A 110791-nucleotide genomic window follows, 5' to 3' on the forward strand; every position below is an offset into this window, starting at 1 on the left:
GCCAGGTCAAGGAGATCGACTTCTCCGACTTCACCATCGCGCTGCCCGCGTTCCTGACGATCGTGGTCATGCCGTTCACCTACTCGATCGCCAACGGCATCGGCGCCGGCTTCGTCAGCTACGTCGTCATTCGCGCGGTCACCGGGAAGGCCAAGGGCGTGCACCCGCTGATGTGGGGCATCGCGGCGATGTTCGTGGCCTATTTCGCGGTCGGACCGATCCAGGCCGCGTTCAACTGACCAGCGGTTATGTCATCCGTGGGCGATCTCACGGGCCGATGATCCGATCGTGAGGTATGCTAACTATATGTCCGGAGACACGCACGAGCGCTCACTGGCGAGCCGCCTGCGTCTCGCGGTGGTGCGGCTCAATCGACGGCTACGGGCCCAGCGTGCCGGTGACGGCATCTCGCTGACCCAGGTGTCCGCGTTGTCGACGTTGCACAAATGCGGTGCGCTGACCCCTGGCCAGCTCGCCGCGAAGGAAGGCGTCCAGCCGCCTTCGATGACGAGGGTGATCGCCGCGCTCGAGGAGATGGGTTACGTCGAGCGCAGGCCGCATCCGACGGACGGCCGCCAGGCCATCGTCGAACTGTCCGATCGCGGCCGGGCCTACGTGATCGAGCAGATCACCGCGCGGGAGATCTGGCTGGACAAGCAATTGGCGGAGTTGAGCGCCGAAGAACGTGAAGTGCTCTCTCGCGCCTCCGAGATCATCGACAGGATGGCGGGGAACTAACAGCGGTGACGACCACGGGTAACGAAACACAGTGTCCTTCCAAGACCACCGTTACCCGGGAACCCGCACCACCGCCACCTCCCGCGCGCGAGAAACCGCGCGGGAGCATGTTCTCCTCGCTGAAGGTCCGCAACTACCGGCTCTTCTTCACCGGCCAGGTCATCTCGAACATCGGCACCTGGATGCAGCGCATCGCGCAGGACTGGCTGGTGTTCACCCTCAGCGGCAACGACCCGATCGCGCTCGGCATCGCGGTCGCGCTGCAGTTCGCGCCGACGCTGTTCCTCTCGCTGTGGGCCGGCGTGCTGGCCGACCGCGTCGACAAACGACGGCTGCTGATCGGTATCCAGATCGCCGTGCTGGCGCAGGCGGTGATCCTCGGTGCCCTCGACCTGAGCGGCATCGCGGCCCTCTGGCACGTGTACCTCCTCTGCTTCACCCTCGGCGTGACGGCGTCGCTGGAGGTGCCCGCGCGGCAGTCGTTCGTCGCCGAGATGGTCGGCAGGGACAAGGTCACCAACGCCGTCGCGCTCAACTCGTCGATCTTCAACATGGCCCGCATCGTCGGCCCGGCCATCGCGGGTTTCGCGATCACCTGGGTCGGCACCGGCTGGCTGTTCATGGCGAACGCGGTGAGCACGGGCGCCGTCATCGCCGCGCTGGTGCTGATGAATCCGGACAAGCTCTTCCGCGGCCCGGCCATCCCGCGCGAGAAGGGGCAACTCGTCGAGGGGCTGCGGTACGTCCGGCGGCGCAGTGACCTGATGACGGTGATGGTGCTGGTGTTCTTCGTGAGCACGTTCGGCATCACGTACTTCACGTCGCTGCCGATCGTCGCCGCGAACGTCTTCCACACCAACGCCGACGGCTACGGCCTGCTGTCGACGCTGGTCGCCGTCGGCACCTTCACCGGCGCGCTGATGTCGGCCCGCCGCAACACCCGCGGCGGTCCGCGTGTGCGGCTGCTGCTGGTCTCGGCGTTCCTGCTCGGCGCGTTCGAGGTGATCACCGCGTTCATGCCGACGTACCTGACCTTCGGCCTCGCGCTGATCCCGCTCGGCTTCGCCACGATCACCTTCCTGAACACGGCGAACGCGCTCGTGCAGACCGCGGTCAGCCCGGAGATGCGCGGCCGGGTGATGGGTCTGTACGTGCTGGTGCTGATCGGCGGCAACCCCATCGGCGGCCCGATGACCGGCTGGATGGCCGACGCTTTCGGCGGCCGCTCGCCGTTCTACATCGGCGGCGCGATCTCGGCGGTCGCCGCGGTGGTGTGCGCGGTCGTGCTGATCCGGCGTGGCGGGGTGAGCCTGCCGGTGCGGCGGTTCGGGAACGGCCTGCGCGTGCTGAAGCGGGACCGGGTGTGAACCGGCTCGGCGTCGAACCGTCGGGGACCGGGTTCCTCGACTGGACGATCGACGGCGTCGCGCTGCGCTCCCTGCTGCCCGCCGAGCAGCGGACGCCGCTGTTCCTGGACGACGAGCTGTGGCGGGAGGCGGCGGTCGGGACGCTTTGCCGTCTCCTCGGCGGCTTGCCGGGCGATTTCGACGACGGCCGGGTCGCGCTGCTGGTGTGTCCGCAGTGCGGCGATCTCGGCTGCGGTGCATACAGCGTCGAGGTCGTCTTCGGTGACGACGTGGTCGAGTGGCGTGCCTTCGGGTGGCAAACCGACTACGAGCCGTTCGAGGACCCGGAGGAGTACCGGTTCACCGGCGCCCGATTCGAGCGGAAGGCGTACGAGACCCTCCTCGGCGACCTCTTGTCGAACTACCGCGCCTAACGGCCGAGCAGCGGTGGCACCGCCTTTTCGGCGAGTGCCACGAGGTCGCCGGTGCCCTTGAACTTGAGCGTCTGCCCGGCCGGATCGTCGGTGAGCTGCACGACGACGCCCCGTCCGTCGACCTGGGCAGGAAGCCCGGCGACGGTCGTGGTCGGGGCGACTGCGGAGGACAGCTCGCTGTAGTCCGCGGTCACGCCGTTCAGCTCGCACGAGGCGAAGAAGTTCGGCTTCGCGTTGTCGATGGGCACGCCGAGCGCGCGGCCGAGTTCCCCGCACAGCAGCCACGAGATCACCGGAAGCGGCTTGTCCTTGACCGGGCCTGGCTCGGTCTTCTCCAGCGGGATCTGGCCGTCTTCGCCGGTTTTCGGCAACTTCGGCCCCGGCGGCATCGCACCCGCGATGAGCGCCTCGGCGAGTGCCCTCGCCGTCTTCTCGGTTTCCGGGCCCTTCACGATCCTGCTGCGCATCGAGACGTTCAGCACCGGCGAGGCGCCGATGTGCGGTGCGACCTCGACGAGCTCGACACCGAGGCTGGTGCCGTCCTTGTCCGTGGCGATGACCGCGAGCTTGCCCGCGACCGTGGTCTTCGTGGGCACGCCCCGGCTCGTGTCCTCGGGCAGCGCCGGGGCCATTTGCACGCTGATGTCGAGTTTCGTGGTGACCGCGTGGCAGGACTGGCCGGCCTCGCGAAGCGTGCGCTCGCCGAGGATCTCCTCCCAGCGCTGCTCCGGGATCGCCTGGCACAGCACCTGCGCGGCGGTTTCGTCCGTCAGCGCGGCCACCATCTCGCCCGTCGGCATCGCGACCGGACGCAACGCCAGTCCGGGCTTGGACGGCCAGGTCGCGGGGAGCTCGGCTTTCGGTTCGTCGTCCCGGTTCAGCACGGTGATCGCGACGACGATGCCGACGCCGAACAGCAGCAGCACACTGACCAGCGCGCAGCCCGCCCAGATCCACATCGGACGGTCGGTCTTGCGCGCGATGGCGCGGTAGTCGTTCGGGGTGGCCACGGGGGTGAAGCTAGTCCGTCGGGCGCCCGCTGTCCGGGGAAACGCCAACCCGATGGGCGGATCCGCGGAATGGGCGTTCGGGGAGGGTTGCGGTAGACTTCGACCAGCGCTGGTTAGTAAACCGGTGAAGTGGACCCGGCAGCCTTCCGGACGGTGGGTGGGCCGGGTTTCGCGTATCCGGACCTCATACGGTTCGGATCTCTTCCGCCATTTCCCTCACCCGGGTTTTCCAGTGGCCGCCCCGTTGCCAGCACCAGGCGAGGGCGTCCGGTACGGCCAGCAGTGGTTCTTCGAAGGCTCGTAGATGCCGGTATTCGAGGGTGTCGTGGCATCCGTGCCGTCGGACCGAGCGATAGAGCGTCTTCCTGTCCAGCTCCACTATCGACTCGTCGCTCTCCAGGACCAGCATCCGTGTCCCGGCGTCCATCGTTCTCGTGGGTGAAGTGCAGGCGCCGTTGCCCTGGAAGCACCAGACCCCGTATGGCGCGCCGGGCGGATGTGAGGTCGCCCGAAAGCAGCGCGGCGGCTGTCACCAGGTAGCCACGCTCTTTGCTTTCGTCGACGAACACGTGGCTGGTCATCCGCTCATTGTTCAGGTGAGGGCCGACAAGAAGATCATCGGCCGAGGGTGATGCCGTTGCTTGTCCGCAAGGAAGACGATCGGCTGCGAACGAGCTCCTAAGCCCGACACCTGGCACGCCGAGAAGTCACTCAGAAGGGTGAGATCGGCGTCTCTCGGCCGAACCCCTTGCCCGGGCAGATGAGGTTAGGCTAACCTCATACACGTCCGCTTCGTGGTGGGAGCGGCAGTCAGTTCGGGAACGGACGAAGCCCCGCAACCGGGTTACCCCCGGAGGCGGGGCTTCGTTCATTCCGGAGCGTTCATGGTCGATGACCGCGCCGATCAGGTCAAGGCCGTCCCGGCACCCGGTCGAGTTCGATCCCGAACTCCTTTCGATAGGCCTCCAGGATCTCCTGGTCGCCCGAAAGCCTGGTCTCGGTGCGGACGCCGTGCGTGGTGACGATCAGCTTGTCACCCGCCAGCGTGACCCGGCCGTGCCCGGTCGGCAGCGAGCAGGTCGGCCCCCGCGTGAAAGGCGAGTCCGGCGAGGTCGCCTGCCAGAACGCCGTCGGGACGAACTCGTCCAGCGCCCGCGGCCGCCGCTCGATCCGGTACTGGGGCCTGCCGTCCATGAGGACGTCGATGTCGCCGTGGGGCGCGTCGAGCATCAGGAACTCGCCGTCCGGGTCGGCCTGCGCCTCGGTGGCGGACAGCCGCAGCGGGAACCGGCTGAACCGGCCGAAGCCGACGTCGGCCAGCCACGGCTCATCCAGCTCGACGCGGACGACGGCGTGGTCGAACGGTGGCCCGAGGGTGCCGTCCGGCCGGAAGACCTTCGCCGCCTGCAGGGTGACGTCGAAGCCCAGCTGTTCCAGCAAGGCGGCGAAGAGCCCGTTCAGCTCGTAACAGAAGCCGCCACGGCGCCGCCGCACGATCTTGCCGGACAGCGCCCCGCTGTCCAGGACGATCGGTTCGCCGAGGTGGATGCTCAGGTTCTCGAACGGCACCATCGCGAGATGGCGCTCCTGCAGCGTCCGCAACGCGGCGACGTCCGCGGTGGCGGGGCGGTCGAGCCCGAGTCGGTCGAGGTATGCGGCGACGTCCATGCCTCCACCCTGACACCTCGACTTCGCTGGAGGTCAAGAAACGAAGAACGGGGCCCTCCTCCGAAGGAGAGCCCCGCTTCGTGGCGAGAAGTCAGCCGAGCAGCAGGCCGTTGCCACCGGCGACGGCGTTGTCGAACCGCTTGGAGATCTCGGCCCAGTTGAAGATGTTCCAGAGCGCCTTGACGTAGTCCGGCTTCACGTTCTTGTAGTCCAGGTAGAACGCGTGCTCCCAGACGTCGACCAGCAGGATCGGCGTGGTCGGGAGGACCAGGTTGTTGTGGTGGTCGCGCAGCTGCTGGGTGATCAGCGTCTTGCCGATCGGGTCCCAGGAGAGCGCGGCCCAGCCGTTGCCCTGGATCGTGGTGGCGACCGCGGTGAACTGCGCCTTGAACTTGTCGAAGGAGCCGAACGCCTCGTCGATCGCGGCGGCCAGCTCGCCGGTCGGCTTGTCGCCGCCTTCCGGGGAGAGGATCTTCCACCACACGACGTGGTTGGCGTGCCCGGCGAGGTGGAACGCCAGCGTGGTCTGCAGGCCGACGATGTCACCGAAGTTGCCGGCCTCGCGGGCCTCGGCGATCTTGTCGAGCGTGTCGTTCGCGCCCTTGACGTAGGTCGCGTGGTGCTTGCTGTGGTGCAGCTCGTTGATCTCGCCCGAGATGTGCGGCGCCAGAGCGCTGTAGTCATAGTCGAGATCGGGGAGCACGTAGCGGGCCATCGGCCCTCCTTCTGTCTTCGACACAAGTTTCCAAGGACGAACTTAGTCGTCTTCACCCGTTTGCGGCGACCGGGGGCGCCGCGTTTCTCCCCAGGTGGAACGACCCGTTCGTAGCGGCTGTACCCGGTGGGGCCACCGCCTGAAACCCACCCTGCTAGCTCCAGTTAGCTGGAGGTCAAGGCGATGTGACGGCGGTCATCAAGCCAGATAGGGCAGCCCCACCAGATGGTAGGAGGCGATCACCCCGAGGAAGGCGAGCAGCGCCACGGAAACCACCGTGTAGGTGATCCTGGCGGGGGTGCTCCACCAGCCCCGGACCCAGGCGAGCACCGCGCAGACGACGGCGGCACCGGTCAGGAGCAGGACCGCGTTCGGCAGGAGCAAGGTGACGCTCAGCAACGGGGAGTGCCCGGACGTCAGCGCCACGGCGGCGGCGCTCAGATCGCTCATGAGCACGGCGAAACCGGCCGCGAACAGCACGACGGCCAGTGCCGCGGACCAGGCGGCGACGGTCGCGAACCGGGCGCCCGACGGGTTCCGCTCCCGGCCGCGCCGGACGAGCGCGCGGATCGGCCACCACACCAGCGCGCCCAGCAGGAGCAGCAGCGCGATACCGAGGATCAGCAGGTGCGTGGCGGGTGAGCCGAGCCACGACACCCGTTCGTAGGCGGAGTTCGGGTCGTCACCCGCGAAGAGCAGCATCTGCGCGCCGGATTCGCGGAACGCGAGCCGCTCACCGGCCGCGTCGGTGAACAGTCCCGGTTCGGTCTGCGTCCAGCGCCGGGTCCCCTCGCCGAGGCCGGAAGTCGTCAGCACGCCGTCGCCGTCCGCGGTCACCGTGACGCCGCCCGCGAGCGCGCGGACCTTCGTGAAACTGTCGTAGTCCAGCCGTGTGTTGTTGTAGCTGCCTTCGAACCTCGAGACATCACCCGCGAGCTTCACGGGAGCGGGGGCGGGCGTGGCGGGTTGTAGCCGATCGATGAAGGCTTTCAGCACCTCGGCGGTCACCGCTGCGGCGTCGCCGGAGAACGCGCCGCCGTTGAACGCTAGGTACACACCGGTGTTCTTCTCCGGCACGAGCTCCAGCACGCTGAAGAAACCCGGCGAGTCACCGGTCTTCTCCACCAGGCGCAGGCCGTTCAGATACCGCTCGGAGAAGCCGAAACCCATCGCGGGCAGCCGCGGATCGTTGCGGAACCGCGCACCGTGCAGCTGGTCGAGCAGGGGACGGCTGAACGTGCCGGGGACGAGATTCGCGGACAGATAGCGGCCCATGTCGGCCGGAGTGGCGACGTTCCCATCGCCGGCGGGCGGTTCGGGGCCGAAGTTGGCAGGCGGGACGACCTGCGCGGAGCCGTCCCAGCGGTAGCCGGTCGCCAGCGGGACATCGGGCGTGGGCTGGGCGACGCTGCTGTCCTTCATCCCCAACGGTTCGAAGATGTGCTGCCGTACATAGTCCGAATAGGACTGTCCCGACGCGAGCTCCACGAGATGCCCGGCCAGCGCGTAGCCGTAGTTCGAGTAGAGGGCGGCCTCGCCGGGTGGGCGGACCCGGGTGGGCATCTCGGCCGCGAGGTGTTCCGCGAGTGACGGCAGCTTCTCGTCCCGTGGCGTGAACATCCGGTACACGCGGTCTTCGAAACCCGCGGTGTGGGTGAGCAGCGAGGACAGGGTGACCGGTCGGCCGGGGAAGGTTTCGGGGATCTTGAGCGCTTTCAGGTACGTGTTGACGTCGGCGTCCAGCGCGAGCTTGCCCCGCTCGACGAGCTGCATCGCGGCGGTCGCGGCGATCGACTTGCCGACGGAGTTGATCAGGAACCCGGTGCGCTCGGGGTCCACCTTGGCCTGGGTGTCCACTGAGGACACTCCGTACCCCTTCGAGAACACGGTCTTCCCGCCTTCGACTACCACCACGGCGGCACCGGGAATGTGGTGTTCGGCAAGGCTTCGCGGGAGGATTTCGTCGAAGACGCCGGCGGGGGTCGCCGCTCGGGCGGCGGGAGCGGTCAGGACCGTCGCGACGGTCAGCAGGGCGGCGGCGGCCGCGATTCGGAACATACCTGGAAAGTTAGGGATTTCCCCGGGGTGAGGGGATCCGGCGGACCGCCGATCGCGGGGTGGGGTCGGCCCTACCCCGCGACCGGCCCGCCATCAGGAGAAGGAGACCGGGATGAAGACGTCCGAGTTCCGGTCGTTCGCGGCGAAGTGATCGCGGCGCGAGACGATCGCGCAGGTCACCGAAGGGTTCGAGCAGTCGAGACCGGAGTTGACCTCGGCGATCCGGATCTGCGTGGTGAAGGTGCCGTTCGAGGCGATCGGCGAAGAGCCGCCGGGGAAGTTGGTGACCCAGGCGGACGGGCCGACACCCGTGCCGCCCTGGCCGTCGCCGCCCGCGCAGGGGCTCGGCTTGGTGCCGTAGCTGTAGTCCTCGGGAACGGCGCACAGTGCGACGTAGTAACCCTCGGTGGAACTGTAGCCGCTGCCCGTGATGGTGATGGTCTCGCCGACCGAAGCGAGGCCGGTGGCGTTGGAGGCGGAGAGGGTCTTGCCGTTGTTGGTCGCACTGCCCGGCGCGGCCGAGGCGGGGGCGGCGAGCGCGGTGACGGCCGCGGTCGCGGCGGTCGTGACGAGGGCGGCGCGGAGCAGGACCGATCTCTTCGACATGAAGGTTCCCTTCGATCACAAGGAAGTAACAGCGTTAGGTGAGGCTTACCTATCTATCGGTAAATATGGTTAGCCTTGCCTAATGTTGTCAAGGGGGTCGCTGCCCACGGTCGCTCTGCTCCTGGCCATCGTTGTCACCGCGTGTTCGAGCCCGCCGTTGGCGACGACGAAAGCCGTCGGCACCGGGGCTGACCTCCGCCCGCTTTCGCAGGTCAAACCCTTGGCGGAGCCGAAGAACCAGGCCGGCCCGAGTACCGCGCGGCTCGCTCAGGCCGACATCACCGGCGGGAAACCGGCGGTACTGCACCTCCCGGCGACCGTCACCGATCACCAGGGCACGCCGGTCACCGTCACCGACACCAGCCGGATCCTCGCCTTCGACATGTCCGGCACACTCGCCGCGACCGTGTTCGGCCTCGGGCTCGGCGGCAACGTCGTCGGCCGGGACGTCTCCACCGGTTTCCCGTCGGCCCGGAACCTGCCGCTGGTCACCGTGAACGGCCACCGGCTCAACGCCGAGGCGATCCTGGCGCTGCGGCCGACCGTGGTGATCACCGACACGACGCTCGGGCCATGGGACGTCGTGCTGCAGTTGCGAGCGTCCGGCGTTCCCGTGGTCGTCGTCGACTCGAAACGTTCGATGGAGAATGTCGGCGACATCGTCCGTCAGGTCGCCGCCGCGCTCGGCGTTCCGGAAGCGGGCGAAAGCCTCGCGACCCGGCTCGCGGCCGACGTCGACGCCAAGAAAGCGGAGATCGCGAAGCTCGCCCCCGCCGAGCCGGGACGGAAACTTCGCGTCGTTTTCCTGTATATGCGCGGACAGGCGGGCGTGTATCACCTGTTCGGCAAGGGATCCGGGGCCGATTCGCTGATCGGCGCGCTCGGTGCGATCGACGTCGCCACCGAAGCGGGCGTCGAGGGCATGCGCCCGGTCAACCCGGAGGCGCTGGCCAAGACCGAACCTGACGTGATCCTCATGATGACCAAGGGGCTCGAATCCGTCGGCGGGGTCGACGGCGCGCTCCAGGTTCCTGGCGTGGCGCAGACCCCCGCGGGGCGGCATCGCCGCATCGTCGACATGGCCGATTCGCAGATCCTAAGCTTCGGCCCGCTCACCGCCGGCGTGCTCGACGCGCTGGCGCGGGCCCTCTACGCCCCGGACGCCGGATGAACCGCGGGTTCAAGGTGACGGCGGTCTTCGCGGTGCTCATCGCCGGTGTCGTCACGATTTCCCTCGTCTCCGCGGGCAGCGGGCAATACGGCATCCCGCTCTCGCAGGTCTTCGATTCGGTGCTGCACCGGTTCGGGCTCTCGGAAACGCGGCTGGACCCGTTCGCCGAGGGCGCGTTGTGGCAGGTGCGGTTCCCGCGTGTGGTGATGACGGTGCTGGTCGGCGGGGTCCTCGGCGTCTGCGGCGCGTTGATGCAGGGCGTGTTCGGCAACCCGCTCGCCGAACCGGCCGTGGTCGGTGTCTCGTCCGGCGCTGCCGTCGGCGCGAGTCTGTCCATTGTGGCCGGTTGGACCTTCTTCGGTGCCTTCACCACGCCGGCACTGGGCTTCGCGGGCGGTCTGGTCACCACCCTGCTGGTCTACGTGCTTTCGCGGTCGCGCGGGCGCTCCGAGGTCGTCACGCTGATCCTGACCGGCGTCGCGGTCAACGCGGTCGCGATGGCGATCATCTCGTTCTTGATGTTCTCGGCCGATCAGGCCGCCCGAGAGCAGATCGTGTTCTGGCAGCTGGGTTCCTTGGCCGGTTCGCGCTGGCCGTACGTGGTGACCGTACTGCCGCTCGTCGCGGTCGGCGTCGCCGTTTCCCTCGTGCTGGCAAGGAAACTCGACCTTCTCGCGCTCGGGGAACGGCAGGCCCGGCATCTCGGCGTGGACGTCGAGAAGCTGCGGATCGGCGCGGTCGTGGTCGTCGCGCTGATGGCGGCCGCGGCCGTCTCGTACTCGGGGATCATCGGTTTCGTCGGCCTGATCGTGCCGCACGGGCTGCGGATGCTGCTCGGTCCCGGGCATCGCGTGCTGATCCCGGCGAGTCTTTTCGGCGGCGCGCTGCTGCTCGCCGCGGCGGATCTCGGCGCCAGAACCCTGTTCACCTACGCCGATCTCCCGATCGGCATGCTGACCGCGCTCGTCGGCGGGCCGTTCTTCTTCTGGCTGCTGTCGCGCACCAGGCGTCGTTCGGGAGGCTGGGCATGAACGGTGCCGAACTCGACCACGTTTCCTACACGGTCGAAGGAAAGACGCTGCTGCGCGAAGTGTCGCTGCAGGTGCGCTCCGGTGAAGTCCTCGTGGTCGTCGGGCCGAACGGCGCGGGCAAGTCGACCACGCTCGGGCTGCTCGCCGGAGACCTTCGCCCGGATTCGGGGCGGGTCCTCGTCGCTGGAGCCGAAGCCGGTACCTGGAGCGGCATCGAGCTCGCGCGACGGCGCGCGGTCCTGCTCCAGCAGAACACGGTGACCTTCCCGTTCACCGTGGCCGACGTCGTGCGGATGGGCCGGACCCCTTGGCGGGGAACGGAAGCCGAGGATTTCGACGACACCGAGGTCGCGGCCGCGCTGAAGGCGACCGGGATGACCGAGTTCGCCGAACGCCGGTTCACCACCTTGTCCGGTGGCGAACAGGCGCGGGCCGCGCTTTCCCGGGTGCTCGCCCAGCGAGCGGGCATCCTGTTGCTCGACGAACCCACCGCAGCGCTGGATCTGAGGCACAGCGAGGAAATCCTGACGCTCGTGACCGCGCGGGCCGCGGCGGGGGACGCGGTGCTCGTCGTGGTGCACGACCTCGGGCTCGCCGCCGCGTACGCGGACCGTATCGCGGTGCTCGCCGACGGGGAACTCGCCGCCGACGGCACACCCGCCGAGGTGCTGACGGAGTCGTTGTTGAGCGAGGTTTACCGGCATCCCGTGGAGGTCCTCACCCATCCCCGCACCGGGAAACCGATCGTCCTGCCCCACCGAGCGGCCGAGGAGCGCCGATGAAACAGCTGATGAGGGTGGCCGTCGCAGCCGGGCTGCTCGCGATCACCGCACCCGTGCCCGCCTCCGCGGCGGGTGCGGCCGTGACGTTCTCACCCGGCTCCGCGGATCCGGAGTACGCGACCTCCTTGCAGGTCAAGGGAACCGGCTTCCAGTCCGTGCCGAAGGGTTACGGCGGGATCTACCTGCTGTTCGGCTGGGTCGCCGACGGCGCGTGGCAGCCGAGCCAGGGCGGCGCGGCCGGTGCGACCTACCGGTATGTCAAAGACAAGGAAGCCAAGGACAACAACGGTTTCCAGCGGTTCCTCGCCTTCCCCGGCAGTGACACCGCGTCCGCGGCCAACGGGGAGATCGCCGCGGACGGGACGTGGTCGGCGAAACTGGTGATCCCCGGCGCACGGTTCAAGGCCGCCGACCGGACCGGGAAGATCGTCGACGTCGACTGCCTCAAGGTCCGATGTGGACTGATCACGGTCGGTGCGCACGGCGTCGTCAACGCGAACAACGAGACCTTCACGCCGGTGACCTTCGCGGTGCCGAAGGCGCCGACGACACAGGCCGTCGCGCCACCACCGCCCCCTTCGTCTTCGCCGGTGCCGTCGCCCGACTCCAGCGCGGCACCGGCGTCCTCTTCGGCGCCACTCGTGTCCACTGTGGAATCACCCGAAGCCGTGCCGGTCGCCGAACCCGCCGCACAGAGCGGGGAATCCGGTTCGTGGTGGTGGATCGCCGTCGTGGCGGGTGTGGCGCTGATCGCCGCGCTCGCCGTCCCCCTGATCCGGGCCCGCAAGCGGACCCGCAACGCGGAAGGTGAATGAAGTGTCGTTGCGAAGATGGGGCGCCGTGCTGGCGGGCGCCGCGCTGGTGGCGGGAGCCGCCGTCACCCCGGCGCTCGCCGCCGATCCGGTCGCGCCCAAGGTGACCGTGGCCCCGGCCGCCGGGCTCGACCCGGCGGGTACGAAGATCGTCGTCAAGGGCACCGGCTTCGATCCGGCGGCCAACGACGGCAAGGGCTTCGGCCTCCGCGTGGGCCCGGCGAAGGCCGACGTCCGCGACCGGGCCGGTAAGGACTTCCAGGTCAGCCGCCTGATCAAGAAGGGCGCGGTCGGCAGCCAGATCCCGCTGGACGACAACGGGAATTGGGAATATTCGGTCACCGTCAAGGCCGAGTACGTCGCGAGCGGGACGACCTACAGCGCGAAGAAGCAGCCGTTCAGTGTCTTCGTCTTCGGCTGGGACACCCCGGTGCTCACGTGGGACAGCACGACACCGCTGAAGTTCACCGAAGCCGGCGACGCCGCGACCGGTCTCGCCTGGGGGCTGCGGCATTCCTGGCGGAACTACATCACCAGGGGCGGCGGCACCGTGACGCCCTCGAACGGCGCGACGCTGGACACCGCGGCGCCGAACGTCGAGCCGTACCCGTACAAATGGAAGTACGAATCGTCCGGCGAGGGCACGGTCTCCTACACCGGTCAGGTCACGTATACCTTCGAAGCGCATACGATCTGGGACTTCACCATCGCCGATCCCAGGATCACCTTCGGCGGCGACGGCACCGGGACGCTCACCGCGAAGGTCGGCTATGCCTTCTACGGGACCAAAACCGCGCCGGAGAAGGTGCGGACGCCGTCCGACGTCGTGCTGGCGGACCTCAAACTGAAGGCTCCGGCGCAGGCGGGGGACAACGTCGCCGTCGACATCGAGTCCGCGAAACTGACCGCCGCGGGTGCCGCCGCGTTCGCCGACTTCTACAAGCCGGGCGAGGCGCTGGACACCGGACGGCTCGTCTTCCCCGGCAAGAGCGGACCGGCTCCGACGTCGAGCACGGTGCCCACGAGCTCGGCGCCGCCCACGACGACGACCTCCTCGTCGGCGCCGTGCGTGCTCACCCCGGATTCGGTGAAGCAGGGAAACCTGTTGTGGGGCTTCAAACAGAGCTTCCGCCGCTACGTCGGCATCGGTTCGGGCACGTCGATCATCGCTTCGGACGGTGTCGAGATCACCGACATCGACAAGATCGACGGGACGGGGCCGCCGAGCGGGGCGTACCGATGGGGCTTCGACAGCGCCCAGTACAAGTCGGCGACCGAGTTCACGACGCAGTTCCGGGGCAAGGTGACCTTCGCCTACCCGGCGCACTCGTTCGAGTTGTCGATCGGGCGGCCGAAGGTGGTCGTGGCGCAAGGGAAGGGCAAGCTCTTCGCCGATGTCGAGCTGAAGACGACCAGCGGGGCGCCGTCACCGCCGATCAGCCAACCGGGTGTCGAGCTCGCTTCGCTGGACCTCGCGGCGGCGAAGACGACCGAAGGGGCGGGGGCGCTGAGCGTCGCCGGGATCAAGGTCACCTTGGGCAACGCGGAGGCGTTCGCGAAGTTCTACAAGGTCGGCGAGGTGCTCGACGAGGCGACGGTGAGCCTGGGAGCCTCGTGCGCGCACCTGCCGGGGCCGGGTGCCTCCGGGCCTGGTGCCGGGCCTGGAGTCTCCGACGACCTGGTGCCGGACGTGAAGTACCGGCCGGATTCGGCGCTGGCGTCGACCGGTGCCGACAGCGGTATGTGGCTGCGGTGGGGCCTGGTGCTGGTGGGCGCTGGACTCGCTTTGGTGCTGGTGGTGCGGCGGCGGCCCGCGTAACCGTCGCCCGCGCGTGCCATGAAAGGTCCTTTCCTTGCAAAATTTGCAAGGAAAGGACCTTTCATGGCGTTCGGAAGCGGAGGTCAGGCGGCCCGGTACTCGTCCAGTTCACTCGCCAGCTCGTCGAACACCGCGATGTTGCACTCGAAGGCCACGATGGCCTCCTCGATCAGCCGCGCGCGTTCGTCCTCGGTCCACGGCGCCGCGTTCAGCTGCTCGCGGTAGTTGTCGCGGAACTTCGGGGCGCTGCCCAGCTGGTCGAAGTGGTAGAACAGCGAGCCCGCCTCGTTGAGCTCGTACTTGCGCTCCAGCAGCCGCCGGATGACCTGGCCGCCGGCGATGTCGCCGAGGTAGCGCGTGTAGTGGTGGGCGACGAACCCGCCGGACCAGTCCGACGCCTCGGCCACGCGCCGCGCGTAGCGCTCCGTCGAGGGCAGCGGCCGGATGGTCTCGCGCCAGTCCGGGCCGACGAGGTGTTCGAGGTCGCGTTCGAGGCTGGGCAGCCGCCGCAACTCCTCGAAGACGAACTTGCCGGCCACGGGATCCTTCGCCAGCTTGTCGGCGGCCTGCTCGATGGCCTGGTAGATGAAGTAGTACTGGATCGCCAGCCGCGTGTACCCGTCGCGCGTGAGCTCGCCGCCGAGCAGCGCGTTCATGTACTCGGAGTGGTTGGCCCGCTCGTGGGCGGGCAGGGTGGAGGCGCGCAGGGCCGCGGAGAACGGCCCGGATTCGACGTCGGTGGTCACCGGCATGGACAGAGCCTCCAAGCATCGATCTGACATGCTGTCAGAAAGAGCGTAAGGCACAACTGCGGGTTAGGCTACCCTAATTTCATCGGTTTTCCGTCATCCCGACCGCTCTGAGCACGAAGCGGACGGCTCCCTCGATCGCGTCGTCCAGCCGTTCTGGTGGTACGTCGACGACCTGGCGGCTGCCCAGCGCGGCGGTGATCATCGGGATCAGGAGGTCGGGATCCTCGTCCGGCACCCCCTCCGCGAGGATCTCGCGCAGCTGACCGGTGATCGGGTCGGCGTGCGCACTGATCCGCCGGTACGCGGCGGGCGCCAGCGCCGACGCGAGCGCCGTCCCCGGCGGAAGGTGGTACTCGGCCAGCACCCGCAGCTGGAGCCGGACGAACGTCGAAAGCTTCTCGACCGGGGTGTCCGCGGTCGCGACGGCCGCCGTCAGCCGTTCGACGTACCGCGTCGCCTCGTCCTCGACGAAGGCCACCAGCAGGCTTTCCTTGTCGGGGAAGTGGTTGTACATCGCCGTGCGGCCGAGGCCGGCTTCGGCGGCGACACCCGCGAGCGTGATCGCGTCGAACCCGCGCTCGTACAGCTGGCCGCGCAGGACTTCGAACACCCTGCTGCGGACCTCGCGCCGGTGTTCCTCCAGCGAGCGGCCGATGATCTTGGGCACGAGCCACCTCCCTGGGAGGAAACTCTAAGCCTCCAGCGACCAGGTGTGCACCGGCGTCTCGGTGGCGGACAGCTCCAGGTACCGGCCCAGCATCCGGTTCAGCGCGGTCTCCCGTTCGGCGCCGCGCTCCTCCGCGCGCAGGACGTACTCCCGCTGCCACGCCGCGCCGGTCCGCCTGGTGAGGCACCGCTGCTCGATGATGCCCAGATAGCGCTCTCTCGCCTCGTCCGAAACGTCCGACCGGCGCAATCCCTCGTGCGCCAGTGGCAGCAGGACCCGCAGCACCAGCTCGTCCGGCGGGATCCAGCCGATCCCCGGCCAGTACAACTGCGCGTCGAAACCCCGGCGCGCGCCCGCGTACATGTTCTCCTCGGCCGCCTGGAACGACATCTGAGTCCACACTGGACGGTCGGCCTCGGCGAGGGCCCGCTGCGCGCCGTAAAAGAAGGCGGCGTTCGCGACCATGTCGACGACGGTCGGGCCCGCGGGCAGCACGCGGTTCTCCACCCGGAGGTGCGGCAGGCCGTCGACGACGTCGTACACCGGCCGGTTCCAGCGCCAGACGGTGCCGTTGTGCATCCGCAGCTCGGTGAGTTTCGGGGCCTGCCCGGAGTCGAGCGCCTCGATCGGATCCTCTCGGTCGGTCTCGGGCAGCAGGCCGGGGAAATACCGGACGTTCTCCTCGAACAGGTCGAAGATCGACGTGATCCACCGCTCGCCGAACCACACCCTCGGCCGCACGCCCTGGTTCTTCAGTTCCTCGGGCCGGGTGTCCGTGGCCTGCAGGAACAGCGGGATCCGGGTCTCGTGCCACAGCGCCTTGCCGAGCAGGAACGGCGAATTCGCGCCCACGGCGACCTGGACGCCGGCCAGCGCTTGCGCCGCGTTCCAGTGCGCCGCGAACTCTTCCGGCGCGACCTGCAGGTGCAGCTGAACGGAGGTGCACGCGGCCTCGGGGAGGATCGATTCGGAGTAGCTGCGCAGCCGCTCCGGTTGCCTGCCCGGCAGCGGTGCGCCCTCCATCGAGAGCACGGTGCGCTCGCCACGAGCCGCGAAGATGCGGTCATTGAGCAACGAATAACGGGCGTTGTTGGTCAGCCACTTCTGGTCGAAGTGCTCGTGCCGCAGCGTCGGGAGGATGCCGATCATCGCCAGTGAAGCGCCGGACTCCTCCGCCGTGCGTGAAGCGGCGCCCAGGTACGCGTTGAGGTCGTCCTCCAGCTGCAGCGCGGACTCGCCGGCCAGCGGCCGCGGCGGCACGTTGAGCTCCAGGTTGTGCTGGCCGAGCTCGGTGGTGAACGACGGATCGTTCAGCGCCTCGAGCACCGCCGTGTTCGTCATCGACGGGCGCAGCTCCGCGTCGACGAGGTTCAGCTCGACCTCGAGCCCGATGTTCTTGCGCGGGAAGGAAAAACTTCCGTCGGTGAGCATACGGGCCAGGGTGTCGAGGCAGCGCTGTACCTTCCGGCGATAGCGGCCGCGGTCCTGCGGCTCGGAGGGGTCCGCCGAAAGATTCTTACCCATGTTCGTCGAGCTCCTCATTGGCCACGCTCCGCGGGATCCAGGCGGGACTGCCAGGCGGCCCAACGGTTTCACGCATCGCAGTCACCCGGCTAGCGGCCAAACTGGTGCTCTCTGTCACTAGGGGTTAACTGACAGCAAAATACCTCCATTCGTACCACCTACCCGTCGACGTTCGGACGCAAACACCGCGCAGGGAGCGGATGACACACTCTCCCGGTGGCCGAACTGATCACCATCGACGACGCGGGCGACCCGCGACTCGACGATTTCCGCGACTTGTCCACAGCCGATCGGCGTCCCGATAGGCCGGGTGGGCGTGGCTTCGTGATCGCGGAGGGCACCGTCGTGGTCGAGCGCCTGCTCAAGTCCCGCTATCCGGTCCGCTCCCTTCTCGGCGTCGAGCGGCGATTCCACGAATTGGGCGAAGACCTGGACGCGGTCGACGTCCCCGGTTACGTGACTTCGGCCGAGACGATGGCCGACGTGGTCGGATTCCATCTGAACCGCGGGATCCTTGCCGTCGCCGACCGGCCCGTTCCGCCGCCGTCGGTGGAAGACGTCATCGACGGCGCACGGGTGCTCGCGATCCTCGAAGGCGTCGGTGACCACGAGAACCTCGGTTCGCTGTTCCGCAACGCGGCCGCGCTCGGCGTCGACGGGATCCTGCTCGGCGCCGGATGTTCGGACCCGCTGTACCGGCGCAGTGTCCGCGTGTCGATGGGGCATGTCCTGCGCGTCCCGTTCGCCACCTTCGGGTCTTGGCCCGGCGACCTGGAATTGCTGCGAGACCGCGGTTTCCGCATCGCGGCCCTCACCCCTCGTGCGGATTCCGTTTCGCTGCGCCAGTTACGCGACCAGACACCGGAGAAGGTCGCGTTGATGCTGGGCGCGGAGGGCCCCGGCCTGACGACCGAGGCCGTGACCGCCGCCGACGTCGCGGTGCGGATCCCGATGCCGGAAGGCGTCGATTCGCTGAATGTCGCCACGGCGGGCGCGATCGCGTTCTACGAGACCCGTCCACCGCTATCGTGAGCACCCGAGCGATCACGAGGAGAACCCATGGAATTGCGGATCCGTGAGGGACGCGCGGTGCTGGCCGGGCCGGGCGGCGACAGCGCGCGCGAGGTCGACCCGCATTCACTCGCGATCGGTTCGGATCTCGCCCAGGCGCTGCACGAATGGGCCAGGGTCGCGTCCGCCGTCGGCACTTCCGGCACCGAAGCCGCTTCCGTGGTCTCGCAGCGAGGCCGCCAGCTCGCCCAGCGGGTCGCCGCCACGATGGGCACGTCGGTGCGGTTCGTCGACCCCGTCTCCGGCGACCGCGTCATCATCGACCCGCCCGCCCCCGCACCCCGCAGCGAACTCGCCCGGCGCCTCTTCGGCACCCCGGACCCGGCAGGGGAGCCGACACCGTGGCTGACCGGGCTGACGGTCTCGGCGTTCGTCGCGGCCGTGGTCGTCGTGGCGATGCTGGCGCTGGCGAACACCCTCGCGCGCGAGACCAACGGCTGGCTCGCGCTGCTCGCGTCCGCCGTCGTGACCGCCGGGATCACGCCGTCGCTGTGGCTCGCGCGGCGGGTGCCGATCGTGCGGTGGGCGTCCTTCGGCGCGGCCGCCGGGATCGTGATCGCGTGGATCGGCGTGCTGATCGTCGTCTTCTAGCGTTTGCGGAACTTGAGACCCGGCCCGTCCGCCTGTGTCGCCGACTGCCCGTAAAGCTCATAACCGTGATAGGCGGCGATCTGGACGACCAGGTCGGCGGGTATTCGATAGGACCGCATCGGGAATCCGACCTGGGGGCTGCCGTCGAATTCCCTGGCCAGCCAGCCGACCCGGGTGGTGCGCGGGAACAGGCTGGTGGTGAACGCGGCCGGGACCATGCCGACGAAGGCCGCCAAGAACAGGAGGTTGGTGACCGGCGCTTCGAAGCCCGACGGAATTCCGGAGATCACCGCCGCCGCGCCGAGGAGGACGAGGACGGTGACGGGGGCGATGTGGTTCAACCAGGCATAGCGGAACCTGAGTGCCGTGGGCGCGGGCAGGGGAAGCCTCGGCGGCGACGGATCCCGGCTGAGCAGGAGAACCCGGTCGGCGGGGTCGCCGAAATCCGCCGCGACACGCAGGCCTTCGGTCTCGGCGACCTCCGCGACACGCCGGGCGGAGAGGTTCGCGTGCTTGAGGCTGATCCAGACCTGGTCGGAGCCGGTGAGCTGGTTCAGCAGCCAGCGTTCCCGATCCTTGTCCGGCCGGTCCGGACCGTCGAAGACCGGAACCGGCGGGACGTACTGAGGCGCGTACTGGAAACTCAGACAGCCCTGGAACATCGGCGCGATCTCCAGGTAGCCGCGGCTCCGCGCGATGCCGCGGAGTGCCTCCGGGTCGATCCGCCATTCCATCGGCGACACATGTGCGTACGGCGTCCCCGTGAAGACCTGGAAACGCAATCGGACAGTGCGTACGTACCAATCCTGCATGAAACCCCCCGGCCCGAGGATACTGAGATCCATGGCCGGAGATCCGCTCGATTCACTCAGACGGCTCTGTCTCGCGCTGCCGGAAGCGTCCGAGCGGCTCAGTCACGGCGAGCCGACCTGGTTCGTGCGCGGCAAGAAGACGTTCGTCATGTACGCGGACCGGCATCACGACGACAAGGTCGCCTTCTGGTGCCCGGCGCCGCCCGGGGCGCAGGAGGAACTGGTGGGCGCCGAGCCGGAGCGGTTCTTCCGGCCGCCGTATGTCGGCCATCGGGGGTGGCTCGGGGTGCGGCTGGACACCGACGTCGACTGGGCCGAGATCGCACAGATCGTCACCGGCGCGTATTGCCTCGTGGCACCGAAATCCCTGGTCGCGCAGGTCCCCGGACGCACGTAATGGCCCCTCCACCGGAAGGGGCCACTACGTGCGGATTCAACCTCGTTGTGATCGGACGCCCAGGAGGACGTCTTCCCAGGATGGAACGATGGGGTGGTTCTTCTTCCCCTTCGCCCGTGGAGCGGGTTCGGCCACTTCGTCCGGCTCGTCAGCCGGAAGTGGTGGCTCGGCATCTTCTTCGGGCTCGGCTATCGGCGCGTCGATCACCTTCGCGACCGGCTCTTCCGGGACCGAATCGAGGGTCGGCTGGACGACCGCGTCCTTGCCGGGGTCCAGTGCCCGTACCGTGCGCGGGGCGCGGTAGGCGTTGGGGTTGAGCAGGACTTCGGCGTTCTCGTCGAGGGCCTGCACGGTGCCACCGTGCGCGCCGGGTGCGAACGCCCAGTGCGCGCGGTTGTCCGAACGGCCCGCCTTCCAGCTCAGCACGACGACCCACTTGCCGTCGTCGCCTCGCCAGGAGTCCCAGGTCGCCTGGCTGTAGTCGTGACCGCGCTGCCCGAAGGAGTGCGCGACGACCTCGCCGAGGGTCTGGACGTCGGGGCCGTCCTCGCGGACCGGGTGGGCCCGCTGGGCCAGCTCGGCGGTGCGGGATCGTTCGAGCAGGACGGGGTACGCGAACCGCTCGACGCGCTGCACGGTGACGCCGGCGCTGCTCGCGACCTGCTCCACGGACTCACCGGCCCGGATTCGTGCCTGGATCTCGCGTGGCCGCATTTGGCTCTCCAACTCGATTTCGATCTGGCCGAGGCGGGTGATGTCACCCCTCGCCGCCGCTCGCAGCCTCTCATCCGCGGGGAGCAGGAAGCGCGTGCGGCTCGCCGGGTCTTCGCACACGATGGACTTACCGTCCTCGTGCAGCCCGACCACCCGTAGCGCTCGCATTCTCGCCTCCCCGATTCTTCACCATTGTGGGTGTCCACGTTAAAACGGCGCGTCGCCTTGACGTGTGAGGCGCGCCGATGTCATGTGTCCTGCTCACTATTTTGTTCATGACGGCAAGTGCATTCTGTAGCAGCGACGCGCCGGCCGCCGCGTGACGCGCTGGACACGCACAGTCACGATCGGGGGAATCTACGGCAGCCGCACCCGGACGACCAGTCCGCCGCCTCGGCCGCCCGGTTCCGCCCCCGCGGTCCCGCCGTGCGCCTGCGCGATGGACCGGACGATCGACAGGCCGAGCCCGGCGTTGCGCGAGTCGCCGGTACGGTCGCCCGAAAGCCGGCGGAACGGCTCGAACAGGGCGGGGACGGCGTCCAGCGGCACCCGCGGGCCGGTGTTGCGCACCACCAGCGCCGGATCGCCGCCGAGGTCGACGTGGATCCAGCCGCCCTCGCGGTTGTAGGTGATGGCGTTGTGCACGAGGTTCGTGACCAGCCGTTCCAGCAGCACGGGATCGCCGGACACGGTCCGCGGCCGCAGCCGCGACTCCACCGTGACCCCCGCCTCCTCGGCCATGGCCGACGCGGACCGGATCACCGTCGCCGCGACCTCGTCCAGCCGCACTGGGGACCGGGTGGCCAGGCCCCGGTCGCTGCGGGCGAGCACGAGCAGGCCTTCGATCATCCGTTCGCTGCGTTCGTTGGTGTAGATCAGGTGCTCGCCGAGTTTCCGGACCTCGGGGCTCGCGTCGGGGTCGGCCATCGCGACCTCGACCAGTGTCCGCTGCACCGCGAGCGGGGTCCGCAGTTCGTGGGAAGCGTTGGCGACGAAGCGTTTCTGGCTGTCGAACGACACGGCGAGCCGGTCGAGCATGCCGTCGAAGGTGTCGGCGAGTTCCTTGAGTTCGTCGTCGGGGCCGTCGAGGTCGATGCGCCGGTCGAGGTTCTCGACCTCGAGTTTCCGTGCCGTGGAAGTGATCGCGTGCAACGGCCGCAGCACGCGGCTCGCCATCAGCCAGCCGAGCAATACCGCGAGCCCGCCCGCGATCGCCAGCGCCACCAGTGATTGCCACAGCAGGGTCGAAAGGACGTCCGAGCGGTACTCGGTGATCGAGGTCGCGACCAGCTGCGTGGCCTGGGCGCGCTCGACCGGGAGGATGCTCGTCGTGTCCAGCGGATACGCCCTGGCGACCTCGAATTGGGCCCCGGCGGTCGCTCCGTTCGCGAAGGTGGTCGTGTCCGGCAGGGTCGAGCTGACCAGCAGGTAGTTGACGATGAGCAACGCGAGCCCGACGAGCAGGAACGCGCCGCCGTAGAGCGCCGTCAGCTTGGTGCGGACGGAGAGCCGGAGCGGTTTCACGACCCGAACCGGTAACCCGCGCCGGGCACGGTCTCGATCAGCGGCGGTTCGCCGAGTTTGCGCCGCAACGTCATCATCGCCACGCGGACGGCGTTCGTGAACGGGTCGGCGTGTTCGTCCCACGCCTTCTCCAGCAGTTCCTCGGCGCTGACCACGGTCCCTTCGGCGCGCATGAGCACCTCCAAGACCGCGAACTCCTTGGGGGACAAGGGAAGGAACCGGCCGTCGCGGGACGCCTGGTGCCGGGGCAGGTCGAGGACGACGCCGCCGCGTTCCAGCACCGGCGGCAACGCCGGCCGCGCGCGCCGCGAGAGCGCCTGCACCCTGGCGACGAGTTCGGCGAACGCGAACGGTTTCGTCAGGTAGTCGTCGGCGCCCAGGCCGAGCCCGGCGACCCGGTCGTTGACGTCGGCCGCGGCCGTCAGCATGAGGACCCGCGCTTCGCCGCCGGTCCCGATCACGGCGGCACAGACTTCGTCGCCGTGCACGACGGGGAGGTCCCTGTCGAGCACGACGACGTCGTAGCCGTGCACCCCCACCCGGTCCAGGGCCTGCGCGCCGTCGTAGCAGACGTCGACGGCCATGGAGAACCGTCGCAGGCCCTCGGCGATCGTGTCCGCCAGGAGCCGCTCGTCTTCCACCACCAGCACTCTCACCTGGCCAGTCTGCCCCGGGAGGGGGTAAGCGGGGGATAAGCGCCGGGTCGCGTGGGTCGTGAGTGGCGTTTCGGGTTAGAACCCGAAACGCCACTCACGACCACCTGTACCGAACGCTCAGCCGGCCGGGTGCAACTGCCGCGCCGGGATCACCTGCTGGGGAGTGTTCGGGCTCGACCACAGCAGCTTCATCGACGCCTCCCCGCCGCGTTCGGTGTGTTCGAGCCGGATCGCGTACGACCGGCCGGCGACCAGGTCGAGAGTCGCTTTGTCGACACTCGGCCCGTGGGGTGTGGTGTTGTCGATCAGGAGCTTCCCGTCGACCCACAGCCGCATGGTGTCGTCCGAGACCGTGGTGAACGTGTACTTCCCGGTGTCGCGCGCGGTCACCTGCCCGGTCCAGCGCGACGAGAAGGTCTCCGCCGGGATCTTCGCGTCCGGTGAGCCGGTGAACTTCCAGTTGTGGTTCACGCCCGGCTCGACGCGGCGCACCGTCGGCGTCCCGGTGAAATCCGCGTTCGGCCAGTATTCGGCGGTCAGCCCGGTCCCGCGCCCGGCGGGCGCCTGCGGCAACGGGTCGACACTCAGCTCGATGACGGTCGCGATGTCGTTCGTCCGGCCGCCCGACGGCGTGAGCTTCAAGCTCCCGGGTGACTGCTCGACCCGCACGTGCTGGCGGCTGCCGAGCACTCGCGCGTCGCGGACCCGGAAAGGTGCCAACGCGTCGAGCGTCAGCGAACCGCCCGAAGCGGGCCAGTCGAACACCGACGCGTACAGCTTGTCGCCGCGACGGCTGACGACACCCCAGCCTGGTTCGGCGACCAGCCCAGGCGCACCCGCCCCGTAGACGGCGGCGGACTGGCCGTTCGTTCGCAGCCATTGGCCCATCTGCTTCAGCCTGTCGATGGATTCCCGCGGCACCCGGCCGTTGCGATCAGGGCCGACATTGAGCAGGAAGTTCCCGCTGCGCCCGGCGATCGAGAGCAGTTTCCTGGTCAGATCCGCCGAGGACTTCCAGTTGTGGTCCCAATCGGTGTAGCCCCAGCTGCCGTTGAGGGTCATGCACGATTCCCATAGTTGCCCGTCGATCGGCTTGTCCGGGATCTCCTGTTCGGGCGTTCCGGTGTCGCCGTCGACCACCCGCCGTTTGCCGACGCGGTTGTTGACCACAATGGACGGATCGAGGCTGCGGACGTAGGCCTCCAGTTCCTCGCCGTCCCTTTCCGTCCAAGGGTTGTTGGGCCGGTCGGTGCTCCATTCGCCGTCGAACCACAACACCGCCGGGTGGTAGTTGCCCACGAGTTCCTTGAGCTGGGCGTACATCCGCTCCTTGTACTTCGGGAACGTCGCGGGGTCCGGGAAGTCCGGGTCGTGCCAATCCCAGATCGAGTAGTAGAAGCCGAGTTTGACGTCGCGCGCGGCCGTCGCACGCTTCAGTTCGGCGAGGATGTCGCGCTTCTTGTCGAACGCCGAGTGGTCGCGGAGGTTGAATTTGTTGACCTTCGTCGGCCACATCGCGTAGCCCTCGTGGTGCTTCGACGTGATCACCACGTATTTCTGCCCGGCGTCCTTCGCCGACTGCGCGATGGCGTTCGCGTCGAAGCCGGCGGGGTTGAACTTCGCGGCGATCTGCTCGTATTCGGCGCGCGGGATCCGGCAGTTCCGCTGGATCCATTCGGCGTCCTGGCAAACGCTTCCATCGGGGCGGGTGTACTTCCCCTGGAGCTGCGAGTACGCGCCGAAGTGGATGAACTGGCCGAAGCGGTCGTCGCGCCACCAGTGCGTCCGGTCGGCGGTGAACGGGTCGTCGTAGGCGTGATCGGACGGGAGTGGCGCGGCTTCCGCGGCGGGCGCGACGCCCAGTGCGGTGGTCGCGATGACGAGGGCCGCCAGGGCCCGGAGTGGCTTGCGGCGATTCATGCACTCCTCCTCGCTGAGGTGTGGACGTCGGGGACTTTAAGAAGCCAGAGGTCGGATGTGAACCCCCAGAAGGTCCATGGAAGTGCTAGTTCACCCGGAAAGACGGCAGAAAGATCCGATCTCTGTCCCGCTAGCTGGGACGGGTAAGCGCGATATAAGCAACATCGCTTACCGCCCCGGAATCGCTCGCTCCGTAGAAATCGGGGCGCCAAGACGACCGAAGGAGCAGCGATGCGGAAACGACCCATGGCGGTGCTGATCGCCGGAGCGGTCTTCGCGCTCGTGGCCGGTTGCGGTGGTGGCGGGGACGGCGGCGACAAGGTCGCCTCGATCTCTTCCCCGCCCGCCGCCGGCACGGGCGACGGTAAGCAGGCGGACAACGTGTCCGACGAGGAGAAGTTCCGCGATTACCGGAAATGCATGCGTGAGCACGGGATCGAGATGCCGGAGCCCAAACCGGACGGCAGCGGGCAGGACGCGGTCACCTTCGACGCGCGTGACATGCCGGACGAGAAGAAGATGAACGCCGCGAGCGAGGCGTGCAACAAGCTGCTGCCGAACGGTGGCGAGATCAAGCCGCCTTCGCCGGAAGAGCTCGACAAGATGCGCAAGGAAGCCAAGTGCATGCGCGAGCACGGCATCGACTTCCCGGACCCCGATCCCAGCGGCAAGGGCTCCGCCATGACCCTGGACGCGGGTGGCGACCCCAAGAAGTTCGAAGAAGCGGCGAAGGCCTGCGGTCTCGGCATGACCATGAGGGCGGCTCCGGCGAAATGAGCGAACACGAAGGGCCCGGCGGCGCACGGCGGTCGCGCCGGGCACGCTGGTTCATCATCGCGGCGGTCCTCGTCGTCGTGGCCGGGACGATGTCCGTGGTCGTGCTGACCAGGGTGGCCTCCGAGGCCCAGCAGGTCGGGCAGGCGCCGCCGCCGGTCGAGACCGCGAAGGTCGAGAAGACCGACCTGCAGGAAGAAGAGGAGGCGAACGGGAAACTGGGCTACGGCGAGGAAAGCTCCCTCGCCGGCCGGAAACAGGGCACCATCACCTCCCTGCCGGACGCGGGCGCGGTGCTCACTCGCGGCAAGGCCGTGTACGGCGTCGACGCCAAACCCGTCCCGCTGTTCTACGGCACGCTGCCGTTCTTCCGCGACCTCGCCGACGGGGCCGCGGACGGCCCGGACGTCAAGCAGCTGGAAGAGAACCTGAAGGCGCTCGGTTTCGGCGGTTTCGGCACGCCCGACAAGAAGTTCACCTCCGCCACCGCGGCCGCGATCAAGAAATGGCAGAAGTCGCTGGGCCTGGAGCAGACCGGCGCGTTCGGGCAGGGCGACGTCGTCCTCGCGTCCGATGAGATCCGGGTTTCGCAGCTCGCCGCGCAACTCGGCGGCCCCGGCGGCGGCGAACTGCTGAAGTACACCGGCACCGAGCGCGTCGTCGAGGTCAAACTCGACGCCGGCAAACAGGCCATCGCGAAGGCGGGGGACAAGGTCGGGGTCGACATCACCGGCGGCAAGACCACGACCGGCGTGATCAGCGAGGTCGGCAAGGTCGCGGAGAACGGCAAGGACGGCGCCGGGCAGGACGACGGCAAGCCGAAGATCAAGGTGAAGATCAAGCTGGACGATCCGGCCTCGGCGGGATCGCTCGACTCGACGCCGGTTTCCGTGCGGTTCACCAAGGAAGTCCACAGTGGAGTGCTGGCGGTCCCGGTCGGCGCGGTGCTCGCGCTCGCCGAGGGCGGTTACGCCGTCGAGGTCGACGAAGGCGGCAAGCGGCGTCTCATCGCGGTGAAGACGGGCCTGTTCTCCAACGGACGCGTCGAAGTCACCGGCACCGGCCTCGCCGCCGGGATGCGGGTGGTGACGACGTCATGACCCCGGTGCTGGCCGTGCGCAACGCCTCGCGCACCTATCCCGGCGGCGTGCGCGCCCTGCACGAGGTGACACTGTCCATTGAGGACAGGGAGATGGTCGCCATCCTCGGCCCGTCCGGTTCCGGCAAGTCGACGCTGCTGCAGCTGATGGGCACGCTCGACCGGCCGACCAGCGGCGTCATCGAACTGCGCGGGCACGACGTGGCGAAACTGCCCGACCGCAAGCTTTCGGCGTTGCGGTCGCGGTGGATCGGGTTCGTGTTCCAGCAGTTCTTCCTCAGCGAGGGGGTGAGCGCGGTCGACAACGTCGCGACGGGCCTGCTGTACGCGGGGGTGCCGCGGCGGAAACGGCGCGAGCGGGCGCTGGCCGCGCTCGACCGCGTCGGGCTCGCGCACCGGGCGGGGCATTTCCCGAACGAGCTCTCCGGCGGGGAACGGCAGCGGGTGGCGATCGCGCGGGCGGTCGTCAACTCGCCGTCGATCCTGCTGGCCGACGAGCCGACCGGGAACCTCGACACGGGCAACGGCGCGGCGATCCTCAACCTGCTGGCCACGCTGAGCTCGCAGGGGACGACGGTCGTGATCATCACGCACGACCGGGAGATCGCGGCGGGTATCCCGCGGCGCATCGAGCTGCGGGACGGCCGGATCCGGCTCGACACCGGGACGGGGGTGCTGGTGTGAGCGCGCCCGTCCTCGAGAAGACGCCGGATCCGGCCCGGCTCGGCCCGCGTGACGTGCTGAACCTCGGCGCGCACGGGATGCGGACGCGGCCGATGCGGGCGGTGTTGTCCGCGCTCGGCATCGGGATCGGGATTGCGGCGATGGTGGCGGTGCTCGCGATCCCGGCTTCGGGTGCGAAGGCGTTGCAAGACCAGCTGGCCGCGCTGGGCACCAACCTGCTCACGGCGGGCCCGGGCAAGACGCTGTTCGGCGGCGACGCGACCCTGCCGGACAGCGCGGTGCCGATGGCGAAGCGGATCGCGCCGGTCACGGCGGCGTCCGCGACCGGGACCACCGGCGGCACCGTGCGGCGCACGGACAAGATCGACAAGGACGAGACGTCCGGCCTCGGCGTCTACGCGGCGACGCCGGATCTTCTCGACGTCATCGGCGGCGCCGTCCGCGACGGGCAGTTCCTCCGGGACGCGACCCGCGACTATCCGGTCGTCGTGCTCGGTTCGGTCGCGGCCGCGCGGCTCGGGATCGACCACATCGACCCGGCGAAACCGCCGCAGGTGTACATCGCCGGGAAGTGGTTCACCGTCGGCGGGATCCTCGGGCCGACGCCGCTGGCGCCCGAGATCGAGCGTTCGGTGCTGGTCGGCTGGGACGCGGCCAAGCGGCTCCTCGACTTCGAGGGTCACCCGACGACCGTGTACGTGCGGGCGAAGGATTCGCAGGTCGAGAACGTGCGGTCGGTGCTAGCGCAGACGATGAACCCGCAGGCGCCGAACGAGGTCGAGGTCCGTCGTCCGTCGGAGGCGCTGGAGGCGCAGAAGCTGACGGAGAACACCTACAGCGCGCTGTTCCTCGGGCTCGGCGGGGTGGCGCTGCTGGTCGGCGGCGTCGGGGTGGCCAACACGATGGTGATCTCGGTGCTGGAACGGCGCCGGGAGATCGGCCTCCGCCGGGCGCTCGGCGCGACGAAACGGCAGGTGAGAGGCCAATTCCTGGCCGAGTCGGTGCTGTTGTCCGGACTCGGCGGGATCGCCGGGGTCCTGGTCGGGGTATTGGTGACGTCGGGATACGCGCTGAGCCAGGGCTGGCCGGCGGTGCTGCCCGTCGGCGCGCTGCTCGGCGGGGTCGGGATCTCGGCACTGGTCGGTGCCGTCGCCGGTGCCTACCCGGCGATGCGCGCGGCGCGCCTGCCCCCGACCCAGGCCCTTGCCTAGCTCGTGTTTCGTCCTCTGGATGCGGTGGTCCACCGCATCCAGAGGACTGAACGCGGAGTGGCGGTGGGTAATCTCGCCGGGTGCTGGTGGGATTGTCGGGGCGGAAACTCGCGGGGGCGTTGCTCGCGCTCGAAGCCGTCGTGGTCGGCGTGCTGTTCACGCTCAAGGTGTTCGACGGCCAGGACCTCGAGGTCTACATCGGCGGCGCGCGGCTGCTCGTCGACTCCGGCGACCCGTACGGCGCGTGGGTGCAGACGCACGGCGGCTGGCTGCCCTTCACCTACACGCCGTTCGCGGCGGCGGTGTTCCTGCCCGGCACCCTGCTGTCGGCCGCGCTGGCCACGCGACTGGTCGGGCTCGCGTCGATCATCGCGGGCGGGATCGTCGTCTATCTCTTCGTCGCGACCCTCAACGGTTCGCTCACCGACCGTGCGAACGTCCGTGGCCGCGCCATCGCCGTCCTGGTGGCGATCGGGGCACAGGCCGTCGGCGGGATCATGGAGCCGGTCCGCTCGACGCTCGGCTTCGGCCAGGTGAACACGCTGCTGATGCTGCTGGTCGTCCTCGACGCCCTGCTGCCGGGCCGCGCCCGCACGAAGGGCCTGCTGATCGGGATAGCCGCGGCGATCAAGCTGACGCCGGCCTTCTTCATCCTGTTCTTCTTGTTCCGCAAGGACTTCCGCTCCGCCGCCCGGGTGGTGGCGGGTTTCCTCGGTGCGGGCCTGCTGATGTTCCTGGCCGCGCCCGGCGCGTCGGCGAGGTTCTGGACGGACATCCTGTTCGACACCAGCCGTATCGGCGATCGCGGTTACGTCGGAAACCAGTCGCTGCGCGGGATGCTCGCGCGGTTCGGATTCGGCTCGGCCGAAGACGTCGTCTGGGTGCTGGCGTCGATCGCCGTGGTCGCGCTGACCGCGTTCGTGATCGTGCGCCTCGCGGAGCCGGTGTTCGCGCTCACCGCGTGTGCCGTCGGCGGGCTGCTGGTGTCGCCGGTTTCGTGGACGCACCACTGGATCTGGTGCGTGCCGATCCTCGCGCTGCTGATCTGGTCGCGTTCGATCGTTTCGTACGCGCTCGCGGCCGTGACGGTGGCGCTGTTCGTGATCGCGCCGATGTGGCTCGCGCCGCGGCCCGCCGGGAGCTTCGGCTGGTGGCTGGCGACGGAGTCCTACGTGCTGTACGGCCTGGTCCTGCTGCTCTTCTTCGCCCTGGTAGCGCGTGAAGGCCCCCTTCCCTCGGCTCAGCCGAGGGAAGGGGGCCTTCACGCGCGAAAAGAGTCCTAGCCCAGGCGCTCGACGACGTACTCGATGCTCTGGGTCAGCTTCGTGATGTCGTCCGGGTCGATGGCCGGGAACAGGCCGACGCGCAGCTGGTTGCGGCCCAGCTTCCGGTACGGCTCGGTGTCGACGATCCCGTTGGCGCGCAGCACCTTCGCCACCGCGGCGGCGTCCACCTCGTCGGCGAAGTCGATGGTGCCGACGACCTGCGAGCGCAGCGACGGGTCGCTGACGAACGGCGTCGTGTAGCTGGTCTTCTCGGCCCATTCGTACAGCCGGGTCGACGAGTCGCGGGTCCGCGAGGTCGTCCACTCCAGACCACCGTTCGAGTTCATCCACTCGATCTGGTCGGCCAGCAGGAACAGCGTCGACACCGCCGGGGTGTTGTAGGTTTGGTCCTTGCGCGAGTTGTCGAGCGCCGTGGTCAGCGACAGGAACTCGGGGATCCAGCGGTCGCTCGCGCCGATCTCGCCGATGCGCTCGACGGCCGCGGGCGAGGCCAGTGCGATCCAGAGGCCACCGTCGGAGGCGAAGGACTTCTGGGGCGCGAAGTAGTAGACGTCGAAGTCCTCGGCCTTGACCGGCAGACCGCCCGCGCCGGAGGTGGCGTCGATGGCGACGAGGGCGCCTTCGCTGCCTTCGGGGCGACGGACCGGCACCGCGACACCGGTCGACGTCTCGTTGTGCGCCCAGCCGACCAGGTCGGCGCCGGCCTCGTAAGCGATCTCGGGCGCGCTGCCCGGGTCGGCCTTGACGACGATCGGGTCGGCGAGGAAGGGGGCGCCCTTGGTCACCGTGGCGAACTTCGAGGAGAACTCGCCGTAGGTGAAGTGCTGCGCACGTTCCCGCACGAGCCCGAACGCGGCGGCGTCCCAGAATGCGGTCGTCCCGCCGTTGCCGAGGACCACTTCGTAGCCTTCGGGCAGGGAGAACAATTCGGACAGACCCGCACGCACGCGGCCGACGAGGGACTTCACCGGCTTCTGACGGTGCGACGTGCCGAGGTAGGTGGCACCGGATTTCGCCAGGTTGGCGAGCTGCTCGTCACGGACCTTGGACGGTCCGCAGCCGAAGCGGCCATCGGCAGGCTTCAGGTCCGCGGGGAGGGTCAACTCAGGTGCGTCGGTCATGTGCCCAGTCTCTCAGGTCGGGATGACCCTGCTGATAGTCGGTGTCGCGTGTCCGATATGTGGGATCGAACAACTCGCTCCCGCCGGTGGCAGGCGCACGGGTAGCTTCTCGCCTCATGGCGACAGTGCACGAGCGATTCCCCCTGCCTCCCGAGACGTTGTGGCAGGCCCTCCCGAACGGGGTCACCGCGGTCAAGGGTCAGGTCCCCTACTACGACGCCGCGGCCGGGTACGTCACCTTCTCGACCAAGCTCGGCCTCTTCAGCTACGGGCAGACGGTCACCGTGAAGGTGGAGCGGACGACGGAGGGCTCCGGGCTGGCGATCCAGACGAGCCTGAAGTTCGGCTTCGTCGACTGGGGCGAGGGCAAGCGCATCGCCCGCAAGTTCATCGCGGCCGTCGGCGAGGCGGTCGGGCACACCCCGGCGGCCTGATGCCCGAACCGTGGAGACCCAGATGGGGTTTCCTGTTCCTGTACTTCCTCGTCTTCGTCGTCCACGCGGTCTTCGCCGAGTGGGACGAGACGGCGGCGATCGGCGCACCGCTCGGTTTCGTGGCGACGCTCGTGCTCGTCTTCGTTCCCGGCCTGCCGCGCTGGGTGCACGGAGACGGCCCGGACGAGATCTCCTCACCGAAGACCCGCCAGTGGTGGGCGGCGCTGCGGTTCACGAGCCGGCGCCGTAAAGGTGTCCTCGACGTCGTGTTCGGCCCCTGGACGCTGGCCACCGCCACGCTGGATCCGGACGCGGGCACCGCGCGCGGGTGGGCCGTCCTCGACGGCCGCCCGGCGAAGTTCGTCATCGAACGATGCCCCGGCGAACTCGCCGAATCATTGCGCGGCCCGCGCCGCATGTGGGTCGTCGGCGACCCCGGCTACAGCGACGTCCTGGTGTGCGCCGACGGCGGCCGTGAGTTCACGACCGCCGCCATGCGCTTCCGCTAGCGCCAGCCCTCGGGATCGACGCCGCCCGGGATGGGTGCGGCCGGGTCGAACGGGGTGCGCGAGAAGATGAACGTCGCGAGGTCGAGGTGGTTCGGCTTGCCCGCCGAATCCCGGCCGACCCGCAGCGTTTCGCCCGCGTAGTAGGCGTCGAGGCCGACCCAGGTGTCCTCGCCCACCGGCGCGAACCGCGACGCGCGGCCGGGGCCGTCGGTCGGCGCGAGGGAGAACAAGCCGCCCGGGAGCAGCCGCAGGTGGTACGGCGTCGGCCCCCAGTGCCACAACCCGGTCAGCTCCAGCAGCTTCGGGTCCACAGTGGACGGTTGCCATTCGGCGGGCATGGACGGCTCGTGCTGTTCGGTCAGGTTCATCAGGTCGAGGCAGAGCTGCGTGATGCCGACGCCCGCCGTCGAGTTCGTCAGCACCAGCGCGCCGATGCCCGCGTTCGCGTCGACCAGCGAGCAGGCGAGGAAGCCCGGCATCGATCCGGTGTGCCCGGCCAGCCGCCTGCCCTCCGTGCGGACCAGCATGACCCCGAGACCGAACCCGGTGGTCCAGGTGTCGCCGTCGTCCACGGTGACCATTTCGCGCATCTCCGCGACGGTCTGCTCGCTCAGCACGCCGCCGGTGTGCCCGCCGAGGAACGCCGTCCAGCGGGCGAGGTCGGTGGCCGTCGACCACAGCTGGCCGGCGGGGGCCATCGCGCCCGCGTCCGGCGACGGCTCCGGCATGAGGAGATCGGCGAAGGGATGCACGGCGAACCCGTCCGCGTGCGCGCCTTCCGGATGCGGCGAGGTCCGGGTCATGCCGAGCGGGCCGAGGATCTCGGCGCGGACGACGTCGAGCCACGACTGCCCCCGGTGCCGGGCGACCAGCTCGCCGAGCACGCCGTAGCCGACGTTGCTGTAGTGGAACCGGCTGCCCGGCCGCAGCCGCGTCGCGTCGTCCTTGAGGCTCTCGACGAGCGCGTCCCAGTCCGCGCCCACGGTGCGCTCCCACCAGGAACCGGGCGATTCCGCGGTCAGCCCCGAGGTATGCGACAACAGCTGCGCGATGGTGGCCGAGCCGAACGAGGTGCCGGGCAGGTGCTGCTCCAGCGGGTCGTTGAGGTCGAGCTTGCCTTCGTCGCGCAGCCGCATGACGGCCGTCGCGACGAGTGTCTTGGTGATCGACCCGAGCCGGTACTGCGTGTCGGCGCCCGGTGTCTCGCCGCCGACGCGTCCGCGCCCTCCGGACCAGGCGAGTTCCCCGTCGCGGACGACGGCGGCGACGATGGACGGGGTGCGGCACGAGGATTGCTCGTGCGCGAGGCGGCGAAGCAGCGCCATTTCGGTCGTGGCAAGCATGGGACGCATTCTGCCTACCCGAGCAGTCCCAGTCGCATAGCGGTGGTCACAGCGGCCGTGCGGTCCGAAACGTCCAGTTTCCCGAACACGCGCAGCAGATGGGTCTTGACCGTCGCCTCGCTGATGTGGAGTGTGCGGCCGATGTCGGCGTTCGTGCTTCCCCGCGCCACCAGCCGGAGCACCTCGATCTCGCGCGCCGACAAGGGCGACGCCGTCGGGTTGCGCACCCGGTTCACCAGCTTCCCGGCGACCGAAGGCGCCAAGACCGTCTCGCCGCGCGATGCGGCACGAATCGCACCGGCGAGCTCCGCGCGCGAAGCGTCCTTCAACAGGTAGCCGGAGGCTCCCGCTTCGACCGCGCGCAGGATGTCCGCGTCCGTCTCGTAGGTGGTGAGCACGACGACCCGCTGCTCCGGCCGGTCGGCGAGGATCTTCCGCGTCGCGCCGACGCCGTCGAGACCGGGCATCCGCAGGTCCATCAGGATCACGTCCGGCTGCTTGACCCGGCTCAGCGCGACGGCCTCGTCACCGGAACCCGCTTCCCCGACGACGCTCAGATCCGGCTCGGCCTCCAGCATGCCGCGCAGGCCTTCCCGCACCACGGGGTGATCGTCGACCAGCATGATCGTGATCACGCGGGCACCTCCAGTTCCAGTGTCGTCCCCGCCCCGGGTTCGCTCTTCAGCGTCACGATGCCACCGACCTGATCGGTGCGCGCGCGCATCCCCGCCAGACCGAAGCCACCTGTGGGCGCGGCGGGATCGAAGCCGATGCCGTCGTCCGTGACGCCGAGCCGGACCCGTCCGTCCACAACGGACAGACGAAACGAGACGCGGGTGGCGCGGGAATGCTTGCGGATGTTGCTCAGCGCCTCCTGCGCCGCTCGCAGAAGCACGACCTCCGTGGACATCGGGAGCGCGGGAAGCGGGCAGTCGGCCTCGATCGACGCCTCGATCCCGGTCTCCTCGGTCAGCCGTTCCACCTGACGGCGCAAGGCTTCCTCCAGTGAAGCGGCAGCGAGCGCCGACGGTCCCTGCGCCGCGACCATCGCCCGCGCCTCGGCCAGGTTCTCCCGCGCCGTTCGCGCCGCGAGCTCCAGGTGTCGGCGGGCCGCCTGCGGGTCGGTGTCCATTTCGGACTCTATGGCCTGGGTGAGCGTGACGATGCTGGTGAAACCCTGCGCGAGCGTGTCGTGGATCTCGCGGGCCATGCGTTCGCGTTCGGCGGCCGTCCCCGCCTCGCGCGAGAGGCGGGAAACCTCCGCCTGACTGGCCCGCAGCTGGTCGATCAGCGCGGCCCTGCTCTTGCTCTGCTCGATGATCTGGGTCGTGTAGCGGCCGGCGAGGATGCTGAAGACGATCAGGATCGCCGTCATCGGCAGGAGGACCGGCTGCTCGTCGAGCCCGCCCCGGACGAGCAGCGATGCCGGGCTCGACAGCACGGCCACCGTGGTGAGGATCGACGCGGTCTTCGTCGGCATCGTCATGTACAGCACGGGGCAGACCAGGAAGAGGACGAAGCTGGAATTGCCCGAGGCGAAGACCGCTCCCAGCGTGAAGAGCATCATCATCCCGGCGAACAGCCACGGTGTGTGCTCGTACTCGGGCCCTTTGATGAGCCGACGACCCTGGACCAGATAGGTGAGGCCGAGGCCGGCCAGGCACAGGAGCGCGACCGTCTTGTTCGTCGTCGTCCCGTCGTCGAGGAGTACCAGGGCCACCGTCGCGACGAAGGTGACCCCGAACAGGACCTCCCACAGCCAATAGAACCGCTCCCAGGCGTTCACTTGCCTTCGTTCGACCAGCGGAACGTCAGCTTCGCCAGCAGCAGCCCCGCGGCGCACCACGCCGTCAGCACCAGCGCCACCATCGGTAGTTCCCATGTCCCCGCCATTTCCTGACTCGCGGCCTCGGCCGGCAGGAACACCGAGCGGAAGCCCTGGCAGATCCACTTCACCGGGAAGAACGAAGCGATGTCGACCATAACCTTCGGCAGCTCGGTGATCGGCGTGACGAACACCCCGGAGATGAACTGCAGCGCGATGTAGATCAGATTGGCCACGGCGACCGCGCCGCTGACCGTCCTGGTGACCGAGCCGAGCGCGATCCCCAGCAGCGTGCAACTGGTGATGCCGAGCAGGAAGACCCAGGCGGCGGTCAGCAGTTTCACCGGATCGGTGGGCAGTTCCAGGTCGAACAGCAGGACACCGACGACCGACATCAGCACCACCTGGGCGACACTCGTCACGCCGACCAGGACGATCTTGCCGATGAAGTAGGCCGCCGCGGGCATCGGTGTGCCACGCAGCCGTTTCAGTGCGCCGAGCTCGCGGTCGGACGCGAGGTTGATCCCGATGCTGGTGAACGACGTCGAGACGATGCCGGAGCCGATCATGCCCGCGGCCAGCACCTGCCCGGTGGTGATCGCCATACCCGGCATCGAGGAGTTCAGCATCGAGCCGAGCAGGATCATCAGCAGGGACGGGAAGGCGAAGGTGAAGATCACCTGCTCGCGGATGCGGAAGAACTGTTTTATCTCCGCGGCGCCGCGGACGAGACCGAGCGAGAAGGTGCCCGGGAGGGCCGGCGCGCTCATCGGGCTTCTCCGATCAGGCCGAGGTAGGTGTCTTCGAGGGTGGGGCGGTGGACGGTCAGCTCGGCCGGCTCGCGGCCGTCGGCGGAGAGTTCGCGGATCAGCTTGGCCGGGAAGTGGGTGCGCTCCTGGTGGCCGCCGCGCTCGTCGGTCCAGCGGACGGTGGCCTCCGCGGTCGACCGGCCGCCGAGCGTCCGCGGCGTTCCTTCGGCGACGATCGCCCCGCGCGTGATGACCGCGACGCGATCGGCCAGCGCTTCGGCCTCGTCCAGGTAGTGGGTGGTGAGCAGGATCGTGGTGCCTTCGCGGGCGAGACTCCTGATCAGCTCCCAGAACTGGCGCCGGGCCGCCGGGTCGAATCCGGTCGTGGGCTCGTCGAGGAACACCAGCTCGGGCCGCCCGATGATCCCGAGCGCGACGTCAACGCGACGCCGTTGCCCGCCGGACAGGCTTTTGACGCGGGCGCCGGCCTTTTCGGTCAGGCCGACCTTCTCGATCACTTCCTCGGTGTCACGAGGGTTCGGGTAGTAGCGGGCGAAGTGCCGGACGGTCTCCGCGACGGTGAGCTCGGCGGCGTCGTTGGCCGTCTGCAACACGATCCCGAGTCTCGCCCGCCAGGCCCGGCCCGCCGTGCCGGGATCCTCGCCGAGCACGTCGACCTCGCCTTTTGTTCTTTTGCGATGGCCCTCCAGAATCTCGACCGTCGTCGTCTTGCCCGCGCCGTTGGGGCCGAGCAGCGCGAACACCTCGCCCTGTTCGATGTCGAGGTCGATCCCCCCGACGGCCGTGTGGCCTGGGTACTCCTTGCACAGGCCACGCACTTTCACCGCTGTGTTCATCCGTCGATCGTGCTTCAGTGGCCCGCTGTCCCGGGACGACCGCTGGACTGAACCCGACTGTCAACCGATCGATGGACACCGGTGTCACCCCCTCCTCCCGCATTTAGTCCTCTGGATGCGGTCCTTGCGCGTGCAACTACCGCATCCAGAGGACTAAATGCGGGCTTCCACAGGCTCGGGGAGTTGTGGATAACTCGCGTGAAGATGATCTTGAAACCGGTGATCGCCCGGGAGCGGATGTCATCGTTCGGTCGTGCCCAGTAATAGTTACGCGACGACCGAGTTCTTCGGTCCCTTCGTCGGCAGCCGTGCCGTCAGCGAAGGAGACTTGACCCGCGCCCAGCTCCGCTCGGGGCCCTACAACCGGCTCTTCCAGGATGTCTACGCCCCGATGGGCATCCCCCTGGATCACGAGCTGAGGTGCAAGGCCGCGATCCTCATCGCGCCTGATGGCGCGGTGCTGACCGGGTGCTCGGCCGCGACGGTCCGCGGATTCCCGTTCTCCCTCGAGAACGACCCGGTCGAGTTCGTGGTGCCTGAGGCGAGAGGCTTTCACAGCCTGCGGGGAACGTACCTCCGGCGTACCAGGCTGCTCGGGCACGACTTCGTGCCATGGCGGGACGGCCTCATCGCGACGCCTTTGCGCATCACCATGGACATCTTGACCGAGACTCGCCTTCGCCGCTCCTTTCCCCGTGTCGTCGGCTTGCTGGACACACTGCTTCGCGCCGGCTTCATCGACGGCGAAGCGCTCAAGGTGTACCTGGAGCACCGGCATGACAACGGGATCGTTCGAGCTCGTCAAGCCTTGGCCTTCGCGGACGAGCGCGCGGAGTCCATTCCGGAGTCGGAGGTCAGGGTGTGGTTGAGACTTCACGAAATCGACGCGGAGCCCCAGGTCGAGGTCTATCGCGGTACGCGGTTCCTCGGTCGGCTCGACCTCGCGATCCGTGAGGCCAAGGTCGCCGTCGAGTATGACGGAGCTTGGCACCTCGAAGGTGAGCAGCCGCGCTTGGACGCGCGTCGGCGAGCGATGATCGAGGCTGAGGGCTGGGAGTTCGTCGTCATCACCAAGGAAGAGCTCTACGCCGACCCGCGGGCGATGGTGCGCAGGGTCAAGGCCGCCATCACCTCCCGCATTTAGTCCTCTGGATGCGGTCCTTGCGCGTGCAACTACCGCATCCAGAGGACTAAATGCGGGGAGTCAGGAGGGTGCGCACGGAGGTTTCGAGGGACGGAAGGAGAGCGGCGGGGTCGGCGGCGGTGAGCATCCGGTTCGCGAAGCCGTCCGAGAGGGCGAGGACGGCATCGGCCAGGTCGCTCGCCGCGAGGTCGTCCCGGACGTGGCCCTCCGCCTGCGCTTTCGAGATGTACTGCGTCGTGATCTCCGCGAGCTCGTCGTAGCCGGTGCGGATGAATTCGGCCCAGGACGGCCGGACGGCGGCGCGGGCGGTGAAGGCGTTGATGACGATCACCTCCGCGCGGCGCTGCTCGTCGAGCGGCATCGCCTCGAAAAGCAGGCGGAGCAGCAGATCCAGCAGGTCGCCGGACTGATCGAGGGTTTCCCAGCGTTGTTCCAGGAACTCGCTCGTCATGTCGAGGGCGAAGCGGAACAGGTCTTCCTTGGTGGAGAAGTATTTCTGGACCGCGCCCGCGGACACCCCGGCTTCGACGGCGACGGAGCGCACGCTGACGGCCTCGACGCCTTCGCGCGCGACGATGCGCAGGAGGGCGCCGGCGATCTCCCGGCGGCGTTCGGCGCGGTCCACGATCTTCGGCACGGATGCATCCTCCTCTTGCGCCGCGACTGTGTGGGTTTTGGGACATCAGATGTCCCGAAATCCACACAGTCCCCGGGCGACAGCGGACCTCTCGCGAAGGGGGTGTGGAAATAGAGACGTTGAGTGTCCCTATTTCCACACAGGCCTCACTCTGCGTCACTTGCCCGCTCAACATCTTTAGAATACAGTCGTATCCGAACAAGGGGGACTGGGGTGGACGAGGTAGCACAGAAGAAACGCGCGGAAGAGAACCAGCTCGCCGCCGCGCTGACCAAAGGCCCGGCGGAGGTGCTCGATTTCCTCCTGCCGCTGTGGGTGGGGAGCCAGCTCGGCGCGTCGGCCGCCGAGGTCGGTGCGCTGACCGCGTTGGAGACGTTGGTGTCGTTTGTGGTCCGGCCGATCGCGGGCTCGCTCGCGGACCGGTTCGACCGGGGTCGGATCGCGGCCGTCGGCGCTGTCCTCTATGGACTGTCCTTTGTGGTCTACGCGGTGGCGCCGGGAATCGGCGTCGCCTATCTGGCCGCGGTTCTCGGCGGTGCGGGTGGTGCGTTGTTCTGGGTCGCGTTGCGGGCACGGGTCGGGGAGGGGCTCGCGACGGACGACGGCGCGTTCAGCAAGCTGTTCGCGGCCGAGGGCGGCGGCACGTGGATCGCCTTCGTGGTCGCGCTGACCGCGATCGCCTGGATCGACTACCGGGGCGTGTTCTGGCTCGGCGCGGCGGCCTGCGCGGTGGCCGCGGTGGTCCTGCTGGGCACGAAGTCCGCGCAGGTACGCGAGGAGGACGCGCCCCGGCTGCTGCAACTGGGCAAGAGGATGCGCCCGATGCTCGCGCTCGTCGCGTTGACCGCGATGGCCGAGGCCGGCGTCGCCCTGTTGCTCCTGATGCACCTGCAACGCGGGCATCAGCTCCAACTCGGCGAGATCGCGGCGGTCTTCATTCCCGGCTTCATTGTCTACAGCCTGCTGCCGGACTACCTGCACGGTTTCGTCCGCAAGGTCGGCCGGACGCGGATGCTCGCGCTGGCGATGGTGGCGAGCGCGATCTTCGCCGCCGGGCTGTCCTTCGCGCCGAGCCCGCCGGTGCTCGCGGTCATGTGGGTTCTGTCCGCGGCGGCGTTCGCGGCGGCCATCCCGGTCGAGCAGGCGGTGGTCGCCGAGGCGGCCGGGCTGAGCCTCGGCCGGGCGATGGGGATCTACGAGAGCGCGACGCTACTCGGAGCGACGGCGGGAACCTTTCTCGCGGGACAGCTCTACGGCTCGGACGCCGGATGGCGGGTCGCCTGCTTCGGCGCGGCGGGGCTCCTGCTCTTCGGATCTTTCGTGGTTCGTGGCGCCGTACGGCGTGTCGGAGTTGCGGAGTTTCCCGTGGAACCACGAAAAACGGTGTCACAAAAGGAAAAGCGGGCACCCCGCACGATCGAGGACGGTCCACAAGCGGCCGAATCGGTGACGGAGGAGGCGAACAAGCGCGCGAACCCGCTCCGGAACTGGGCGATCCACGCTGGGGTCTACATCGTCGCGCAGGTGGCGCTGGCTGTCGCCGGTTACAGCTGGCCCGTCGAAGCCTTGTTCGGCGGCCCCCGCCCGGTCGACTGGTACTGGAACTCCAGTGGTCACTGGCTGTTGAACCTCGGGCGTATCTGGACCTTCGTCCTCGTGATCGACACCGTGTGGACCTTCGGCCGTGCGCTCTTCAAAAAGCGGCCTTATTGACAAGTTGTCTAACATGACACTATGTCTCACAAGTGGGTGACGGCCAGCGACGGTGTCCGCCTTTCGGTCCGGGTGACCGGCATCGACGACGCGCCCACGGTGGTGCTCGTCCACGGCTATCCGGACAACGGCTCCATGTGGGACGGCGTCGCCGCCTTGCTGGAACGCCGCTACCGGGTGGTCGTCTACGACGTCCGCGGCGCGGGCCGCTCGGACAAGCCATTGGGACGAGCGTCCTACAAACTGGACCAGCTGTCCGAAGACCTCGCCGCGATCGTCGACGAGGTCCAGCCCGAGGGCAAGGTCCACCTGCTCGCGCACGACTGGGGCTCCATCCAGACCTGGCATTCGGTCACCGGTGACAGGCTCCGAGGACGGCTCGCGTCGTTCACGTCGATCTCCGGGCCGAGCCTCGACCAAGCGGGCGCGTGGTTCCGCGCGCAGGTGCGCCCGAGCCCGAAACGGCTGAAGAACGCGCTCGTCCAGTGGGCGCATTCGACCTACATCCTCGGCTTCCAGATCCCCCTGATCCCGCAGGTGCTCTGGCGCACCGGTGCGATGGGCGCGCTGATCGGCCGGATGGATCCGGCGGCCGCCGCGCCGTCCACTTCGGACGGCCTGTACGGCCTCAACCTGTACCGCGCCAACATGTTCACGCGCCTTTCCCGGCCGAGGCCGCGGCCCGCCGAGATCCCGGTGCAGGTGCTCGCGCCCACCGGGGACAAGTTCGTCACCACGCCGCTGCAGACCGAGATCGAACGCTGGGCGCCGGACCTCCGGATCCGCCGGATCGTCGGCACGCACTGGGTGGTCCGCGAGAAGCCGCAGGTGATCGCCGACGCCACCGCCGAGCTGATCGACCACGTCGAAGGCGGCGAGGAGAGCCGTGCGCTCAAACAGGCCAGGACGAAAGGCTTCGCGCACAAGCTCGTCGTGATCACCGGCGCCGGCAGCGGGATCGGCCGTGCGACGGCGCTCGCGTTCGCGGAGAGGGGCGCGGACGTCGTCATCACCGACATCAATGGTTCCGCCGCCGCCGACACCGCGAAACTGCTGCGGGACAAGGGTGTGACCGTCGGCGAATACACAGTGGACTCGTCCGACGCCGAAGCGGTCGAGAAGTTCGCTCAGCGGGTCAAGGAGGAGTTCGGCGTCCCGGACATCGTCGTCAACAACGCGGGGATCGGCCTTTCCGGCCCGTTCCTCGACACGACGGTCAAAGACTGGGAACGCCTCATCGACGTGAACCTGTGGGGCGTCATCCACGGCTGCCGCGTCTTCGCCGAGCAGATGCGGGAACGGGCGGAAGGCGGCCAGATCGTCAACGTCGCCTCGGCCGCCGCGTACCTGCCGTCGAAGATCCTTTCCGCCTACGCCACCACGAAATCCGCCGTGCTGACCTTGAGCATCTGCCTGCGGGCGGAACTCGCGGCCGAGAACATCGGCGTCACCGCGATCTGTCCCGGCATCGTGAACACGAACATCACCAGCACCACCCGTTTCGTCGGGGTCGACGACATCGAGCAGAAGCGGCGCCAGAAGTCGAGCAGCAAGCTGTACGCGAAGCGCGGCTTCGGCCCGGAGAAGGTCGCGCGCGACATCCTGCGCGCCGTCGAGAAGGACAAGGCGATCCAGCCGTCGACGCCGGAGGCCAAGGCCGCGCTCGTCCTCTCCCGGCTCACCCCCGGACTGCTGCGGGCCGCGGCGAAACTGGACGTCACCCCGTGACCGGACGTCCGCGCCGGATGTCGCCGGAAGCGCGCCGAGAGGACCTCATCCGCGCCGCGCTGGACCTGTTCGGTTCGCGCGCGCCCGAACTCGTCACGGTCGACGACATCATCGCGCGCGCCGAGGTCTCCCGGCCGCTGTTCTACCGGTACTTCTCGAGCCTGCGGGAACTGCAGGTCGAGGCGCTGAGAACGGTCACCGAAGGGCTCATCGACGGCCTCGCCGGGCTTGAGGAAGGCCCGCCCGAAACCCGGCTGCGGGCCGCCGTACGCGGGCTGATCGACGTCGCCGACCACTACCGGGCGGGGTATGTCGCGCTGTTGCGCAGCGGTTCGGTGATCGCGACTTCGGAGACGGACGCGGCGATCGACGAGGTCCGCAACCGCGCCGTCGAGCTCATCCTCGGCGCGCTGGGAGTGTCGGAGCCCTCGCCTATGCTCCTGCTGACCTTGCGGTGCTGGACCGCGGTGGTGGAGGGCGCCCTGCTGAGCTGGCTGCAGGAGCGTTCCGTGCCGCGCGAGGCGCTGGACGGGTGGCTGGTCGATCAGCTGACCGCCATGCTCTCGGCGACCGCGGCGCACGATTCTTCGGTCCCGCAGATGCTATGAACGGTCCGTTCCTTGCAAATTTTGCAAGGAACGGACCGTTCATAGCGCGCGTCAGGACTGCTTGACCACCAGGTCCCAGCCTTCGACGTCTTCCGGCTTCCGCGGCTCCGGCCCGACGTACTTGGCCGACGGGCGCACGAGGCGGCCGGTCTTCTTCTGCTCCAGGATGTGCGCGGCCCAGCCCGCGGTGCGTGCCGAGCTGAACATCGCGGGCATCATGTGCGGCGGCACCTGGGCGAAGTCCAGGATCACGGCCGCCCAGAACTCGACGTTGGTCTCGATCGGGTGGTCCGGGCGCCGCTCGCGCAGCTCCTTCAGCGCCACCTGCTCCAGCTCCGCGGCCGCCTCGTAGCGCGACGCGCCGAGCTCCTGGCAGGTCCGGCGCAGCACACGCGCCCGCGGGTCCTCCGCGCGGTACACGCGGTGCCCGAAGCCCATCATCCGTTCCTTGCGGTCCAGGATGCCCTTCACCAGGCCGACCGCGTCACCGGTCTTCTCGACCTCTTCGATCATCGGCAGCACCCGCGCCGGCGCGCCGCCGTGCAGCGGGCCGGACATCGCGCCGATCGCGCCGGACAGCGCCGCGGCGACGTCGGCGCCGGTCGAGGCGATCACCCGGGCGGTGAAGGTCGAGGCGTTGAGACCGTGTTCGGCGGCCGAGACCCAGTAGGCGTCGATGGCCTTGACGTGGGCCGGGTCGGGCTCGCCGCGCCAGCGGACCATGAAGCGCTCGGTGATCGACTTCGCCTCGTCGACCCGGGTCTGCGGGACGGCGGGCTGCCCGATGCCGCGAGCGGACTGGGCGACGTACGAAAGCGCCATCACCGAGGCGCGGGCCAGCTGGTCGCGTGCCTCGTCGTCGGTGATGTCCAGCAGTGGCCGGTAGCCCCAGATGGGGGCGAGCATGGCCAGCGCGGCCTGGACGTCGACCCGGACGTCGCCGGTGTGCACCGGCAGCGGGAACGGCTCGGCGGGCGGTAGCCCATGGCCGAAGCGGCTGTCGACGAGAAGACCCCAGACGTCACCGAAGGTCACCTTGCCGGCGAGATCCTCGATGTCGACACCGCGATAACGCAGCGCGCCGCCGTCACGGTCGGGCTCGGCGATTTCGGTCTTGAAGGCGACCACGCCTTCGAGACCCGGTCGGAAACCGTCGTCGACCTGCTCGGACGGCTGATTGGTGCTGATCGTGGAGGTACTCACTGTGGTGAAACCTTTCGATGCGCATTCCCCGGCTTTGTGTTCATGCGTGGACGGGATACACGCAGCGAAGGCGCGCCTCATCGCACGGATGGACAAACTTTGCTCCACGTCGCGGCCCGGGGCAATCGAAAGATGTGGTGCTTTCGGTCACGATTACGAGAACGATTCAGTGAAAAGTACGTTCGTACGCGAAGAGTTACGGCGACGTTCACTTTGCGTGTACCGGGCGCCGACGTAAATCCTGTGTTTCGAGAACCGGCGGCGGGCCGTTTCCGGTGATAGACCTTTCCCATGCACCTGAGCCCCCAGGAGCGGGACAAACTGCTCATCCACGTCGCGGCGGACGTAGCTCGCAAACGCCTGGAGCGCGGGGTCCTGCTGAACTACCCCGAGGCGGTCGCCCTGATCACCGACCACGTCCTCGAAGGCGCTCGCGACGGCCGGACGGTGAGCGAACTCGTCGCGAGCGGGCGGACGGTGCTCGGCCGGGCGCAGGTGCTGGACGGAGTGCCGGAGATGGTCGATTCCGTGCAGGTCGAAGCCACTTTCCCGGACGGCACGAAGCTCGTCACCGTGCACGACCCGATCGTCTAGAAAGGGCCGCGAGTGCGACCAGGAGAGATCATCACCGGCGACGCGCCGGTCGAGCTGAACCCGGGCAGGCCGCGCGTCCGGCTGCTGGTGCGGAACCTCGGCGACCGGCCCGTCCAGGTCGGTTCGCACTACCATTTCGCGGCGGTCAATCCAGGACTCGAATTCGACCGCGAAGCCGCCCGGGGACATCGGCTCGACGTGCCCGCGGGAACTTCCGTCCGTTTCGAACCGGGGGTCGAACGCGAAGTCGACCTCGTCCCGCTGGCCGGGAATCGCTCGGTGCCCGGACTGCGGAAGGAGTCCTGATGCCGTCGATCGATCGCGAGCGGTACGCCGAACTGTTCGGCCCGACCACCGGCGACCGGATCCGCCTCGCCGACACCGATCTGCTCATCGAGGTCACCGAAGACCGCAGCATGGGGCCGGTGGGCAGCGGCGACGAGGTGCTGTTCGGCGGCGGCAAGGTGATCCGCGAATCCATGGGCCAGGGGATGGCGACCCGGGCCGAAGGCGCGCCCGACCTGATCATCACCGGCGCGGTGATCCTCGACCACTGGGGGATCGTCAAGGCCGACGTCGGTGTCCGCGACGGCCGGATCGTCGGCATCGGCAAGGCGGGCAACCCGGACACGATGGACGGGGTCGACCCGGCGCTGGTCGTCGGACCGTCCACGGAGGTGCTGTCCGGCAACGGGAAGATCCTCACCGCGGGCGGCATCGACTGCCACGTCCACTTCATCTGCCCGCAGCTGACCGAAACCGCGCTGGCGTCCGGGCTCACCACGCTCGTCGGCGGCGGGACCGGGCCGGTCGAGGGCAGCAAGGCCACCACCGTCACACCGGGCGCGTGGAACCTCGGCCGGATGCTGCAGGCGATGGACGGCCAGCCGGTCAACGTCCTGTTGCTGGGCAAGGGGAACACCGTCCGGCACGAGGCGCTGCGCGAACAGCTCGCCGCCGGAGCGGGCGGGTTCAAACTGCACGAGGACTGGGGCAGCACCCCGGCCGCGATCGACGCCTGCCTGACCGTGGCGGGCGAATCCGGTGTCCAGGTGGCGATCCACACCGACACGCTGAACGAAGCGGGCTTCCTGGAGTCCACTGTGGACGCCATCGGCGGCCGGTCGATCAACGCGTACCACACCGAAGGCGCGGGCGGCGGGCACGCGCCGGACATCATCCAGGTCGCCGGGCTGCCCAACATCCTGCCGTCGTCGACGAACCCGACGCGCCCGCACACCGCGAACACCCTCGACGAACACCTCGACATGCTCGTCGTCTGCCATCACCTGAACCCGTCCGTGCCCGAGGACCTGGCGTTCGCCGAAAGCCGGATCCGGCCGACGACCATCGCCGCCGAGGACGTCCTGCACGACCTCGGCGCGATTTCGATGATGAGCTCGGATTCGCAGGCGATGGGCCGCATCGGCGAAGTGATCATCCGGACCTGGCAGACCGCGCACGTCATGAAACGGCGGCGTGGCGCGCTTGCCGGCGACGGCGCGGCCGACAACCTGCGGGCCCGTCGCTATGTCGCCAAATACACGATCAACCCCGCGATCGCGCACGGCATGGAGCGCGAGATCGGCTCGGTGGAGATCGGGAAACTCGCCGATCTCGTGCTCTGGGAGCCGAAGTTCTTCGGCGTGCGGCCGCATGTGGTGCTCAAGGGCGGATTCCCGGCGTGGGCGGCGATGGGTGACGCGAACGCGTCCATCCCGACACCGCAGCCGGTGCTCGCCCGGCCGATGTTCGGCGCCGCGCCGGTGGTCGCCGCCGCGAGCAGCTTCCATTTCGTGGCCCCGGAAGCGCTGGAAAGCGGCGTGGCGGAGCGGTTCGGCATCGCGCGGAAGCTCGTGCCGGTCTCGAACACCCGGTCCCGGGGCAAGGCCGACATGGTGCTCAACGACGCGACGCCGGACATCCGGGTGGAGCCGGACAGTTTCGCCGTGCACGTCGACGGCGAGCTGATCGAGCCGCGGCCGGTGACCGAACTGCCCATGACGCAGCGGTACTTCTTGTTCTGATGGATCTTTCAGCGATCATCTTGGCCGACTCCCGGTTCCCTGGGGGCGGGCACGTCCACTCCGGCGGGCTCGAAGAAGCCGTCACCCGGAAGCTGATCACGCACGAACGTGACCTTCCGGGCTTTCTCGCCGGGCGCTTGCGCACGGCGGGTGCGCTGGCCGCGGTGTTCGCCGCCGCGTCGGCGCACGCGGCCGCGCGTAATGTCCGAAGTGGACACTGGTGCAGGCTCGACCTGGAACTGGACGCCAGGACGCCTTCGCTCGCGCAGCGGGAGGCGTCCCGGGCCCAGGGGCGGGGGACGGCCAGGGCGGGAAAGGCGGCCTGGCCGTCGCCGGTGCTTTCCCAGCTGCTGAAGGAAACCCCGCGACCGCATCATCCGGTGATCGTCGGCGCGCTGATCGGGGTGCCCTTCGACGCCGCGATGGCGGTGGCCTACCTCGCGATCAGCGGTCCGGCGAGCGCGGCCGTACGGCTGCTCGGCCTCGACCCGTTCGCCGTCAACGCCGTCGTGGCCCGCCTCGCGGAGGAGGTCCGGGAGGTTTCCCGGCGGGCCGCCGAGGTCGCGGGCGACGATCCCGCCGATCTCCCGGCGCCGGGTTCACCGGCGCTCGATCTGTTCGCCGAGGCACACGCCCGGCATCACAAGGAAGAGGTGCGTCTCTTTGCCAGCTGAGCATGGTCACGGTCACGGACATGTGCACCCGGTCAACTTCGACCCGACCGCCGCGGAACCCGACCACTACGAGCAGGCGCCGACCGCCGGGCGCGCGTACCGGATCGGGATCGGCGGGCCGGTGGGAAGCGGGAAGACCGCGCTCACCGCGGCGCTGTGCCGGGCGCTCGGCGACGAGGTGAACCTCGCCGTCGTCACCAACGACATCTACACCACCGAAGACGCCGACTTCCTGCGCAAGGCCGGGGTGCTCGACCCGGAGCGGATCGAGGCCGTGCAGACCGGCGCGTGCCCGCACACCGCGATCCGTGACGACATCACCGCGAATCTCGACGCGGTCGAGCGGCTGGAGGAGCGGTTCCCCGGGCTGGACCTGGTGATCATCGAGAGCGGCGGGGACAACCTCACCGCCGTGTTCAGCCGGGGACTCGCCGACAGCCAGGTGTTCGTGGTCGACGTCGCCGGTGGCGACAAGGTGCCGCGCAAGGGCGGGCCGGGCGTGACGACGGCGGATCTGCTGGTGATCAACAAGATCGACATCGCGCATCTGGTCGGGGCGGACATGGACGTGATGACCTCGGACGCGCACCGGATGCGGGGTGAGCTGCCGGTGATCACCCAGTCCCTTGTGGACACTCCGAACGCGCCGGCGGTGGCGGACTGGGTCCGCTCGCTGCTCCCGGTCCGCGCGGGGTGAAGGCGCACGCGCGGCTGACCGCCTGCTTCGAGGGCGGCCGGACCGTACTGCGTGAGCTGCGCTCGATGGCGCCGCTCACGCTCCTTCCCAAGCGGGGCACCGGTGCGACGGCGGTGGTGCATCTGGTCAATTCGGCGACGTCGCCGCTGGGCGGCGACGAGCTGAAGCTGACCATCCGCGTCGGTGCCGGTGCTTCGCTGCGGCTTTCCGGGGTGGCGGCGACGATCGCGCTGCCCGGCTTGCACGGTGAAGGAAGTTCGTCCCTTGTGGACATCGTCGTGGACGACGGTGGGTCTTTGGAGTACCTGCCGGAGCCGACCGTGGTGACCGCCCGCGCCCGGCACGCCGCCGTGTTCCGGGCCTCGTTGGCGCCCGGCGCCTTCCTGCACACGCGAGAGGTGCTGGTGCTCGGGCGGGCGGGTGAACGGCCTGGTTCTCTGGTGACGACGCAGCAGGTGACCCGGGGTTCCGTGCCGGTGCTGCGGCAGACGCTGGAGATCGGTGACTCCACTTTGGACGCCAGTCTCGCGCATCTGGCCGGGCGACGGGTGCTGGCGACCGATCTGGTCGTCGGTGGTCCCGTGGTGCCCGAGGCTTCCGGTGAGTGGTGGTCGCGTACGCCTTTGGCCGCCGGTGGGACGCTCACGACTTCCTTGGCACCGGATGCGGTGACCGCGCTACGGGTGTTCGACGAGTCCTAAGTCGCCGGCTGGACGACACACGTGATCAGACGGACGACACACGTGATCAAACGGACGACACTCGGTAAGACCCGGTCTCGGACGCGGCGTCTCTCTGATCACGCGTGTCGTCCGCTGGTGGGGTTCGTAGGGCGGCGGGAAGCATTGCGAAAGCCACTTTCACAACCTTCAAGGTTGCGAAAGTGGCTTTCGCATCATCCCCGACTCCCGTCAGAACTTCGTGCCCAGCCAGGTCATCGCGACCGGCCCGCCCGCCGACACCCCGCCGATGTGTTCCAGCAGCGGGAATTCCTGCCAGGTGACGTCGGCGCCGAGGGCGCGGTAGCGGTCGAGCAGGCCCTTGCCGACCGAAAGCGGGATCAGTTCGTCCAGCGACGCGTGGTACAGGAAGACCGGCGCGCCCGGTTTGGTCTTGCCCGCGAGGTTCTCGCCGAGCCGGGCCTGCCAGCGCGGGTCCGACGAAACGTTCGGCACGGTCGTGAAGTCGTTCAGCCGCGCGAAAGGCGCAGCCGCGCCGAGTTCGACGGTGCACGCTTCCTTGACCTTCGCGACGGCCCGCTCGCCCTTCGCGTTGAGCACCTCGGTGAACGGCAGTTCCGGATACGCGGTCGCGTAGCCGACGGCGGCACCGAGCACCAGACCGAAGGCGGGACCGCCGTCGTTGAACTTCAGGACGGCGTTCAGATCCGCCGGCACGCCGCCTTCCGCGACCCCGACCAGGTTGACGTCGGGTGCGTAGGACGGTTGCAGTTCGCCGGCGAACGCCGCGGCCTGGCCTCCTTGTGAGTAACCGAAAACGCCGACCGGACCGGTCTTGGACAGGCCGGCTTCGGGGACACGGGAAGCGGCACGGGCGGCGTCGAGGACGGCCCGGCCCTCGGACTGGCCGACGGCGTAGGTGTGCGTGCCCGGGGTGCCGAGGCCTTCGTAGTCGGTCACGACGACCGCCCAGCCGCGCGAAAGCGCTTGGCTCATCAGAAGGACTTCGTTCTCAGACCCGTTCGTCAGCCGGGTCGACGGCGCGCAGCGGTCGCCGAGGCCGTGAGTACCGACGGCGTAGCTGACCAGCGGCCGCGCTCCCTTCGTCCATGGCGTGTGCGGGACCAGCAGGATGCCCGACACCGTGTTCGGCTGTCCCGTCGCCGAGGTGGAGCGGTAGTGGAGTTTCCAGGCCTTCGCCGGGGCGGTGGCGACGACCGGTTTGTAGTCGACCAGGTCCCCGGGCGCGCTCGGCGCGGCTTGCGCGGCGGGCGCGCCGATCAGGGTGGCTGCGAGGGCCGAGACCAGAACTGTCCGAAGCACCGTTGCCTCCAGTTTGGTAATCGAGATTTTCGCAATGTAGGCGCTGTTGCTAGCATCTGGCAATCCCTGTTACCGAATCGGGGGAGGTCGAGTGGCCCGCACCTACGGCGGGGTCGCGCCCGAGCAACGGCGCGCCGAACGGCGTGAACGCCTGCTCCTGGCGGCCCTGGACCTGTTCACCTCGACGGGCTACCAGCACGCGAAGATCACCGAGTTGTGCACCCGCGCCGGCGTCTCCACGCGGAACTTCTACGAGGAGTTCGAGAGCAAGGAGAAGGTGCTGCTCACCCTGCACGAGCGCATCAACGCCCTCGCGCTGGAACACGTCACCGGCACCCTCGAACGGCTGGACGACGCCGACGCGGTCACCCGGATCGGGACGCTGCTGGACGTCTTCGTCAGCACGGTCACCTCGGATCCCCGGATGCCGCGGCTGAACTACGTCGAGGCGGTCGGTGTCAGCGCAGCCTTGGAGGCGCAGCACCAGGAATGGGTCGACCGGTGGGCCGCGTTCATCGAAGCCGAGGCCCGGCACGCCGCCGCGCACGGGGTGGCGCCCGATCGCGACTACCACCTGACGGCGATCGCGCTCGTCGGCGCGGCGACCGGCCTGCTGCGCGAGTGGCAGGCGCACACCCCGCCGCTGCCGGTCGCCGACGTCGCCGCCGAACTCCGGGCCCTGATGCTGGCCGCGATCACCCGGCCCGGCTGACGCCCCGCATTTCGTCCTCTGAATGCGGTCCTTGCACGCGCAAGTACCGCATTCAGAGGACGAAATGCGTCAGGAGGCGGCGGAGGCCCGCCGGAAGGTGTTGTGCAGCACGGCGAGCAGGGCGTCCCGCACGGAGAGGCGTTGCCGCGCGTCAAAGGTGATCAGCGGGACGTCCTCGCTCACCGCGAGCGCCCAGCGCACGTCTTCGAGATCGTGTTTGAGCGAGCCGTCGAAGACGTTCACCCCGACCACGAACGGCAATCCGGCCTTCTCGAAGTAGTCGACGGCCGGGTAGCAGTCGTCGAGCCGCCGGGTGTCGACGATGACGAGCGCGCCGAGCGCGCCCAGCACGAGGTCGTGCCACATGAACCCGAACCGGTCCTGCCCCGGCGTGCCGAAGAGGTACAGCTTCACCTCTTCGTCGATGGTGATGCAGCCGAAGTCCAGCGCCACCGTGGTGGTGGTCTTCGACGGCACCTCCCCGCCGGAGCCGTCGACGGCCGCGCCCGCCGAGGTCATGGCCGCCTCGGTGGTCAGCGGTTTGATCTCGGAGATCGCGCCGACGGTGGTCGTCTTGCCGACCCCGAACCCGCCGGCGATGACGATCTTGACCGGTGTCGGCGGTTTGGCCGACGCCGGTTCAGCGAATTGCTTCGAGTCCACGAATGACCCTTTCGATCATGCCGAGGTCCTGGGTGAAGGCTCCCGCCGGGCGACGGAGCACGACGTAGCCGAGCGCGGCGAGATCCGCCACGAGCACCCTGGCCACGCCGATGTGCAGGCCGAGCATCGCCGCCACTTCGGCGACGGATTTCGTTTCCCGGCAAAGGGAAACGATCTCCCGCCGTTCGAAGGTCAGCCTCGCGTGCGACGCCGCGCCCAGCCTGCTCGTGAGCACCTGAGCCTCGATTTCGAGCGTGCCGTCCACCGGCTGCGCGCGGCCGGCGGTGAGCAGATACGGGCGTAGCGGCGAGATGCCCTGTCCGGCGCCTCGCGGCTGGGGTACCTGATCGTCGCTCATTCCCTTGTCCCCTCGTCAGTTCAGCTGCCGACGCTCTTCTTGAGTTCCTCGATCAGCGCGGGGGTGAGCACCTCGGTGGCCCGGTTGGCGAACATCGCCATCTCGTAGGCGATCGTGCCGAGACTGGCCTGTTTGGTGGCGAGCACGCCGAGCGAACAGCCGATGCTGATCGTGCAGACCAGCAGGTAGCCCTGCTCCAGCTCGATGATGATCTTGTCGGGCGAACCGAGCGGGTGGCTCTCGGAGACTCCGTGCGCGAGGCCGAGCATCGCCGAGCAGATCGCGGCCAGCCGGTCGGCGTTGGCCCGTTCCAGCTCGGACGACATCGCGATCAGCAGGCCGTCGGCCGAGACGGCGATCGCACCCATCGCGCTCGCCGTGTTCTGTGCGAAGCGCGTCACCAACCAGTTGAAGTTCCGGGCTTCGACGCTGACTCCGGTCGTCATCTCTTGCTCTTCTCTCTCTGTTGCATCTCCGGGTTGACGGCTTTCTCCAACCCGTCACTGAAGGCGTCGAACGCGGCACGCTCGGCCTCGGGGTCACGCATGCCCTTGGGCTTGGTGGTGTTCAGTGCCGCCCGCGCGGTCTGGTGCCGCGCGGCCGGACCTTTCGCCAGTCCCGGCGCCAGTTGCGCGCCGGGGACCCGCCTGGTGAGACCGCCGCGGGAAGCGGCGGGCACCGGTGTCGGGGTCGGCATCGGCGCCGGGGCGGCGGCCGGTGGTGGTGGTGGTGACGCGGTGGCCTTCGCGAGTCCGGCCTCGAACCCGTCGAAGGCCGCTTTGGCCGCTTCTGGATCATGCCTGGACTTCTGCCGCGCCGGCGCTTCGGGGGCACCGGGAAGCTGCGCGCCCTTGACCCGCCGCCGCAGCCCGCCGCGGGTCTCGCCGGGTTCGGCGGCGGTGAGCGTCGGCGCAGGAGCCTGATACACGGGTTCGGGCACCGGCACCGGCAGGGGTGGTGGTTCCAAGATCTCTCCGTCGGTCTTGCGGAACCACCGGAAATCCTTGGGCTGCCTGCCGTCGCGCGGGATCATCCCGGCGATCGCCAGTGTCGGCGGTTCGCTCGGAGCCGCCTTCAGCCGCGGCTCGGGCAGCGACGGCGGTTCGGGCTCGTCACCCGGTTCCGCCGTCGGCCACACCGGCGGCGCCGGGGCGGATTTCGGCGCGGGCGGCCGGTAGGTCAGCAGATTCGGCGGGACGGTGAGCCGCGCGGTGATCCCCGCGCCCGGCTCGGTCTCGGTCAGCTCGACCTTGAGCCCGTGCCGCCGCGCGAGCCGTCCGACCACGAACAGCCCGAGCACACTGGTCGGCGCCAGTTCGAGCCGCTCGCGTTCGACCAGCCGCCGGTTCTCCTCGGCGAGCCGTTCGGCGGTCATGCCGATGCCCTGGTCCACGATCACGATCAGGCAGGAGCCGTCGGGCAGGATCTTCGTGCCGACGTCCACAAAGGACTCCGGCGGGGAGAACGACGTCGCGTTCTCCAGCAGCTCGGCGAAGATCAGCACCAGATCGGAGCCGAACGGCGACGACAGCAGGACGTCGCCCATCGAGCCGAGCCGCACCCGCTGGTAGTCCTCGATCTCCGCGAGCGCCGAACGCAGCGCGGTCGAGAGTTCGATCGGCCCGGAGATCCTTGCCTCGTCCCGGTTTCCCGAGACGACGAGCAGGTTGTCCGCGTTCCGGCGCAGGCGGGTGGAGAGGTGGTCGAGCCGGTAGAGGCTCGCCAGCAGGGCGACGTCCTGCTCGTTGCGCTCCAGCTCGTCGACCAGCGCCAGCTGCCTGCCCACCAGGTTCTGCGTGCGCTTCGCGACGTTGGCGAACATGAGGCCGACGTTGCGCCGCGTGACGGCCTGCCGTTCCACCAGTTCGGCCGCGGTGGCCTGCACCCGGTTGAACGCCTCGGCCAGCTTGCCGAGCTCGTCCTGCGAGGACACGTCGATCGTGGCCAGCCGTGGCGCGAGTTCTTCGTCCTGCTCGGTGTCGGTGACGCGGACGAGTTCGGTGCTCGCGAGGTCCGCGACCGACGTCGCCGCCGTGGTCAGCTTCCGCAGCGGATCGGCGATCGACCGGCTGACCGCGATCGCGAGGCCACCGACCAGCAGGAACAGCACCCCGGCGCCGACACCGATCGTCCACGCCAGGTTCTGCGCCGCGTCCGCTCGCGCGGTCGCCGCGTCGGTGATGCCGGTGGTGACGGCGTCCTGCGCGAGGCGCCGCTGGTTCGACTGGGCGTCGACGGCGCCGAGGATGTCCGGCAACAGGCTCTGCACGGCCTGCGGACCGCGAGCTTCGGGGATCCTGGCCTCCAGCGCGTCGACCCGGCGGCCCGTGTCGCCCTGCTCGACCGCGACGACCTGCGTGGCCTGGGTGACGTCGGCCTGCTGCACGAACCGTTCGAGGAACAGCGAAGACTGCTGCTTCGCGTCGGCCAGCACCGGCGCGCCCGATTCGGGGGTGATCAGCACGATGATCAACGCCATCCCGCGCAACGAGTTCTCCTCGTTCGCGCGCAGCAGGGCGTCGAGCGCCGTCAGCTGCTGGGTGCCCGCCGCGTCACTGGTCTGCTGCGGGACTAGGCGGAGCGCGTTGATGACCGCGTCGATCACCGCGTGGTACGTCCGCGCCACGCTGTCGAGTGAGGCACCGCGCCGCAGCGCGTTCTCCCGGATCTCGTTCAGCGACCCGATGCGCACCAGCGCCGCCGCGAGTTCTTCCGGCGCGTCGGCGCTCAGCCCCGCCCGCACCTGGTTCACCGTTTCCGCGACCACGCCCTGTTGCTTCAGCATCGCCGAACTGCTCGCCGACGTGGACGCGATGTAGTGCGCCGTCAGCAGCCGCTCGCGCTGCAGTTCCCAGGCGAGCGTGCCGAGCGCGCGGGCCTGCGACGCGACGTCGGCGGTGGTGCGGGCGGACCGGGCGTCGTCGATCTCCCCGGCGACGTAAGGCACCGACACCAGGACGACGGCGGTCAGCGGCAGCATCAGGAGCAGGTTGAGCTTGCCCCGGATGCCGAGTCTGCCCAGCAGTCCGGATCGCGACCCGCGGTCCGGCCGGGTCTTCCCGTGCCTCATGGTCACCTTTCTCCCCGGCTCCGCCCGAGATGTCCGCGGTGCTGTTCCCGGACGAGGTCTTCGATGGACGCGCGCAACGAGACGAACTCGGGCGTGCGTTTGATCCCCAGGTCGCGTTCACCGGGCAGGTCGACCGCGATGTCCGCGGCCACCCGGCCCGGATCCGAGGCCAGCACCACGACGCGCCCGCCGAGGAACACGGCCTCCTCGACGTCGTGGGTCACCATCAGCACGGTGGTGTGCGTGTCGGTCCAGATCCGGCGGATCAGCACCTGCATGTCCTCTTTGGTCTGGACGTCCAGCGCGCCGAAGGGCTCGTCCAGCAGCAGCACGTCGGGCTCGCACACCAGCGCCCGCGCGATCGCGACCCGCTGCTTCTGCCCGCCGGAAAGCTGTTTGGGCAACGACTTGCGCAGATGATCGAGCCCGGTCTCTTCGAGATACCAGTCGATCCGGCGCGCCCGCTCGGCCTTGTCGAGGCTCAGCAGTTCGAGCCCGAACGCGACATTGCCCTCCACCGTGCGCCACGGGTACAGCGCGCCGTGCTGGAACACCAGCCCACGCTCCGGGCCCGGCCCGGTCACCGCGTCACCGTCGAGGGTGATGAGGCCTTCGGTCGGTTCGGTCAGCCCGGCGATCAGCGACAGCAGGGTCGATTTGCCGGACCCGCTCGCGCCGACCACGCAGACGAAGTCGCCGCGCGCGATGTCGAGGTCGATCCCGTCGAGGGCCCGGGTGGTCTTGCCGCGGACCGTGTAGTCCTTGGCGACCGCTTTCAGCTGAAGCGTCATGCCGCCCACTTCCCGACTCTGGCCCGCAGGAGCCGCAGCGCGATGTCGATGACCAGTCCGAGCAGGCCGATCACGATCAGCAGCGCGAAGATCCGGTCGGTCTGGGTGAACCGCTGCGCCCGCATGATCCGCAGGCCGAGCCCGGCGGTGGCGTTGATCAGTTCGGCGACCACCACGAAGTTCCACGCGGCCGCCGCGTTGACGCGGGTCGCGTCGATCATGCCGGGCAGCGCGTGCGGGACGATCACCTTGCGCAGCACCTCGCCGCGCCGCGCGCCGAGCGTGTAGGACACGTCGAGCAGCGAACGCGGCACCCCGCGGACGGCGTCGGCGATCATCAGCGTGTTGAAGAAGACCGTGCCGAGGAACAGCACCGCCACCTTCGACGGCTCGCCGAGGCCGAGCCAGATCATCAGCAGCGGGATGAACGCGCTCGCCGGCAGATAACGCAGCATCGCGATGACCGGCTCGAACAGCGCCAGCCCCGCGTCGAACGTCCCCATCACGATGCCGAGCGGCACCGAGACGAGGATCGCGAGCCCGAAGCCGAGCAGCACCCGCTGGGTGGTGGCCCAGAGGTCGCTGAACAGTTCACCCGACTCGATCATCTTCACCAGCGCGTCGAACACCGCGACCGGCGTCGGCAGGAACATCGGCTTGATCGTGCCGAGCGCGTTCAGCGTCACCCAGATCAGCAGCGGGACGACGAACGAGGCCACCGCCAGCGTCCACCGCCACCGCGCGGGGATCGGCGTCCGGAGCGAGAACAACGGGGAGGCGTTCGGCTTGAGGCCCGCCCGGCGGGGCAGCGGCGACCAGTCCGGTCGCGCGCCGCGCCGCTCTTCCTGCGCCTCGGCGAGCCGCTGCTCGTCTTCGAGACGGCGTGCCTCGGCCTCGTCAGCGGCGTCCGTCCGCTGAGCGGCCCGCCCCGACGCGTCCGTGGCGCTCACTTCACCGCCTTGACGTACTGGTCGTCGAACAGCCCGTCGAAGTTCGGCCTGCTCTGCGCGAGGCCGTTGGAGACGATGAAGTCGGCGATCTTGCCGGCCTGGAAGTTCAGGTGGGCCGGGGTGACGCCGGGGGTGAACGCGTCGAGGTTCTGCTGCTTGGTGAAGATCGTGGTGCCCGCGTCGTAGGACTTGTACTCGTCGATCGACACCGCGCCGCGTTTCGCCATGATCTTCACGGCCTCTTCGCGGTTCTGCTTGATCCAGTCGATGGTCTCGAACCACGTGTTCACCAGCGCCTGGACCTCCTTCTTGCGCTCCTTCGACATCTGCTCGGAGACGACGAGGTGGTCCGGGATGGCGCCGGGGAACTCGGCCGACGTCGCGATCGCGCGGCTGCCGGGGCGTTCGAGCGCCTTCGAGGTGAAGGGGGCGAAGGCGGCGACGGCGTCGACCTGCTCGCCGACGAACGCGGCCGCGGCGGCGTCGGTCAGCAGCGGGACGATTTCGACGTCCTTCTCGGTCAGCTTCGCCTCCTGCAGCGCGAGCAGCAGCAGGTAGTGGTCGACGGTGCCCTGCTCGACGGCGATCTTCTTGCCCTTGAGGTCGGCGACGCCGGTGATGCCCTGGCGGGCGATGATCTTGTCGTTGCCGGTCGAGTTGTCGTTGACCAGCACCACCGACAGCTTCGCGCCACCGCTGACCGAGGCGAGGGTGTCGTTCAGGGTCTGGCTGTTGGCGTCGATCGCGCCCGAGGAGAGGGCGTTGATGCTTTCGGTGTAGCTGTCGAACCACTTCAGGTCGACGTTCACGCCGTTCTTCTCGAAGAGGCCCTTCTCCTGGGCCACCGCCCACGGGAACCACCCCGGCCAGGCGCTGTAACCGATGGTGACCTTGGTGCCGGAAGCGGCCGTGCTGTCGGAACAAGCCGAAAGGGCGGTCACGCCCGCCAGCGAAAGGGCGCACAACAACGCCGTCAGCAGACGGCGGGAACGGGAAATCACAACGCACTCCTGGGGAAGGGGAGTAACTCGGGCGTGGAAAGTTCCGGCTGTTCGAGCGCAGGACTGATCGACCGGTGTCGGACTCCCTCCCGGAAGCCCGGCCGGCAATGGCGGATGGTGCGGCCGCACACCCGGCCGTCCCGTCCAAACCTCTGAACATATTGGATAGAGGTGATCACCCCGTTGCTCTCGGCGGCGATCCTATCGAGTGGCGCAAGGTCTACCTAGTGTGATCGTCGGCTCTTGCACGATTCGCTGTCACATTCTGCTAAATCCGGCCGTTCGCCCCAAAGGGCGGAGTCTCGGGGAGTGGACAACCCGGTCCCGGACGCCGTACGTCCATCGGGTGGCGGGTGAAAATTTCCGGAGGGAGCAGAGGATGAAAATCCGGTCGGCCGCGTTGTGCGTCGCGGGGGCGGCGATCTTGTCCACCTTGGCGGGCGCGGGGCAGGCGAACGCGACGAGACCGTCCAGTCTGGTCATCGGCCCGAGCGCCGTCGTCGCAGGTGGGACGGTCACCGCGGACATCTACTGCCTGCGCCCGTCGGGTGCGGGTGAGCTCGCGACGTCCCTCGTCGCGGACGGTCTCGCGGCCCCGATCCCCTTGCGGGTGGTGGGCGACGGCGGCACCGGCGGCATCGGTGTCGCGTTGCGCGGCGATGGTCCGGTGGGGACGGTGCCGGGGCGCTACACGGCCACTTACGACTGCTGGGGCTGGATCGTCCGGGCGGAGTTCACTGTCACGAACTGACAGAAGCGAAGGCCGGTTTCGGGACGCGAATTGCCGTCCCGGAGCCGGCCTTCGCTGACACATCCGGGGGAGATGTTCCGGGCGGTAATTTCTGTCAATCGACAGAATTAGCCGGGCCGGGCCTGGAGGCTGCCGTGAAAATCGGAAGAATTGTTCGCGGAATCCCGAAATATCGGCGAAACAAAAGCGGAAAGAATTCCTCGCCGATCCGCGTGCACCCGGTCTGTCCAGGGCATTTCCGTCATTGGTGAAGCCGGGCGCGATTTCGCGGGCGGGCGGAAGGAATCGGAGTGAAGGCTTCGGGTGGCCGACGTTCGACCTTGATCGATCAGGCTCGGCCAGGTAACGGGGAGGTGACGGCTTGCGGTCCGGCGGCTACACACAGATGATCCAGCAGGGGTGGCGGGTGTCACCGTTCAGTGGGTTTCGCCGCCGCGTCGGAGGCAATACCGTCGGCGGCAAAGCCGAAGTCACAGATGCCCCGACCGGGTACGGAGGTTTGGCGGATGATGCCGGAGATCAAAGAAGGCGCTGCCGGGAACGGCGACGCCGTCGTGCGCCTGCCCGGGATGCGGGTGGCCTACGAAGGGGCCGCCTTCGACGAGTCCGCGCTGGCGGAGACCTGGACCGACCAACTGCAGGATTGGCTGAACCAGGCCGTCTCCGCCGGGATCGCCGAACCGAACGCGATGGTGCTCGCCACCGCCGACCCGGAGGGCAGGCCGTCCTCCCGGACCGTCCTGTGCAAGGGCCTCGACGAGCGTGGCGTCGTGTTCTACACGAACTACACCTCCACCAAGAGCCACGACCTCACCGCGACGCGCTACGCGTCCGTCACCTTCCCCTGGTACCCGCTGCAGCGTCAGGTCCACGTGCGCGGCGAGGTGGAGAAGGTCAACGTCGCCGAGACCGCCGAGTACTGGGCGTCCCGCCCGCGGGGTTCGCAGCTCGGGGCCTGGGCCTCGCCGCAGTCGCGCGTCGTCGACGGCCGCCGCGCCCTCGAGACCGCGCTGCACGGCATCGAGCGCCGCTTCGCCGACGTCGAGCACATCCCGTTCCCGCCGCACTGGGGTGGCTGGCGCATCCGGCCCGACGTCGTCGAGTTCTGGCAGGGCCGCGAGGACCGCATGCACGACAGGCTCCGCTACGTCCGGACCGACGACGGCTGGCAGATCGAGCGCGTCGCGCCGTAATTTTTGCCAGCGCGCTTCCGCAAACGCGCCGAAGGGGCGTCGTTCCGCTGCAACGTCACGTTGAGCGGAGAGGCGCCCCTTCATCGCGTTTCCGGGGGCCTTCGGCCCGAAAGAGGGCGCGCGGCGGTGAAGTCTCCCCGTCGCGCTGGCGCGCTCCCGGGAGACCGTTGGGTCACCGAGGCCGCGGCTGGCCGAGGGAAGGGGGCCTTCACGCGTGACCGGGTGACATAAATCGCGCGCGGATGGTTAGTTAGCGCGGCTAAGCTGTCGGGTTGTGAGTGACGACGTGGGGGTTGAACAGCGCAAGGGTGTCCGCAAGCTGTTCGGCTCGATCGTCGTCGACACCCGGCCGCTCAAGATCCCCGCGTTCCGCCGCCTCTGGCTCTCCACGGCGGTCACCGCGATCGGCAGCCAGCTCACCGCCGTCGCGGTCCCCAAACAGGTCTTCGATCTCACCGGCTCGTCGGCGTATGTCGGCCTGACCGGCCTGGTCGCCCTGATCCCGCTGCTCGTCTTCGGGCTCTGGGGCGGCGCCATCGCGGACGCCGTCGACCGCCGCAAGCTGCTCCTCGTCACCAACGTCGGCGTCACGCTCACTTCGGTGGTCCTGTGGCTCCAGGCGTTCCTGAACGTCGGCTCCGTCTGGCTCGTGCTGGGCCTGCTCGCGGTCAACCAGGCGTTCTTCGCGGTCAACATGCCGACCCGCAGCGCCGTCGTCGCCCGGCTGGTCCCGGACAACCTGATCGCGCCCGCGACCGCGCTGAGCAGCACGATGGCCACCTTCGGCGCGGTCTTCGGTCCGCTGCTCGCCGGATCGCTGATCCCGATCCTCGGCCTCTCGACGCTCTACCTGATCGACGTTCTCGCACTGACCTTGACCCTCGTCGCGGTCTACCGGCTTCCGTCGATCCCGCCGCTCGGCGAGATCGCGCGCCGGGCCGGGATCCGCGACATCGTCGACGGCTTCAAGTACCTGGCCACGCAGAAGATTCTGCTGGCGTCGTTCCTCGTCGACATCATCGCGATGGTCGCGGGTATGCCGCGCGCGCTGATCCCGGAGATGGCGGAGCGCACCTTCGGCGACCCGCCCGGCGGCGGTCCGGCGCTGGGCTGGCTGTACGCCGCGCTCCCGGCGGGCGCGATGCTGATCGGCCTCTTCTCCGGCTGGCTGACCAGGATCCGCAACCAGGGCGCGGGCGTGATCGTCTCGGTCTGCGTCTGGGGCGCCGCCGTCGCCGGTTTCGGGCTCGCGAACTCGCTGTGGCTCGCGGTCTTCTTCATGGCGCTCGCCGGCGCGGCCGACATGGTCAGCGCGATCTACCGGATGTCGATCCTGCAGGTCGCCACCACCGACGAGATGCGCGGACGGCTGCAGGGCGTGTTCACCGTCGTCGTCGCGGGCGGCCCGCGGATCGCCGACCTCACCCACGGCTGGGCGGCCGCCGGGGTCGGCACGGCCGCCGCGGCCTCCGGCGGCGGGGTGCTGGTCATCGTGCTGGTCGTCGGCGCGGCGCTGCTGATCCCGTCGTTCTGGCGGTACCGGGCCCCGGTGGACTGAGCCGTCCCGTCTATCGTCGGGCCCATGCGTATTTCACGGGCGATCGTCCTGTTCGCCGCTGTCATCGCGACCCTTTCCGCCTGTTCGTCCGGGGGCGAAAAGACGGACAACGCGGCCAAGCCGTCGAGCCAGGCCCCCTCGACCTCCGCCGCGCCGAGTTCCTCGGCCGCGCCCACCGGTGGCGCCGGTGCGAAGGAACCGTGTGCGCTGCTGCCCGCCGAGGCCGTCGGCAAGGCCGTCTCCATCCAGGGCGTGACGTCGGCGCCGGGCCCGGTGCAGGACAACGCCGCCAATGGGGGCAAGGCCAAGAGCTGCGTCTACTCGGCCGCCGGCAAGCAGATCGGCGCGCTCGCCGTGACCCGCTTCGAAGGCAACAAGATCAAGCCCCCGGAGATGGTCGCGGCGCTGAAGAAGGCGAAGCAGAACGCGAAGGACGTCGCCGGTGTCGGCGAGGGCGCCCTCTACTACACCGACGAGAACAAGACCGCGACGCTGGCGGCCGCCGAACTCGTGGACGACGTCCCGGTGCTGATCAACTACACCGGCCCGGCGAAGATGACGCAGGACATGATGCTCCCGCTGGTGAAGACCGCGGTCGACGCCAACTGACCGATTTACCCAAAGGCAGGCTTCGTCAACCCGTGACGAAGAACTGACCAAACCGGACTGTCGGCACCAGACGTGATACGGCACACTCTTGCCGCATGGCGGACACGACGACAACAGAACAGACCGGTCCGGCCGGTCAGCCGAGCCTCAAACGGGTCATGGGTTCAAAGCTCCTGCTGTTCTTCGTGGTGGGGGACATCATCGGGACGGGCGTGTACGCGCTCACCGGGCAGGTGGCCGGCCGGGTGGGCGGCGCGCTCTGGCTGCCGTTCCTGATCGCGTTCGTGGTCGCGTTCATGACCGCGTTCAGCTACCTGGAACTGGTCGGGAAGTACCCGCAGGCGGCGGGGGCCGCGCTCTACACGCACAAGGCGTTCAAGATCCGCTTCCTCACCTTCATGGTGGCGTTCGCGGTCATGTGCTCCGGGATCACATCGGCTTCGTCGGCGGCGAAGGCCTTCGGGGAGACCTATCTCAAGGAGTTCATCACCGCGCCGATGCCGCTGGTGGCGATCCTGTTCGTGATCGGCCTCGCGCTGATCAACTTCCGCGGGGTCTCCGAATCGGTGAAGACCAACGTGGTGCTGACCTGTATCGAGATCGGCGGTCTGCTGATCATCATCGGGGTCGGCGTGTGGGCGGTGCTGAACGGCAACGGGGACGCCTCGCGGCTGGTCGAGTTCGACACCGAGAACCAGACGATGCTGGTGGCGATCACGTCGGCGACGTCGCTGGCGTTCTTCGCGATGGTCGGTTTCGAGGACTCGGTGAACATGGCCGAGGAGTGCAAGGACCCGATCCGGATCTTCCCGAAGGCGATGCTGTGGGGCATGGTCATCGCCGCGACCATCTACATCATGGTGTCGGTGACCTCTTCGCTGCTGGTGCCCGCGGACGAGCTGGCGGCGGCCAAGAGCAGCGCGCTGCTGAAGGTGCTCGACGTCGGGGCGCCCGGCTTCCCGCGCGAGGTGTTCTCCGCGATCGGTCTCTTCGCGGTCATCAACTCGGCGCTGATCAACATGCTGATGGCCAGCCGCCTGCTCTACGGCATGGCGAACCAGCGGATCATCCCGAAGCAGCTGGGCACCGTGCACCCGTTCCGCCGCAGCCCGTGGGTGGCGATCGTGTTCACCAGCCTGATCGCGATCGGCCTCGTGTCCTTTGTGGACATCGGCGTGCTCGGTGGCACGACGGCGTTGCTGCTGCTGGCGGTGTTCGCCATCGTCAACGTCGCGGTCCTGGTGCTGCGCAAGGAGAAGGCGGCGCACAAGCATTTCCGGGCGCCGACGATCATCCCGGTGCTGGCCGCGATCTTCTGCGTCTACCTGGTGACGCCGTTGTCCGGGCGGCCCGCGCGCGACTACAAGGTCGCCGCGATCCTGCTCGGCGTCGGCATCGTGCTGTGGGGGATCAACTGGCTCGTCATGCGGGCCACGCACAGTGAAGAAGACCGGCAGCCCGTCGAGCCGCCGGTCGGCTAGGCGCTAGCCGCGGCTGAGCGCCTGGTACTCCACCGGGCTGTGGGCCGAGAACACGGTGACGTCGTCGGCGTGTTCTCGGCTCAGCTCGCGCAGTCGCTCGACGTTCTCCAGCCGCGGTTTGCGCAGCGTCTGCACCATGTTCTGGAACGCGGTCATCCCCGGCGGGCAATGCGGTTTCACCGGATCCATCTGACCGTGGAAGAAGTACGCGTCGCCCGCGTGCAGCAGCCAGCCGTCGCCGGTGTCGACCGCGACGCCGGTGTGGCCCTTGGTGTGGCCCGCGAGCGGCACCAGCAGGATCTCCGGCGGCAGGCCCTTCATCTCGCGGACGGCCTGGAAGCCGAACCAGTCGTCCCCCGCCTCGTCGTACATGCTCCACAGTGGACGGTGGGCGAACTGGTTGGCCCGGAACCGCAGTTTCTCGCTCTGGTTGGCCGGTGACGTCGCCGCGTCGTGCTCCGCGGTGCGGACGTGCACGACGGCGTTCGGGAAGTCCGCGAGCCCGCCCGCGTGGTCGACGTCGAGGTGGGTGCAGATGATGTGCCGGACGTCTTCGAGCTTGTGGCCGAGCGCTTCGACTTGGTGCGCCGCCGTCTCCGTCTCGACCGGCTTCGCGCCGACCATGAGCGTGAACGGCGTGCCGAGCCACGCGCCGGGATCCGCGACGCCCTTGCGGCCGAAGCCGGTGTCCACCAGTACGAGCCCGTCGCCGGTCTCGATGAGCAGGCAGTGCGCCACCAGCTCCGAGCGGCGCAGCAGCCCGGGCTGGCCGTCGAGCAGCTTGCCTCCCGGTGCGCGCATCGTGCCGCAGTTCAGGTGGTGCACCTTCATAGCCTGCTCCTCTGGCTGAGCCGTTCGAATGCGGTGGCGTCGTGCGCGGCGAAGACCGTCACTTCGGCACCGTTGTTACTGACAAGTTCGCGCAGCCGGCGCTGGTTGTCCAGTCGTGCCGTCTTCTCCGTCTGCATGTACGACTCGAAGAAGCCCAAGGCCAGAGGGATATGCGGCTTTCGCTCCAGCTCGCCGCCGTGGAAGACGGCGTCACCGGCGTTGAGGAGCCAGCCGTCACCCGTGTCGACCGCGACGCCGGCGTGGCCGCGGGTGTGCCCGGCGAGGGGGATGATCAGGACGTCCGGGACCCCGTCGAGCTCGCGGACGGCGTCGAAACCGAACCACGGCTCGCCGTCGGCGCGGTACGAGCGCCAGATCGGCCCGTGGTCGAACTGGACCTTGCGGTAGCGGCTCGCTTCCTTGCGGTCGATCGGCTTCTCCAGCGCCTGGAGCTCGCGATCGTGGACGTGGACCCGCGCGTGGGGGAAGTCGACGAGCCCGCCCGCGTGGTCGAGGTCGAGGTGGGTGAGCACGATGTCGCGCACGTCGGCCGGGTCGAAGCCGAGCTTGCGGATCTGGGTGGTGGCGCTGAGGTCGTCGTCGCTGTCGGGGTGCACCAGCCGGACGAAACCGGCGCCGAGCCATTCGGCCGGCCGGGTGACTGTGGGGGTGCCGACGCCGGTTTCGACGAGTACGAGCCCATTGTCGGTTTCCAGCAGCAGGCAGTGACAGATCAGCTCGGCGCGGCGGAAGAGGCCGGGCTTGCCGTCGATGAGTTTGCCGCCGACCGGCCGCATGGTTCCGCAGTTCAGGTGATGGACGCGCATCAGGAGAGCTCCCGTTCGAGTGTGGTGCGAAGGTGCGGGGCGATCGCGCGCAAGGGCGCGGTGTCGTGCAATGTCTTGGCCAGCAGCAAGCCGCCCTCGACGGCGGCGAGGACGACCGTCGCCAGGTGGTCCGCCTTGTCGGTGTCCAGCGCGTCGGCGATGACGGTGTGCCAGGACTGGTAGCCGTCGGCGCAGGCCTGGCGGATCACCTCGCTGTCACCCGACGCGTCGAGCGCGACCGTCGCGAGCGGGCAGCCGCGCTGGAAATCCGACTCCTCCAGCGAGGTCGCCAGCGCGTCGACCACGTTCTCGATACCGGTGACGATGTCGGGCGCGTTCGCGGCGATCGTGCGCAGCTGGTCGCACAGCCGGTCGGCGGACTGGCGGATGGCTTCGGCGGCCAGCTGCTCCTTGCCGCCGGGGAAGTGGAAGTAGAGCGACCCCTTGGGCGCGCCCACTGCGGCGACAAGCTGGTTGAGCCCGGTGGCGTGGTAACCCTGCTGGTGGAAGAGGTCGGCGGCGGAGTCGAGCATGCGCTGCCGGGTGTCGGTGCGGCGGACCATGCGGCGACTGTAGCTCAAACTATGACGACCGGTCTAGTAAGCCTGGGTGATCCAACTCGGATCTCGCGTGATTGGAGGCGTAACTCGCGTGATCAGACGCCGCCCTCATGAGTGCGCCGTCCAATCACGCGAGTTACGCCTCTGATCACGTGAGTTACGTGTCTGATCACGCGAGTCACGCCTTGCCGCTCATAAGGCCGGGTAACGTCCGGCCCGTGTACACGCCCTACACCGAACTCGACCAGGTCCTCACCGACCTGGTCGCCTCAGCCCGCGAGATCCTCGGCGACACGTACGTCGGCGCGTACGTCCAGGGCTCCTTCGCGCTCGGCGCGGGTGACCTCCACAGCGACTGCGACTTCATCATCGCGACCACCGAACCGCCGAGCGGCCGGATCGAAGCCGATCTCCGCGTGCTCCACGACGAACTCCCCACCGGAGAAGGCTTCTGGTGTAAGGAAATCGAGGGCTCGTACGCGGACATCGCGTCCCTGAAGACCAGCCAGGGGCTCGGCACCCCGTGGCTGTACTGCGACCACGGCCATCGCGTCCTGATCTGGGACACCCACTGCAACAGCCTCCACACACGCTGGATCCTGCGCCACAAAGGCATCGTGCTCGACGGCCCGCCGATCGCGAGCCTCGTCGACGAGCCGCCGCCGGACGCGATGCGCGCGGCGATGCGCCAGGAACTGCACGGCTTGGTCGACGGCGTCCGGACGTGGGCGCCCTTCGACATCGCCTGGACCCAGCGCTACATCGTGTCGACCTGTTGCCGCGTGCTCTACACCTTGCGCACGGCCGAGGTCGAGTCGAAACGCGGCGCGCTCGAATGGGCGCGCGAGCAGCTCGATCCGCGCTGGCGCCCGTTGCTCACGCAGGTGCTTCAGGACCGTGAACTCGGCTGGGATCCAGAGGATCCACCGCGTCCGGGCAGTCTCGAAGCGGCCTGCGAATTCGCCGCGTACGCCGAATCGCTAGACGCCGATCGCGGACGCTGACCCGCCGAACTGTTGCCGCAGTTCGCGTTTGAGCAGTTTCCCGGACGCGTTCTTCGGCAGTTCGCCGACGAAATGCACCGACTTCGGCACCTTGTGCGCCGCCAGCGACTTCTTCGAGAACTCGATCAGTTCCGCTTCTCCGACGGGTTCCTTCACCACGACGATCGCGGCGATCGCCTCGATCCAGCGTTCGTGCGGAAGGCCGACGACGGCGACCTCGGCGACGGCGGGATGCGCGTACAGTGCGTCTTCCACCTCGCGTGACGCGACGAGCACGCCGCCGGTGTTGACGACGTCCTTGATCCGGTCGACGACGAACAGGTAACCCTCCTCGTCCTGCCGAACCAGGTCGCCGGAATGGAACCAGCCGCCCGCGAACGCCTCCACCGATTCCTCGGGTTTGCCCCAGTAACCGGTGCACAGCTGGGGAGAGCGGTAGACGACTTCGCCGAGTTCGCCCGGCGGGAGGTCGTTCATCTCGGCGTCCACCACGCGCGTCTCGACGAAAAGGATTGGGCGGCCCACGGAATCCGGGCGTGCGTCATGCTCTTCGGGTCGCAGCACCGTCGCGAGTGGACCGATCTCCGACTGCCCGAAGCAGTTGTAGAACCCGACTTCCGGCAGCCGTGCGCGGAGTGCGTTCAGAACCGGGACAGGCATGATCGACGCGCCGTAGTACGCCTTGGTGAGGCAGCTCAGGTCCGCGTCCGCGAGACCGGGATGATTCGCGAGTCCCACCCAGACGGTCGGCGGGAAGAACAGCGAAGTGATGCCCTGACGGGGAATCCGCGCCAGGATGTCGCCGAGGTCGGGCCCTTCGACGAGATGGTTCGTCGCGCCGACGGCCAGCCCGGGCATGAGGAACACGTGCATCTGCGCCGAGTGGTACAGCGGCAACGCGTGCAGCGGCACGTCGCGGTCGCTCAGGTCGAGCGCGGCGATACAGGACGAGTATTCGTGCACCAGCGCGCGGTGGGTGAGCATCGCGCCCTTCGGCCGTGAGGTCGTCCCGGACGTGTAGAGCAGCTGGACGAGGTCGTCGTCCGCGACCCCGGATTCCTCGTGCGGCTCGACGGTCTCGTCCAGCGCCCAGTCCAGAACGTCCAGAGTGGACACATGATCGACGCCGACGTGCTCGGCCAGCGCGGGGTCGACGAAGGCAGCGGCGGGTTCGGACTGGGTGAGCAGGTACTCGAGTTCCTCGCCGCGGGCGTTGAAGTTCACCGGCACGTGCACCAGCCCTGCCCGCGCGCAACCGAGGTACAGCAACAGGTACGCGTCGGAGTTCTTTCCGAAGACGGCGACCCGGTCGCCGTGGACGAGCCCGCGATCGAGCAGCTTCGCCGCGACCCGGCCCGCCGCGCGGTCGAGCTCCGCGTACGTCCACACGCGATCGGCGAACGTGAGGGCGACCCGGCCCGGGACGCGGCGCGCGCTCCGTTCCAGGACACGGCCGACGGTGCTGGGGTAGCCGGGAACGGTCATCGCGGCGGTCTCCTTCGTCCGGGCGTGGCGTTCTCACAGTAACCTCGTCGGCATGGCCAATCCCACCGGAGAGCAGTTCGAGATCACCCGCGGCAACGCGCGAGCCGTCATCACCGAGATCGGTGCCGGGCTGCGCGCGTTCGAGGTCGGCGGGGTGCCGTACGTCGAGGCGTTCGCCGAGGACGAGAAGCCGCCGAAGGGCGCCGGGCAGGTGCTGCTGCCTTGGCCGAACCGCACCAAGGGCGGCCAGTGGGAGTACCAGGGTGAGAAACAGCAGCTCCCGATCACCGAAGAGGCGCGCGGCAACGCGATCCACGGCCTGACCCGGCACGAGGAGTGGGAGCTCCTCGAACACGCCGAGTCGTCGATCACCCTGGCCATCGACGTCCCGGCGCAGGAGGGCTGGCCGGTGCCGCTGCGCGCGACGATCACCTACGAGCTCTCGCCGCGCGAACTGGTCGTCACCCACGAGATCCGCAACGAGGGCGAGAGCCCGATCGGCGTCGGGCTCGGCACGCACCCGTATTTCCGCATCGGCGACGCGCCCACCGACGAGCTGACCCTGACGCTGCCCGCGAGCCGGGTCCGGCCGTATCTCGGCGACGAGCAGATGCCGTACGCCGACGAGCAGGACGTCGAGGGCACCGAGTACGACTTCCGGTCGGGCAAGCTGCTCGAAGGCGTCGACCTCGACACGGCGTTCGGCGGGCTGAGCGTCGCCGAGGACGGCAACCACCACCACGTCCTCTCGCACGGGGACCGGGAGCTGCTGGTCTGGGCCGGGCCGGACTTCCGCTGGGCCCAGGTCTTCACGCCGGAAGACCTGGTCGGCCGCGGCCGGGCCGTGGCGATCGAGCCGATGACCTGCCCCGCCGACGCGCTCAACACCGGCACCGACCTGATCGAGCTGGAGCCCGCGTCGTCGTGGACCGGGAGCTGGGGAATCCGGGTGCGCTGAGATGCCGCTTCTCCGCCTGGGGCCCGCCGACGCGGGCGAGGTGCTCACGCTGCAGCGCGCGGCGTACGTCCCGGAGGCCAGGGCGCACGAGAACATCGACCTCCCGCCGCTGATGGAGACCTTCGAGCAAGCCAAGGCGGCTCTGGGCGATCCCGCGTGTTCCACCTGGGGCATCAGGGAATCCGGGCGGCTGGTGGCGAGCGTGCGGATCGTCGTGGACGGCGACGCCGGTCTCGTCGGCAGGCTCATCGTCGCCCCGGACAGGCAGGGACACGGGCTCGGCAGCTCCTTGCTGCTCGCCGCCGAAGACGCCGCGCCGCCTTCGGTGACCGTGTTCCGCCTGTTCACCGGGGAGCGGAGCGCCGGTCCGCTGCGGATGTACCGGAAGCTCGGCTACGTCGAGACGCACCGCACGTCCGAGAAGCACTACGAACTGGTCCATTTCGAAAAGCCCCGCGTGCGGACCGGCGGCCCAGTTCGTTAGCGTGTCAAAGTATGTCTGACAAAGCACAGGTCAAGGCCATCGTCGGTGGTTACGTCGTCCCGGTCGACGGTGATCCCATCGACGGCGGCACGGTCCTCATCGAGAACGGGAAGATCGCCGCGGTCGGCACGGCCGCCGAGGTCGACGTCCCCGACGACGCCGAACTGATCGACGCCGCGGGCAGCTGGGTGCTGCCGGGGTTCATCGACGCGCACGCCCACCTCGGTGTGCACGAAGACGGCGAAGGCTGGTCCGGGAACGACACCAACGAGATGACCGATCCCAACGGCGCGCGGTTCCGCGCGATCGACGGGATCGACCCGTACGAGCCCGGCTTCGACGACGCGCTCGCGGGCGGCGTCACCAGCGTCGTCATCAAGCCCGGCTCGGGGAACCCCATCGGCGGGCAGACGATCGGCGTCAAGACCTGGGGCCGGACCGTGCTCGACATGATCTTCGCCGAGGGTGTCAGCGTGAAGAGCGCGCTCGGCGAGAACCCGAAGCGTGTGTACGGCGAGAAGAAGCAGACGCCGTCGACCAGGCTCGGTGTCGCTTCGACCATCCGTGACGCTTTCACCGCCGCGCGCAACTACGCCGCCCAGCGCGAGCACGCCGCCGGCGAGGGCAAGCCGTTCGACGTCGACCTCACCAAGGAGACGCTGGCCAAGGTCCTCGACGGGGAGCTGTACTGGGACCAGCACGTCCACCGCGCCGACGACATGGTGACCGCGATCCGGCTGGCGGACGAGTTCGGCTACAAGCTGGTGATCAACCACGGCACCGAAGGCCACCTGATCGCGGACCTGCTCGCCGAGCGGGACGTGCCGGTGATCCTCGGGCCGCTGTTCACCACCAAGTCCAAAGTGGAGCTGCGCAACCGCACCCTGCGCGCGCCCGGCATCCTCGCCAGGGCGGGCGTGCGGATCGCGATCACCACGGACCACCCGGTCGTGCCGATCAACTTCCTGGTGTACCAGGCCGCGCTGTCGGTGAAGGACGGCCTGGACCCGGAGACCGCGCTGAAGGCGCTGACCGTCAACCCCGCCGCGATGCTGGATCTCGACGACCAGGTCGGCTCGCTGAAGCCGGGCCTCGACGCCGACGTGGTCATCTGGTCGGGTGACCCGCTGGACGTGATGAACCGCGCGATGCGCGTGTTCGTGCGCGGGCGCGAGGTCTACCACTTCGACGAGGAGACCGGGGTCGGCGTCACCGAGGAGCGGCGCTACCGCGAAGGCTGACCCCGGTCTTGTCAGAACGACCGGCCCGTGCTCTCATGTGTTACACACTGGGGAGGATGTGTAACACATGAAGCGCTGGGTTCTAGTTCTGGTCGTCGGTATCGGGTTTCTCGTCGTCACCCTGTTGTTCGCCCGTGAGGATGCGAGCGTCATCAAATGCGGTGGCCGGATCATGGGCCCCGGCGACGTCTGCGAAAGCACCAAGGGCAGCCGTGTGGTCGACGAGGACACCTACGCCGAGATGAAGGCCGCCGCCGAGTCCCGTGCCGAGACGTTCCGGAATCACGGTCTCTGGATGGCAGGGGTCGGTGTCGCGCTGACCGGCTTGGGGGCGACGATGCTGATCCGCGGGAAACGGCGCAAGGACCGCGCCATCGCCGCGGCTCGGCAGGATGTGCAGTGGCAGGCGCAGCCGGGTTTCCCGCAGCAGCAGGGTTTTCCGCAGCCTCAGTGGCAACCCGCACCGGGGCAGCGGCCTTATCCGCCGCAGAACGGATGGCCGCAGCAGCCCGGTCCGCCGCCACAGCAGTTCGGCCCGCCGGGGTACGGAGGCTCGTGAGTGTTTCGGGTCGTTCTAACGACCCGAAACACTCACGACAGCAGCCGGTCGAGATCCAGCTTCACCGGAAACGGTTCGACGGCCTTGAATTCGCCTGTCATGGCCGGAGCGTCCTGATAGCCGAGTTCGCCCGCCTGGTGACAGGCGACAAGCGAGACCGGCTCGCTGAGGTCGACGATCCAGTAATGCGGGATCCCCGCGTCGGCGTACTCGCCGTGTTTGGTCACGTAGTCGGTGCGCTTCGATCCAGGTGACACGATCTCGACCACCACGACGACGTCATCCGCGTGATACATCGTGTCTTCTTCGTCGATCCGTTCGCCTGCCTCGCGAAGGGCGATGATCAGATCCGGCCGCCTGGCGAAACCCGGCTCACCTGGGGGCACGAGTCCCAGATCGACGTCGATGTCCTGGACGAATTCGAGGTGATCGGGCAGCTGCGACTCCAGCTGCCTGGCCAAGGCGTACAGCGCCTTGTTGTGTCTCCTCTTGGGGCTCGGTGACATGACGAGGCGGCCTTCCACGAGCTCGGTGAATCCGGAATCGGGCTCACCGAGCGCCGCGTACTCCGCGACCGACAGCAGGTGATCCGGGATGGCCCACCCTGGTTCACCGTGCGACCCGGTCGTGGAATGGGGAACGGCTGTCACAGCGTCTCCTCACGTCATCCACAGTGTCTCACGGCCAGCGAGATGACCATCGGTGATCGTATCAGCGCGGAGTGTCAGCCTTTCCGGAGTTCCCGCGCGATCACCATGCGCTGGATCTGGTTCGTGCCCTCGAAGATCTGCGGCACCTTCGCTTCCCGCATGTACCGCTCCACCGGGAAGTCCTTCGTGTAGCCGGCGCCGCCGAGGACCTGCACGGCGTCGGTGGTCACCTTCATCGCACCGTCGGTCGCGACGAGCTTCGCGATGGACGCCTGCCGCTGGAACGGCAGCCCGCGGTCGCGGCGGCGGGCCGCGTCGAGGTACATCGCGCGCGAGGTCTCGACGGTCGCGGCCATGTCGGCCAGCAGGAACTCCAGGCCCTGGAACTCGATGATCGGCCGCCCGAATTGCGTGCGGCCCTTCGCGTACTCGAGCGCTTCGTCCAGGGCGGCCTGCGCGAGGCCGACGGCGCACGCGGCGATGCCCAGCCGCCCGGAGCTGAGCGACGACAGCGCGATCTTCAGCCCCTGGCCTTCTTCGCCGATCCGGCGTTCGGCGTCGACGGCGGCGTCTTCGAACATCAGCTGGGCCGTGGTGGAGCCGGTGAGGCCCATCTTCCGCTCGGGCGGCGCGGCCGAGAGGCCCGGCGTCGCCGCGTCGATGAGCAGGCAGCTGATGCCCTGCCCGCCCTCGTCGCTGGTGCGCACCATCGTCGTATAGAAGTCGGCCTCACCCGCGTGGGTGATCCATGCCTTCGTGCCGTTCACGACGTACCGGTCGCCGTCGAGCCGCGCGCGAGTGGACAACGCGGCCGCGTCGGAGCCGGCGTGGGTCTCCGAGAGCGCGTACGCGCCCAGCAGACCGCCTTCGAGCATCGCGGGCAGCCAGCGGTCACGCTGTTCGTCGGTGCCGTGGTGCGCCAGCGCGAAGCAGGACATCGTGTGCACGGAGAGCCCGACGCCCACCGACATCCACGCCGCGGCGATCTCCTCCAGAACCTGCAGGTAGACCTCGTACGGCAGCTCGCCGCCACCCCAGCGCTCCGAGTACGGCAGGCCGAGGAGCCCCGCCTGGCCGAGCAGCCGGAACTGCTCGCGCGGGAAGTGCGCGGTCTCTTCGTACTTGCTCGCGATCGGGGCGAGTTCCTCGCGCGCGATCTCCTTGGCCAGGTCGATCAGGTCCTGGGCCTCGGTGCTGGGCAGCAGACGGTCCGCCGGCATGGCTCCTCCGAGCTGAACGGTACTAAAAACAGTACTGTGGGCTGATTCAGCGTACAGTAGACGGCGCTGGGGGTACACCGTTCGCTTAGGGGATAGTGATCCGATGACCTCGCGCCGCCAGCCCACCGCGCGCCAGAGAGCACTGCTCTCGGAACTCGAAGCGCTCTTCCTCGCCGAGGGGTTCTCCCAGTTCACGCTGGACGACCTGGCCGCGAGGCTCCGCTGCTCGAAATCGACCCTCTACGCGCTCGCCCCCAGCAAGGAGCAGCTCGCGGTGAAGGTCGTCACCCACTTTTTCAAGGGCGCCGCCGAGCTGCTGGAGGAGCGGATCGCCGGGATCGACGACGCCCGCAAGATCCTCGGCGAGTATCTCGCCGGGATCTCCGAATACCTGAATCGCGCCTCGGCCGCTTTCATGACCGACATCGCCGAATTCGCGCCGGCGCGGGACGCGTATCAGCTCAACAGCCGCGCGGCGGCCGCCCGGATCCGGTCGTTCATCGACCGAGGGGTCACCGACGGTGTTTTCCGTGAGGTGCACGCGCGGCTGATCGCGGAAATGGCGGGATTGATCATCGAGGGAATCCAGACCGGTGTGATCGGGCAGCGCACCGGGGTGACCGACGCCGAAGCGTTCACCGCGCTGTCGGAACTCCTTCTTGGCGGGATAGCGACAAAAAATGTCCTGAACTGACAATTCTGGTGGTGGAACCACCGCCTCGGCTAGCATCGCGCCCGTGATCGTGGTGGGTGGAGAGGCGCTGGTCGACCTCGTTCCTGGTGAACCGTTGGATTCCACTGTGGACGGTGGGTTGCGCGCGCTGCTGCCCCGGATGGGTGGTGGTCCCTACAACGTCGCGCTCGCCGCCGGGCGGCTCGGCGTCCCGACGGGTTTCCTCTCGCGCGTCTCGAACGACCGCTTCGGTGTCGCGCTGGTGGACCGTCTGCACGCCTCCGGCGTCGACACCGCGTTGCTGCAGCGGGGAAACGAGCCGACGACGCTCGCCGTGGTCGCGCTCGACGACAAGGGCTCCGCCCGGTACACCTTCTACACCGAGGGCACCGCGGACCGGCTCGTCGCCGACCCCGGACCGCTCCCCGAAGATGTGACGGCGCTCTCCCTCGGCACCCTCGGCATGGTCCTGGAGCCGGGCGCGAGCACGTACGAAACGCTGTTGCGCCGCGAATCCGCGCGCGGCGTGCTCACCGTCCTCGATCCGAACATCCGTGCGGCGCTGATCGAGGATCCGGCGGCGTACCGGGCGCGGTTCGAGTCCTGGCTGCCGCATGTCCGCCTGCTCAAGATCTCCGACGACGACACGGAATGGCTCGCCGAAGGCGCCGACCCGGTCGACGCGGCAAAGGTCTGGACCTCTTGCGGAGTCGATGCCGTCGTGCTCACCCGCGGCGCGCGCGGGTTGTCCGTCATCACACGAGCGGGCGAAATCGCGCAGGTCCCGTCACGCCGGGTCAACGTCGTCGACACGATCGGCGCCGGTGACACCGTGCAAGGCGCCCTGCTGGCCTGGCTGTACTCGAACGGCGTGCGGGACGTGTCCACTCTCGACCCCGGCGGCTGGCGTACGGCGCTCGAATTCGCGGCGAAAGCGGCGTCGATCACCGTCTCGCGGAGCGGGGCGGAACCGCCGACGGCCGAAGATATGGCATCCGCCGTGTGAACCTGGTCCCAAAGGGGCTGTTGTGAGCAACTCACCCGCTGCGCGTTGACCCCATTCTCGACTAGCGTGGAGGGGAATTCATACCCCAGCGGGGCGGTGTGCAGCGAGGCCATGGGTCACGCGCGTGAAAGAGGGCGTACCTGTGGAACCTACAGGCGCCGCCGGCCCGTGCTGAACGTGAGAGGGACTTACATGTCCGACGCGACGACGGCTGCGGGGCAGTCCGGCGAGACCGCGACGCTGCGCCTGCCCAATGGCGAGCACGAGTTCAAGGTGATCCACCCGGTGGAGGGTGCGCCTGGGATCGAGCTGGGGAAGCTGCTGGCGACGACCGGGTACATCACCCACGACCCGGGCTTCGTGAACACCGGCGCCGCGTCCTCGGCCATCACCTACATCGACGGTGACGCCGGCATCCTGCGCTACCGCGGGTACCCGATCGAGCAGCTGGCCGAGAAGTCGACCTTCATCGAGGTCTCGTACCTGCTCATCTACGGCGAGCTGCCCACGCAGGCTCAGCTGGAAGAGTTCACCGGGAAGATCCAGCGCCACACCCTGCTGCACGAGGACCTCAAGGCCTTCTTCAGCGGCTTCCCGCGCGACGCGCACCCGATGCCGGTGCTCTCCAGCGCGGTATCGGCGCTGTCGACCTTCTACCAGGACTCGCTCAACCCGTTCGACGAAGCGAACGTGGAGCTGTCCACCATCCGCCTGCTGGCCAAGGTCCCGACCCTGGCCGCGTACGCGTACAAGAAGTCCGTCGGCCAGCCGCTGCTGTACCCGGACAACTCGCTCGGCCTGGTCGAGAACTTCCTGCGGATGACCTTCGGCTTCCCGGCCGAGCCCTACGAGGTCGACCCGGACGTCGCCAAGGCGCTCGACCTGCTGTTCATCCTGCACGCCGACCACGAGCAGAACTGCTCCACCTCGACCGTGCGCCTCGTCGGCTCCTCCGAGGCGAACCTGTTCGCCTCGATCTCGGCCGGCATCAACGCGCTGTTCGGCCCGCTGCACGGTGGCGCCAACAGCGCGGTCCTGGACATGCTCGAGGGCATCCAGGCCGAGGGCGGCGACGTCGCGAACTTCGTCCAGCGCGTGAAGAACAAGGAAAAGGGTGTCCGCCTGATGGGCTTCGGGCACCGGGTCTACAAGAACTACGACCCGCGCGCGAAGATCATCAAGAACACCGCGGACGAGATCCTCTCCAAGCTCAAGGGCGGCGACCAGCTGCTCGACATCGCGAAGAAGCTGGAAGAGACCGCGCTCTCGGACGACTACTTCATCGAGCGCAAGCTGTACCCGAACGTCGACTTCTACACCGGTCTGATCTACCGGGCGCTCGGCTTCCCGACGAAGTACTTCACCGTGCTGTTCGCGCTCGGCCGCCTGCCGGGCTGGATCGCGCACTGGCGCGAGATGATCCAGGACCCGGCCACCAAGATCGGCCGCCCGCGGCAGATCTACACCGGCTACGCGTCGCGGGACTACGCGCCCATCTCGGAGCGCTGATCCTCCTCCCGCAAATGCTATGAACGGGCCGTTCCTTGCAAATTTCGCAAGGAACGGCCCGTTCATTGCATCCGGGACTGCGCCCAACGGCGGTACCGCTTAGGGTTTCCGGAGTGACCAGAGAAGCCCCGGTAGTCCTGTGGTTCCGCCGCGACCTCCGCCTCGGCGACCACGCCGCCTTGCTGGAGGCTTCGAAGCACAGCAAGCACGTCCTCGCGCTGTACGTCCTCGACGACGCGCTCCTCAAACCCTCCGGCGCCCCGCGCGTCGCGTTCCTGCACGGCTGCCTGAAGGCGCTGGACGACCAGCTCGGCGGACGCCTGATGCTGGTCGAGGGCGACCCGGTCGAGGAGGTCGTCAAGGCCGCTCGCGAGGTCGGCGCCGCGACCGTGCACGTCAGCGCCGACACCGGCCCGTACGGCCGCCGCCGCGACGACGAGGTCAAGAAGGCGTTGGCGGAGCACGACATCGCCTGGGTCGAGACGGGCTCCTCGTACGCGATCACCCCCGGCCGCATCACCAAGCCGGACGGCGACCCGTATCGCGTGTTCACCCCGTTCTACCGTGCGTGGGTGCGCCACGGCTGGCCGCGCCCCGCCGACACCGGGAAGTCCATTGTGGACTGGGTGGCGCCGCCGCGATCGGTCAGGCTCCCGAAATCCCCGTCGCTCAAAGGGATGGAGCTGCCAGAGCCGGGTGAAAAGGCGGCGTTGGAGCGCTGGCACGAGTTCCTGGACGACGGCCTGGAAACCTACGACGAGGATCGTGATCGTCCCGATCGTCCCGGTACGACAAGGCTTTCACCGTATCTGCGCTGGGGTTGCGTCCATCCGCGCACCCTGCTGGCCGACCTCGCCGGGAACGAGGGCTCCGGCGCCAAGGCACTGCGCGGTGAGTTCGCCTGGCGCGAGTTCCACGCCGACGTCCTGTGGCACCGCCCCGAAACCGCGCGGAAGAACTACGATTCCCGGTTCGACGCCATGGAACACGAGAGCGACGACGAGGCTTTCCGGCGGTGGTGCGAGGGACGCACCGGGTTCCCGATCGTCGACGCCGGGATGCGCCAGTTGCTCACCGAGGGCTGGATGCACAACCGCGTCCGGATGATCGTGGCGAGCTTCCTGGTCAAGGACCTGCATCTGCCGTGGTGGCTCGGCGCCCGGCATTTCATGAAGCATCTGGTCGACGGCGATCTCGCGTCGAACCAGCTGAACTGGCAATGGGTCGCGGGCAGCGGTACCGACGCCGCGCCCTACTTCCGGATCTTCAACCCGACCACGCAGGGGCAGAAGTTCGACCCCGCCGGTGACTACGTCCGCCGCTACGTCCCCGAACTCCGGTCCGTGCCGGGCAAAGCCGTGCACAAACCGGAGAACGTCGAGGACTACCCGGCACCGATGGTCGACCACGCGCACGAACGTCAGGTCGCCCTGGAGCGCTACGGCGCCATCAAAGGTTAGCCGCGCAGGGCTTCCGAAAGCTTGATCCGGCTGCCGACCCGCAGGACGCTGTTCTGGTAGATCCGCGCGCCCAGCCAGGTGAACAGGGCGATGGCGGCCACGGTCAGGCCCAGCGACGCCACGATCTCCCACACCTCGACGGTGCCCGCCGCGATCCGCGCGGGCATCAGCACCGGGGAAAGCAGCGGCACCAGGGAAAGCACCTTCGTCCCGGTGCCTTCCGGTGCCTGGGCCAGCAGGTTGAACCCGACGACGAAGCCGAGGATCAGCACGATGTTGACCGGCCCGATCACCGACTGGGTGTCCTCCTGCCGGGAGACCAGCGAACCCATGGCGCCGTAGATGGTGGCGTACAGCAGGAACCCGAGCAGGTACCACACGACACCCCACAGCAGGGCGCTCGTCGCGACCCCGGACAACGTCAGCACGTCGGTCGCCGAAGCGACGATCAACCCGGCGCCGCCGATGATCACCAGCTGCGTCAGCCCGACCAGGCCGAGCCCGATCACCTTGCCCAGCAACAGATGCCACGGCCGGACCGTGGACAACAGGATCTCCACCACCCGGCTGGACTTCTCTTCGACCACACCCTGCGCGACCAGCGTCCCGTAGGTCACGATGCTCATGTACAGCAGCACCGCGACGATCAGCCCGATCACCATCCGCTGCGACTTCTCGGGATCCGGCGGTTTGATCGAGTCGACCTCGACCTGTGTCTGGTGGACCGTGCGCATCACCTGCTCAGGGGACTCCTGGGCTTCGGAAAGGATGCCGTTCAACACTTCCTGCTGGGAAACGCCGTTCAGCAGCGCGCGCAGCTTGGTGTCCAATTCGGACTTGACGAGCACCTTCAGTTCGGTGGCGTTGCCGGACAGCAGCGCGTCGAGATCACCGTTTTCGACCTGCGAGCGGCCCTGCGCCGGATCGGCGACCGTGACGGTCTCGATCTTCTCGCCGATGGCTTCGCCCGCGGTCTTGAGCTGCTGCGCGATCCCGGCGGTCTGCCCGGTGAGGCCGACCTTGCTCTTGTCCTCGTTGCTGATCAGCGTGGACTGCAGCAGGACGTAGCCCATCAGCATGACCAGCAGGACGGCGGTGCCGACCACGAAGGACCTGGTGCGCAGCCGGGTGTTCAGCTCGCGTTTGGCGATGAGCCAGACCGCGCGCCATGAGGAAACGGTGTTCATGCGGAAACTCCCTGTGCCGCCGGCTTCTCGGCGACGGCGTCGCGGAAGAGCTCGGTCAGCGAACGCCTGCGTTTGGTGAATTCGGTGACCGGCCCGGTCGCCAGCGCCGCGGCGAGCACGGCCTGGTCGTCGGCACCCGTCTCGAGTTCGAGGATCGTCGTCGGGCCGTTCTGCTCGATCGTCCGCACACCCGGGACGGCCGCAGCCCAGCCGGGTGCGGCGGCGGGCGCGGTGACGACGAGCCCGTTGCCCGCGCCGGCGGTGAGCTCCCCGACGGTGCCGGAGGCGACCATCCGTCCACTTCGGATGATGCCGACCCGGTCGCACAACCGCTCGACCAGATCCAGCTGGTGACTGGAGAACACCACCGGCACGCCGGTCGCGGCCTTCTCCCGCAGCACCCCGCTCATCACGTCCACGGCCAGCGGGTCGAGGCCCGAGAACGGCTCGTCCAGCACGAGGACCTTCGGATCGTGCACCAGCGCGGCGGCTAGCTGCACGCGCTGCTGGTTGCCGAGGCTCAGCTTCTGCACCTCGTCCTTGCGCCGTTCGGTCAGCCCGAGCCGGGCGATCCAGTTCTCGGCGCTGCGGTGGGCGTCGTTGGCCGACATCCCGTGCAGCTCGGCGAGATAGACCAGCTGCTCCAGCACCTTCATCTTCGGGTACAGCCCGCGTTCCTCCGGCATGTACCCGATATGCGTGCGGGTCTCGTGCGTGATCGGGGCGCCACCGAAGCGCACCTCGCCGGAGTCGGCCGCCAGCACGCCGAGCACGATCCGCATCGTGGTGGTCTTGCCCGCGCCGTTGCTGCCGACGAAGCCGAACAGCTCACCGGGCTGGACCTCGAAGCTCACCTCGTCCAGCGCCACCTTCGCGCCGTAGCGCTTGGAGATCCTGTCGATCTCCAGCTTCCCCTCGCTCATTTCCACTTCCCCTCTTCGAAATACCGCACCAGCGCCGCGAATCCCCGATGGACGCCGGAAACCGTGCGGTTCCGTTCGATCAGCCCGTCCAGCTTGACGTTGCTCACCACCGAGGTGGCCCGGTACACCAGGACCGCCCTCCCCGCGCCGGCGAGAACCCCACCCGCCACCAGCACGACGGCGACCACGCCGATGGACATCTTGTGCCGCTTCTTCTCCCCGGTCATGCCGGAGCCACCCCCTCGAAGTCTTCAGGGTCGTCGTCCGGCAGCCGCCACGCGAGCCACAGCGCCGGTAGCGACGTCCCGAAGACGAACAACGCCGCTGTCATCGCGGACAGCAGGGAACCGGGATCCGGTTGCCCCGCCGCGTAAAGCCCGTACCCGAGATCCACCAGCATCAGCACGCAGATCCCCTGGAACGCAGCGTAGTGCGCGCGGTTTCGCAGCAGCAGTTCGCGTTCGTCGAGATCCTTCGCCGCGGAGCCGGGCCTGCCGACGGCCTTGCGCAGCACCGCCGCGGTGCCGACGCAGAGACACAGCCCCGGCCCCATCAGGCCCACGGCGAACCACAAGGTCGGCTCGCGCAGCAACGCGGCACCGGCGATCACGACCAGATGGCCGATCACGGCCGCGACGGCGAGCCGTCGGCGATCCGCTCGTGTCCGGGTGGTGGTCATGCGGGGCTCACCCCTTCGAAATCCTCGGGGTCGTCGTCCGGCAGCGACCAGCCAAGGATGACGGTGGACAGTGTGGTGCCGGTGACCAGCAACGCGCAGCCCATCATCGCGCCACGCGCGCCGCCGTCCTCGGTGCCCGAGACGATCAGGCCGTAGATCACCGCGACCAGCATCAAGGCCACCAGGACCTGGTAGCTGACGTAAGTGACGCGGTGGCGCCATTCCCGCTCGCGTTCGTCGAGCCGCATCGAGAACCCGCCGCTCATCTTGCCGGTGAGGATCCGCAGCAGGTATTGCGCGCTGCCGGCGATGACGGCCCCGCCGAACCAGCACACCACGAACAGCGGCGGGGGCTGCGCGTGGAACAGGGCGGCACCGACGATCAGGATCAGGTCGCCGACGAGCACCAGCACACTCAACGCCCGTCGCCGTTTCCGCGTGCGCCACGTCGGCAGCTTGAGCGCTCGCTTGCGTTCCACCTCGTCCAGCCGCTCCTGCTGACGCTCCCAGTACACCGCGAGGCGGCCTCGCTCCTCACTCATGTTCCCCCCTCCCGGTAGACCTGAGTGGACAGCGGCGTGAACGGTTCGCGGCTGAACACGGCTTCGACCGGGAGGTCGAACACCGCGCAGATGCGGAACGCCAGGTCCAGGCTCGGGTAGTGGTCCCCCCGTTCGAGCGCGCCGATGGTCTGCGGGTTGACCTCGACGGCCGTCGCGAGGGCGGCCCTGCTCAGTCCACGCTCGGCCCGGAGCACGGGAAGCCGGTTGTAGATCGGCAGCTCTTTGCCGCGTCTTACCGGGCTCATGGAACATACTGTTGCAAAAACCCAACGACTCGTCAAGCTGAGGGCATGACTCACCGCATTTAGAGGACTAAATGCGGGAGGGGTCAGGCGAGGCCGGCGAGCGACTTGTCGACAAGCTCCTGGACGCGGGCGCGGGCGGCCGTGGCGTCGGGGGTGACCAGGCCGAGCCGCGTGCGGCGCTCCAGGACGTCCTCGACGTCGAGAGCGCCTTCGTGCCGCACGGCCCAGACGACTTCCGCCGTGCTGATGTCGCTCCCGTCGAACAGGGGCAGCCCCAGTTCCGGGTCGACCTCGCCGAGGGCCGCGACCCGCGGCGCTTCGGTGCCGTACTTCGCGACCAGCCGAGGCGGTGCGTCCACAGTGGACAAACGATCGCGCGGTGTCGCGCCGAGCAGCGGAAGCCGGGACGTGGTCGACGGCCCGGCGAGCAGCCCGGACCGCTTCAGTGCGGCGTCGACGGCGTCCTCGGCCATCTTCCGGTACGTCGTCAGCTTGCCGCCGACGACGGTGAGCACACCGTCGGCCCCGGTCACCACCGCGTGCTTGCGCGAGAGATCCGCGCTGCGTCCGCCACCGCCTTCGACCAACGGCCGCAGCCCGGCGAACGAGCCCGCGACGTCGGCGCGGGTCAACGGGCGGGTGAACGCCGTCGACGCCACTTCGAGCAGGAAGTCCACATCGGACTCCGGCACGGCAGGCACCCGCGGCACCGGGCCGTCGATCGGTTCGTCGGTGACCCCGACGAACACCCGGCCGTCCGGTTGCGGAAGCAGGAAGACGAAGCGGTTGTTCTCGCCGGGAACGGGCACGTTGACCGACGACGCGCCGATCCGCGCCGCCCCCGAGGCCAGGATGAGATGGGAGCCGCGCGACGGCCGCAGCCGGACCGACTCCGCCAGTTCGCCCGCCCAGACACCTGTCGCGTTGATCACCTGACGGGCATGGATCTCGATTTCCTGCCCGGTGAGCCTGTCCCTGGCCAGCACCGATTCCGCGTCGAGCCGGAGCGCTTCGACCCTCGTCAGGATCTTCGCGCCGCGTGCCGCGGCCGTGCGGGCGAGATTCACGACCAGGCGCGCGTCGTCGGTCAGCGCGCCGTCGTAGGCCAGCAGCGCCCCGCGCAGGCCTTGCGGGGACAGGCCGGGCGCGAGCGCCAGCGCCTCCGCGGCCGGGATCGACCTCGGGCGGGGCAGTACCGACGCAGGCGTCCCGGCCGCGCGGCGAAGACCGTCACCCGCGACGAGACCGGTCATGATGAAGGCCTGCTGGCCGCGGGAGGTCTTGCGGTACATGGGGAACAGCTGCGGGATCGCCCTGGTGAGATGCGGGGCGGTGCGGGTCATCAGGATGCCGCGTTCGACGGCGCTTTCGTGTGCCAGCGCCAGGTCGCCCTTGGCGAGATACCGGAGCCCGCCGTGGACCAGCTTGCTGGACCAGCGCGACGTCCCGTATGCCAGGTCGTACGCCTCGATCAGGGCGACCGACAGCCCGCGCGCGGCCGCGTCCAGCGCGATCCCGGTGCCGGTGACGCCGCCGCCGACCACCACCAGGTCGACCCGCTCGCCGCCGGCCAGCGCCGTGAGTTCCCGGTCGCGCCGCAGAGCGTTGAGCGAGCCCGGCGTCACGGGCGCAGCGCCGCGTCGAGCACGTGGGCGAATTCCGCCATCAGCTTCTTCTCGTCCACGTCCGCGATGGCGGGACGGTACGAGAACGCGAAGGACTGGATGAGCAGCAGCAGCGTGCGAGCCTGCGAGGCCGGATCACCCTTGCGGATCGAGCCGTCCTCGTGGCCCGACTTCAGCAGGTGCAGGATCACGCCTTCGGCGAAGCGCTGGGTCTTCCCGAACCGCTCGACGATGTAGGGCAGGACCAGTTCCGAATCGAGGTCCAGCAGGGTGCGGAACAGCGGGTCGCCCGACAGTGCGGCGACGGCGGCGGACGAGCTCTGGACGAGCTTCTCGCGGAAGTGGGCGGGCTCGGTTTCGGGTTCCGCGGCGCTCTGCAGCAGGCCGCCGAACTCGCGGGTCATGAGGGTCGCGAGCACACTGCGCACGTCCGGGAACCGGCGGTAGACCGTCATCCGGCTGACCTTGGCGGTCCGGGCGATCTCGGCGAGGGTGGTCCGCCGCACACCGACGGCGAGCACGCACTTCTTCGCCGCGTCGAGGAGAACGTCGTCGGACACACGGGTCGAGGCCTGGCGGGATCGGGTGTCCGCCAGCGCCGAAACGCCTGTTTCCGCAGGTGAGTGACGTTTTACGTCCATATGTAACACTGTAGTCGTGACCGAGCTTATTGACCACCGGTTAAGACGATCCTGGACGCCCGAGGCCGGTGACGCCGCCCACCTTCCGGCCAAGGCCTTGAGGTGGCTCGTCCAGCGTATCGGCCCGTTGGGCTCCGCGGCGCCCTTCGCGCCCGATTCGGCGCTGTCCGTTCCCGAACCGGTGCTGGACGAACGACCCAAGCGAGACCTCGAAGAGCTCGTCGGCGCCGAGCACGTCCTGACGGCGCCGGGGGAACGGCTCGCGCGGGCCAGTGGTCTGTCCTATCTGGACCTGATGCGGCGACGGGGCTTCGGTGATTTTCCGGTGCCGGACGCCGTCGTCCTGCCGGAGAATCCCGCCGAAGTCCAGTCGGTACTGGAAATCTGCGCACGGCACGACGTCGGCGTCGTCCCGTTCGGCGGCGGGACGTCGGTGGTCGGCGGGGTCGCCGCGGTGCGCGGGGACAAGACCTCGGTGATCGCGCTCGATCTCACCCGGCTCGATGAACTGGTCTCGGTCGATCCCGTTTCCCGGATCGCGGTCCTGCAGGCGGGGGTCACCGGTCCGGAGGCCGACCGGCTGCTCGCCGCGCACGGTTTCACCCTCGGGCACGTGCCGCAGTCCTACGAACGCGCCACCATCGGCGGATTCGCCGCGACCCGGTCCGCCGGGCAGGCCTCGGCGGGTTACGGGCGATTCGAGGACATGGTCAAGGGGGTCCGGCTCGCGACCCCGCGCGGGGAATGGAAACTCGGCGTCGCGCCTGCGTCGGCCGCAGGGCCGGACCTCCGGCATCTCGCCATCGGCAGCGAAGGCGCGCTCGGCGTGATCACCGAGGTCGCCCTCCGCGTCCGGCCGGTGCCGGAAGTGCGCCGTTACGAGGGTTTCGTCCTCGACGGCTGGGATAAGGGCACCGAAGCGGTCCGCGAACTGGCCCAGCGGCACGTGCTCGCGGACGTGACGAGACTGTCCGATGTGGACGAGAGCGAGGTTTCGCTCGCGCTCAACGACAGTGTGAAGACCAAGGCGCTGCGCCGGTATCTCAAGGCGCGGGGAGTGCACGCGCCGTGCCTGCTGATCGTCGGCTGGGAAGGCGCGTCGAAACGCGAGGTCGCCCGGCGACGGCAGGAGACCACCGGCGTGCTCAAGGAGTTCGGCGCCGTCCGGATCGGGGTCGCGCTCGGTGAATCCTGGCGCCGCGGCCGGTTCTCCGGCCCTCGGCAGCGGGACGCCTTGATGGACAACGGGGTCTGCGTCGAAACCCTGGAAACCGCCGCGTACTGGAACGAACTGGGCGACCTGCGGGACGCGGTCCGGGCCGCGCTCACCGCGACCCTCGGCAACGCGATCATCATGTGCCACGTCTCGCACGCCTACGAAACGGGCGCGTCGCTGTACTTCACCGTGCTGACGCCGCGCGACGAGGCCGACCCGATCGCCCAATGGCAGCGGGCGAAGGCGGCGGCCTCGGAGGCGATCACCGGCATCGGCACGATCTCGCATCACCACGCCGTCGGTGTCGACCACGCGCGCTATCTGGCGGCGGAGATCGGCGAGATCGGCGTCGAAGTGTTGCGAGCGGCGAAGAAGGCCGTCGACCCGAGCGGGATCCTCAATCCCGGGAAGCTTCTCTGATCAGCGTCCCGGCCTCGACCAGCGTGCAGTCCAGGCCGTGCGTTTCGGCGGGGATCCCGTCGAGCGCCGCGGCCCGGCGCTGTTCGAGGTCGGCGACGCGGATATGCCTGCCGTCCACCAGGATCGGCAGGCGGATGTCCGCGGCACCGACATACGCCACCACGTCGTCGAGCACGGTGCCGTCGTCGAGGGTGATGGCCGGGGCGGTCAGCCGCACCAGGTTGTACCGGATGCCGCTGCCCTCGCATTCGTCGAGCACGGCCAGTTGCTGAGGAGTCGCGAACCAGACGGCGTGCTCCTCGACGACGCCCGGTGCGGCGGCCAGCGTCGCGGGGCGTTGCCCGTCCCGGAACCGCAGGCCGGACGCCCAGACCGCGGCGAGGTCGGTGCAGCGCGCGTGGCAGACGACGACCGGGCCCTCCAGGCCCATGTTCTCCCGCAGCCAGGTGATCTTGGACGGGCACGCGTTCGAGCCGTAGGCGAGTACGGCCTGGCGTTCGCGCCAGCCCTCCGGCGCGGTGTCGAGGCTGTGCCCGGCACCGTCGAAGTGGACGAACGAATGCCCCGGCCGCGCTCCCGGATACGGATCGGCCGGGAAATCGGCGTCGGTGAAGAGTTTCACCACGTCACCACGCTGCGGAGGACGTCTCCGTCGTGCATGCGCCCGAAGGCCTGCTCGACACCGTCGAGGTCGATCCGCTCGGTGACGAACTTGTCGAGCGGGAGCCTGCCCTGGAGGTAGAGGTCGATCAGCATCGGGAAGTCGCGTGAGGGCAGGCAATCGCCGTACCACGACGACTTGAGCGAGCCACCGCGCGAGAAGAAGTCGATCAGCGGCAGATCCAGCCGCATGTCCGGGGTGGGAACGCCGACGAGCACGACCGTGCCCGCCAAGTCGCGCCCGTAGAACGCCTGCCGCCAGGTTTCGGGCCTGCCGACCGCGTCGATCACGACGTCCGCGCCGAACGAATCGGTGAACTCCCGGATCGCCTCGACGACCTGGTCTTCGCTCAGTCCCTTGCTGTTCAGCGTGTGCGTGGCGCCGAAGTCCTTGGCCCAGGCGAGTTTCCGGTCGTCGGTGTCGACGGCGACGATGGTCTTCGCGCCGGCCAGGTTCGCGCCCGCGATCGCGGCGTCACCGACACCGCCGCAGCCGATGACCGCGACGGAATCGCCTCGGCTCACCGCGCCGGTGTTCAAGGCCGCGCCGAGGCCGGCCATCACCCCGCAGCCGAGCAGCCCGGCAACGGCGGGCTCGGCGGCGGGGTCGACCCTCGTGCACTGTCCACTGTGGACGAGTGTCTTTTCGAGGAACGCCCCGACGCCGAGCGCCGGTGACAGGGCGGTGCCGTCGGCCAGGGTCATCGGCCGGGCGGCGTTGAACGTGGAGAAGCAGTACCAGGGCCTGCCCCGGCGGCAGGCGCGGCAGGTGCCGCAGACCGCGCGCCAGTTCAGGATCACGTAGTCGCCGGGTTCGAGATCCGTCACGCCGTCGCCGACGGCTTCCACGAATCCCGCGGCCTCGTGGCCGAGCAGGAACGGGAACTCGTCGTTGATCCCGCCTTCGCGGTAGTGCAGGTCGGTATGGCAGACACCGCACGCCTTGACCGAGACGACGGCCTCGCCGGGCCCGGGATCGGGCACCGTCACGGACTCCAGCGAGACCGGTTCACCCTTGGCGCGGGAAACGACGCCTTGGACCTCGTACGGCATGCCCACCTCCGAGTAGTCCATCCATGCCCCCGCCACCGCCCTCAACGGACGCGCTGGCGCGCGCGATATCGATCCACGTAGCCTGCCATGGAAGCAGCCCACGTCGCGACATCCGCTCGGGTGGGGAACCGATTCAGTGCCCAGGCGTGATGATGTACGCGATTCCGCCGGGACCGCTGGAAACGCCGCCATTCGTGTTGTACCGCTTGGTGCGCTGCCAAATCGTTTCGAACTGGTGTCGTTTGTAGACATTTCGGACCCGGTCGTTGCTGTTCGCGGCCGGGTCGTTCGCGATCACGTCACCGTCCTTGGTGAAGCCGACGACGACCATGATGTGCCCCGCGGTGCCGTAGCCCGCGCCGTCGAGCTCCTCGGCCTTGAACGACTGCGACGTGATCACCGGGATGCCGCGCGCGATGTACTTCTCGAGTTCGTTCAAGGAGTGCAAACGGGTGATGTGGCCACGCAGTCCGAGTGAAGCGGCGTACGCGGTGTTGAACGGCCAGTTGCCGGTTCCGTCGTAGGCGTAATCGAACGTGTAGCGGGCGGCGTACGCGACGGTCGGGTCGACGTAACCCTCCGGGATCCACTTCATGTCTTCGGGCTTGGGCCGTTTGCCCCAGTACTCGGCGACCATTTCGGTGGATGTCGGGCTGCACCAGTTCTCGCCGCCACCGCCGTACTCCGGGAACTGTCCTTTGTGGAGGTTCTGCGCGTAGGCGGGCACCTTGAGCTCGATCCCGGTGGCGCGGCCCGGTTTCGTCGCCTGGACCTCGAAGCGGTCCGGGACCAGCGACGTCATCGCGCCGACCGACGTCACCGACGGCGTGGCGCGGGAACCGGCTTCGCGGTACAGGCTGACCCGCAGCTGGTACGAGCGGAGCGCGACGCCCGCCTTCATGACCAGCGTGTCGACGTCGACCGCGGCGTTGGCGTCGCTCTGGCCGTCGACGCTGGTGCGCTTGATGTCGGCGTCCCCGCTGGCCCAGCGGCCCATCACGTACCAGGAGGTCTCGGCGCCCGAGGCGGTGCGGCCCTTCGCCTCCACCTTGACCCAGGTCTTGGCCGGCGTCTTCGCGTTCCACGAGGCGACCAGCTGGGAGGCGTCGAAGCCGTGGGTGTGGCTCCGCGACGTCCATTGGCCGTATTCGTAGGTCTTCGTGGTGCCGAGGGTGGGTTCGGTGTGCTCGATCGTGCCGATCGGGCGTTCGATGCGCAGGGCGCCGTGGTCGATGCCGAGCCCTTCGAGCCTGCCGTCGCGGAAGCCGGGGTGACCGGACCATTCGTGGTAGTCGATCGACTCGTCGTCCGGACGGCCGGGACCCGCCTCCGCCGTCTGTGCCGTCACCGCGGTCATCGTCGCGATCGTCAGCAGCGTGACCAGCCCTCGTCTGCGCATCCCGGCTCCATCCCTCGATTCCACCCAGTAGGGAAGGGATTTTCGCGGGTCGCGCGAGGTATGTAAACAGTTGCCCGCAAGACGGCCCGAGTCTGTGTCACTTTCGCGACCAGCCCGCCCTCGTGTCGCCGCATTTCGTCCTCTGAATGCTGTCCTTGCGCGTGCAACTACCGCATCCAGAGGACGAAACGCGGGGGGAATCAGGCGAGCGGGTGGGGCAGCAGCAGCTCCGTGTTCTGGTCCTGAGCCGTCCCGACCGCGCCCAGCGAGGCGTGGATGTCGTTGTACGAGAACTCCCGGTACAGCGACGCAAGCGCTTGCGTCGAGGTGTCGGAGTACGAAGCCTCGTACGGCGCTTCCGCCTCGATCAGGGTTGTGAACAGCGACAACGTGCCGTCCGCGTTGTCGGCGACCTCGATGATCCGCGCGTGCTGCGGGAAGTCGATGTGCGAGGCGGTGTTGATCTCCCAAAAGCCCTGTTTCGCGGTCTTGCCGGCGTGCGGGGTGATCTTGTTGTGGTGCGTGTGCCCGTTGACCCACGCCAGCACGTTCGGGAACCGGTGCAGCAGCGAGACGAACGTGTCGCCGTTGAGCCGGATCTCCAGCGGATGCCGCGCGTCCGGCAGCACGTTGCCCATGGTGTCGCTGGTGTGGTGGCTGAACAGGATGAACAGCTCGTCGGTCACGTTCTGCGTGACCTTGCGCCCGAAGAAGTCGTAGTACGTCGAGCTGTTGCGCTTGAGCGTGTTCTCCACCCAGGTGAACTGCCCGAGCCCGATCGACCCGTCGGCCAGCCCGGCCATCGTCGTGGTGTCGAGGCTGATGCCGGTGATCCCCGGCGCGATGCGGAAGGTGTAGTACACATTCCGCCCGTCGGCGTTGTTCCCGCTGAACCCGTGGCCCACCGGGCCGGGGCCGGTGTTGGCGGAGTCGAGGTGGTGCTGGACGAACTCCGCGGTGCTGAACGGCCACCGTCGCTCGTCCGGGGTGATCTCGCGGATCGTGCCGGAGCCGCCGAACAGCTCCGTGATCGGCACGCCGGAGCCGGACCCGATCGCGTTGGCGAGCTTCCGCGACGTCGTCTCGTCCTTGCCGATCACCTTGAAGCGGCCGGTGTACCAGGCGTCCATCCCCGGCAGATCCGGCACCGTGCCGACGATGCTGTCGTCGTGGTTGCCGAAGGTGCAGAACCACGGGACGTCGAGACCGGGCGAGGTGAAGGTGTTCGACGCCGCGCCGAGCAGGCCGGGCAGCTGCGGGAAGCCCTTCTTCGTGTACGCGTCGTCGAGCGGCTTGCCAGGGTTCCAGTAGTGCGAGGACCCGGACGTCTGGACACCTTCGTGCACGTTCGGGTCGCCCGAGGTCGGGTTCACCGTGCCGCCGTTGAGCACCTTGAGGAACCATTCGAGCTCGATCAGCTCGTGGTTGTCGGTGTTGTCGCCGGTGGTGACCATGAAGTCGATCGCCCGCCCGGTGAACGGGCCCGTCTTCAGGCTGTTCACGCGTTCGACCAGCGCCGTCGTCGCGACCGGGCCGAGGGTCTCCTGCGGCCGGTGCGCCGAGCCGACGAACGGGTGCAGGTACTCGAAACGCGCCGGGCTTTCGGCGTCGGTGAAGTGCAGGTCGGTGAACTGCGCGAAGGACGCCATCGCGCGGCGCCGGTCGTCGCGGCCGGACTTCGGCGCGGCGAGGTCGCCGCGGACCACGAGCGGCCAGCCGGGGCCCGCGGTCAGCCGCGTGTAGCCGGGACCGCTGGTCCGCGGGGCCGCCGCGGCTTCCAGGGTGGTGCCCGCGGTGCGGACCGCGCGGGACGCGGTGCGCGCCAGCGCGCGGTCGAGCGCGTTGGCGGTCGGTGTGCACAGCAGCAGGCCGACGCCGGCGGCGCCCGCCGCGGTGAAGGTGCGCCTGGAGATGACGGACATGGCGGTGCCCCCAGTCGTCGCGGGTGGGTGTCGCGGAAGGACGATGCCGGACGACGTTAGCCGTGGGGTGAACGTCAGAAAAGGGTAATGCGAAAATTTGTCACGTTCGGCTGAATACGCAAGTAGCCAAGCGGGCTGGTTACGCTGGCCGCTCGACGAGCGAGGAGGTGGCCAGGTGGGTGCTTCGGCTTGGTCCGTCCGCGGCCGGTTCGACGGCGACCCGGAAGCGGCGCTGGACGCGATGAAGGCGCGTGTGTTCGAAGAGGGCGACTACCTCTGGGAAGAGGACGAACTCGGTCGCCCGGACTCGATCGACGAGCTGTACGAGGTGGAAAGCGTCCAGGAGTCCGGGACCCATTCCGTGCTCGACGTCCACGAGTTCATCAGCGCCACGGGTGAGGACGACTTCGGCACGATCCGGCCGCTGGCCGACGCCGAACTCGTCGCCGCGTTCGGCACCGAGGAGCCTTCCGTGGCCGACTTCGACGAACTCGACAAGGCGGGACGGCTGCCGTACGAGCGTCGGCCGCGCTGGAGCGCGAACTGCGCGCTGCTCTACGAGAACGACGTCGCCGTCGAGCTGGCGATCTGGGGTGTGTCCGGCGACTAGGGCCGGTCCAGGCGGTCGTGAGCGTTACCTAGAGTAAGGCGCGTCTGTCGTGACCGGACCGGTCGCGCACGACTGTGTGGATTTCGGGTCATCTAACGCCCCAAAATCCACACAGTCGCCGTCCTGGGGGAGGAGTCGAACACCGCCCTCTTGCGTCGCGAGAAAAGTCCCTTCGCCTGTGGCTGGCGACTGGAGCCGAGTTTCCTTGAGGCGTCGGTCCACGGGTTGGGTCTCTGAAGGTAGTGAAGGCCTCCTTCACTACCTTCAGGGTAGGCAAGGAGGCCTTCACGGACCCGACCCAAGATCGGCCACAGCCAAATCAGTAGGTACTCAAGGCATCCTTCGTTCTAACCCGAAACGCCACTCACGACGTTTGCAGGGCCGAGGTCGACGCTGGTGCTTCGGGCACGTTGGTGACGTGGCACCGCACTCGCGTGATCGAAGCCGCAACTCGCGTGATCAAGGACGGAACTCGCGTGATCAGAGGCGGAACATCAAGTGCGGCACCCCATCACGCGAGTTCCGTCCCTGATCACGCGAGTCAACTCGAATCGCGACCCGCTACAGCCGGGCCGCGAGCCCGTCGAGGATCACCTCGACACCCAGCTCGAACAGCTCTTCGCCGCTCTGCGCCGCGAAAGCCGGACCCAGCCTGCCGACATGCGGATACGCCTCGAGCCGGGCGAGGAACCCTTCGTCCGGCTTCCGCGCGGGAAGCGTTTCGACCGAAGCCAGTACATGCGCCGTGAGCAGTCGCGAAATCCCCGCCGTGTCCTCTTCGGAGAAACCCGCCTCCAGCAGGATCCGCGCGGTCGTCTCGATATGGCCCAGCCGGTGCGGCCCGGTCGGCGGCCGCTCGCGCAGCAGCGCGGCCGCGTCCCGATGCCGCAGCAGCAAACCGCGGAACTGGCGGAGCCCGCTGGCGAGCTGATCGCGCCATGGCAGAGATCGATCGATCTCGAAGGCGTCGGCGCAGATCGCTTCGGCGACGAGGTCCAGCAGTTCCGCCTTGTCCTTCACATGCCAGTACAGCGTCGGTGAGCTGACGCCGAGTTTCGCCGCCAGCCGCCGGGTCGTCAGCTCCGGGAGGCCGGCGTCGTCGAGCAGTTCGACGGCCGCCTCGGTGATCTTGGCGAGGTCGAGCGAGCCTTTGCGTGCCACTCGCGGACTCTATCAGTGATAGATTTGTCTCTATCACTGATAGAGAACGGGGGAAGTGATGCTCTGGACACCGAAGATCCGCCTGGTCACGGTGCTGTGTTCGATCGTCTTCGTGCTCGGCACGACGCTGCAGAACTACGTGATCATCGATCTGGGCCTGATCGAGGCGAGCATGCGGCTCAAGGGCGCGGATACCGCCGGCGCACCCGCGTACCTGAGCGCGTTGCGGCTGGTGGGGAATATTTTCATCATCGGCAACGCCTTGGGGCTGCTGGTGTGGTTCGGGTGGCGCCGGCTTTTCTGGCCGGTGCTCGCGGTCAACGTCGCCCAGGCATTCGGGGTGTACGTCGTGCCGTTCGAGGTGCACCGTGCGGCGATCGCCGAACACGGCTGGCCGGGTGTACTGCCGTCCTTGGTAACCGACGGTGGCGCGGTGATCCTGTCGATCGTGCTGATCACCGCTTATGTGCGGTCACTCAGGCGGAAAGGCGACCCAGTTCGGCTTTGACGGCCTCGACGGCGGCCTTGGTCTCGGTGGCCGGGTCGGCGCCGTCGCGGGCGATCCGGCCCAGTGCGTCGACGAGCGCGGTGTTCGCCGCCGATGTCCACAGTGGACCGGTGGCGCGGCCGTTCTCCTTGACCAGCTTCGCGGCGTCGCCCGCGGCGGTGACCTTGTCGAGCACGCTCAGCCGGGCGGGCAGATGGAAACCGAACTTGGTGGCGAACTCCTGCTGGAAGTCGACCCGCTCCAGCCACAGCCATTTGACGAAATCCTTGGCGGCGTTGGGGTTCAGGCTCTTGGCGTGCACCATCGAGCTCAGCCCACCGACCGGGACGGACGGCGCGCCCGCCGCGTCGAGCCGGGGGAAGGCCAGGATGCCGAAGTCGTCTTTCAAGGTGTCCTGGATCTTCGGCAGGTTCCACAGCCAGGTCCACTGCATGGCGGTGAGTCCGTCGATGAACGGGAGCGGATCCGGCCAGTCCGTCGCGGCGCCCAGCAGCAGCGAACCGTTGAGCTCGTGGAGTTTCGCGAACGCCGTGGCGGTGCGCGGATCGTCGAAGCCGACGGATTTCCCATCTTTGATGTGGTCGAGCCCGGCCGACCACAGCAGTGGCCCGGCGAGCGCCGCCGCGCCCGCGTCGTTGCCCGCGAACAGTCCTTTGACGCCGTCCTTGGAGAGCTTCTTCGCCGCGTCGACGAGTTCGTCGAGCGTCTGCGGCGGCTGAACCCCGGCCTCCTGCAGGAAACTCTTGCGGTAGAAGAGGACCTGCGTGTCGAGCGCCTGAGGGATGCCGTAAAGCTTTCCGTCGACGGTCTGCGCCGCGAGCACCGAGGGGTTGAAGTCCCCGCGCACGGGCCCGATGACGTCGTCGAGCGGGACGAGCAGGTTCTGCCGGACCCGCTCGACGGTGACCTGTCCTTCGAAGATGTCCGGCACCGGGCCCGCCTGCAGCGCGGCGTTCAGTTTCGTTTCGTAGTCGTCGGGATTCCACTGCACCGCGACCTTGGACTTCTGGTACGCGGCCGCGTAACGCGTGACGGCTTCTTGTACCCCCGCCTCGGGATACGGGTGATACCACTGCGCGAGGTCCACCGGTTTCGGTTTCGGCCTGGTCACCCCGGCGGAGTAGGCGGTCGAGGGCGGCGGGCTTCCTCTTTGGACGGTGTTGGACCCGCAGGCGGAGAGCATCGTCGTCCCCGCCAGTGCCAGGAACGCCCGCCTGCTTGTCTTGCGCACCAACAAAACCCTTCGCCGAACGCCGTGAAGGCCATCTTCAGGGACCAGAGTCCCTCAAGATGGCCTTCACTGAAGCGCAGGCGCGCGGGAGATTAACCCGTTAGAGCTGACTGACGTCGAGTTTGCCCTCGGAGTGGAACGCCCGCAGCCGCTTCTTGTCGAACTTGCCGACACTGGTCTTCGGGACTTCGTCCACAAAGGTCCAATTCTCCGGAAGCTGCCACTTCGCGACCTTGTCGGACAGGAAGTCGCGGAGGTCCTCGGCCGTGGCGTTCTGGCCCTCCTTGAGCACGACGGCGACCAGCGGGCGCTCGTCCCACTTCTCGTCGGGGATGCCGACCACGGCCGCCTCGGCCACCGCGGGATGCGCCATCACCTGGTTCTCCAGGTCCACCGACGAGATCCACTCGCCGCCGGACTTGATGACGTCCTTCGCGCGGTCGGTCAGCGTCAGGTAGCCGTCGGGGCTGATCTTGCCGACGTCGCCGGTGCGCAGCCAGCCGTCGTGGAACTTCTCCGGGTCGGGTTCGTCACCGGCCTTGCCGCCGTAGTACGACGCCGCGATCCACGGGCCCTGCACTTCGAGCTCGCCGACGCTTTCGTTGTCCCACGGCAGTTCCTCGCCGTTGTCGCCGATCAGCCTGGCGCTGACGGACGCCGGGAAGCGGCCCTGGGTGTAGCGGTAGTCCCACGCCTTCTCGCCGGTCGCGGAGGCGGGCGGACGCGCGACGCTGCCCAGCGGCGACGTCTCGGTCATGCCCCACGCGTGGAGGATCGGCACGCCGTAACGGTCTTCGAAGGCGTGCATCAGCGACGGCGGCGCCGCCGATCCGCCGACGACGACCTCGCGCAGATGCGAGATGTCCTGCGGGTTCGCGTCGAGATGGGAGAGCAGGCCCTGCCAGATCGTCGGGACGGCACCGGCGAAGGTCGGCTTCTCGGCGGCGAGCATCTGCGCGATCGGCGCGGGCTGGAGGAAACGGTCCGGCATGAGCAGCGAGGCGCCGACCATCATGGCCGCGTACGGCATGCCCCACGCCATCGCGTGGAACATCGGGACGATCGCGAGGGCCTTGTCGTGCTGGGCCAGCCGCATGCTGTCGGACATCGTCACCTGCATCGAGTGCAGCCAGATCGACCGATGGGAGTACGCGACGCCCTTCGGGTCACCCGTGGTGCCCGACGTGTAACACATCGCGGCGGCCGACCGCTCGTCCACCTCGGGCCACTCGAAGGTGTCCGGCTGGCCGGACAGCAGTTCGTCGTAGGAGTGCACCTGGACGCCGTCCGGCGCGGGGAGGGTGGAGGCGTCGCCGTTGGCCACGATGACGTGACGCACGGTCTTCAGCTCGGGCAGCTGCTTGGCCAGCAGCGGGACGAGCGTGCCGTCGACGATGACGACCTGGTCCTCGGCGTGGTTGGCGACGAAGACGAGCTGCTCGGGGAACAGCCGGATGTTCAGCGTGTGCAGCACCGCGCCCATCGCCGGGATGGCCAGGTACGCGGCCATGTGCTCGGCGTTGTTCCACATGAAGGTGCCGACGCGCTGGTCGCCGGTGACGCCGAGGCTCCGGAGCGCGTTCGCGAGCTTCGCGGCGTGTTTGCCGAGCTCCCCGTAGGTCTCGCGGCGGGCTTCTGAACCGGTCCAGGTGATGACTTCGCTCTCGGAGTGCACCGTGGTGCCGTGGCGGAGCAGCCTGCCCAGTGACAGCTGCCCGTCCTGCATCGTGCTCAACATCGCGTACTCCCGTGGTGCTCGTTCTCCGGTGAACTGGGGTTACGCCGACTCTAATCCGGGAGGGGTGAACCGGTCAGTAACATCGCAGGCAACCGTTCGGTCACAGTGTCGCGCTAACGGGTGTTCGCCGGTTCGGGCCAAGATCATCAATAATTCGTATTTTTCTTACCATGAAACGAAAAATGGCTGACTGTGCGAAGTGATGGCATCGCTCATAAGGGTGATGAACACAGGCGAATCGCCGCTCGAACGGCGTGTTTCCGCAGGCTGGGGCGGGTTGCCCGTGGCGTGGTCGAGGGGTAATAAGTGCGTGTCGGTTTCACGGCCGAGGAACGGGTGGCGTTTACTGGAGCCGTGGTACAGAGACGGCTGGCCAGCGCTTGCTCTTGCAAGCATGGTTAAAGGCCGTCGGCCGCGAAAGCGGAGACCTGAGATGAAAGGACTACTACGTTGGCTCTGCCCACGTTGACTCCGGAGCAGCGCGCCGATGCCCTCGCCAAGGCGGCTGAGGCTCGCAAAGCGCGCTCCGAGCTGCTTGCGTCGATCAAGTCCGGCAAGGAGAGCATCGACAAGGTGCTCAAGCAGGCCAAGGAGAACAAGACCATCGGCAAGACGAAGGTCACGCAGCTGCTGAAGGCCGTGCCCGGCCTGGGCGCGGTCAAGGTCGCCGCCCTGCTGGAGCAGGCCGGGATCGACCCGGACCGGCGTGCCGCCGGCCTGGGCGAGCGGCAGCGCGAGGCCCTTCTCGAGGCGCTGAAGTAACGCTTCCGCAGGTCACGGGCTGTCCGGGGGAAGGTGTTGCCTGAGAGGCTGTTGCCCGGGCAACACTTTCCCCTGGTCTCAGCCGGAGCCTGGGACGCTGGTGGGGTGACGACCAGTACCGCACCGGCGACCCCGGCAGACCTGGCCGCCCGCTACGAGCGGGGCGACTTCCTCCTGGCCACGGCACGGCACGCGCTCCTCGCGAGCGGGGCCGTGGCCACCGCGACCGACACCGAGCCGTCGCGGCTGTCCGGGACGCTCCCCGGGCTGTTCACCGACTCGGGTGCTTCGATCGCGGTCGGTGTGCTGCCCTTCGACACCAGTGACACCACGTCGACACCGGGGCATCTGGTGCTCCCGCGCGCGGTCCACCGCGCGTCGTCCGACCACGCGGCCGTTCCGCCGCGCACCTCGCTTCCGCGGCCGGTCAAGGTCACGCCCGTGCCGGAACCGGAGGCCCATCTGGCCGCCGTCCGCGCGGCCGTCGCGGCGCTGAGCGACCGTGACCTGCGCAAAGTCGTCCTGGCCCGCGCCCTCGATCTTGACTTCGACGAGGCCGTCCCGGTCGCCGAAGTCGTCCGGAACCTGGCGAACGGGAACCCCCGGCACACCACGTACGCCGCGCAGCTGCCCGACGGGCGCACGCTCGTCGGCGCGACCCCCGAACTCCTGCTTTCCCGCACCGGCGGTGCCGTCGTGTCCCGGCCGCATGCCGGGTCGATGCCCCGGTCGGCCGACCCGGCGATCGACAAGGCGAACGGTGAGGCGTTACTGGCGTCCGAAAAGGACCACGTCGAGCACGCCGTGGTGGTGGAGTCCGTCGTCGAGATCCTGCGGCCGTTCTGCCGCACGCTCGACGTCCGCGGGCCCGAGCTGGTCTCGACGCCGGCCATCTGGCATCTGTCGACCACCGTCACCGGCGAGCTGATCGACCAGCACGTCACCGCGCTCGATCTCGCCGCCGCGCTGCATCCGACGCCCGCGATCTGCGGCACCCCGACTGATGCCGCGCGTTCGCTGGTCAAGGAGCTGGAGCCGTTCGACCGCGCGTACTACGCGGGCGCCGTCGGCTGGGTCGACGCGGCGGGGGACGGCGAATGGGCCGTCGGGATCCGGTGTGCGGAGATCGCCGACACCGCCATGCGGCTGTACGCCGGCGGCGGCATCGTGCCGGCCTCCGACCCGCGGACCGAACTCGACGAGACCTCGGCGAAGTTCCGCACCCTGCTGGCCGCGATGGGCCTGGAGATCTGACGCGTTTCGTCCTCTGAATGCGGTCCTTGCGCGTGCAACTACCGCATTCAGAGGACGAAACGCGGGAGGTCAGGTGGCCTTCGGTGGCGCGCCTTCGACCTGAAGCGAACCGCCCGGAACGCCGAGGTCACGCCTAGACTCTTCGTGGTAGGCGTTGAGCAAGGGTACGAAGTTGCTAGGGGTTGGGTCGGTCTTGCCCGCCCTGGCCGCGATCTCGATCTCCCAGACGACTTGATTGACGGCTTTCGCGGCTTCGATGGCTGATGGGGCTGCTAGGAGTACTAGCGCTTCGAAGGCTGTCGAGCGGCGTCGTTCCACTTGCTCCATCTCGGCAAGTGCTTCACGACGGAGATCTGATTTTTCCGGAGCTTCACGGGCGGTGCGGGCAGCGTCCGCGGCTTCCTTGACCGTCGTGGCGAATTCGATGTACGCGGCGAGCTTTCTTTCGTCCCACCGAGTGGCGAGTGCTCGGCGGTGCTTGCCTCGCTCCGTCATCGTGGTCGCGAAGTACGAGGTCAGGGCGCCGATAAGGACCCCGGCGAGCGTGACGATCTGACTGACCATGGCATTCCCCTCGATAGCTGCGTAGCAGCCGTGAGTGACGACCTGTGTCCGGCGAGCCTGACATGTACACCTCTGACGCGTTTCGTCCTCTGGATGCGGTCCTTGCGCGTGCAACTACCGCATTCAGAGGACGAAACGCGGGAGGTCAGAGGGGTGCGAAGTCTTCGGTGACCGAGATGTCGTCCGAGGTGATCAGCGCGACGGCCGCCCGGTAGCCCTCGGTCGCCTTCAGGTCCGCGAGCCGCGTCCGGTCCGGGTCGAGGGCCTGGTGGGTCGACCGGACCAGCCGCGCCTGCTCGTCGTAGCCGGAGAACGTGATGCTCTGCAGCGGGATCTTGAGACCCTTCCCAGTGGCCTTCATGACCGCTTCCTTGCGCGTCCAGTAGGTGAAGAACGCCGTCGCGCGCTGCTCGTCGGAGAGCCCGGAGATCGCGGCCAGCTCAGCGGGCGTCAGCGCGTACTCCATGAGCGAGTCCTCGGCCCGCCTGGTGGCCGTCTCGACGTCGAGGCCGACCGGGGTGCCCGCGGTGGCCGCGACGCCGATGAGGTCGCCGGAATGCGAGATCGACAGCATCAGCGGCGCGCCGGGGACCTTGGGCCGCCCGTGCGGTTTTCCGCAGTCTTCGCAGGTCGCGTCGAACTTCACGGCCTCGACGGCCAGGCCAAGCCGCTCGGCGGCGACGGTCTTCGCCAGCACCCGGCCGGTCAGGAACCGGCGTTTGTCGATGTCCTGGCGGTAGTTCGCGTACCGGCCCTGCTCCGGCTCGTCGAGCAGGGCCAGGAACCGGGGTTCAGCGGGCAGGGGCTCCGACCAGCGGACGGCGCATTCGATCACGTCTCCTTCTTACCCGATTCCGCGGTCGACTCACTCGCGTTTTCGTCGAGCAGGGTCGCTTCGTCGAACGGTGACTCGCCGTTCAGCGTACGGTCCAGCTGCTCCCGGTCGATCTCGTTGGTCCAGGTGCCGATCAGCACGGTCGCGACGGCGTTGCCCGCGAAGTTCGTCAGCGCGCGGGCCTCGGACATGAACCGGTCGATGCCGACGATGAACCCGACGCCGTCGACCAGCTCCGGCCGGTGCGACGACAGCCCGCCCGCCAGCGTCGCGAGCCCCGCGCCGGTGACCCCGGCCGCACCCTTCGACGCGATGATCATGAACACCAGCAACGAGATCTGCTCGCCGATGGTCAGCGGTTTGTCGAGCGCGTCCGCGATGAAGATGGACGCCATCGTCAGGTAGATCGCGGTGCCGTCGAGGTTGAACGAGTACCCGGTCGGCACGGTGATGCCGACGACCGGTTTGGAGACACCGGCGTGCTCCATCTTCGCGATCAGCCGCGGCAGGGCCGACTCCGACGACGACGTCGACAGGATCAGCAGGAACTCGCGCCCGAGGTATTTCAGCAGCTTGAAGATGTTGACCCTGGCGAGCAGGCCGATGATCAGTCCGAGCACCACGAACACGAACAACGCGCAGGTGATGTAGAAGCCGAGCATGATCACCGCGAGGCTCTGCAGTGCCTTCCAGCCGGTCTCGCCGACGACGGCGGCGATCGCGCCGAACGCGCCGACCGGGGCCGCCCACATGATCATCGCGAGGATCCGGAACACGAGCCGCTGGATGTGCTCGATGCCCCGGCGGATCGGCTCGCCCTTGGTGCCCAGCTTCTGCAGCGCGAACCCGGCGAGCAGGGCGACCAGCAGTGTCTGCAGCACCTCGCCCTCGGTGAACGCCGAGACCAGCGTCTTCGGGATGATCCCGAGCAGGAACTCGACGGTGCCCTCGCTCTTGGCGATCTGGCCCTGTCCCTTTTCGGCGATCTCGGGCGTGAGGTGCAGGCCGGTGCCGGGCTGCAGGATGTTGCCGACGACCAGGCCGATGACCAGCGCGACCGTCGACATGATCAGGAAGTAGCCGATCGCGAGCCCGCCGACGCGGCCGACCTTCGCCGCCTTCGCCACCGAGCCGACGCCGAGCGCGATCGTGCAGAAGATGATCGGCGAGATCATCATCTTGATCAGGTTCACGAACCCGGTCCCGAGCGGTTTCAGCTCCTTGCCGACCTCGGGCAGCAGGATGCCGACCGCGATGCCGAGGCCCACCGCCACGATGACGGCGATGTAGAGGTAATGGGTGCGATCCCGCTTCGCCGCGGGTGCTGCCGTGCTCATGGGTGCCCTTCGACGAGATGGGGACAGGTTGCGAAAACTTATGACAACTCCTCGGCTAACGACAACCGAAGCGGTACGCTGAACTAAGCGAGCGCTTAGTCACTGTCGAACAGGAGCGGGCTGACCATGGATTTCTCTCTGAGCGTCGAGGAACGCGAAGTGCGCGACTGGGTCCGCACGTTCGTCCAACGCGACCTCATGCCGCGTGAGCAGGAGGTGCTGCGCCGCGAACGCGCCGGCCAGCCCGGCCTGACCGGCGACGAGCTGCGCGAGCTGCAGCTGAAGGCCAAGGAGTCCGGGTTCTGGGGTGTGCAGACGCCGGAGGAATACGGCGGCATGAGCCTGTCCGCGGTGATGACCGCGCTGCTGGAGGCCGAACTCGGCCGCACGTTCGTGCCGTTCCGCTTCGGCGGCGCCGCGGACAACATCCTGTACTACGCCAACGACGAGCAGAAGGAGCGCTACCTGCTCCCGACGATCTCGGGCGAACGCAAGTCGTGCTTCGCGATCACCGAACCCGGCGCGGGCTCGGACGCCAAGGCCATCCGGACCTCCGCCCGCAAGGACGGCACCGACTGGGTCATCAACGGCGAGAAGACCTTCATCACCGGCGGAAACGAGGCCGACTTCGTGATGGTCTTCGCGATCACCGACCCGGAGAAGGGCGCGAACGGCGGCGTCACCTGCTTCCTCGTCGACCGTGACGCGGGCTGGAAGTCCGAATACATCGACACCATGGGCGAATGGGGCCCGGCGGCGCTGGTCTTCGAGGACGTCCGTGTGCCGGAGACGCAGATCCTCGGCGAGCTCGGCCACGGCTTCGACCTGGCCATGCAGTGGATCGGCGCGGGCCGCTACCTACTTCCCGCGCGTGCCATCGGCTCCTGCGAGCGGCTGATCTCGATGGCCATCGAGCACGCCAACACGCGGGAGACGTTCGGGCAGAAGATCGCCGAGCGCCAGGCCATCCAGTGGATGATCGCGGATTCCGGCACCGAGCTGGAGGCGCTGCGCTGGCTGGTGCTGCACGCCGCCTGGCAGGTCGACCAGAAGCTGGACTCGCGGCACGCGCAGTCGATGGCGAAGCTGTACGGCGGGGTGAAGGCGAACGAGATCGTCGACCGTGTCCTGCAGATCCACGGCGGAATGGGCTACACGCGGGAACTGCCGGTCGAGCGGTGGTACCGCGAACTGCGGCTGCTGCGGATCTACGAGGGCACCGACGAGATCCAGCGCCGGACCATCGCGCGCAACCTGCTCAAGGGGCACGTCAAGGTCGGCGGCACGCTGGGCTGACGCTCGCCCGTGCAATGAACGGGCCGTTCCTCGCAGAATTCGCAAGGAACGGCCCGTTCATTGCGTCGGCCCTAGTCTTCGTCCTTCTGGTTCCGCATCGCGATCGGGACCCCGGCCAGGTCCTCCTCGTTGCAGAGAAGCTTCACGTCGTAGTAGGGCGAACCCTTGCGGTCGTCATAGTCGAGATGGACGGCCAGCACATCGACCGGTTCCCCGAGCCACTCCTGAGCCTGGCGTAGCCATGTCGCGCACCGTTCGAGGGCCGTGGGCAGGTCGTCGTCCCGGAATCCCACCGGGCGGTAGGGGACGTCCTGCACCTGATCACGGGGGTTCGAAGGCACCGGCAACGCCGGCGAGAGACCCGAGTCGTCCAGTTCGAGTTGGATCGTTTGCTCAGTCACCCTTCGAGCGTCCCCCAGAGAAGCCGTCTGAGCAAGGCGTACAGACCTAAAGTCGGCGCTAAACGGGCACTCGCCACACTCCCGAGACCACTTCACGGCAGTTTTGCAACGCTGTGACGTCGAGCCGCCGTTCGCAGGCGAGCGCCCGAAGCGCCAGCTCCGCGTAATGGGACGCCAGCTGATCCAGGGTGAGCGGCCCTTTCGGCGAATACCAGCGCGCGACCCCGCTGCACATCTCCACCAGCGCGAGCCGGGTGACCGAAGGCTGCCCGGTGTGGAAGACGCCGGCCGTGACACCGTCTTCGATGGCGTCCGCCCACAGCTTTTCGTAGGCGTCGCGCAGGGCCACCACGTCGGCCCTGGCGCCGGGGGTGAGCGCGTGGACCTCGTTGTCCACCACGCGGGTGTCATCCGGTTGGATGGCGTGCGCGAGCACGTGCAGCGCCACCAGGGATCCGAGCCGTGACACGGGATCGGTGAGCCCGGCGGTCGCCTGCTCGGCCGCGTCGAGCAGCCGCCGCAGCGACTCGTTCATGATGGCGACCAGCAGATCCTCTTTGGTGCCCATGTAGTGGTACAGGCTGGCGGACGACAGCTCCGCCTCCTGCGCCAGATCCCGGATGCCGGTGCCGTGGAACCCCTTGGCGGCGAACAGTTTCACCGCCGCCTGCCGGACTCGTTCACGGGTGCTCACAACCATGTTCCGGTGGCCCTGTCCCACGAACCGGCACGGAGGTCTTCCACCTTCTTGAGCTCGCCCTTCGCGACCCGTTCCGACGGAGTCATCGGCAGCTCCGTCACGATCGCCCAGAACCGGGGAACCTTGAAGTAGGCCAGTTTCGCCGAGCAGAACTCCGCCAGCTCGGCCGGTTCGCACCGGTGTCCCTCGTTCTCGTCGAGGACGATGTACGTCTTGACCTCTTCGCCGCGGATGTCGTCCGGCACCGCGATGACGGCGGCGAGCTTGACCGCGGGATGCAGCTGCAGCGCCCGTTCGACCTCGTCGGCGGAGATGTTCTCCCCGCTGCGGCGGATCATGTCCTTGGTGCGGCCCACGTAGTACACGCGGCCTTCGTCGTCCATTGTGGCCAGATCGCCGGTGTGGAACCAGCCGCCGTCGAAGGCGCGCCTGGTCGCTTCGGGATCGTCGTGGTAGCCGTGCATCAGGCCGACCCCGCGGATCAGCAGCTCGCCGGTTTCCCCGCGCGGCAGCGGTTTCCCGTCCGCGTCCGCGATCATCACCTCGCGGGTGGGCGCCGGCCTGCCGAGGCAGCCGGTGCCGACGGTCTCCTCGTGATCCGCCGGGTACATCCGGATGTCGCCGCCGGTCTCGGTCATGCCGAAGGCCTCGAACCACGGCGCGCCCCAGCGTGCTTCGAGCGCGGCGTGCAGGTCGCGCGGGATGGCCGAAGCGCAGATCGCGCGGACCTGGTGCGCCTTGTCGAGCTCGCTTTCCGGCTGGCGCAGCAGAAGGGTGGGCATCAGGCCGAGGCAGTAGAACCAGGTGACGCCGTGTTCGCGGATCTTCTCCCAGAACGTCGACGGGTGGAAGCGGTCGAGCACCACCAGTGTCGCGCCGCCCGCGAGCCCCAGCGCCACGTTCCACTGTGGATCGATGTAGTGGAACGGTTGCGCGGTCAGGATGACGTCGTCCGCGCCGACCGCCGGGAAGTCCGTGGCCAGGCTGATCGCCAGTGTCGTCCAATACCTGTTCGGCAGTACGCAACCCTTGGGGGCGCCCGTGGTGCCCGAGGTGTACTGGATGTTGACCGGGCGTTCGCCCTCGCTCGTGAAGTCCGGGGTGGCCCCGGAACCGGTGAGTTCGCCGGGGGTGAGCACGCGTTCCAGCGAGGTGTCCGGCGCGATCTTGTTCAGCAGCTCCAGGAATTCCTCGGCGGCGACGGCGAACCTGGCTCCGGAATGCCGCAGCACGTGGGCGCCGTCGAACTCTCGGTATCCGGTGTTGACCGGGACGAGCACGCCGCCGATCTTGGCCAAGGCCAGCCACAGCAACGGGAATTCGGGCTGGTTGCGCAGCATCACCGCGACCCGGTCGCCCGGCGTCACGCCGAGGTCGAGCAGCGCGCGGGCGTACTCCGTGCTGCGCGCGTCGACGTCGGCGAAGGTGAAGCTCTCCCCGGTGGAGTCGAAGATCCACGCCGTCTTGTCCGGCCAGAGCGCGGCGGCCCTCGTGGTCAGCCTGACGAGAGTGTCGATCCCGGCGAGCGAGGTCATGCCCGGCTCCGGAAGGCCTCGGAGGAAGCGGCGACCTCGGCGGAGTGTTCGGTGATCAGCGCGTGGCTGACTTCGAGTTCGAGCGCGGCGTCGAGGGAGCTGTCGATGCCGGAGTCGAGGGCGCGTTTGGCCATCGTGGCCGCGGCGGCCGGATGCGCGGCGATCCTGGCCGCCCACGCGAGCGCGGTGTCCATCAGGTCGTCGGCGGGCGCGGTGGCGTTGACCAGGCCGAGTTCGTGCGCTTCGGCGCCGCTCACCCGTTCGCCCAGCAGCAGGAGTTCCTTGGCCTTCAGCGGGCCGACCAGCAACGGCAGCAACCGCGACGCCGCGCCCGTGACGCTCAGGCCGAGGGAGACCTCGGGGAAGGCGAACATCGCGTCTTCGGCGGCGAGGATCAGGTCGCAGCCCATCGCGAACTCGGCGCCCGCGCCGATCGCGTAACCGTGGACGGCGGCGATGACGGGCTGGCGGAGGCCGCGAAGGCGGCGCGTCACGTCCTGTAGCCGGTCGAGTCGCGGGCGTGAATCACCCTCAGGGGTGGGCTCTTTGAGGTCGTGACCGGCGCAGAAGGCGCGTCCGCGGCCGGCGAGCACGACGGCGCGCGCCTCCGATTTGGCGGCCGCGTCGAGCGCCTCCAGCAGGTCGTCGACCAGTTCGGCGACCACCGCGTTGAGCCGTTCGGGGCGGTTCAGCCAGATCACGGCGATGCCGTCGTCGAGTGCGTAGTCCACGGTGCTCATGACGCCGAGCCTAGACGACCGATCGATCGATCGATAGGGTCGAATCCATGCGGGTCGACACGGTCTACGAGAACGCCCGGTTCCTCACCGGAACGGGGGAATCCGTAGCGCTTGCTGCGCTCAATGGACGAATTGTGGCGTTAGGACACGATGCGGCGGCGCTTTCCGCAAAGCGCCGCGTGGACCTCGGCGGCTCGGTGGTGGTGCCCGGGTTCCACGACGCGCACAACCACATGGCCTGGTTCGGCATGGCCCTCGACGACGTCGCCCTTTCGGATTGCCGCAGCGTCGACGAGGTGTACGACGCCGTCGCGCGGCGCGCGGCCGAAACGCCGCCGGGCGGCTGGATCATCGGCAGCGGCTACGACCAGAACAAGCTCGTGGGCGGCCATCCGACGAGGCAGGGGCTCGATCGCGCGGCTCCCGGGCATCTCGTGCGGCTCAAGCACACGTCCGGGCATATGACCGTGGTCAACTCCGCGGTGCTGGAGAAACTCGACCTGGGCGACGTGCCCGTCGGCGGCGACGTCGTCCGCGACGAGGACAGTTCGCCGACCGGGCTGCTGCGGGAGCAGGCCCAGCTGATGCTGCGGCCGCTGACCTACCCGACGCCGGTCGAGCGGGTCGTCCGCGGGCTGGACCGGGCGAGCGAGCGCTACCTGGCCGAGGGCATCACGAGTGTCCAGGAGGCCGGGATCGGCGGGGGTCTCGTGGGGGAGACCCCCGCCGAGCTCGCCGCGTACCAGCTGGCGCGCGAACGCGGGGTGCTGCGGGTGCGGAGCACGGTGATGGTCGCGGCGAGCGTGCTCCACGAACTGGACGCGGGCGCGGGTTTTGGTCTCGACCTGGGGATGCGCACCGGCTTCGGCGACGAATGGCTGCGGATCGGCGCGATGAAGCTGTTCGCCGACGGCTCGCTGATCGGCCGCACCTGCGCCATGCACGAGCCGTTCGCCGGCGAAACGGACAACGTCGGCTACTTCCAGGTGCCCGAGGACGAGATCGCGCGGACGATCGCCGCCGCGCACAAGGCCGGCTGGCAGATCGCGACGCACGCCATCGGCGACCGCGCGATCACCGTCGTCCTCGACGCCTACGAGTCCGCGCTGAAGGCCGATCCGCGTCCCGGCCACCGGCACCGCATCGAGCACTGCGCGGTGCTGCGGCCCGAGGAGCTGAAGCGGCTGGCGTCGCTGGGGCTGATCGCTTCACCGCAGGGCCGGTTCGTCAACGAGATCGGCGACGGGATGCGGGCCGCCCTCGGCCCCGAACGCGAGCCTTGGTGCTACCGGCTCAAGAGCCTGCTCGACGCGGGATGCGTGCTGCCCGCCAGCTCGGACCGCCCGGTCGTCGAGGGGGCGCCGCTGCTCGCGCTGGCCGACATGGTGCGGCGGAAGACCGCGTCCGGGGTCGTGCTGGGTCCCGATGAGCGGCTCACCCCCGCCGAAGCCCTGCGCGCGTACACCTACGGATCCGCGTACGCCGCTTTCGCCGAGAAGGACCTGGGCACGCTGGAGATCGGCAAGCTCGCGGACTTCGCCGTCCTCTCGGCCGACCCGACCGACGAGTCCACTTTGGATTCGATCCACGTCGTCGCCACCGCCGTCGGCGGCGACATCGTCTACGAACGGAGCTGAGACCCATGCCGGTGCGGGACGCGGTCGCGGACGACATCGAGGAGATCTGCGCGCTCATCGAGGAGCACGCGGTCTACGAGGACAAACACGATCTGAAGCTCGACAGGCAGGAGATGGCCGGGTTCCTCTTCGGGCCCGATCCGAAGGCCTGGGTGCTGCTGGCCACCCCGCCGGGTGAGCCGGGCAAGGTCGCGGGCTTCGCCTTCTGCAGCTGGAACTTCTCCACCTGGGAAGCGCGTCCGGGGATCTGGCTCGACGACCTCTTCGTACGCCCTGAGCACCGTCGTTTCGGCCTCGGGCGGGAGCTGCTCGAAGAGCTGAGCGCGCGGACCCCGGGCCGGGTCGAATGGGACATGCAGGAGGGCAACGAGAAGGGCGAGGCGTTCTACGCCCAGCTCGGCGCCGACCCCGTCCCCGGCTGGATCCGGTACCGCTGGCGGCCGCACGCTGGGTGATCCGCGACCGGGCGGCAAGCCGTAAACTCGCACCCATGGGTGAAGGGGCAAGTCGCAGGTCGTCGTCCGTGGAGGACTACGTCCGGGTGATCTACGGGCTGGTGGAGCGCGGCGAGGCCGTCACCAACACGTCGCTGGCCGGACGGCTGGAGGTCAGCCCGTCGTCGGCGTCCGGCATGGTCACCAAGCTGTCCCAGCTGGGACTGGTCGCGCACGTGCCGTACCGCGGGATCGAGCTGACCACCGAGGGCAGGCTGCTGGCCCGCTCGGTGCTGCGCCGCCACCGGCTGATCGAGACCTACCTGGTGTCCGAGCTCGGCTACACCTGGGACGAGGTGCATTCGGAGGCCGACGCGCTCGAACACGCGGTGTCGGACCGGCTCGTCGAGCGGATCGCGGCCAAGCTCGGCAACCCGATGCGCGATCCGCACGGCGACCCCATCCCCGCCCCCGACGGCAGCGTCGAGGAAATGCCGATGCGCATCCTCGACGACCTCCCGCCCGGCGCGGTCGGCGAGATCGTCCGCGTCTGGGACACCGATCCGGAGCTCCTGCGGTACCTGACCGAGCATTCGATCGGCCTCGGCGAGCGGATCGAGGTCGTCGAGCGCCAGCCGTTCGGCGGACCGATGGTGGTCAAGGTCGGCTCGCCGCCCGACGCGGCCACCCACGCGATCGGCAAGGAGATCGCGCAGGCGCTTTCGGTCGCGCTGCGCTGAACCTGTCCATTGTGGACCGGTATCGGCCGCGGTGGGAATTTTCCTACGTCTCTGCATAATTACGTCACCCGCCTGCCACGCCGATAGGTGATCTAAGGCCCTTCCGATCATGTGTTCGCCCGCCTAGGCTGCGCTATTCCGGGTGGCTAGCGAGCGTGCGAAGGCGATGAAGATGACCGGTCAGCGGACACACACCATCGACCGGGGGGTGGCGGAAGGACGTGAACTCAGGCGGCTTTTGGAGACCGGACCGTTCGCGGACGCCCTCAGGGCGGCGATCAGGGCGAGGGGCCTCGGGCTCGATCGGATCCGGTACCGGCTGAGAGGGCGCGGGTGCTCGGTGAGCCTCGCGACCCTGAGCCACTGGCAGTCGGGACGTTGCCGTCCCGAACGGCCGGAATCCCTGCTGGTGCTCAAGAATCTCGAGGAGGTCCTCGGGGTGCCGCCGGAGTCGCTGTCGCGGCTTCTCGGGCCGCCGCGTGGGCGGGCGGCCCGGTGTACGGTGCCCGGCGAGGGCCTCGTGATGCCGAGAGGCCGGGACACTTAGGGAGCGCGGGTGCGGGCGGTCGTCTTCGAGGAGTTCGGGGTGCTGCCCGAGGTACGCGAGGTGCCGGATCCGGTCGCGCCGCCGGGCGGGGTGGTGATCGCCGTCGAGGCGACCGGGGTGTGCCGCAGCGACTGGCACTCCTGGCAGGGGCACGACACGTCGGTGAAGCTGCCGCACGTCGCCGGGCATGAACTCGCCGGCCGCATCGCGTCGCTCGGCGAGGGCGTCCGGGGCTGGTCGGCGGGCGACCGGGTGACCGTGCCGTTCGTCTGCGCGTGCGGCACCTGTGCCCAGTGCGCCGCCGGTGACCAGCAGATCTGCGACCGCGAGTTCCAGCCGGGCGCGACCCACTGGGGCTCGTTCGCCGAGTACGTCGCCATCGAAAACGCCGAGGTCAACCTCGTGGCACTGCCCGGCACGCTGTCCGCCGCCGAGGCCGCGGCCCTGGGCTGCCGGTTCGGGACGGCGTTCCGGGCCGTGCTGCGCCAGGGCGGGGTCCGGCCTGGTCAGTGGGTCGCGGTCTACGGCTGCGGGGGCGTCGGTGTCTCGTCGATCCTGCTGGCCGTCGCGGCCGGTGCGTCGGTCGTCGCCGTCGACCCGTCTCCGCAGGCCAGGGCGCTGGCCTCGCGGATGGGGGCTGCCGTGTGCGTCGACCCGTCCGCGTTCGACGGGCACGAGGCGGTCTCCGCGCACGTCCGGGAGCTGACCGGCGGCGGCGCGCACGTCTCGCTCGACTGCCTCGGCTCGCCGGCCACCTGCGCCGCCTCGATCGGCAGCCTCCGCAAACGCGGACGGCACGTGCAGGCCGGTCTGATGCCTCCCGCGCAGGGCATCGCGCCGATCCCGATGCACCGCGTGATCGGCGGGGAACTGGAGATCGTCGGCATCCACGGCCTGCAGGCGCACGAGTACCCCGAGATGCTGCGCGTGGTGGAGACGGCCGGGATCGACCTCGAAGGCATGATCGGCAAGCGGGTCGGCCTCGACGAGGTCCCCGCGGTGCTCGCGGAGATGAACGACCCGGTGCCCGCGCGGGCCGGGGTGACGGTGGTCGAATTCGCACAGTGACCGGGTGAACGCACTGCGGTCAACCGGCCGATCGGAGTAGTCCGAAAGGTGGCTTCTCCCGCCGCTTTGTGGCAGCTTCGTTGGCCGTGACAGTCATGGATGCCCCGGTGGAGCCACGATTCGGCCGTCGCGTGCTGCGCTTGTTCGCCATGGCCGGTGTCATGGTGCGGGGCCACCGGATCATCGGCGCGCGCCCTGGCAGACTCGACGTGTGGACGCGCTGATCCCCCGACCGCGGACCGAAGTCGCGCCCGGCGCGGTGCATGTTCCGGACTGGCTCGACCTCGACGGTCAACGACGTCTGGTCGAAGCCTGCCGTGGCTGGCGCGGTTACCGGCGGACGCGGCTGCCGAACGGCGGCGTCATGTCGGTGCGGACGGTGTGCCTCGGCTGGCACTGGCATCCGTACCGGTACGCGAAGGTGACCGATGACGGCTCGCCGGTGCTGCCGTTTCCCTCGTGGCTGGGGGATCTCGGGCGCCGGGCCGTCTCCGACGCCTACGGGACTTCGTCGTACGAGCCGGACATCGCGCTGGTGAACTTCTATGATTCCGCCGCGAAAATGGGGCAGCATCAGGACAAGGACGAGGCTTCGCTGGAGCCCGTCGTGTCGCTGAGTCTCGGGGACGCCTGCGTCTTCCGGTTCGGGAACACGACCGATCGCGGGCGGCCCTATACGGATGTGGATCTGCGCTCGGGGGATCTGTTCGTGTTCGGCGGGGAGTCCAGGCTGGCTTTCCATGGGGTGCCCCGGGTTTTGCCGGGGACCGCTGATCCGGCGCTGGGGTTGGCGGGGCGGTTGAACATCACTTTGCGGGTTTCGGGCCTCGTGAGTGGTAAGGACGGTTAGAGCCGTCCTTGCTCGGGGTTGCGAAAGCCACTTTCGCAACCTTCAACGTTGCGAAAGTGGCTTTCGCAACGTCGGCTGTGGCCGGGCCCGGTACCACCCTGGCAATCCTGTCGCGAAAGCCACTTTCGCGACATCTGATGTCCCGAAAGTGGCTTTCGCGACACACCTCCAGCACCTCCACGGACCGTGCGCCGGAAGCCGGTGAATAGCCAAGACCCCCTTGGTTAGAGCCGTCCTTACCACTCACGAGAGCCGGAAAAGCACCCGCTGCCCCGGCCGTACCTGCGCGGCCAGATCCAGATCCGCTTCCTCCACCACCGCGATCACCGGATAGCCCCCGGTCACCGGGTGGTCGGCCAGGAACAGGATCGGCTGCCCCGAAGGAGGTACCTGCAACGCCCCCGGCACGGCGGCCTCGGGAGGTAATTCGCCACTACGTGCCCGCGACAACACGGGACCGTCCAGCCGCACACCCACCCGATCGACGTCGGCGGTGGCGACGTAACCCGTGCAGACCAAAGTGGACAGTGCTTCGGGAACGAACCACGAGACCCGGGGCCCCGGAGTCACTCGCAGGACCGGGACGTCCGGCAAGGGCGCACGAGGAGCGAGATCCACGCCAGGATGGGGCAGCACCCGCTGTCCCACCGGCAAGGTCATCCCGGCCGAGAGCGCGGGCGGGCCGAGTTTGCCCAGTGTGTCGGTCGCCCGCGCGCCCAGCACTGAGGGGACGTCTATGCCGCCGCGCACGGCGACATAGGAACGCAAACCGTGAGAAGCCATCCCTAGGACGAGTTCTTCGCCGGGGCCGACCGGGATCGGTGAGCCGGGGCCGTAGGCACGCGCGCCGACGGTGATCGAGCACGGCGCGCCGGTGACGGCGACGGTCGCCGTAGCGGAGAACCGGAGGGCGAGGCCGCCCAGAACGCATTCCAGGGCCGCGTGGCCCTCGGGGTTGCCGACCAGCC

At 68.7% G+C, this 110791-nt stretch carries 115 protein-coding genes and 1 pseudogene (1 of these 116 cut by a window edge); 57 read left to right on the forward strand and 59 right to left on the reverse strand.

Translation table 11 applies throughout. The annotated features are described in order from the left end of the window. The 4 genes and pseudogenes from DMC61_RS31425 to DMC61_RS31440 all read left to right on the forward strand — a co-directional run. Positions 1 to 239 (forward strand): annotated as a pseudogene (locus DMC61_RS31425) (NCS2 family permease); the annotation flags it as partial. Positions 240 to 306: 67 nt separating this feature from the next. Further along, entirely contained in the window at positions 307 to 738 is a 432-nt protein-coding gene (locus tag DMC61_RS31430; protein WP_016337543.1) for a MarR family winged helix-turn-helix transcriptional regulator, read from the forward strand. 107 nt (positions 739 to 845) lie between these two features. Continuing rightward, the gene (locus DMC61_RS31435) at positions 846 to 2105 is read left to right on the forward strand and encodes an MFS transporter (RefSeq protein ID WP_125693745.1); all 1260 of its coding nucleotides are present in this window, start codon (positions 846 to 848) and stop codon (positions 2103 to 2105) included. After that, positions 2102 to 2518, forward strand: a complete 417-nt coding sequence (locus DMC61_RS31440; RefSeq protein WP_125693747.1) for a hypothetical protein — start codon at positions 2102 to 2104, stop codon at positions 2516 to 2518. Before DMC61_RS31435 ends, DMC61_RS31440 begins: the two co-directional genes overlap by 4 nt. Here the strand turns inward: DMC61_RS31440 and DMC61_RS31445 are convergent. Further along, positions 2515 to 3528, reverse strand: coding sequence for a hypothetical protein (locus DMC61_RS31445; RefSeq protein WP_125693749.1), 1014 nt, complete (start codon positions 3526 to 3528; stop codon positions 2515 to 2517). The two genes, DMC61_RS31440 and DMC61_RS31445, sit on opposite strands and share 4 nt — an antisense overlap. Before the next feature lie 184 nt (positions 3529 to 3712). Further along, positions 3713 to 3955: a hypothetical protein gene (locus DMC61_RS41810; RefSeq protein ID WP_233595025.1), complete on the reverse strand. Its 243-nt coding sequence runs from the start codon at positions 3953 to 3955 to the stop codon at positions 3713 to 3715. A 7-nt stretch (positions 3956 to 3962) separates the two neighbouring features. Between DMC61_RS41810 and DMC61_RS41815 the strand changes: the two genes are divergently transcribed. Beyond that, positions 3963 to 4160, forward strand: coding sequence for a hypothetical protein (locus DMC61_RS41815; protein ID WP_233595026.1), 198 nt, complete (start codon positions 3963 to 3965; stop codon positions 4158 to 4160). A gap of 277 nt (positions 4161 to 4437) precedes the next feature. Here DMC61_RS41815 and DMC61_RS31455 read toward each other — a convergent pair whose 3' ends face one another. From DMC61_RS31455 to DMC61_RS31470, 4 genes are all read right to left on the reverse strand, one after another. Beyond that, entirely contained in the window at positions 4438 to 5196 is a 759-nt protein-coding gene (locus DMC61_RS31455) for an arylamine N-acetyltransferase (protein ID WP_125693751.1), read from the reverse strand. A 91-nt stretch (positions 5197 to 5287) separates the two neighbouring features. Continuing rightward, positions 5288 to 5911, reverse strand: coding sequence for a superoxide dismutase (locus DMC61_RS31460; protein WP_125693752.1), 624 nt, complete (start codon positions 5909 to 5911; stop codon positions 5288 to 5290). 198 nt (positions 5912 to 6109) lie between these two features. Continuing rightward, positions 6110 to 7969, reverse strand: a complete 1860-nt coding sequence (locus DMC61_RS31465) for a serine hydrolase (protein ID WP_125693754.1) — start codon at positions 7967 to 7969, stop codon at positions 6110 to 6112. A gap of 93 nt (positions 7970 to 8062) precedes the next feature. Further along, positions 8063 to 8575: a hypothetical protein gene (locus tag DMC61_RS31470; RefSeq protein WP_125693756.1), complete on the reverse strand. Its 513-nt coding sequence runs from the start codon at positions 8573 to 8575 to the stop codon at positions 8063 to 8065. Positions 8576 to 8657: 82 nt separating this feature from the next. Here DMC61_RS31470 and DMC61_RS31475 point away from each other — a divergent pair, with 82 nt between their 5' ends. The 5 genes from DMC61_RS31475 to DMC61_RS31495 are packed head-to-tail and all read left to right on the forward strand — an operon-like array spanning position 8658 to position 14190. Then, positions 8658 to 9746, forward strand: a complete 1089-nt coding sequence (locus tag DMC61_RS31475) for a hemin ABC transporter substrate-binding protein (RefSeq protein WP_125693758.1) — start codon at positions 8658 to 8660, stop codon at positions 9744 to 9746. Next, positions 9743 to 10777 (forward strand): iron ABC transporter permease, encoded by a 1035-nt coding sequence (locus tag DMC61_RS31480; protein WP_125693760.1) that lies wholly within the window; start codon positions 9743 to 9745, stop codon positions 10775 to 10777. The genes DMC61_RS31475 and DMC61_RS31480 overlap by 4 nt, the downstream gene beginning before the upstream one ends. Then, positions 10774 to 11559 carry a heme ABC transporter ATP-binding protein gene (locus tag DMC61_RS31485; RefSeq protein ID WP_125693762.1) on the forward strand — a complete coding sequence of 262 codons (786 nt, stop codon included), beginning with the start codon at positions 10774 to 10776 and terminating at the stop codon, positions 11557 to 11559. The genes DMC61_RS31480 and DMC61_RS31485 overlap by 4 nt, the downstream gene beginning before the upstream one ends. Beyond that, positions 11556 to 12374, forward strand: a complete 819-nt coding sequence (locus tag DMC61_RS31490; RefSeq protein ID WP_233595027.1) for a hypothetical protein — start codon at positions 11556 to 11558, stop codon at positions 12372 to 12374. The genes DMC61_RS31485 and DMC61_RS31490 overlap by 4 nt, the downstream gene beginning before the upstream one ends. Before the next feature lies 1 nt (position 12375). Next, complete coding sequence (locus DMC61_RS31495) at positions 12376 to 14190, forward strand: HtaA domain-containing protein (protein WP_125693764.1); 1815 nt, start codon at positions 12376 to 12378, stop codon at positions 14188 to 14190. A gap of 83 nt (positions 14191 to 14273) precedes the next feature. Here the strand turns inward: DMC61_RS31495 and DMC61_RS31500 are convergent, their stop codons facing one another. The 3 genes from DMC61_RS31500 to DMC61_RS31510 form a co-directional block, all read right to left on the reverse strand. Further along, on the reverse strand, positions 14274 to 14942 hold the full coding sequence (locus tag DMC61_RS31500) for a heme oxygenase (biliverdin-producing) (protein ID WP_016337536.1): 669 nt from the start codon (positions 14940 to 14942) through the stop codon (positions 14274 to 14276). A gap of 79 nt (positions 14943 to 15021) precedes the next feature. After that, a complete protein-coding gene (locus DMC61_RS31505; RefSeq protein ID WP_016337535.1) occupies positions 15022 to 15609 on the reverse strand; it encodes a TetR/AcrR family transcriptional regulator in 588 nt (195 codons plus the stop codon). A gap of 24 nt (positions 15610 to 15633) precedes the next feature. Further along, positions 15634 to 17133, reverse strand: a complete 1500-nt coding sequence (locus tag DMC61_RS31510) for a glutamate-cysteine ligase family protein (RefSeq protein ID WP_016337534.1) — start codon at positions 17131 to 17133, stop codon at positions 15634 to 15636. A 216-nt stretch (positions 17134 to 17349) separates the two neighbouring features. Here DMC61_RS31510 and DMC61_RS31515 point away from each other — a divergent pair, with 216 nt between their 5' ends. Next, entirely contained in the window at positions 17350 to 18165 is an 816-nt protein-coding gene (locus DMC61_RS31515) for an RNA methyltransferase (protein ID WP_125693765.1), read from the forward strand. Positions 18166 to 18192: 27 nt separating this feature from the next. Then, positions 18193 to 18795: a DUF2537 domain-containing protein gene (locus tag DMC61_RS31520; RefSeq protein WP_125693767.1), complete on the forward strand. Its 603-nt coding sequence runs from the start codon at positions 18193 to 18195 to the stop codon at positions 18793 to 18795. Here DMC61_RS31520 and DMC61_RS31525 read toward each other — a convergent pair. Then, positions 18792 to 19529: a hypothetical protein gene (locus DMC61_RS31525; protein WP_233595028.1), complete on the reverse strand. Its 738-nt coding sequence runs from the start codon at positions 19527 to 19529 to the stop codon at positions 18792 to 18794. The two genes, DMC61_RS31520 and DMC61_RS31525, sit on opposite strands and share 4 nt — an antisense overlap. Before the next feature lie 109 nt (positions 19530 to 19638). Between DMC61_RS31525 and DMC61_RS31530 the strand changes: the two genes are divergently transcribed. Beyond that, on the forward strand, positions 19639 to 20004 hold the full coding sequence (locus tag DMC61_RS31530; protein WP_125693769.1) for an MmcQ/YjbR family DNA-binding protein: 366 nt from the start codon (positions 19639 to 19641) through the stop codon (positions 20002 to 20004). 36 nt (positions 20005 to 20040) lie between these two features. On the opposite strand, the gene sepH is transcribed toward DMC61_RS31530, so the two are convergent. The 4 genes from sepH to DMC61_RS31550 form a co-directional block, all read right to left on the reverse strand. Beyond that, entirely contained in the window at positions 20041 to 20886 is an 846-nt protein-coding gene (gene sepH / locus DMC61_RS31535) for a septation protein SepH (protein ID WP_125693771.1), read from the reverse strand. A gap of 189 nt (positions 20887 to 21075) precedes the next feature. Further along, entirely contained in the window at positions 21076 to 22242 is a 1167-nt protein-coding gene (locus DMC61_RS31540) for an ATP-binding protein (RefSeq protein ID WP_125693773.1), read from the reverse strand. Further along, positions 22239 to 22898 carry a response regulator transcription factor gene (locus DMC61_RS31545; RefSeq protein ID WP_037348058.1) on the reverse strand — a complete coding sequence of 220 codons (660 nt, stop codon included), beginning with the start codon at positions 22896 to 22898 and terminating at the stop codon, positions 22239 to 22241. Before DMC61_RS31545 ends, DMC61_RS31540 begins: the two co-directional genes overlap by 4 nt. A gap of 117 nt (positions 22899 to 23015) precedes the next feature. Continuing rightward, a complete protein-coding gene (locus DMC61_RS31550) occupies positions 23016 to 24818 on the reverse strand; it encodes an alpha-L-fucosidase (protein WP_125693775.1) in 1803 nt (600 codons plus the stop codon). A 231-nt stretch (positions 24819 to 25049) separates the two neighbouring features. Here DMC61_RS31550 and DMC61_RS31555 point away from each other — a divergent pair, with 231 nt between their 5' ends. The 5 genes from DMC61_RS31555 to DMC61_RS31575 all read left to right on the forward strand — a co-directional run bounded on the left by DMC61_RS31555 (position 25050) and on the right by DMC61_RS31575 (position 29869). Further along, positions 25050 to 25595: a hypothetical protein gene (locus tag DMC61_RS31555; protein WP_125693777.1), complete on the forward strand. Its 546-nt coding sequence runs from the start codon at positions 25050 to 25052 to the stop codon at positions 25593 to 25595. Next, positions 25592 to 26692, forward strand: coding sequence for a peptidoglycan-binding protein (locus DMC61_RS31560; protein WP_125693779.1), 1101 nt, complete (start codon positions 25592 to 25594; stop codon positions 26690 to 26692). The genes DMC61_RS31555 and DMC61_RS31560 overlap by 4 nt, the downstream gene beginning before the upstream one ends. Then, positions 26689 to 27375 carry an ABC transporter ATP-binding protein gene (locus DMC61_RS31565; RefSeq protein ID WP_007033339.1) on the forward strand — a complete coding sequence of 229 codons (687 nt, stop codon included), beginning with the start codon at positions 26689 to 26691 and terminating at the stop codon, positions 27373 to 27375. Before DMC61_RS31560 ends, DMC61_RS31565 begins: the two co-directional genes overlap by 4 nt. Then, positions 27372 to 28586, forward strand: coding sequence for an ABC transporter permease (locus DMC61_RS31570; RefSeq protein WP_125693781.1), 1215 nt, complete (start codon positions 27372 to 27374; stop codon positions 28584 to 28586). Before DMC61_RS31565 ends, DMC61_RS31570 begins: the two co-directional genes overlap by 4 nt. 80 nt (positions 28587 to 28666) lie before the next feature. Continuing rightward, on the forward strand, positions 28667 to 29869 hold the full coding sequence (locus tag DMC61_RS31575) for a glycosyltransferase 87 family protein (RefSeq protein ID WP_125693783.1): 1203 nt from the start codon (positions 28667 to 28669) through the stop codon (positions 29867 to 29869). On the opposite strand, the gene serC is transcribed toward DMC61_RS31575, so the two are convergent. Continuing rightward, positions 29866 to 30993: a phosphoserine transaminase gene (gene serC, locus DMC61_RS31580; RefSeq protein ID WP_125693785.1), complete on the reverse strand. Its 1128-nt coding sequence runs from the start codon at positions 30991 to 30993 to the stop codon at positions 29866 to 29868. The genes DMC61_RS31575 and serC overlap by 4 nt on opposite strands. A 116-nt stretch (positions 30994 to 31109) precedes the next feature. On the opposite strand from serC, the gene DMC61_RS31585 reads away from it, so the two are divergent. Beyond that, entirely contained in the window at positions 31110 to 31427 is a 318-nt protein-coding gene (locus DMC61_RS31585; protein WP_125693787.1) for a hypothetical protein, read from the forward strand. Next, positions 31427 to 31936, forward strand: coding sequence for a hypothetical protein (locus DMC61_RS31590; protein ID WP_125693789.1), 510 nt, complete (start codon positions 31427 to 31429; stop codon positions 31934 to 31936). Before DMC61_RS31585 ends, DMC61_RS31590 begins: the two co-directional genes overlap by 1 nt. Here DMC61_RS31590 and DMC61_RS31595 read toward each other — a convergent pair. Genes DMC61_RS31595 through DMC61_RS31615 form a run of 5 tightly spaced genes read right to left on the reverse strand, consistent with a single transcriptional unit; the run spans position 31933 to position 36710 of the window. Beyond that, a complete protein-coding gene (locus DMC61_RS31595) occupies positions 31933 to 33279 on the reverse strand; it encodes a serine hydrolase (protein ID WP_125693791.1) in 1347 nt (448 codons plus the stop codon). The two genes, DMC61_RS31590 and DMC61_RS31595, sit on opposite strands and share 4 nt — an antisense overlap. 14 nt (positions 33280 to 33293) lie before the next feature. Beyond that, positions 33294 to 33914 (reverse strand): response regulator transcription factor, encoded by a 621-nt coding sequence (locus DMC61_RS31600; protein WP_125693793.1) that lies wholly within the window; start codon positions 33912 to 33914, stop codon positions 33294 to 33296. Beyond that, positions 33911 to 35065, reverse strand: a complete 1155-nt coding sequence (locus DMC61_RS31605) for a sensor histidine kinase (RefSeq protein WP_125693795.1) — start codon at positions 35063 to 35065, stop codon at positions 33911 to 33913. Before DMC61_RS31605 ends, DMC61_RS31600 begins: the two co-directional genes overlap by 4 nt. Continuing rightward, positions 35062 to 35874 carry an ABC transporter permease gene (locus DMC61_RS31610; RefSeq protein ID WP_125693797.1) on the reverse strand — a complete coding sequence of 271 codons (813 nt, stop codon included), beginning with the start codon at positions 35872 to 35874 and terminating at the stop codon, positions 35062 to 35064. The genes DMC61_RS31605 and DMC61_RS31610 overlap by 4 nt, the downstream gene beginning before the upstream one ends. Next, entirely contained in the window at positions 35871 to 36710 is an 840-nt protein-coding gene (locus DMC61_RS31615) for an ABC transporter ATP-binding protein (protein ID WP_125693799.1), read from the reverse strand. The genes DMC61_RS31610 and DMC61_RS31615 overlap by 4 nt, the downstream gene beginning before the upstream one ends. Before the next feature lie 253 nt (positions 36711 to 36963). Here DMC61_RS31615 and DMC61_RS31620 point away from each other — a divergent pair, with 253 nt between their 5' ends. Then, positions 36964 to 37854: an endonuclease domain-containing protein gene (locus DMC61_RS31620; RefSeq protein ID WP_125693801.1), complete on the forward strand. Its 891-nt coding sequence runs from the start codon at positions 36964 to 36966 to the stop codon at positions 37852 to 37854. A gap of 46 nt (positions 37855 to 37900) precedes the next feature. Here the strand turns inward: DMC61_RS31620 and DMC61_RS31625 are convergent, their stop codons facing one another. Continuing rightward, the gene (locus tag DMC61_RS31625) at positions 37901 to 38491 is read right to left on the reverse strand and encodes a TetR/AcrR family transcriptional regulator (protein ID WP_125693804.1); all 591 of its coding nucleotides are present in this window, start codon (positions 38489 to 38491) and stop codon (positions 37901 to 37903) included. A 213-nt stretch (positions 38492 to 38704) separates the two neighbouring features. On the opposite strand from DMC61_RS31625, the gene DMC61_RS31630 reads away from it, so the two are divergent. The 3 genes from DMC61_RS31630 to DMC61_RS31640 are packed head-to-tail and all read left to right on the forward strand — an operon-like array spanning position 38705 to position 42540. Continuing rightward, on the forward strand, positions 38705 to 40204 hold the full coding sequence (locus DMC61_RS31630) for an MFS transporter (protein WP_125693805.1): 1500 nt from the start codon (positions 38705 to 38707) through the stop codon (positions 40202 to 40204). A 36-nt stretch (positions 40205 to 40240) separates the two neighbouring features. Next, positions 40241 to 41932, forward strand: a complete 1692-nt coding sequence (locus tag DMC61_RS31635) for an SDR family oxidoreductase (protein WP_125694275.1) — start codon at positions 40241 to 40243, stop codon at positions 41930 to 41932. Positions 41933 to 41949: 17 nt separating this feature from the next. Next, positions 41950 to 42540 carry a TetR/AcrR family transcriptional regulator gene (locus tag DMC61_RS31640; protein WP_125694277.1) on the forward strand — a complete coding sequence of 197 codons (591 nt, stop codon included), beginning with the start codon at positions 41950 to 41952 and terminating at the stop codon, positions 42538 to 42540. Positions 42541 to 42591: 51 nt separating this feature from the next. Here the strand turns inward: DMC61_RS31640 and DMC61_RS31645 are convergent, their stop codons facing one another. Next, a complete protein-coding gene (locus DMC61_RS31645; protein WP_016337507.1) occupies positions 42592 to 43743 on the reverse strand; it encodes a citrate synthase 2 in 1152 nt (383 codons plus the stop codon). A 291-nt stretch (positions 43744 to 44034) separates the two neighbouring features. On the opposite strand from DMC61_RS31645, the gene DMC61_RS31650 reads away from it, so the two are divergent. Genes DMC61_RS31650 through DMC61_RS31675 form a run of 6 tightly spaced genes read left to right on the forward strand, consistent with a single transcriptional unit; the run spans position 44035 to position 48436 of the window. After that, positions 44035 to 44337, forward strand: coding sequence for an urease subunit gamma (locus tag DMC61_RS31650; protein WP_063274249.1), 303 nt, complete (start codon positions 44035 to 44037; stop codon positions 44335 to 44337). Between the two features lie 12 nt (positions 44338 to 44349). After that, a complete protein-coding gene (locus DMC61_RS31655) occupies positions 44350 to 44643 on the forward strand; it encodes an urease subunit beta (RefSeq protein ID WP_125693807.1) in 294 nt (97 codons plus the stop codon). Next, positions 44643 to 46364, forward strand: a complete 1722-nt coding sequence (locus DMC61_RS31660; RefSeq protein ID WP_125693809.1) for an urease subunit alpha — start codon at positions 44643 to 44645, stop codon at positions 46362 to 46364. The genes DMC61_RS31655 and DMC61_RS31660 overlap by 1 nt, the downstream gene beginning before the upstream one ends. Continuing rightward, positions 46364 to 47038, forward strand: coding sequence for an urease accessory protein UreF (locus DMC61_RS31665; protein WP_125693811.1), 675 nt, complete (start codon positions 46364 to 46366; stop codon positions 47036 to 47038). The genes DMC61_RS31660 and DMC61_RS31665 overlap by 1 nt, the downstream gene beginning before the upstream one ends. Further along, positions 47028 to 47735, forward strand: a complete 708-nt coding sequence (gene ureG, locus DMC61_RS31670; protein WP_037348019.1) for an urease accessory protein UreG — start codon at positions 47028 to 47030, stop codon at positions 47733 to 47735. The genes DMC61_RS31665 and ureG overlap by 11 nt, the downstream gene beginning before the upstream one ends. After that, positions 47732 to 48436 (forward strand): urease accessory protein UreD, encoded by a 705-nt coding sequence (locus DMC61_RS31675; RefSeq protein ID WP_125693813.1) that lies wholly within the window; start codon positions 47732 to 47734, stop codon positions 48434 to 48436. The genes ureG and DMC61_RS31675 overlap by 4 nt, the downstream gene beginning before the upstream one ends. A gap of 210 nt (positions 48437 to 48646) precedes the next feature. Here the strand turns inward: DMC61_RS31675 and DMC61_RS31680 are convergent, their stop codons facing one another. Next, on the reverse strand, positions 48647 to 49738 hold the full coding sequence (locus DMC61_RS31680; RefSeq protein ID WP_125693815.1) for a lipase family protein: 1092 nt from the start codon (positions 49736 to 49738) through the stop codon (positions 48647 to 48649). Between the two features lie 91 nt (positions 49739 to 49829). On the opposite strand from DMC61_RS31680, the gene DMC61_RS31685 reads away from it, so the two are divergent. Then, on the forward strand, positions 49830 to 50450 hold the full coding sequence (locus DMC61_RS31685) for a TetR/AcrR family transcriptional regulator (RefSeq protein ID WP_125693817.1): 621 nt from the start codon (positions 49830 to 49832) through the stop codon (positions 50448 to 50450). A gap of 69 nt (positions 50451 to 50519) precedes the next feature. Here the strand turns inward: DMC61_RS31685 and DMC61_RS31690 are convergent, their stop codons facing one another. The 7 genes from DMC61_RS31690 to DMC61_RS31720 are packed head-to-tail and all read right to left on the reverse strand — an operon-like array spanning position 50520 to position 57283. Beyond that, positions 50520 to 51113 (reverse strand): ATP/GTP-binding protein, encoded by a 594-nt coding sequence (locus tag DMC61_RS31690; protein WP_038507950.1) that lies wholly within the window; start codon positions 51111 to 51113, stop codon positions 50520 to 50522. After that, the gene (locus DMC61_RS31695; protein ID WP_016337497.1) at positions 51091 to 51471 is read right to left on the reverse strand and encodes a DUF742 domain-containing protein; all 381 of its coding nucleotides are present in this window, start codon (positions 51469 to 51471) and stop codon (positions 51091 to 51093) included. The genes DMC61_RS31690 and DMC61_RS31695 overlap by 23 nt, the downstream gene beginning before the upstream one ends. Before the next feature lie 20 nt (positions 51472 to 51491). Beyond that, entirely contained in the window at positions 51492 to 51917 is a 426-nt protein-coding gene (locus DMC61_RS31700) for a roadblock/LC7 domain-containing protein (protein WP_005156032.1), read from the reverse strand. Next, a complete protein-coding gene (locus DMC61_RS31705; RefSeq protein WP_125694279.1) occupies positions 51914 to 54541 on the reverse strand; it encodes a nitrate- and nitrite sensing domain-containing protein in 2628 nt (875 codons plus the stop codon). Before DMC61_RS31705 ends, DMC61_RS31700 begins: the two co-directional genes overlap by 4 nt. A gap of 2 nt (positions 54542 to 54543) precedes the next feature. Next, positions 54544 to 55332, reverse strand: a complete 789-nt coding sequence (locus DMC61_RS31710) for an ABC transporter ATP-binding protein (RefSeq protein ID WP_016337495.1) — start codon at positions 55330 to 55332, stop codon at positions 54544 to 54546. Further along, a complete protein-coding gene (locus DMC61_RS31715; RefSeq protein ID WP_125693820.1) occupies positions 55329 to 56282 on the reverse strand; it encodes an ABC transporter permease in 954 nt (317 codons plus the stop codon). The genes DMC61_RS31710 and DMC61_RS31715 overlap by 4 nt, the downstream gene beginning before the upstream one ends. Continuing rightward, positions 56279 to 57283 (reverse strand): ABC transporter substrate-binding protein, encoded by a 1005-nt coding sequence (locus DMC61_RS31720; protein WP_125693821.1) that lies wholly within the window; start codon positions 57281 to 57283, stop codon positions 56279 to 56281. Before DMC61_RS31720 ends, DMC61_RS31715 begins: the two co-directional genes overlap by 4 nt. A 379-nt stretch (positions 57284 to 57662) precedes the next feature. Between DMC61_RS31720 and DMC61_RS31725 the strand changes: the two genes are divergently transcribed. The 5 genes from DMC61_RS31725 (at position 57663) to DMC61_RS31745 (ending at position 62875) form a co-directional block, all read left to right on the forward strand. Continuing rightward, positions 57663 to 58034 carry a hypothetical protein gene (locus DMC61_RS31725; RefSeq protein ID WP_125693823.1) on the forward strand — a complete coding sequence of 124 codons (372 nt, stop codon included), beginning with the start codon at positions 57663 to 57665 and terminating at the stop codon, positions 58032 to 58034. A gap of 506 nt (positions 58035 to 58540) precedes the next feature. Next, positions 58541 to 59227: a pyridoxamine 5'-phosphate oxidase gene (gene pdxH, locus DMC61_RS31730; RefSeq protein WP_016337491.1), complete on the forward strand. Its 687-nt coding sequence runs from the start codon at positions 58541 to 58543 to the stop codon at positions 59225 to 59227. Positions 59228 to 59501: 274 nt separating this feature from the next. After that, positions 59502 to 60785 carry an MFS transporter gene (locus tag DMC61_RS31735; RefSeq protein ID WP_125693825.1) on the forward strand — a complete coding sequence of 428 codons (1284 nt, stop codon included), beginning with the start codon at positions 59502 to 59504 and terminating at the stop codon, positions 60783 to 60785. Between the two features lie 24 nt (positions 60786 to 60809). After that, on the forward strand, positions 60810 to 61394 hold the full coding sequence (locus DMC61_RS31740) for a DUF3558 family protein (protein ID WP_125693827.1): 585 nt from the start codon (positions 60810 to 60812) through the stop codon (positions 61392 to 61394). A 95-nt stretch (positions 61395 to 61489) separates the two neighbouring features. Continuing rightward, complete coding sequence (locus DMC61_RS31745; RefSeq protein WP_125693829.1) at positions 61490 to 62875, forward strand: APC family permease; 1386 nt, start codon at positions 61490 to 61492, stop codon at positions 62873 to 62875. 3 nt (positions 62876 to 62878) lie between these two features. On the opposite strand, the gene DMC61_RS31750 is transcribed toward DMC61_RS31745, so the two are convergent. From DMC61_RS31750 to DMC61_RS31760, 3 genes are read right to left on the reverse strand one after another with little or no spacing between them, the layout of a single operon-like run. Then, complete coding sequence (locus tag DMC61_RS31750; RefSeq protein ID WP_125693831.1) at positions 62879 to 63706, reverse strand: MBL fold metallo-hydrolase; 828 nt, start codon at positions 63704 to 63706, stop codon at positions 62879 to 62881. After that, a complete protein-coding gene (locus DMC61_RS31755; protein WP_125693833.1) occupies positions 63703 to 64533 on the reverse strand; it encodes an MBL fold metallo-hydrolase in 831 nt (276 codons plus the stop codon). The genes DMC61_RS31750 and DMC61_RS31755 overlap by 4 nt, the downstream gene beginning before the upstream one ends. Further along, positions 64533 to 65096, reverse strand: coding sequence for a TetR/AcrR family transcriptional regulator (locus tag DMC61_RS31760; protein ID WP_125693835.1), 564 nt, complete (start codon positions 65094 to 65096; stop codon positions 64533 to 64535). Before DMC61_RS31760 ends, DMC61_RS31755 begins: the two co-directional genes overlap by 1 nt. Positions 65097 to 65311: 215 nt before the next feature. Here DMC61_RS31760 and DMC61_RS31765 point away from each other — a divergent pair, with 215 nt between their 5' ends. Then, positions 65312 to 66097, forward strand: a complete 786-nt coding sequence (locus DMC61_RS31765; protein WP_125693837.1) for an aminoglycoside adenylyltransferase domain-containing protein — start codon at positions 65312 to 65314, stop codon at positions 66095 to 66097. Here DMC61_RS31765 and DMC61_RS31770 read toward each other — a convergent pair. Then, positions 66074 to 67582 (reverse strand): fatty acyl-CoA synthetase, encoded by a 1509-nt coding sequence (locus DMC61_RS31770; protein WP_125693839.1) that lies wholly within the window; start codon positions 67580 to 67582, stop codon positions 66074 to 66076. The two genes, DMC61_RS31765 and DMC61_RS31770, sit on opposite strands and share 24 nt — an antisense overlap. A gap of 52 nt (positions 67583 to 67634) precedes the next feature. Between DMC61_RS31770 and DMC61_RS31775 the strand changes: the two genes are divergently transcribed. From DMC61_RS31775 to DMC61_RS31790, 4 genes are all read left to right on the forward strand, one after another. Continuing rightward, the gene (locus tag DMC61_RS31775) at positions 67635 to 68540 is read left to right on the forward strand and encodes an aldose 1-epimerase family protein (RefSeq protein ID WP_125693841.1); all 906 of its coding nucleotides are present in this window, start codon (positions 67635 to 67637) and stop codon (positions 68538 to 68540) included. A 1-nt stretch (position 68541) separates the two neighbouring features. Beyond that, positions 68542 to 69024 (forward strand): GNAT family N-acetyltransferase, encoded by a 483-nt coding sequence (locus DMC61_RS31780; RefSeq protein ID WP_125693843.1) that lies wholly within the window; start codon positions 68542 to 68544, stop codon positions 69022 to 69024. Between the two features lie 11 nt (positions 69025 to 69035). After that, positions 69036 to 70265, forward strand: coding sequence for an amidohydrolase (locus DMC61_RS31785; RefSeq protein ID WP_125693845.1), 1230 nt, complete (start codon positions 69036 to 69038; stop codon positions 70263 to 70265). Between the two features lie 67 nt (positions 70266 to 70332). Further along, positions 70333 to 70824 carry a hypothetical protein gene (locus tag DMC61_RS31790; protein ID WP_125693847.1) on the forward strand — a complete coding sequence of 164 codons (492 nt, stop codon included), beginning with the start codon at positions 70333 to 70335 and terminating at the stop codon, positions 70822 to 70824. A gap of 32 nt (positions 70825 to 70856) precedes the next feature. On the opposite strand, the gene DMC61_RS31795 is transcribed toward DMC61_RS31790, so the two are convergent. Together DMC61_RS31795 and DMC61_RS31800 are read right to left on the reverse strand one after the other, a co-directional pair. Beyond that, positions 70857 to 71474 carry a Uma2 family endonuclease gene (locus DMC61_RS31795; protein WP_125693849.1) on the reverse strand — a complete coding sequence of 206 codons (618 nt, stop codon included), beginning with the start codon at positions 71472 to 71474 and terminating at the stop codon, positions 70857 to 70859. Between the two features lie 74 nt (positions 71475 to 71548). After that, positions 71549 to 72694: an acyl-CoA dehydrogenase family protein gene (locus tag DMC61_RS31800; RefSeq protein WP_063274274.1), complete on the reverse strand. Its 1146-nt coding sequence runs from the start codon at positions 72692 to 72694 to the stop codon at positions 71549 to 71551. Positions 72695 to 72797: 103 nt separating this feature from the next. Here DMC61_RS31800 and DMC61_RS31805 point away from each other — a divergent pair, with 103 nt between their 5' ends. From DMC61_RS31805 to DMC61_RS31820, 4 genes are all read left to right on the forward strand, one after another. Continuing rightward, positions 72798 to 73388 (forward strand): TetR/AcrR family transcriptional regulator, encoded by a 591-nt coding sequence (locus DMC61_RS31805; RefSeq protein WP_037347986.1) that lies wholly within the window; start codon positions 72798 to 72800, stop codon positions 73386 to 73388. A gap of 43 nt (positions 73389 to 73431) precedes the next feature. Next, positions 73432 to 74373: a carbohydrate kinase gene (locus DMC61_RS31810; RefSeq protein WP_125693851.1), complete on the forward strand. Its 942-nt coding sequence runs from the start codon at positions 73432 to 73434 to the stop codon at positions 74371 to 74373. 192 nt (positions 74374 to 74565) lie between these two features. Next, complete coding sequence (locus DMC61_RS31815) at positions 74566 to 75882, forward strand: citrate synthase (protein WP_016337474.1); 1317 nt, start codon at positions 74566 to 74568, stop codon at positions 75880 to 75882. 113 nt (positions 75883 to 75995) lie between these two features. Then, positions 75996 to 77342, forward strand: a complete 1347-nt coding sequence (locus DMC61_RS31820; protein WP_125693853.1) for a deoxyribodipyrimidine photo-lyase — start codon at positions 75996 to 75998, stop codon at positions 77340 to 77342. Here the strand turns inward: DMC61_RS31820 and DMC61_RS31825 are convergent. The 8 genes from DMC61_RS31825 to DMC61_RS31860 all read right to left on the reverse strand — a co-directional run bounded on the left by DMC61_RS31825 (position 77339) and on the right by DMC61_RS31860 (position 83124). Beyond that, positions 77339 to 78529 (reverse strand): ABC transporter permease, encoded by a 1191-nt coding sequence (locus DMC61_RS31825; protein WP_125693855.1) that lies wholly within the window; start codon positions 78527 to 78529, stop codon positions 77339 to 77341. The genes DMC61_RS31820 and DMC61_RS31825 overlap by 4 nt on opposite strands. Then, positions 78526 to 79452, reverse strand: a complete 927-nt coding sequence (locus tag DMC61_RS31830; protein WP_125693857.1) for an ABC transporter ATP-binding protein — start codon at positions 79450 to 79452, stop codon at positions 78526 to 78528. The genes DMC61_RS31825 and DMC61_RS31830 overlap by 4 nt, the downstream gene beginning before the upstream one ends. Then, positions 79449 to 79679 carry a hypothetical protein gene (locus tag DMC61_RS31835; protein WP_016337470.1) on the reverse strand — a complete coding sequence of 77 codons (231 nt, stop codon included), beginning with the start codon at positions 79677 to 79679 and terminating at the stop codon, positions 79449 to 79451. The genes DMC61_RS31830 and DMC61_RS31835 overlap by 4 nt, the downstream gene beginning before the upstream one ends. Further along, positions 79676 to 80131 carry a hypothetical protein gene (locus DMC61_RS31840; RefSeq protein WP_125693859.1) on the reverse strand — a complete coding sequence of 152 codons (456 nt, stop codon included), beginning with the start codon at positions 80129 to 80131 and terminating at the stop codon, positions 79676 to 79678. The genes DMC61_RS31835 and DMC61_RS31840 overlap by 4 nt, the downstream gene beginning before the upstream one ends. Further along, entirely contained in the window at positions 80128 to 80673 is a 546-nt protein-coding gene (locus tag DMC61_RS31845; RefSeq protein ID WP_125693862.1) for a hypothetical protein, read from the reverse strand. Before DMC61_RS31845 ends, DMC61_RS31840 begins: the two co-directional genes overlap by 4 nt. Beyond that, positions 80670 to 80939 (reverse strand): helix-turn-helix transcriptional regulator, encoded by a 270-nt coding sequence (locus DMC61_RS31850; protein ID WP_005155992.1) that lies wholly within the window; start codon positions 80937 to 80939, stop codon positions 80670 to 80672. Before DMC61_RS31850 ends, DMC61_RS31845 begins: the two co-directional genes overlap by 4 nt. Positions 80940 to 81022: 83 nt before the next feature. Next, entirely contained in the window at positions 81023 to 82564 is a 1542-nt protein-coding gene (locus DMC61_RS31855) for a glycerol-3-phosphate dehydrogenase/oxidase (protein ID WP_125693864.1), read from the reverse strand. Next, complete coding sequence (locus DMC61_RS31860; RefSeq protein ID WP_125694280.1) at positions 82561 to 83124, reverse strand: TetR/AcrR family transcriptional regulator; 564 nt, start codon at positions 83122 to 83124, stop codon at positions 82561 to 82563. Before DMC61_RS31860 ends, DMC61_RS31855 begins: the two co-directional genes overlap by 4 nt. A 97-nt stretch (positions 83125 to 83221) precedes the next feature. On the opposite strand from DMC61_RS31860, the gene DMC61_RS31865 reads away from it, so the two are divergent. Beyond that, positions 83222 to 84841: an FAD-binding oxidoreductase gene (locus DMC61_RS31865; protein ID WP_199750147.1), complete on the forward strand. Its 1620-nt coding sequence runs from the start codon at positions 83222 to 83224 to the stop codon at positions 84839 to 84841. Here the strand turns inward: DMC61_RS31865 and DMC61_RS31870 are convergent. From DMC61_RS31870 to DMC61_RS31885, 4 genes are all read right to left on the reverse strand, one after another. Further along, complete coding sequence (locus DMC61_RS31870; RefSeq protein WP_125693866.1) at positions 84819 to 85466, reverse strand: gamma-glutamylcyclotransferase; 648 nt, start codon at positions 85464 to 85466, stop codon at positions 84819 to 84821. The genes DMC61_RS31865 and DMC61_RS31870 overlap by 23 nt on opposite strands. Then, complete coding sequence (locus tag DMC61_RS31875; RefSeq protein WP_125694282.1) at positions 85460 to 86554, reverse strand: S-(hydroxymethyl)mycothiol dehydrogenase; 1095 nt, start codon at positions 86552 to 86554, stop codon at positions 85460 to 85462. Before DMC61_RS31875 ends, DMC61_RS31870 begins: the two co-directional genes overlap by 7 nt. A gap of 133 nt (positions 86555 to 86687) precedes the next feature. Next, on the reverse strand, positions 86688 to 87953 hold the full coding sequence (locus DMC61_RS31880; RefSeq protein ID WP_199750148.1) for a C39 family peptidase: 1266 nt from the start codon (positions 87951 to 87953) through the stop codon (positions 86688 to 86690). A gap of 200 nt (positions 87954 to 88153) precedes the next feature. Further along, the gene (locus DMC61_RS31885) at positions 88154 to 89875 is read right to left on the reverse strand and encodes a TIGR03767 family metallophosphoesterase (protein ID WP_125693868.1); all 1722 of its coding nucleotides are present in this window, start codon (positions 89873 to 89875) and stop codon (positions 88154 to 88156) included. Between the two features lie 175 nt (positions 89876 to 90050). On the opposite strand from DMC61_RS31885, the gene DMC61_RS31890 reads away from it, so the two are divergent. Beyond that, entirely contained in the window at positions 90051 to 90485 is a 435-nt protein-coding gene (locus DMC61_RS31890; RefSeq protein ID WP_125693870.1) for a hypothetical protein, read from the forward strand. A gap of 561 nt (positions 90486 to 91046) precedes the next feature. On the opposite strand, the gene DMC61_RS31895 is transcribed toward DMC61_RS31890, so the two are convergent. Then, positions 91047 to 91646, reverse strand: coding sequence for a TetR/AcrR family transcriptional regulator C-terminal domain-containing protein (locus tag DMC61_RS31895; protein ID WP_125693872.1), 600 nt, complete (start codon positions 91644 to 91646; stop codon positions 91047 to 91049). A gap of 58 nt (positions 91647 to 91704) precedes the next feature. On the opposite strand from DMC61_RS31895, the gene DMC61_RS31900 reads away from it, so the two are divergent. Then, complete coding sequence (locus tag DMC61_RS31900) at positions 91705 to 92154, forward strand: hypothetical protein (RefSeq protein ID WP_125693874.1); 450 nt, start codon at positions 91705 to 91707, stop codon at positions 92152 to 92154. Here DMC61_RS31900 and DMC61_RS31905 read toward each other — a convergent pair. Then, a complete protein-coding gene (locus DMC61_RS31905) occupies positions 92123 to 93385 on the reverse strand; it encodes an ABC transporter substrate-binding protein (RefSeq protein ID WP_125693876.1) in 1263 nt (420 codons plus the stop codon). The genes DMC61_RS31900 and DMC61_RS31905 overlap by 32 nt on opposite strands. Before the next feature lie 100 nt (positions 93386 to 93485). Then, positions 93486 to 95123 carry a long-chain fatty acid--CoA ligase gene (locus DMC61_RS31910; RefSeq protein WP_125693878.1) on the reverse strand — a complete coding sequence of 546 codons (1638 nt, stop codon included), beginning with the start codon at positions 95121 to 95123 and terminating at the stop codon, positions 93486 to 93488. A gap of 450 nt (positions 95124 to 95573) precedes the next feature. On the opposite strand from DMC61_RS31910, the gene mihF reads away from it, so the two are divergent. Together mihF and DMC61_RS31920 are read left to right on the forward strand one after the other, a co-directional pair. Further along, entirely contained in the window at positions 95574 to 95885 is a 312-nt protein-coding gene (gene mihF / locus DMC61_RS31915) for an integration host factor, actinobacterial type (protein WP_005155963.1), read from the forward strand. Between the two features lie 105 nt (positions 95886 to 95990). Then, complete coding sequence (locus DMC61_RS31920) at positions 95991 to 97139, forward strand: isochorismate synthase (RefSeq protein ID WP_125693880.1); 1149 nt, start codon at positions 95991 to 95993, stop codon at positions 97137 to 97139. A gap of 69 nt (positions 97140 to 97208) precedes the next feature. Here the strand turns inward: DMC61_RS31920 and DMC61_RS31925 are convergent, their stop codons facing one another. The 3 genes from DMC61_RS31925 to DMC61_RS31935 all read right to left on the reverse strand — a co-directional run bounded on the left by DMC61_RS31925 (position 97209) and on the right by DMC61_RS31935 (position 99875). Continuing rightward, a complete protein-coding gene (locus DMC61_RS31925) occupies positions 97209 to 97703 on the reverse strand; it encodes a hypothetical protein (RefSeq protein WP_125693882.1) in 495 nt (164 codons plus the stop codon). 145 nt (positions 97704 to 97848) lie between these two features. Continuing rightward, positions 97849 to 98538, reverse strand: coding sequence for a 4'-phosphopantetheinyl transferase superfamily protein (locus DMC61_RS31930; protein ID WP_125693884.1), 690 nt, complete (start codon positions 98536 to 98538; stop codon positions 97849 to 97851). Next, positions 98535 to 99875: a cation:dicarboxylate symporter family transporter gene (locus DMC61_RS31935; RefSeq protein WP_125693886.1), complete on the reverse strand. Its 1341-nt coding sequence runs from the start codon at positions 99873 to 99875 to the stop codon at positions 98535 to 98537. Before DMC61_RS31935 ends, DMC61_RS31930 begins: the two co-directional genes overlap by 4 nt. A gap of 126 nt (positions 99876 to 100001) precedes the next feature. On the opposite strand from DMC61_RS31935, the gene DMC61_RS31940 reads away from it, so the two are divergent. Next, a complete protein-coding gene (locus DMC61_RS31940) occupies positions 100002 to 101171 on the forward strand; it encodes an acyl-CoA dehydrogenase family protein (RefSeq protein ID WP_125693888.1) in 1170 nt (389 codons plus the stop codon). Positions 101172 to 101242: 71 nt separating this feature from the next. On the opposite strand, the gene DMC61_RS31945 is transcribed toward DMC61_RS31940, so the two are convergent. Genes DMC61_RS31945 through DMC61_RS31960 form a run of 4 tightly spaced genes read right to left on the reverse strand, consistent with a single transcriptional unit; the run spans position 101243 to position 104547 of the window. Then, positions 101243 to 101572 (reverse strand): hypothetical protein, encoded by a 330-nt coding sequence (locus DMC61_RS31945; protein WP_016337451.1) that lies wholly within the window; start codon positions 101570 to 101572, stop codon positions 101243 to 101245. Between the two features lie 58 nt (positions 101573 to 101630). Further along, on the reverse strand, positions 101631 to 102272 hold the full coding sequence (locus DMC61_RS31950; RefSeq protein WP_125693890.1) for a TetR/AcrR family transcriptional regulator: 642 nt from the start codon (positions 102270 to 102272) through the stop codon (positions 101631 to 101633). After that, entirely contained in the window at positions 102263 to 103807 is a 1545-nt protein-coding gene (locus DMC61_RS31955) for an ATP-dependent acyl-CoA ligase (RefSeq protein WP_125693892.1), read from the reverse strand. The genes DMC61_RS31950 and DMC61_RS31955 overlap by 10 nt, the downstream gene beginning before the upstream one ends. Next, complete coding sequence (locus tag DMC61_RS31960; protein ID WP_125693894.1) at positions 103804 to 104547, reverse strand: enoyl-CoA hydratase/isomerase family protein; 744 nt, start codon at positions 104545 to 104547, stop codon at positions 103804 to 103806. The genes DMC61_RS31955 and DMC61_RS31960 overlap by 4 nt, the downstream gene beginning before the upstream one ends. Before the next feature lie 47 nt (positions 104548 to 104594). On the opposite strand from DMC61_RS31960, the gene DMC61_RS31965 reads away from it, so the two are divergent. The 6 genes from DMC61_RS31965 (at position 104595) to DMC61_RS31990 (ending at position 109823) form a co-directional block, all read left to right on the forward strand. Continuing rightward, positions 104595 to 106184: an amidohydrolase gene (locus DMC61_RS31965; protein WP_125693896.1), complete on the forward strand. Its 1590-nt coding sequence runs from the start codon at positions 104595 to 104597 to the stop codon at positions 106182 to 106184. Positions 106185 to 106189: 5 nt separating this feature from the next. Next, the gene (locus tag DMC61_RS31970) at positions 106190 to 106639 is read left to right on the forward strand and encodes a GNAT family N-acetyltransferase (protein WP_016337446.1); all 450 of its coding nucleotides are present in this window, start codon (positions 106190 to 106192) and stop codon (positions 106637 to 106639) included. A 35-nt stretch (positions 106640 to 106674) separates the two neighbouring features. Continuing rightward, positions 106675 to 107358: a metal-dependent transcriptional regulator gene (locus DMC61_RS31975; RefSeq protein WP_037347949.1), complete on the forward strand. Its 684-nt coding sequence runs from the start codon at positions 106675 to 106677 to the stop codon at positions 107356 to 107358. Positions 107359 to 107524: 166 nt separating this feature from the next. Beyond that, positions 107525 to 107905 (forward strand): transcriptional regulator, encoded by a 381-nt coding sequence (locus tag DMC61_RS31980; protein ID WP_037347947.1) that lies wholly within the window; start codon positions 107525 to 107527, stop codon positions 107903 to 107905. 9 nt (positions 107906 to 107914) lie between these two features. Continuing rightward, positions 107915 to 108973 carry an alcohol dehydrogenase catalytic domain-containing protein gene (locus DMC61_RS31985; protein WP_125693898.1) on the forward strand — a complete coding sequence of 353 codons (1059 nt, stop codon included), beginning with the start codon at positions 107915 to 107917 and terminating at the stop codon, positions 108971 to 108973. 211 nt (positions 108974 to 109184) lie between these two features. After that, positions 109185 to 109823, forward strand: a complete 639-nt coding sequence (locus tag DMC61_RS31990) for an alpha-ketoglutarate-dependent dioxygenase AlkB (protein ID WP_125693899.1) — start codon at positions 109185 to 109187, stop codon at positions 109821 to 109823. 243 nt (positions 109824 to 110066) lie between these two features. On the opposite strand, the gene DMC61_RS31995 is transcribed toward DMC61_RS31990, so the two are convergent. Next, positions 110067 to 110791: the 3' portion of a biotin-dependent carboxyltransferase family protein gene (locus DMC61_RS31995; protein ID WP_125693901.1), read on the reverse strand. Its footprint extends 133 nt past the window's final position; only the last 725 of its 858 coding nucleotides appear in the window; its start codon lies beyond the right edge, outside the window — the gene reads right to left on this strand; its stop codon occupies positions 110067 to 110069.

It is taken from the genome of Amycolatopsis sp. WAC 04169 (assembly GCF_003947535.1).
Classification (GTDB): Bacteria; Actinomycetota; Actinomycetes; order Mycobacteriales; family Pseudonocardiaceae; genus Amycolatopsis; species Amycolatopsis keratiniphila.

Coding starts and splice junctions, on each gene's coding strand:
- DMC61_RS31430 (WP_016337543.1), top strand. CDS start 307: ATGTCCGGAGACACGCACGAGCGCTCACTGGCGAGCCGCCTGCGTCTC.
- DMC61_RS31435 (WP_125693745.1), top strand. CDS start 846: ATGTTCTCCTCGCTGAAGGTCCGCAACTACCGGCTCTTCTTCACCGGC.
- DMC61_RS41810 (WP_233595025.1), bottom strand. CDS start 3,955: ATGGACGCCGGGACACGGATGCTGGTCCTGGAGAGCGACGAGTCGATA.
- DMC61_RS31455 (WP_125693751.1), bottom strand. CDS start 5,196: ATGGACGTCGCCGCATACCTCGACCGACTCGGGCTCGACCGCCCCGCC.
- DMC61_RS31460 (WP_125693752.1), bottom strand. CDS start 5,911: ATGGCCCGCTACGTGCTCCCCGATCTCGACTATGACTACAGCGCTCTG.
- DMC61_RS31465 (WP_125693754.1), bottom strand. CDS start 7,969: ATGTTCCGAATCGCGGCCGCCGCCGCCCTGCTGACCGTCGCGACGGTC.
- DMC61_RS31470 (WP_125693756.1), bottom strand. CDS start 8,575: ATGTCGAAGAGATCGGTCCTGCTCCGCGCCGCCCTCGTCACGACCGCC.
- DMC61_RS31475 (WP_125693758.1), top strand. CDS start 8,658: ATGTTGTCAAGGGGGTCGCTGCCCACGGTCGCTCTGCTCCTGGCCATC.
- DMC61_RS31480 (WP_125693760.1), top strand. CDS start 9,743: ATGAACCGCGGGTTCAAGGTGACGGCGGTCTTCGCGGTGCTCATCGCC.
- DMC61_RS31485 (WP_125693762.1), top strand. CDS start 10,774: ATGAACGGTGCCGAACTCGACCACGTTTCCTACACGGTCGAAGGAAAG.
- DMC61_RS31490 (WP_233595027.1), top strand. CDS start 11,556: ATGAAACAGCTGATGAGGGTGGCCGTCGCAGCCGGGCTGCTCGCGATC.
- DMC61_RS31500 (WP_016337536.1), bottom strand. CDS start 14,942: ATGCCGGTGACCACCGACGTCGAATCCGGGCCGTTCTCCGCGGCCCTG.
- DMC61_RS31510 (WP_016337534.1), bottom strand. CDS start 17,133: ATGGGTAAGAATCTTTCGGCGGACCCCTCCGAGCCGCAGGACCGCGGC.
- DMC61_RS31520 (WP_125693767.1), top strand. CDS start 18,193: ATGGAATTGCGGATCCGTGAGGGACGCGCGGTGCTGGCCGGGCCGGGC.
- DMC61_RS31525 (WP_233595028.1), bottom strand. CDS start 19,529: ATGGAATGGCGGATCGACCCGGAGGCACTCCGCGGCATCGCGCGGAGC.
- DMC61_RS31530 (WP_125693769.1), top strand. CDS start 19,639: ATGGCCGGAGATCCGCTCGATTCACTCAGACGGCTCTGTCTCGCGCTG.
- sepH (WP_125693771.1), bottom strand. CDS start 20,886: ATGCGAGCGCTACGGGTGGTCGGGCTGCACGAGGACGGTAAGTCCATC.
- DMC61_RS31550 (WP_125693775.1), bottom strand. CDS start 24,818: ATGAATCGCCGCAAGCCACTCCGGGCCCTGGCGGCCCTCGTCATCGCG.
- DMC61_RS31555 (WP_125693777.1), top strand. CDS start 25,050: ATGCGGAAACGACCCATGGCGGTGCTGATCGCCGGAGCGGTCTTCGCG.
- DMC61_RS31560 (WP_125693779.1), top strand. CDS start 25,592: ATGAGCGAACACGAAGGGCCCGGCGGCGCACGGCGGTCGCGCCGGGCA.
- DMC61_RS31565 (WP_007033339.1), top strand. CDS start 26,689: ATGACCCCGGTGCTGGCCGTGCGCAACGCCTCGCGCACCTATCCCGGC.
- serC (WP_125693785.1), bottom strand. CDS start 30,993: ATGACCGACGCACCTGAGTTGACCCTCCCCGCGGACCTGAAGCCTGCC.
- DMC61_RS31585 (WP_125693787.1), top strand. CDS start 31,110: ATGGCGACAGTGCACGAGCGATTCCCCCTGCCTCCCGAGACGTTGTGG.
- DMC61_RS31590 (WP_125693789.1), top strand. CDS start 31,427: ATGCCCGAACCGTGGAGACCCAGATGGGGTTTCCTGTTCCTGTACTTC.
- DMC61_RS31595 (WP_125693791.1), bottom strand. CDS start 33,279: ATGCTTGCCACGACCGAAATGGCGCTGCTTCGCCGCCTCGCGCACGAG.
- DMC61_RS31610 (WP_125693797.1), bottom strand. CDS start 35,874: ATGAGCGCGCCGGCCCTCCCGGGCACCTTCTCGCTCGGTCTCGTCCGC.
- DMC61_RS31615 (WP_125693799.1), bottom strand. CDS start 36,710: ATGAACACAGCGGTGAAAGTGCGTGGCCTGTGCAAGGAGTACCCAGGC.
- DMC61_RS31640 (WP_125694277.1), top strand. CDS start 41,950: ATGTCGCCGGAAGCGCGCCGAGAGGACCTCATCCGCGCCGCGCTGGAC.
- DMC61_RS31650 (WP_063274249.1), top strand. CDS start 44,035: ATGCACCTGAGCCCCCAGGAGCGGGACAAACTGCTCATCCACGTCGCG.
- DMC61_RS31660 (WP_125693809.1), top strand. CDS start 44,643: ATGCCGTCGATCGATCGCGAGCGGTACGCCGAACTGTTCGGCCCGACC.
- DMC61_RS31665 (WP_125693811.1), top strand. CDS start 46,364: ATGGATCTTTCAGCGATCATCTTGGCCGACTCCCGGTTCCCTGGGGGC.
- DMC61_RS31695 (WP_016337497.1), bottom strand. CDS start 51,471: ATGAGCGACGATCAGGTACCCCAGCCGCGAGGCGCCGGACAGGGCATC.
- DMC61_RS31700 (WP_005156032.1), bottom strand. CDS start 51,917: ATGACGACCGGAGTCAGCGTCGAAGCCCGGAACTTCAACTGGTTGGTG.
- DMC61_RS31705 (WP_125694279.1), bottom strand. CDS start 54,541: ATGAGGCACGGGAAGACCCGGCCGGACCGCGGGTCGCGATCCGGACTG.
- DMC61_RS31710 (WP_016337495.1), bottom strand. CDS start 55,332: ATGACGCTTCAGCTGAAAGCGGTCGCCAAGGACTACACGGTCCGCGGC.
- DMC61_RS31725 (WP_125693823.1), top strand. CDS start 57,663: ATGAAAATCCGGTCGGCCGCGTTGTGCGTCGCGGGGGCGGCGATCTTG.
- pdxH (WP_016337491.1), top strand. CDS start 58,541: ATGATGCCGGAGATCAAAGAAGGCGCTGCCGGGAACGGCGACGCCGTC.
- DMC61_RS31740 (WP_125693827.1), top strand. CDS start 60,810: ATGCGTATTTCACGGGCGATCGTCCTGTTCGCCGCTGTCATCGCGACC.
- DMC61_RS31745 (WP_125693829.1), top strand. CDS start 61,490: ATGGCGGACACGACGACAACAGAACAGACCGGTCCGGCCGGTCAGCCG.
- DMC61_RS31750 (WP_125693831.1), bottom strand. CDS start 63,706: ATGAAGGTGCACCACCTGAACTGCGGCACGATGCGCGCACCGGGAGGC.
- DMC61_RS31755 (WP_125693833.1), bottom strand. CDS start 64,533: ATGCGCGTCCATCACCTGAACTGCGGAACCATGCGGCCGGTCGGCGGC.
- DMC61_RS31760 (WP_125693835.1), bottom strand. CDS start 65,096: ATGGTCCGCCGCACCGACACCCGGCAGCGCATGCTCGACTCCGCCGCC.
- DMC61_RS31770 (WP_125693839.1), bottom strand. CDS start 67,582: ATGACCGTTCCCGGCTACCCCAGCACCGTCGGCCGTGTCCTGGAACGG.
- DMC61_RS31775 (WP_125693841.1), top strand. CDS start 67,635: ATGGCCAATCCCACCGGAGAGCAGTTCGAGATCACCCGCGGCAACGCG.
- DMC61_RS31780 (WP_125693843.1), top strand. CDS start 68,542: ATGCCGCTTCTCCGCCTGGGGCCCGCCGACGCGGGCGAGGTGCTCACG.
- DMC61_RS31785 (WP_125693845.1), top strand. CDS start 69,036: ATGTCTGACAAAGCACAGGTCAAGGCCATCGTCGGTGGTTACGTCGTC.
- DMC61_RS31790 (WP_125693847.1), top strand. CDS start 70,333: ATGAAGCGCTGGGTTCTAGTTCTGGTCGTCGGTATCGGGTTTCTCGTC.
- DMC61_RS31800 (WP_063274274.1), bottom strand. CDS start 72,694: ATGCCGGCGGACCGTCTGCTGCCCAGCACCGAGGCCCAGGACCTGATC.
- DMC61_RS31805 (WP_037347986.1), top strand. CDS start 72,798: ATGACCTCGCGCCGCCAGCCCACCGCGCGCCAGAGAGCACTGCTCTCG.
- DMC61_RS31815 (WP_016337474.1), top strand. CDS start 74,566: ATGTCCGACGCGACGACGGCTGCGGGGCAGTCCGGCGAGACCGCGACG.
- DMC61_RS31825 (WP_125693855.1), bottom strand. CDS start 78,529: ATGAACACCGTTTCCTCATGGCGCGCGGTCTGGCTCATCGCCAAACGC.
- DMC61_RS31830 (WP_125693857.1), bottom strand. CDS start 79,452: ATGAGCGAGGGGAAGCTGGAGATCGACAGGATCTCCAAGCGCTACGGC.
- DMC61_RS31835 (WP_016337470.1), bottom strand. CDS start 79,679: ATGACCGGGGAGAAGAAGCGGCACAAGATGTCCATCGGCGTGGTCGCC.
- DMC61_RS31840 (WP_125693859.1), bottom strand. CDS start 80,131: ATGACCACCACCCGGACACGAGCGGATCGCCGACGGCTCGCCGTCGCG.
- DMC61_RS31845 (WP_125693862.1), bottom strand. CDS start 80,673: ATGAGTGAGGAGCGAGGCCGCCTCGCGGTGTACTGGGAGCGTCAGCAG.
- DMC61_RS31850 (WP_005155992.1), bottom strand. CDS start 80,939: ATGAGCCCGGTAAGACGCGGCAAAGAGCTGCCGATCTACAACCGGCTT.
- DMC61_RS31875 (WP_125694282.1), bottom strand. CDS start 86,554: ATGCCGTACGAGGTCCAAGGCGTCGTTTCCCGCGCCAAGGGTGAACCG.
- DMC61_RS31880 (WP_199750148.1), bottom strand. CDS start 87,953: ATGCGCAGACGAGGGCTGGTCACGCTGCTGACGATCGCGACGATGACC.
- DMC61_RS31885 (WP_125693868.1), bottom strand. CDS start 89,875: ATGTCCGTCATCTCCAGGCGCACCTTCACCGCGGCGGGCGCCGCCGGC.
- DMC61_RS31900 (WP_125693874.1), top strand. CDS start 91,705: ATGCTCTGGACACCGAAGATCCGCCTGGTCACGGTGCTGTGTTCGATC.
- DMC61_RS31910 (WP_125693878.1), bottom strand. CDS start 95,123: ATGTTGAGCACGATGCAGGACGGGCAGCTGTCACTGGGCAGGCTGCTC.
- DMC61_RS31925 (WP_125693882.1), bottom strand. CDS start 97,703: ATGGTCAGTCAGATCGTCACGCTCGCCGGGGTCCTTATCGGCGCCCTG.
- DMC61_RS31935 (WP_125693886.1), bottom strand. CDS start 99,875: ATGAGCACGGCAGCACCCGCGGCGAAGCGGGATCGCACCCATTACCTC.
- DMC61_RS31940 (WP_125693888.1), top strand. CDS start 100,002: ATGGATTTCTCTCTGAGCGTCGAGGAACGCGAAGTGCGCGACTGGGTC.
- DMC61_RS31950 (WP_125693890.1), bottom strand. CDS start 102,272: ATGGTTGTGAGCACCCGTGAACGAGTCCGGCAGGCGGCGGTGAAACTG.
- DMC61_RS31955 (WP_125693892.1), bottom strand. CDS start 103,807: ATGACCTCGCTCGCCGGGATCGACACTCTCGTCAGGCTGACCACGAGG.
- DMC61_RS31960 (WP_125693894.1), bottom strand. CDS start 104,547: ATGAGCACCGTGGACTACGCACTCGACGACGGCATCGCCGTGATCTGG.
- DMC61_RS31965 (WP_125693896.1), top strand. CDS start 104,595: ATGCGGGTCGACACGGTCTACGAGAACGCCCGGTTCCTCACCGGAACG.
- DMC61_RS31970 (WP_016337446.1), top strand. CDS start 106,190: ATGCCGGTGCGGGACGCGGTCGCGGACGACATCGAGGAGATCTGCGCG.
- DMC61_RS31975 (WP_037347949.1), top strand. CDS start 106,675: ATGGGTGAAGGGGCAAGTCGCAGGTCGTCGTCCGTGGAGGACTACGTC.
- DMC61_RS31980 (WP_037347947.1), top strand. CDS start 107,525: ATGAAGATGACCGGTCAGCGGACACACACCATCGACCGGGGGGTGGCG.